We start from the raw sequence: 115,343 nt of genomic DNA on the forward strand, positions 1-115,343 counted from the left end.
CATTGCGGCCCGGTTGCGGACCCAGAGCCTGGCCGCCGCCCACCGCCTTGAGTTTGACCGAGGAAGCGGGATGGTAGCGGTGGGTCCCCCGGATCAGCAGGGCGCGGGCCGGCGGGTAGTAACCGATAGAGTTGAGTTGCTTTTGATCCAACAGCGGGGCATCCTCATCAGCGCCAAGGCCTTGCTGACCTCGGCGGACGTTGAGCCATTCCCCGCGGGCGACGGTTTCCACAATCAGTTCCATCAGCAGCATGCTTTGGTCGCCACCTTGCAGGCCGAACTGGCCGCCGAGGTTACCGAACTGGCCGAGTTGGCCACCGCCGATTTGCAGACCACCGGCCCCGAAACCGAAGTTCTGGTTGAACGGGTCTGGGCCGAATTGCTGCGCTCCCTGCATGGCCAGGCCGCCGCCGATGGGCGGGCCGGCTCCGAATTGCTGGCCCTGGAATTGATTGCCAAAGGCTCCGCCGAAGCCCTGGAAGTTCTGGGCGCCGAGCACCGCCCCGTAAATCGCCAAAGCCGAGTTCTGGAAGAACAGGTTCATGAACAGCATCTGCTGGTTGACGGCGCTGGGAATCGGAATGACCAGGTCCGCCACGGGGAAGACGCGGGTCACCTTCTCTTCCAGGCGGCGATTGAACGTTGTGATTTCCACATAATCCGGCCGGACGATGAAGGTGGCATTCATCGATTGCAGCACGATATCCAGGAAGTTCCCCAACTTGAGGCCACGTAAGCTGGTAGCCTTCAGATTTGGCCGCTTATCCCGGATGTCGTTGACCCCTTCCGCCTTGAAGTACTCCTCCATGATGACGAAGTTGATGCCGTGCTGCTTGCTGAGAATGTCAAGCAGATCGCCCAGGGACTGATCGTTGATGTTGATATCATCCCGGAGGCGGACTTCGTCATTTTCGATCTTGTTCTTCAGCTCGATCTGAGAAGCCGGGGGATTGGGACCGAGGTTGGAGTGCAGATAGGCTTCCCGGCGCAGGCTGGTCAATTCCCGCCAGACGGCGGCCGGGGGGAAGTGCACCGGCGGCTCATCGGGATAAGGAATGTGCGACTTCTCCGACTGCATCAGGGAGATGAGGAAGCGGTCCTCCCGGATGCGGACCAGCTCTTTCCATTCCCGCAGTTGGGTAGCATGCTGGCCGATCATGTAGCTGGCCGTCGCCGTGATGGGGACGGGCTGGGCGTTGTTGATCCGTTCGGCGATCATCAACTGGGCTTCCTGATAGGCCAGCTCGTAGCGGGCTTGTTGCATCAGTTGGCGGAATTGATCGATGCGGAACTTGATGCGGTTTTCGTCCCGCATTTGTTCTTCCAGGGCGTTGAGGCGCTGGCGGGCGCGGCTGACGAGGCTGCGTTCGATGTTGGCCTGCCGCTTGATTTCCTCGCCTTTACGGTATACGTCATTGATGGCGGCTCCGAGATCGGCCAGGAGTTGCCGCCGAGCTGCTTCGCCGAGGGCGGTGTTGCGTTCCACATCTTCTAGCAAGCGCTTGAGATCGGTTAAGACGCCATCGGGATCGCTCCGCAGGCGTTCGCGGGCCTCACGGATAGCGGTTTGAACGCGGAGACGGGCCTGATCCTCAGCGATCTTCCGCTCTGCCAGTTGCTGTTCGAGCAGTTGCTGGGGCGTAGGCTCGCTGCGCGGCGGAGTTGCTCCTCCTGGACCGCCCGCGGGCGGCTGGGCCGGCGCCGTCTGGATGACTTCGCGCACCGCCGCTTGCGGGGTGATGCGGAGGGCTTGCACCTTGTCCCCCGCCCGGCGCTTGAGGTCCTGCCATTCCTGAATGGAGAGCTTATTGAGCAACTCGCGCCCCTTCTCGGCTTCGGGGTCTTTCGGACAGATGCGCAGGACCGCATCAAACAGGGCGGCGGCCTCCCGATAGCGATCCAGTTGGATGGCCCAGGCCGCTTGCGTGAGCAACTCTTCCCGGTACAGCCGCACTTGCGTACTCGCCAAAGCCAAAGCTCGATCGGACTGGAGCAGAGCGGGGACCTCCTTGTGGGGGGCGTTCCGCCATTGCTCCAGCATCAAATTGAGGAAGTAATGCTCCGGTTGCGGAGGTACCAGGGCGATGCTCAAATCCTGGCTGACAGCGCGGCGGGCGACATACCCTTCGACATGGAGCCGGAGTTGTTCCGCGGCGGGGCGGGCCAGCTTCCCCAGCACCAATGTGCCCCGGTCCGCACGCAGCGGCGGCAGGCGGGCCGGATAGACTTCCCCCACCTCCTCGCCGAAGCGGAATTTCTCCACCTTGAGCACCGGCACATCCAGGGCTGCCACCAAGCGGCGGGCGAACTCCTCTCGCTTGCTGATCATCCGCAGGTCCTCTTGGACCCGGACTACCGCACCGCCCGTCAGCATAGCCAGGCCGTGGAGATTTGCTGCATGCACCTTCAGCCCCAAAGGCACCGCGAAGAAGAGAATGTCCTGGGCGTCCAGGCGGCTGCCCAAAGCCAGGCGATCCGCTTCGGACAGCGGCCGGTAGATGCTTTCCCCATCTCCCAGGAGTACGATGGCCTGGGTGCGGGCCGGGTTGGGACTGAGCGTGGCAGCGGCCCGGAGAATAGCTGCCTGCAAATCCGCCGCCCCGGAGCCGTACTCCATCTCCGTCAACTCGGCAGCGGCGTCCCGGACCTCCTTGGCATTCGGCGCGAAAAAGCCCTTGGTCAAGGGGCGGGTGGACTCTGGCGTGTTAACTACCCACACACTGACCCGGTCGGTCTCCTTGAGCACATTGCCCACCCCCTCGATGATCGCTCGGGCTTGCCGCAGGGGGATACCTGCCTGACTGGCCGTGGTATCGACCAAGAAGATGACATCCCGCGGGCGGGGCGGCCCGGCTACCTCCAGATTCGGCCGCACTTGCCAGGCAAACACCAGCTCCTCCTCACGGGATTGGTACGTCACCAACGGCAGGCGGCTGAACTTGGAAACCGCCAGGTCTTCCGTGAAGTGGGTCGTATCCGGACGCCCCGATTCCCCCCGTGGCGGGCGGGACGAACCCGGACGCACATCCCCCAGTAGATGGGTTCCCACCGCAGCAATCGTCGCCAAAACGCCCAAAACAGCAGGCGCTACCCGAAGGCACTTCAGCAGGCTGTTCATCCCGCGCACTCCTTCGTTACCAGGCCGGAACTGGCTAAACTCCAGCCCCAACCCGTCGTCATTTACTTTATTGTGATCCTTCCGACTTCCCATCGCAAGCTACATTTTCCGCTCGGCATCCTAGCCGGGTACCGATTTCTCACGTCCTTTATTCTCCCTTCCCCTCTCTATGGATTCGGAAGTGGAGGCCTGGCGTTTCCCTCCATTCGTTGGTTCCCGTCACCGTTCCAGCACAGGGAGTTCTGCTCTCCCCTCACTTTACACCTTCCTCAACACCGCGGCTGAGGGATTGTTGGCGTATTATTGCTGTTTCCATTGGCTGGGGCGGCCTAAGTCTAGCGCTTTTGGCGCAATCGCCAGTACCGGCAGCCCCTGTCGATTTGACTTCCTCCCAAATGTGTTCTAGGGTGAATTGTCTCCTGGGAGAGGGTGGCTGGTCCGAGCGGCGGGAGGAGACAAGTCTCGCGTGTCTCGGAACAACCAAACTCCATGGAGAACAAACTGTTACGTTAAAAACTTAGAGTTCCCTCTGTCGAAGGGACGGCCAGGAAACCGCGGTATGGACCTGCCCCAACCGAACCACGAACCGCCCGTTGAATCGCCCTCGCCCTTGGCGGAACTCCGCCGCCGGTTGTTGGGGACTCCACCGGCTGCGCCATCGTCCCCCCACGATGGCGCCCCGCGGGCGAGTGCGCCTCCACCCTCCCGCCTCCATTCTTCGGTTCCTTCCGCTCCGGAGGAACTTGGACCGCCTGCTTCGCCTTCCTCCCCTGGCAGCGGCAGCTTGCCGCACGACTCCCTGACCCGCCGGTTGAAGATGCCCGCCATTCCGGTATCGGCCTCGGCTTCTGTCCTCGGCGTTTCTCCTACAGAAGCTGCGGTGGATACCCCGCTCCCGCATTCGTTCCCCTCCCGCCGCCACGTGGCAACCCCTCCCCCCGTAGCGCCCTACGGACCGGCCCCTTACGGGATACCCTACGCTCCGCCTCCTTCCGGAGAGTACTCCCAGGGACCTCCCAGCGACTGGGAGGATGAGATCGCCCGCGTACGCCGGGAAAACAAGGAACTGCGCAAACTGCTGGAGGAGATCAAAGGCATCCTCCAGGAAGCCAGCGAGAACGAACAGAAACTCCTGGCCAAACAGCAAGATTATGAGCGCCAACTGGCGGAAAAGGAGGCCCTCATTCAGGAGCTGACCCAGCACCTGACGGAAATCGAGGAAAAGATTGAAAAAGGGGAGTTGGTTCCCAAATCCGCCACGCCGAAGACCCGTACCGAGCTGGAAGAGTGGGCCGACGAGTTGGAACGGGAAAGTGTGCGTCTAGCGCAAGAGTGGAAGAAACTTGAGGAGGAAAAGCGGCAACTGCGCGAGGATGAAGAGGCTCTGGAAAACCAGATGCGGCACACCGAGAAGGAGATGGCCAAGGAGCGAGCCGAACTGGCTCGACAGCGCCGAGAATTGGAGCGCCTCCAGGAGGAAATCCGCAACCAGATGGAATTGATCCAACGGGGGGACGCGTCCTTACACCAGCAGCTCCACAATTTCCGGCGGCGGATTCAGGAACAGTAAAGTAGCCGGTCCGCCCCGCGGATATAATAGGTAACCTCCCATGCAGCACCGTAGCCCGGTGGGGTCGCACCCGCCGGGCTGCGGTGTTTCTGGCCCCAGGGCAGCCGCTGTCCCTGACCTGCCTCCGCCCCGCCTTCGGCTTGCGGACTTGCCCCTGCCGGAAGGCTGCCGTTCCGCCCTATCCTCCGCCTGGCAGCTCCTCCGCTCGTCCCTTGGGCTGATGGCTCTTCTCGTTTAGCCTCTTCTTCGAACGTTCCTTTGTCTTATTCTGTATAATTTATCTTTTTGCTAGATTTGACAGATGTCCTTGATCTGTATGAATGGCCATATCTCCAAGTTGCCACTTCCGCTCTACGAGAGCCTCCTTGCAGGAGGGCCACACATCCTGGCTGCTGCCGAATCCTCCGCGAGGCAGCGAGGCCGGAAACAGGAGAAGGATGGCTGGGGTTCATGGAGGAAAGGGGGAACAAGGGCGAGAAGCGGAAATGTCAGGCGTTCAAGCGGGGTGGGAAGAGCAGATTGAGTTCCTGGTTGAGGCGGTAGGGCAGGGTTATGGACGTTCGCAGCAGTCTGCAGAGGGCGGGCAAGCGGCGCGTGAAAGGTTCGACGAAGGCCCGGAAACCCTCGCCGCCGATGGGATTGTTGCTCAGGTCCAAGGTGTGGAGCTGGCGGAGGTGAAAGGCGTGAGCAAGGGCCTGGGCGCCGGCGTCACCGATGTTGCACCAGCAGAGGATGAGGACACGCAATTCCTCCAGGTGCTGGGCTGAGGCTAGGGTGATGGTGCCAGTATCGCCGAGAGGGTTACGGCTGAGGTCCAGATAGCGAACCGCTAAGGCCGGACCGGCTGGCGGGGGGAAGAGCAAGCCGCGGAGGGACTCGGCAGTCAAGCCGTTGTCTGCCAGGTCAAGGTGGGGGACGCTGAAGAGGGAATGGAGGGGGGCGGTGAACTGGAACTGACCCAGGTGATTCCCGGCAAGACCCAGGAACTGGAGCTGGCGGAGCAGGGGGCCTTCCGCAAGATGGAAAGCCCCGGCGGGTCCGAGATCGTTGTCGCGGAGCTGGAGGCAGCGCAGGCGCGGAAAGGCCTGGCTTTTCTGGAGGTGGATTACGGCGTCGCCGGTCAGGCCATTGTCGCTTAAGTCCAGCTCTTCTAAAGACGGCCAGCTACGGCGGCACAGATGGACCAGCCCGTCATCGCCGAGGCGGTTGCGGCTCAGGCGGAGTTGGCGCAGATGATTGAGATAGGGGGAGCGAGCCAGGGCTGCCGCCAGGGAAGGGCCGCAGTACTGGGCGTGGATGGTCAAAGCTTCCAGGCGGTCTAGGAAAGGACAGGCGGCTAGGGAGTCGGCCCAATGGTCCAAGTCGAGAATCTGCACGTGGCGCAACGGTGTGAGGGCGAAGAGACGCGGGGCGTAGGCCAGGAAGGCCCGTGCGGTAATTTTGACACTTTCGACAAACCCGCGGCGGAATTCCTCGCCGCTCGTCCAGCCGCGGAACGGAGCGAGCCACTCCTCCCGGTGGCGGCTCAGAAGTAACCATTCCCGGCGGCGCAACTCGGCCTGTCGCGACGATAGCTCCCCCGCCGGAGACGGCCAGACGGACGTGGCCGCAGAAACCAGCGTGCTGGGAAGATACGAAAAGGGATTCCTGCCGGCCAACCGCGCCAGGGCAATCTGGACCCGGATGAATTCGCCGCGGGGATCGCCGCGCTCGTCCAGCCAATCGGCATAGATCAGCCGCGGGGTATCATCATCGGGATAGGCCCGGATGCGCTGATATTCCTGTTCGATCCCTGGCGGCAGAGGCGGCAATTCCAGCGAAGGCGGCATTCCGGTCGAACTCATGGCAGGCCCCCACGTCGCAGTTCCGGCGGGACGAGCCGGGCGGAACCAGCCGGTCAGCGCGTGTCAGGACGGAGTCAGCGGCGGTGCTGAGGAAGCCGGGCCGGGGGACGAACCCTCGCCGAGGACCTGTTCCAACGGGATGAAGCGGGATTCTTCCAGACCGTCGTTGTCGGGGGCGCCAGGGGGAGTTGCTGCCCGTTCCTGCGGCGTGCTGCGATGGATGGACTCTTCGGCTGACCTCCCAACAGAGCCGAAGGCGGAGGAAGCCGGAGCGGCGGAAGAGCCGGAAAAGTCGGTGAGCGGATCGGGATTGCACTGGTTGGCCCACTGGAGGAGTCGGCGGGTCAGTTCGGCTGCGGCTTTACTGCTGGGAGCCGGCGGGGATTGCGGATCGATCCCCAGGTCCACCCCCAGATAAGTCTGCAAAATGAGGGCGACATGGACCGCTAGTTCCCGATTGCTTTGGCGTGCCAGTCCTCGCAGGACGTCGATGCCGTCCGGATCGTGAGGGTTGATCCGCAGCATCATTTCCGCGGCAAACAGCCGCATGGGCGCCGGTTGATCCACATTAGTCAGGCGGTCGAGAACTTCTGGGGAGAGGAGGTCGAAGTCCCGCAGCAAGGCGGCCAGCTCCACGCGCAGGGTCGGCGGGGTATCGGTATGGAGCATCAGTTCGACCAGTTCGGCGGTTAGTTCCGGTTGCAATCCCGCCTGGAGTTCTGCCCGGAAGTAGGCGATGAGGGTGAGAACGGCCCGAGGCGCCAGAGGCGGCGGTTCCGCGGCCCAGGTGATCAGGTCGGCGATGGCGGCACCGGGCAGCCGCAAGCCGGCGGTAGGGTCGAACTCGGTGAACAAAGCCCCATCGAGAGGATAGAGGGGATCCGCGAGGATGTCGCGGATGCTTTCGCGGATCAGGGGCCAGCGGCGCTCGGCTTGCCAGAGCAGCACGGCGATGGTGTGGCGGCGGACCTCCTCGGAGGGATCGCGCAGGAAAGCGGTCAGGGCGCTGAGCAGGTCCACTCCTTGGACGCCGGCCAGGGCTTGCACGGTCGCTACCCGCACCGCTTCGTGGGGACTGTGGCCGGTGGCCTGGAGCACATATTCCGCTTCCCCGGCGTACCAGTGGGTGCGGTAAGCCAAAGCATGGAGGGCTGCCAATTGCAGCGGGGGCCGCGGCGAAGTCAACAGGGGCAGCACGGGGCGAATCTCGCGCTGGTCCTGTACGATCTGCCGCAGGCGCTGGACTGCCGGCTCCTGCACGCACTCTTCCAGATGAGCGGGCCACTGCCGCCGTTGTTGCACGGCCCGTGCCGCGGCCCAAGCCCGGCGCAACGGCTCCGCACCGCTTGCCTGCAACTCATACCCGGCCCAGCTCAGAACCCCCGTCAGCAGCAGGACGCCACGGGCGAGCGATGCCATTCCGTCTGGGGAAGGCACCCACCAGGTGATCACCACCGCCACCAGATACAGGAGAATCAGGGTCGCAGGAGAGGACGCGGGATTTCCCTTGACTCTGGAGTAGATCAAACTCGCTCCTAGCAAGGCTAAGGCCGCGGCTGCGGCGCCGACCCACCAGATTCCGGCTTTGCCGCCGACTATCCCAACGGCAACAGCCGGAAATATCGCCAGGAATAACCTCCCGGCGGAGGGCCGATTCCCACTCCCGCGATAATTGTTCGCCTCCGACATATCGGGCCATCCCGTGGCGCTGCGTCCGGGCCGGACGTACGCCGCCGCTCTCCTGCCGCAACCCTAGTGGATGTTTTCCCGCCAGTCAAATCGCCTCCCGGAAAAAATGCCTAGCAGGGATTCCTTCTCCTGGGTAAGGTAACGCCGGTTTCTCCGGAGAAGAGGCCGTTCATCGTCCCCGGCTGGCCGCCTGGAGGCTTTCGCGCTTCCTGCCGCGGGGCAGAGTGTTCTCAGACTGTCACCATCGCGGCTCCAGCTCCCCCGTCCGTTTCGCAAGGAGGAGGACAACAGGGAACGCACGACCCGGACCCAACCCGAAAGAATCGGGAAATGAGGATGAGGGAGGCTGTCGGAAAGCGAGGAACGAGAGGATGAGCTAACCCTGGGGGTAGGGGACGGTCAGGGTCCGATTGGCGGGGGGATTGAGCAAGATGACGGCGACGCCATCCGGCCAGACCACCTCCACGCGTTCGACGCGTCCTTGGGGTCCGAGGCCGAAGTGGGCCACGGGTTCCATTTGGCCGAGGTAGCCGCTGCCGCCGCAGATACCGCGAATTTGCAGGCGGCCATTGATGAGAGCACGGACGACCGCCCCGCGCGCTGGGGCCTGGAAGCGGGTCAAGGGGCGGATGCGAACATAGCCGTTCTGCTGGCCAGCAGCGGCCTTGAACAGGCCGAGCGGTTGCCGGGCTTGTTCGCCGCGTGCGAGGAGGAGTTCGAGCCGCCCATCGCCGTCGATGTCCGCCACGGCAGCTCCCGTTCCGCAGCCGTAGGGGTCCGCCGCCGCCCCCGCCTCCAGCAGGACCACCTGAGGGTCCTCGCCCTCCGCTGCTGGGGGATAAAGGCGGTACAGGCGGTTGGCTTCCCCATGATTGTGGAGAAAAATTTCCTCATAACCGTCGTTATCAAAGTCCGCCACGATGACATTGCGCACCCGCGCGGGAAAGGCGAAGCCCGCACTCGCGCAGTTCCGCCAGGCGCCTTGCCGCTGTGGGATCATCAGGCGATGCGGCCCTTCCCAGTTTCCCCAGCACAAGCCGAAGCTCCCGCCGACGTCGCACACCGCCACGCCCCGCCCATGCTCCGTGGGGTCATCCAATCCCAAAGCGGAGGCACATTCCCAGAAGGTGCCATCCCCCTGATTGCGATAGACCCAGTTGGGACCATGCTCATTGATGCAGATGATGTCCGGCCAGTCGGAGACCACCGGCAGGGTGAGCAAGCCGCGCCCGCCGCTGATCAAGGCCAATCCCAGGGCTGGGGCCAGGTCCGCCAGCCGCTCCTGCACGCTCCACTCGTACAGACGCAGCGGCTTGCCGTAGGAGGCGACCACAAAGCCATAGCGGCCTACGCCCCGTCGGTCGATGACCGCTACACTCCGTCCGGCCCACTCATTTTGGAGGCCGGCATGTTCGGGACGGGCGAACCAGTCCTCCCATTGGCCATCGGGCTGAATGTCCCAGAGGCGATCCGGCGCCCGCTTGCTGCCGCTGAAGCGCTCGCTGTTGTGGACGTAGATTTCCTCCCGGCCGTCACCGTCTACGTCCCCCGCCGCGATCGCCAGGCTGGCCTGGTCCACATCCTCAAACGCTGGCGGCGCCACGTCCCGCAATTGCGTGCCACTCCAGCGGAGCAGCCGGTTGGCACCGTCGAAACTCGCCACCAGAAACTCGCAGCGGCCATCGCCATCCACATCACTGACTGCCACCCCGTAATGGGATGCCGGCGGATTGAACGCGATCCAGTCTGACACATCGGTGAAAAAGCCGCCCGACCTCGGCTCAGGCTCCGTCATGACCCGCTCCGCTGACTGCGCTGACTTCCACCCACCTGGAGACATCGTAGGACTTCTCTTTAGTACAAACTATTTATCCTCGGACGGATGCGCAGCGGAGTCGAAAGCTCTCATCCTAATGCTGCTGTCCGAAAGCGGGGTGGGGTGCCCCTCCTGGCCGCCGTTGGCCGGCGCTGCCGGTAGAAGGACGCAGTTCACACATCTGATGCGGACACGGTGTTGTCAGCACGTATCGAGGATGTCCACGCCGTAGCGCGCGCAGAGGGCGCGAATGGCCGCGAGGTCGTCATCGGCGACGCCATCTACATCCAGGAAGTATTGGGCGAAGGCGCCGGGGATCACGGTCAGCAGCAGGCGGGACTCGCTCGGACCGACGTTGCGAAAGGTGTGCGGGATGTCCCGCGGGCCGGCCACCAAGGTCCCGGTAGTACCGCGGAAAGTCTGGCCGGCCACGGTGAACTCGAAGGTACCCGCCAAAACGTAGAAGATCTCGGTCTCGTGACGGTGGACATGGAGCGGCGGCCCGCTCCCCGGCGGCACTTGCTGCTCCAGCACGGCATAAGCGCCGCCTGTCTCCGCGGGAAGGATTTTGAACGTCGTGCGTCCACGCACTACACCCACGGTCTTCCCCTCCCCGGCAGACCGCACAATCGGAGCGGCCAACTCGGACCGCGGCAGAAAGAGGCTTGGCTCGGCTGCCATGTACTCTCCTTAAGGAATTCCGTGCCCATTTCCCGCCTGGCGGAAACGAACCGGAAGGAAACCAAGCGAGGCAAAAACCAGACCAGGCGCCCGCCCAACACCCGCACGGCTTTACCCACCGGACCGTTCCCCGCTCTCGCGATCTCCGATCCGATCGCCGGAGAACGGCACGAACCAGTCGCGGCCAGCACCGCCGAAAAGCCAATCGGATTCCCCGTCATCGCTCAGCACCGAACTGTCGAGGAAAACGCTGCCGTTGAGGCGTTCCGGACTGCCTGTGCCGTCGATCAGGTTCTGGACGCGCTCGGCATATGCACGGGAGGAGTGCCACTCTGCCGCGAGCGCTTGTAGGGACGCTCCGTCGTCGTCCCAGGAGACCGTTCCGCCGATGAGGATGTCCTCCCCGCCGCGGCCCAGGAGGACATCGGCCCCTGCTCCGCCGATCACGATGTTGCGCCCCGGACCTCCGAGCAGGTAGTCGGCGAAGCGGCTGCCCAGGATGTTCTCGATTGTGCCGTCCAGTCGCAGGCGGCTGCCCACGGCGTCCAGAGTCTGGAAGCGGGAACTGGTCAAGTCCACCTGCACTCCGGACAAGGCCGCGGCCAAGTCCAGGGTATCGATGCCGCCGTCGTCCTGAATCCGGACAGACGTGGACCGAGTTGCGAGGCGATAAACGTCGTCGCCGAGGCCGCCCTGGAGGACCACCGTTCCTTGAGCCAGCGGGGTTCCTTGGATGCTCAACAGGTCGTTTCCCTCCCTGCTTTCCACGGCCAGCACCTCGACGCCGCTCCAGCGCACCGCCAGTTGGTCATTCAACCGGGCCTGGTTCCCGGAGATGTGGACGCGATCGAAACCGTTGCCCAGGACCAGCCGCAGAGCGTCCTGCTGGCCCGTACCGGCCCGGAAAGTGATTCCGCCGGGAAGATCGAAGCTGCCGCCCCGGGCCAAGTCCACGACCAGCCGGGTGCGCAGATTCGCACCGCCGAGGAGGGTGAGCGAGTGAACCTCCGGGAGGGCATAACTGGCGATCACACCGCGGAACCGGTCCAGGATTTCGAGCCGGTCGCCGCTGCGGACCAAGCGCAACACCCGGCTTTGCGCAGGAACGTGGAACGTGATGTCGGCTGCCGCTACAGTGCCAAAATGCCTGTCGAGTTGAGGTGCTGAACTGGCCCCGATGCGGATGCGGTGCAACTCCCCGCCGGGGATGGTGATCTTCTGACCCGCTTGGGGCGCAACCCGGACGTGATAGACGCCCGGAGCCAAACCCGCGAAGGCATACAGGCCATCGGCACCGGTTCGCATCCGCGGCTCACCGCGATCGAGCCGGCCATTGCGGTTGAGGTCCACATACACCGTCGCTCCGGCCAAGCCCGGTTCGTGACCCGTGAGCCGGCCGTCGCGGTCCACGTCGGCGAACACCTTGCCGCCGACCTGGCCGAACTGCGCGTTGACGAAGTTGTTGCCGTTCGACACGTTCCCATCGACCGTCACATCGATCGGCGTTGGCCGGGTCACCGATCGGTTCGCGAGAACCTGGACTGTATTGGCTTCCTTGTCGATGACGATTAGCTCGGCCAATCCGTCGCCGTCGAGGTCGGCGGCGGTCATCCGCACATCCCCGGCCGGTGCGGAGGCTAAGCCCCAGATGGTATCGTCGCCGTGGCGGAACCACCGCCCGGTTTCGCCGGTGTTGAGAACCACATGGACCGCCTGGCTGCCCACCCCCTGCACGACCCAGACCAGATCGGGTTTGAGGTCGCCATTGACATCGTGGAAGAGGGCCGAGCCGACCGTCTTGCCCAGCACCCCCAGCCCCGGCGAGATGGCCGAGAAGTTGCCCGTTTGGTCCTGGATGGCGTAGTGGAACTCGCCGTTGGTGTCGAACACGCCGAGGTCGATCAGACCGTCGCCGTTGATGTCCGCGGCCAGAACGTGATAGGCGGAGGGCAACACGGAAATGGAGGTCTGATGACCCAAGGCGGTGTAGTGGAAACCCGGACGATTCTCATTGGGCGAGTCGGAGCCGAAGAGTACAACCGGGCTGCGCCATCGGTCGGAGATGATCAGGTCGTGGTAGCCGTCGCCGTTGACATCGACACTGAGCATCTGCTGAGGAGAAGCTGCATCTGCAAGTGGGGCATAGTTATAAGCCGCACCGTTGGGTCCGAGCAGGTCCACTATGGAGATGGTCGGTTGGCCTTGGTGGTTCCAGTAAAAAACTCCCACAGTATCCCAGACCCCGTAATACAGTGACTTGTCGTGAGGTAGTAAGACAAAGTCGCCGACAATACCCCGGTCAAAGTTTTGCAATTCCCACAGGTCATAAAGCAGATCTTCAAAATTACGGGTGCGGGATCCCGTTCGATTCATCAGTGCGTCGATCCGGCCATGATAGCGCTGTTCCGACAGACCAAAGAAGGCGATGCTCGGCCGGCCGATCCCCCAGAAGTTACCGATGACCATCTTGGAGTAGTTCGTACCGTACTCCAGGCCGTAACGGGCCGGGTGTGCCCAGTCGCCGTTGTAGTAGATGTGGACAAAGCTCTGGTTGTTGGTTTCGTTGAAGACGGCATGGAGGACGGCCACGTCGAGCTTGCCGTCGCCGTCGAAGTCGGCCACGCCCACGTCGATGGGCCGCGGATTGCCCGGCAGGTTCGGCAGATGCCACAGGTTGCTGCCGGAGGGGCTTTGCAAGTGGAAGTCCGAGGTGAAGGGGGAGACTTCCCGCCAGCCGCTCGGAACCGCTTGAGCCACCGTGTAGTTGCCCGCCTTCAGGCCCGTGAAGCTATAGTTGCCCTGGGCATCGGTCGTGGTCGAGGCCACAATTTCATGTACTTCGATGCCATTGATCTGCGGATTGTCCCAAACGGAGTAAAAGTCGATGTTGATGGAACCCTGCGCGTCTGCCATGATCGTGAATGATTCGATCACAGCCCGGAAGGCACCTCCCGCGCGGGCAAAGATGTCGTAGTTGTTGAGCACCTGCTGGCCGTTGATCCACACGTCAAAGAGTCGCTGGCCCTGACCGGACCAGAACAACTCCGCAAAGTGCAAGCGAATCAAATGCGGGGCATTGGGTTTCAGACCCGTGATCGTGTACTTGAAACTCCCACCGTAGCGGTTGCTCTGGTAAACCGCCTGCGGCGCGGGATCATCAACGCCGCTGAGGTCGATCGGATGGTCGTAGTTGGAGGCCGAATGGGTGGTGCCGCTAGCTGGTCCCGGGTCGGCCTGGTAGTTGCCCTGGACATCGCCGCCGATGTTCAACAAGGCCCGCGTTTGCAGCAGGTTCACCGTGACCCCTGGCTGCGGCGTCGGCGTCGGCGACAGCGTGCCGTGGTGCAGCGTATAGCCCGTGATCGTACCGCTGATGGTCGAGAACGGTAGCGCGGTGAAATCGTTATGGCGGTAAACCTCGAACGGGTCGCCCGAGACATTTACCAGCCGGGAATCGAAGGAGGTGAGGTAATAGCCCTCCGGCACGACCACCCGCACGATTTGTGTCGTGTTCAAGGTGAGATGACGGAACACATAGGAGCCGTCCGCCGCCGTCAGCGTCTGGACTTCGCCGTCGTCGAGCGAGCCGTTGTTGTTGGCATCCAGGTAGACGGTCCAGGCCACCAGCGGTTGGCTGCCGGCGTCGAAGTTGGCCGTGATTTGCCCGTGGATCGCCGCGAATTCGTCCACCACGAAATTGACCAGTAACCCATCGGTGCCGTTGTAAGTGAGATTCGTGACGAGGCTGGAACTGCCCCCGTGCATCTGGAAGCCGCTGGGGAGGATCAAGCCGACGTTGAACGGCGTATTCAGCGGCAAGGCGGACGAGTCGAACGCATACAGGCCGAATTCATTGGTGGAAGTGTACGGATCGATGCCGGGGTCGAATTGCTGGTTGTCGTTGTGGTCCACGAATACCAATAGCCCGTTTTCCCGGAAGCTTTGGTTGTAGGTGGTGACGGTGCCGTAGAGGGCGGGATTGGGCGTGGCCCCGGCCGAGTAGGCCGAGTGAACCGGCGCGTTGACCCCGTCGTTGATCGAGGCATACACGTAGTACTGCCAGGGCATCAGGCCGTCCATGTTCCAATCGGTTTGCACGGTCCAATGACCCTGGGCGTCCACGGTCAGCGGCAGGTTGGTCGCCCCGGCGATCGGCGTTCCGTCGTAACCCGAGTTGTCCCGATCGACGTACAGGGTGACGCGGGCATTCGGCCCCAGGCTGCTGGCGACCCGGCCCGTGAGCATCACCGGCGTGGACAACGACGTGGGCGGTTGCACCACGACCGATTCGATCGTCGGCCGGGCGGTGCCGAACGAGGCCGTCAGCTTCGGGGCGCTGGAGAACTTGTAATTGCTCGTCAGCACGAGTTGATACGTTCCCGGCGTCAGGGTCACGAACGGGTCGCCGCTGGAACCTGCCATCCCTACCCCGATCGACTTCCGCGAACTGAGCGACGGCAGGAGGGTCAGGTTGTGGCGGGGGTCGCTGAACTGGCTCTGATCGACCGTCGTGCCGTCGGGCCGGACGATGGCTACGGATTGAATCCCGCCGATCTCTGGCCAACTCACCTGCAAGGTCCCGTGCGTGACGTTCTCCGGAACCGTGTACGGGATGCGGTAGTGATAGATCTGCGGCTGCGAGTCCGGCGGCGGCGAATCGATGCTGTGAATGAAACTGCTGCCGATCAGCGACGCATGCCCGGTGAAATCGACCTTCACTCCCACGTCAATGGAAAAGAAGAAGAAGTCGAGGTCGACCCAGGCGGCCACGAAGTTCTCATCATCGGGCCGATCCCGCCGCCACTCCAGAACGAAATCGACCTCGGCCAGTGTTTGCCCGCCGATGAAGGGAATGTGGTCCGGCACATTGACGTCGGCCTTCGCTTTCACATACACACTGTCGCCGTCGTGGATGTTGATAATCGCATCGAACCGGATCATGCCGTCGAGCCAATCGACCTTCACCGCCGCCGTGTAGTCCTGCTCGCCCCAATCCAGCACCAGCCGCACGTCACCCTTGCCCACCCCATCGAGGAAGTTGATGTTGCCATGCAACACCAGTTCGTCGGCGTCGATGGTGAAGTCGCCCTCGATCTGGACGAAGCTCCGGTACAGCCAGATGGCCTCCAGCTTGCCGGTCACCACGATGTCCGAGGGATGTTGCAGGTTGTACACCCCCGCCTCGAAGCCGGTGATCATGATGCCGGTGTCGGCGATCTCGATCCCCTGATTGCCCTCCAATCCCAGGTCGATGCCGTTGAGCTGGCCGTCTTCCCACTGCACATACCCTTTCACTTTCCAGCCCGCCGGGAACCACAAATCCAGCGTGACGGCGAAGGTGTCCGAGGTGAAGGCGACCAGCAGCTTGTCGATGGTCATCGCCCCCAAACTCACGTCGGACAATTCGAATCGCACATCCTCCAGCTCGAAATCGCCCCCCTTGACGACCAGGCCGGGATGGCCCTGCGAACCGAGGATGACGGCGGCGTTCCACAACTGCGGCACCGAAAGCTGCCCCGAGAGCGTGAACAAGCTCGGTGTGTTCGCGGTGGCCTGCGAGTAGGTGATCGTGATCGGGTTGGTGGCCGTGCCCAACTCCACCTCCAGCCCCAAGAGGCTGAGCCGCCCTTGAAACATCATGTCCAGGTCGGTCAGCTCGCCGTTGGCGATCCGCAACCCCGCGGTGCCGCCCTGGCCGAACGTGACGGTCAGCGATTGGCCGCCGATGGTCGCCTGCACTTGCCCCGTGAGCGTGAACACGTCGTTGGCATAGTTGAACCGCAAGTTCTTCGTGGCGAAATGCACGCCGGCAAACGTCAAATCGCTGTTCAAAACCAGCGGGAAGGTGAGGATCTGCCCGCCGCTGACCTGCAAACCGGGGCTGGCAAAAATCACCTCCACGTTCTCATTCTCCGCCAGGCTGATCTGAGCCGAGCCGGTCAGGGTGAAGGTGCCGTCCGTATAGGAGATCGACAAGTTGTTGATGCTGAAGACCAACCCCCCGATGCTCAGGCCGCCGCTGAAGGCCGGTGATACCCCCGTCAGCTCCACTCCCTGCTCGGTGAGCTTGACGAAGTTGGACCCCGCCACGGTCATACTCACGCCGATCAGCGGCACCTGCGTGAGGCTCCCCTGCATCCAGATTTGCCCTTTCTCTTCTCCTTCGCCGTCGGGATCGACCATGCGAATGTTGTCCATGGTGAACTGGCCGGCCTCCACCGTGAACGGATGCGCCCCCGAATAGATGTTGACGCCGCCGGTCGCCGAGGCGAGTGCCGCCGCATTGAACGTGAAGGAAGTCTCGGTCTCCCACAGCGTCAGGTTCGGCACCGAAACCATCGAGATGAGTTCCGCTTTCTCGACCGTAAATTCGGGATTGGGGTTGCTCGGCGAGAACCACACCTTGCCGTCCGGCTCGGTGGAGAAGACGGCCAATTCCTCGAAAGGCTCACTGTCGGCGGAGGCAAAGCCGAGTTTGATCTCCCCCTTGGCCCACCAGTTGCTCTGGGTATCCATGAAGAAATCGCCGTAGAGGTACATCGGCCCGATGGCAAACCCCTGCACATCCGGAACCGTGCGGTCCTCCAGGACCTCCAACCCCAGGGGCCGCCGGCGGGTGGGCCAACGGCGGGGTGCAAACAGAGTCTGAACCCAACGCAAGGAACGGCGGGCGAACTGACTTGTGCCCATGCACTCCTCCTCTCAACAGGTGTCGTGTCTGGCAAAGCGACCGGTCACACTGCATCGGTACGGTCGTGCTTGAGGGGAGTAAGCAGAAGGAGTTCAAAAACTTGCACACTCACGAACGCTGACCGTGAGCCTGAACCCTCATCCCTTCTCGATGTGCCTGAACACGTTCCTGTTGGTGGAGTGCAAGATTTTGCTTGTGCTACCCCAATCAATCATGGCCGAAGCCGACATCTTCCCCGCTGTCCTCATCGCTCTGACAGCGGGAAAGACAACTTCCATGTTACTTCCCCTGAGAAGCTGTGCAATACTTTTTTGGCGACCCATGAACTGGCAAACCCCTGCCACCTCTTCCTCACCCGTCCAACCCCGTCGACTCCCACCGTCCCGCCGCCTCTCCTCGACATTTCCCTTGCATCGCATGCCCATCCCGCAGCCATCGAGGCAGCATCGTGACATGCCACTGCCGACAAATCTCAAACCAGTCCTGCGATATACCTCCCGCTAGCCATCAAGATGTCTCGCCATCCATTCCACGCGCAGAAGCCCCCTCCTCGCCACCCCTACCTCCCTCACCCCTTCCCTAGCCTCTGGTGTCCGCTGGTCCTTTCTCTCCTCCGCTAGCCTCTGGTGTCCGCCACTCCTTCTTCTCACCCCGTCTGAAGGACCGCGAGGCTTCCTAGTCCTTTCTTCTACCCCTCGGAGTGGCCGCGACGCAGACGGCGAGCTAGCCAGCGGAAGAAGACCGCCAAGGTCAGCAACACCCCCGCCGCCACCAACAACCACACATACACCGGCGTCCGCCTCTCCTGCACCCACGTCACACCCGGCGGCTCTGGCAAACCATAATACGATAAACGAAATCGATCCTCCGATACAGGACCATACTCGATCTGAATATCCTTCATCTCAATCATCGAATCTGGTGGTAAATCCCGCCAAGATGTTGATTCCTTAAATTGTATAACTATCGGACGACCTTCGAAATCAATATTATATAAAACCTCACCATTTACACGTGCCTTGACTAAAGGTATCTCCGGCTTGTGCCCCGGCGCCATGTAGGTGTACTCAAACGCTCGAACGGTCCACTCCTGATCCGGTGCCACCTCAAACCAACCCCACACCGGCTCCCGCGTCCAACTGATCCTCGGATCCGTAAACGGCTGGCCCGGACGGACCTCAAAATCCGCCCGAATCACCCGCACACCCTCCCGTTCCCCATCCCTCAACTTCAATACCCGAAACGTCGGATGCCTCAGCAAAGCCGGCAAAGGGAGCGTGCGCAGACTAAACGGCGCGCGAATCGGAGACAACCAAAAAGCTATCATGTCACGAATCCCACCGCCTGAGGGTTTTGAGGCGACTTCTTCGGCCATCTCGTAGGTTTCCAGCCGCAATTCCCGCGTTTCGTACCGGCCTGTTAGAAGGAAACTGTACACCGAATTGGCCCCACGCACCGACTGCTGGTAATGAACCTTATGAAGCTGGCCCTTACGCCACTCCTCCAGGTTATGGCAGATGATCAGCCACTGCTCACCTGATACCGCAAACTCCACGTCGCGGATCAATTGCCAATCGACTCGAGGCATGGTCTCGATGATTCGATAGCGACCGGAACAGTGGCGGTACCGTTCTTCCAGTTTGGTCACACCGTCTAGACAATCTGCGCGAAATTGTTCAGGTGTATACTGAGACGAAGCCGGTGAGGCGGCACAAACGCTGAGAAGAACACAGCCGAGTCCACCGAGACCCAGACGTGTGACCCTTGAACTTCTCATTGGTTTTTCTCCCCTCAAAGGCGTGGCTGGCCCGGAAAGAGCCACGAAAAGGAGAGGAGGGTGCAGCCTCCGGGCCAGCCTTCCTTGGTGTGACGAACGCCCTGTCAAAAGCTAACTCCGCCGTTGGGTAACAAGCGGGATTGGCAGAACGCAGGGCGAGAACATAGAAGTGTTGTCCCTAGAAAATGGGCCGACAGTGAGGCTGAACATTCGGGTCGACTGGGTCTGGTTGACAGAAGCATGAGGCGGAGCAATTGGCGGTGTTTTGTCCATTTTCATCGCAGGGGGCACCGATCTGTCCGACGCACAGGGTGGTGCATTGCGTGCATGAGGGACCACCAACGGTTCACGCCGCCGGAGTCGGAAAACACCCCCGATGACCTGCCATCGTCACCGGAACAGGAATCCTCGCCAGGCCACGCCCTCGGAGCCGGGATTTCGCCCGATGACATGTCCAAGTCCCTGGAATAGGAAGCTCCTCCCGAACGACATAAACGTGCCAGCGGAATAAAAGCCTAAGCCGCACACGCTGTAAGGAGCCGCCATTCCCGGCGTCCTGCGCGGTACATTTCCCCTGATCTTCCCCGTTACTTTCCGTGGACAAAAGAAGGCGAGGAAGCCCAAGGTTTTCCTGGTGATCCCACGGTTGGGGAGGGAGGCGCAAGAGGGGCCAGCGGGAGTCTGAACATTCCTCTGTCGAAGCCAGTGGCCGTGGAGCAGTTGCCCTAGACCGAAAAGCCGCGATCGGCGATGATACCCAAGGACTGAGAGATATCCGGCCCGGTCCCGACAGCCTCTGGCGAAGGGACATAGCAGGAGAGAGTGTCTATGGCAGCAAAAGCGACATCTAAGGAACCCAAGGCTGGGGAAAATGCCCTGGCGGACAGCAGCGGGGATTACCCCCCCGATCCGTATCCGGATTACCGGCCGGTGTATGGCTGGGTGTTCCAATCCTGGCTGGTGATGTTCCTGGCGGTGATCTGCTTGGCGCTGGTGTTTTATTTGCTTTCGTATGTGCCCTGGTAGTAGGGTCAAGCGGGCGGACTCCCACTCCAGCCAAGGAGGGGGAAGCAAGCCGGGGTGTCATTCCAGTTTTTTGAGCACGTCGATGGGACTGATCACCCCGATGACGACTCCGGTGGCATCGACCACGAAAAGATGATGGACGTGGAGGTTGAGGAGTTTTTCCACAACGGAACGAACGGAGGTGTCGGGCCGGACGGAGATGACGGCCGGGGTCATGATGTCGGTGACCGGCGTATTGTCGGGTTCCACAGTTTTGGAGCGTTGCCGAGTGTGGACGAGCACGTCGGTCTTGGTGACGACTCCCAAGGGATGCCCCGCCTCGTCGATGACGACCGCTGCTCCAAAACCGCGTTCGGTGAGAAAGGCCGCCGCTTGAGCGACTGTAGCGCTAGCACTGAGCGAGACAGGCCCCGGCGTCATCAAATCAGCCGCCGTCTGGGCGCGGAGGATCATCGGTTCCATATCACATACTCCTATCTAGGATCAAAGCAATTATTTCCCTGGCAGCTCGGAAAGCCAATCCCTCCGGCGGCAACCCGGAAACCCACCCTGCGGGTGATCTTCTATCGAGAGCTTCCGGATGGTAACCAGAAGCACCGCATTTCGACCGCAAACCTTGCGGCAAGAATCTCTCCCCTCGCTGTGATGGTATGGCTGGCGCCATGCTGAGGCGATACGCCGAGTGCGGAAGGGAGCCTCAATTTCTGCACGGGGAGGTTGCCGAGAGGGCGAATGACTCCTAAGAATGGTGTGTCTGCGTTGTGCAGGGAAGCGTGATGCCCCCGGTAACTTTCCCCGATGGGTATCCGTGACTCATCGTATCTTCCGCCGGGGGACGCGGAGGACGATTCCTCCCGCTCATCGGCTCACCGGCCGAGTGCGCGGATTGTGACAGCGGCACACGATGGTTCGCCGCCGGCCAGAACCAGTTTTTCCCGCGGGGCGCAGACACTCCTCCCAGGAACGAGAGGTCATTCCGAAGTCCGAGGAGGAACCATCCGAACATCTTTTGTCTGGACCCTGTCGTCTAGAGGCCTAGGACATGGCCCTTTCAAGGCCAAAACCGGGGTTCGAATCCCCGCAGGGTCACTGATTTTTTGTATAGAATAACTGCTGGCAGTATCCAGCCTCTCTGCGGCGCGTGCTGACCGCTCTATGCGCCCGATCTATTCCCGCCCCTACTTTCCTCCTCGGATGTTCCCCCTCTCATTCTATTTTTTTCTTTTGATGCTTCAGTATTCTATTTCCCCTCTTCGACGGCTCCTGAGTTTGATCATACTGCATGAGGCAGCCTGTGGTTTATTCTGCATGGGGCAGCTTGCCGTCCTAATCTCGAAGCCGGGCGGCAGGTTCTAGGCGGAATCCGCGAGGGGGAGGAGGGGGGCTGATGGGTCTGGGATGTGGCGGCTCGATGGGTCTGGGTTGGGTCGGAGCGGTGGGCCGTTGTCGCGCGGCGGATCAATCCGTTGCATGGACTATGGTATCGGAGGCACGGCGGACTGGGTCAACGCAGGAGAGCACCGAGAGGTTTCCGAGCAGTTCTCTGGAAGTTCCCCGGAGGAGGAAGTGGCGGTGATGGAAGGGAGCAGCATGAATACATGGGTAGTATGGCTGGAGTCGCCGGAGGCGGTGGACGTGGGGTCCAGCGGCGGGAAGGGGGCCAGTCTGGCCGTGCTGCGGCAGGCCGGGTTGCCGGTGCCGGAGGGATTCATCATCACGACGGCTGCCTATCGCTATTTACGGGATTACGGGGTTCGCTCGGAGAAGCGGTTTGTGGAGCTATTGCGGCAGAGTTACGAGCGGTTGGGTCGGGGCCGGGTAGCGGTGCGTTCCAGTGCGACAGGGGAAGATGCCGCCGAGACGAGTTTCGCCGGGCAGCAGGAGACGATCCTGGGGGTCGAGGGCGAGGACGCGTTGTTGGAGGCGGTTGAGCGGTGCTGGCGGTCGCTGCAAGGGGAGCGGGCGGCGGCTTATCGCAGCCGGCAAGGGGTCGATGAGCAGCAGATGGCGATGGCCGTGGTTGTCCAACGACTCATCGAGGCGGAGGTGGCGGGTGTGCTGTTCACACGCAATCCGCTGGATCCGGACAGACGGACCATGCTGGTGGAAGCCTCGTGGGGACTGGGGGAAGCGGTGGTGTCTGGGCGGGTGCAACCGGACCGCTTCGTGCTGGAGTGGGACAGCGGCCGGGTGCGGGAGCAGCAACTGGGGATCAAAGCGATCCGGCGGACGGCACACGGGGAAGAACACGTACCGGCGCAAGAGCAGCAGCGGTACTGTCTGGACGAGGCGGCGTTAGCCCAGTTGGCGGCTTTGGGCCGGCAGGTGGAGGCTTACTACGGCGCACCGCGGGATGTGGAGTGGGCGTGGTGCCAGGGACGGCTCTATCTGTTGCAAGCCCGTCCCATCACCACCGCCGATGCCGCCGAGCGGGAACGCCTGCGTCAGGAAGAGATCGCCCGCCTGCGGCAGCTTGCGGGAACACAGCCGGCCGTCTGGGTCCGCTACAACCTCAGCGAAATTTTGCCGGAACCGACACCGATGAGCTGGTCGGTCGTCAGCCGGCTTCTGGCGGCAGATGGGGGATTCGGGGCGATGAACCGCGCCCTGGGGGCGGAGCCGGACCCGGCGCTGGGATCACAATCGGCCTTCGATCTGGTCGCGGGGCGGCCCATGCTGAACCTGGCGCGCCTCCCCCGCTTGCAATCGCCGCATCCCCCGTTCGACTATCCCCTGGACGAGTACAAGGCCCATCCGGAGCGTGCCCTGGACCCCAAGCCGCGGATTCAACCTCTGGCGGGTCAGGGATGCCTGCTGGGATTGCTTCGCTTGCCCGTGACGGTGTGGCGCCTGTTCCGTCAGAAGGCGGCGGTGCAACGCCAGATGGCGGATTATCCCCCGCGGATGGAGGCGTTGAGCCGGGCCTTCGCCGAGGAATGCCAGCAGGCGCTGCGGCAGGATCGGTCGGCACTCCCGCCGGCGGAGGTCCACCGCCAGTTGCTGGCCTGGATCGAGCGGACCCTGGTTGCATTCGCGTCGGAAAGCCTCAAGGCCACGGTATTCGCCGACACGCTCTGGAATGAGCTGAGCGTGTTGTTGGACCAGCGCCTAGGAGGGGCGGAGGCGGCGCGAGCGGCAATCGGGCGGCTGGCCTTGGGAGCGCGTCCCCCGGCAGAGGCGGACCTGGCCCAGGCGTTGGAACACCTGCAAAACGGGTTGCTGAGCCGCGAAGAATTTTTGGCACGGTTTGGCCACCGCGGGCCGCACGAAATGGAGCTGGCCCAGCCCCGCTGGCGGGAACAGCCCCAGTTGCTGGACGCACTGCTAGCACCGCGGGCCGCCTCCGCTTCCCCCCTTGCCCCTTCGGTTCCTTCTTCCTCCTTGCCCCGACGGGATCGACTGGCGGAGGAAACCCTGGCATCCGCGGTCGGGGAGGAAGTCTTCGCCAATGCCCGGCTGAGCGGTCCGTTGCGGGATCGCTGCCAGCATCTGGTGGAGCAGTTACGCCTGTTTCTGGGCTGGCGCGAAGCCGCCAAGCACTACCTGATGCTGGGCTATGCGGTGATCCGCGAGCATCTGCTGGAGCTGGACCGCCGCTTCGGCTTGCAGGGGGGGATTTTCTATCTCACTCTGGCGGATTTACCCCGGCTGCTGGCCGGCGAGAATCTGCGCGGCGAGATCGCGGCGGCCCGGCGGCGCCGGCAGGCTCTTCTGTCCTTGGAAGTGCCGCCGGTATTGTTTTCGGATGATCTCGAAGCCATCGGTCGGCCTGTACCGCTCCCTGCGGGGGCGGAGCTGTTCCAAGGGGTGCCGCTGTCAGCAGGGATCGCGGAAGGAGCGGCCTTGGTTCTCACGGAACCGGCGGCTGCCCCCCCGAACCAGCAGGGCTACATCCTTGTCTGCCCCTCGACGGACCCGGCTTGGGTGCCGCTCTTTGCCCAGGCCAAGGGTTTGATCATGGAAACCGGCGGCGTCCTCTCCCACGGGGCCATCGTGGCCCGCGAGTTTGGCTTGCCGGCGGTCGCAGGGCTGCCCCACATCACCCGGCAGATTCGCACGGGCGAACGCCTGCGCGTTGAGGGGGGAAGCGGACGCGTGGTCCGCTTGGGACCAGCAGGCGGCTGATCGGCGGATCAGGAAGGAAACCCGGATCGGCGGTGCACGGCCCGATGGCGGATGCGAAAGATCGCCGCTCCGGAGCGGCTGGTTCTACGTGACTAGCGCCCAGCGGGGGTTCAGGGTTGTCCACGGTAATCCTGGGGGGCAATCCGCAGGAGGGTGAAGGGATAGATGATGGTGGCGTAGAGGGTGCCATCGCGGGCCATGTGGAGGGCCATGTGCACGTGCAGCGGGGTGATGGTGCCGTCCGGCAGGGTATGGAAGCCGTGGCTCCAGGGTTTGGGCTTGCCGTGGGCATCGTGGAACTGGAACCAATCCTTGTTGCGGACGGCGATCACGCCGTGATCCACGGTTTGGTTTCGAGCTGGGTCATAGCTGACCAGGTGGTGCAGGTAGCCTTTGCCAAAGCCGGTGTCATTGTCCACACGGATGAGCACATAGACCTTGCCGTCATGGCCGACGATGAGGGAGCCGCGGGAATCGAAGCCTTTCCCTGGCAACAGCCGGCCGAGGTCGGCGACAGGAACGCTGGGACCGGCGGCGGTCAGGTCGATGCGGAAGAGGCGGGAATCCGACATGCGAATCAGGTAGGCTGTTTTGCTGTCTGCAGTCTTCGCCCAGCATGCCGGACCGAGCTTATCATCGGCACGCCCGACCGGCTGGCCATTAGATGCCAGTGTGAGATACTCCAGCTTGCGGGTTTTGGGATCGTAGCGGATGAGTTGAAAGTCCCGGCTCAGGACTACGGCGCGGTTCTGGGCGTCCAGAAGCGTCTGAGCGTAAGGGGTGAGGCGGAGTTTGGGGTCCGGCTCATGATAGCGGCGGGTTTTCAGGTCCAGGATCATCCAGTGATGCTCTTCGCAGGTGACGACATAGACCAGGCCGGCGTCCTCGTCGGCTGTCACGTCATTGACACCTTCTCCCGGATAGGGCATGCCCAGGCATTCGGCCTTGTCGGTCTTGGGATCGTACACGATGACGTAACCGCCGGGGTAATCGGCGGTGTCCTCCTTGCCCCGACGGTAGCCCTGCTTGCTGCCGACGTAGATTTTGCCGGAAGGGGCCACGAAGTTCCGCGTGTGTATCTTGGCCTGAGCGGCATAGGTGGGCTTGGCTGGTGTGGGCAGGCCGCAGACCTTGTTCACATCCACGACGATCCGCTGGCGCTCTGTCACCGGATCGAATTCGACCAAGTAAGCGTTGAAGCCATAAGCGGCGGTGCCGACGTAGATTTTGCCGTTGTGCCCCTCGCAGAGGGAAAAGTAGCCGGATTCATCGGTGTGGGTTTCCGGCAGAATGTGGTAGGCTTTTCCCCATACATAGCGGAAGGGGGCCTTGGCGGGCGGAGCGGGCGGGGCAGCCGGCGCCTGAACCGAGGCGGGCCGGAGCGGGGGCCCGGCATCTGCCAGGCCTGGCGTCGCCGGTGGGGCGGCGGCCTGCAGCCCAGGACTGCCCATTTCAGACGGTACGAAGGGCAGGAGCAGGACAAGACCCGCCGGCAGATACCAGAGGGCTTTCGGCACCAGGCGGTCAGCGAGCGATTTCATGGGTGGTTCCTCCGAAGAACAAGACAGTCAGGGAGAGGTCAGTCAAACTTCGGGTGGTTCCAGGACATTCGGCAGCGCGGCGTTGGCAGCGTGCATGGGGCAGCGGGCATCCGGCAGTGCGGGAGGGAAGGTCCGGCAGCACGGGAAGGGAAAGCTCGTGCTGGGGGAGGGCGCCGTCCGTTGGCCGCCCTGGGTGCTGATGCGGACTGACGGCAAACTACCGGTCGATCAGCAGCATATCCGCGACATCGAGCGGCACGTTCAGGCGCAGCCCCTCCGGCGTCTGGGTATATTGTAACTCGCCCCGTTCGACGGAGCGGATGCGGCGTACCTGGGGCAGATCGCGGATGAGCACATTCAGTTGGGGGATCGGCCGGCCGCTCCAGTTGATCAGGGGGATGGCCAGGCGGGCCGGCTGACCCTGAAGCGCGGGCGTGTCGATGCAAGTGGTTTCCACCAGTTCCGCCTCGACGAGCACGGGGCGGAGACGGGCATCGTCCGGGGGCAGGAAGTCCTCCACCAGGCGGGCGCGGAGGTGGCGATCCAATTGGGTGGGGAGGAAGTGGGCGTAGCTGTGGGGAGAAGCGCCGCGATCCACGGGGCGCAGAGGCAGGCCGCTACGCAGATACGCCTGGCCGGGGAGGAAAGCGAAGAGCACGGCGCGCCCCCGTCCATGTCGCTGGACTGTCACCGCTGGGGTGCCATCGCGGAACCGGCCGGCCACCTGCGCCGTCTTGACCGTCAACGCTTGCTTCCAGGCCACTACCGGGACTTTCTCGATGCGGCGGTGGGGTTCCCCTTGTCCCCCGGCGCCTGCTTTCCCCGCCTCAGCTTTCCCGGCCTCGGCCTTCCCCCGTAGAAGGGAGCCATCCCAACTGGCATAGTCCCACGGTTCATAGCGGGGCAGGTCCTGCTTGGCGAAGAAGGGGGCGTTGGGGTTGCCGTGCAAGTAGCGCGGGACCAAAGCGGGGTCCGTTTGGATTGGGCCGCTCTCGACGCCGTAGAGGACCGCCGCGGCAGGATTGTCTTTCTGGAACTCATTGCGGAAGCCGCCGCCGCACAGGGCGACGAGCGTTCCGCCGGCTTCCACCCACTTCTGCAAGGCGGCCAGGCAGCGCGAGTGCAGATACTGCTGCGTCACATAAATGACCGCGTAGTCCTGGGCGCGGCCTTCGATGACGTCGTCTTCACTCAGGAAATCGACTGGCACCTGGGCATGCCGCAGGGCGAAATAGAGCGCCTTGCGTTCGTTGTTGTGCAACGCCAGGGAGAAGTTGTTCACGCCGGTGATCAGCTCATCGACGCTGGACAGGAGCAAGGCGACGCGGCCCGGCCGCACCCAGCCATCGACGACATAATCCTCGAAGATGCCGGCTTCGTGGGTGCAGCGGTGGATCATCCGCCACATGGGGAGATCCTCGGTATCGACGTAGTTTTCCGTGTAGGCGACGCTCAGAGGAGTGGCGGTGAAGTAGTTGATGATCTTCGCTCCGTGGGCGATGGAGCAATAGAAGCTCTGGCGGAACTCGCGGGGGATTTGGCCGGGGGAATGCGGCATGACGTACATGTGGATGGGCAGGCGGTCGTATTTGGCCCCGGCGCGCAAGCCGCTGAGCAGATAGCCGACGACTTGCGGGCTGAACTCCGCCACCTGCCAGGCGTAGTCCTCCGTCCAGGGCATGCTCATGGCTCGCAATTTGAAGGGGCGGATGTAGTCGATCTCGCTGACCAGGTAGTTGGCATGGGGCGAATAGTTGGCGCCGGTGAGCACGCCGTGGGTCTTGTAATAGGCCGTGGCAGCGGCGTAGCGTGCCCCGCCTTTTTCCTTGGCCGCTAACTGGGAGTAGTAGAAGAGCGGATCGTTGCGGTCGCTGGTGAAGCGGATCGGCCCGTCATACTGGATGCCCCGCGCTTGCAGCCAGGCGGCGAATTCCGCATCGGTCATTTTGTCGGCGGGCAGATGGATTTCATCTCCGTAGCTGACAATGAGCACATCGCTGAGTCCCCCGGGTCGCTTGGCGACTTGCTGTTCAATCCATTTGAGATCAGTGTTGCCCCAATGGGCGATCAGGCCGCGCTTTTTCCCCTGGCCACCGACCGTGGTGTTGTCGCCGAGGGCGAGGGCCAGTTGCCGTCCTTCCACGGAGTCGCCGGCGGAGATGCCGTAGATGAGCAGCCGTTCGGGCACGCGCCCCACCGGGGGGAACTTTTTCACTTCCGCTAAAAGGTAAGCCAGTGCTTCCTTCTGGGTGCGGATGTGCGGCAGCCAGTAACGCTGCTTGAGGATGTTCGCCAAAGCCGGATTGGGATGCACGCAGCCGGGAATGTCAAAGGTGTAGGCGGTGCGCTCGGCGAGCGGAGCGCGCACAGTCACATCCTTGATGACACGGATGCCGCCCTGCCCATCGGGGACGCCGAACTCGTAGCGCAGATAAACCTCCTGGGTTTCCTTCCCCTTCGGTTTGCCACCCTGGGCTGATTTGCCACCCTGGGCAGGTTTTCCACCCTTTGGGACTTGGCCTTGCGCCGGGGGGTGGAAGTATAGCACCTGGGCCGCCCACTGCCCGGTGTTCAAAGCGTCGCACGACTGGCCGAGGGGCACCCAACCGGAGCGGTCGCCCGGCCGCAGATACTGCTCTTCGGGGATTGCCTTGGGCCAAGGGAGCAAGGGGGCAAGGTGTTCAGGCCGCACTTGCTGGGAACGGGGGCCGGCCAGTTGATAGGCGGTTTCTGTCACCGCTCGCCCTTGGCGCAACACCAGGGTGGTGGGCCAATCCCGGACGTGCACCCAATACGGCGAATGCTGGGCTTGCATCGGCGGAAGGGTGACCGCCACCGGGGCGGGGGCATCCGCGGGATTGGTGATCCGCAGGAACAGGTCCCCCTCCTGGACCAGCCAGCCGTCGAACTCTAAATACCCCGTTTTTTTCTGCCGTTCCATGCCGGCGCGATCGTTGGTCAGGCAGACCACATCGACATGGCGGCGGGCCGCCTGGCGGCGCGGCCGGCCTCCCTCCACTTGCGCCGTGGCCAGCAAGCGCAGAGTCGCAGCTCCTCCTTCTAACCGCACCTGACCCGGATGCTGCCAAACGATGTTGTCCGTCGCACTCCAGCCATAGCGCACCATCGGTTCCCGCTTGTGATTGTTGAACGCCCAGATTTTCGGGTCCTGCAAGCGGCCGCAGTCCCAGCGGGCCACCACCTTCCCTTTCTGTTCCACTTCGACCGTAAACTCGCAGGAGAAGTCATACGGCTGCTCGTAACGCACCAGCAGCTCGTAGGTGTCCTCATACGGCACGTGGATGGTCTGCTCCGCGATCGCCGTTTGACCCGGCGGCAACTGCTCCGGCGCTCCCAGGCAGGCCATGCGGGACAGGAAGGTGATGGCGAAGGTGCAGGCAAAGTAATTCTCCCGGTACGGCACAATTTCCCAGCCGGACTTGATCGTGAAGTCTTCCGCCTCGGCCAGCAGGCGGACCGGGAGGCGTTCGGAACCCGCGCCGGACCGAGCAGCAGCGTTTGGAGCGGCGGGCTGGTCCTGAGCCAGAAGGGGCGTTCTCTCCTGCCCGTTCCCATCTGCTACTTGCCCGTTCGCATCTGCCAGGAGCATGCCGACTGGTGCGGGAGCTACCTCTCCCCCTGCGAGGAGCAGACCTAGCAGGGCGGCGGTCAATGTTGCTTGGGCCAAGCGGAAACCAAGGGGCGATGGTAGCCTGGGCATGGTGCAAATCCTCGTGAGACACAGCTTGTCACATGGGGAGGGATATTACTGGGGAACCTCATGGTAATCTCACCGGAGCGGGAAAGCAAGCTAGCAAACTGTCCCTGGCGAACCAGTGAGCGGGCATCCCCATGCTACTAAGGTCTTTTCCCGGCGACACCGGCCGTTCCCAAAGTTTGTTCCCAGAGCTTCGGTTTCCTTGCACACAGACCCCAAACTTACGGCGATGGCTCAACTTTCTCCCGGATTCGGGGAGGAAAAAGTCATGAGAAATGGCGGCGGCGGGAAACAATGACTGGTGCCGTGGGTTAGACTCAATGGAGTGATGTTTGTGGGAACGGTGAGTGATCGACGCGGGTGATTCAACCGGGTCCAGAGTCTGGAACGGATCGGCGAACTCCGTGCAGGATGCGGCATCCTCGGAAACAACATGGAGCAACGGAGGGGAGGAGTCCCTGGTGTTGGCAGGCGGGTCGATCCCTCCGCTTGGGGATCCCTCCGCTTGGGACTGAAAGGGGAGGAAGTGCGATGCACGGGCCGGCGCGGTTGCTTCTTCGGGGGCTGTTCCGAGGGATAATCATCCTTTGGGGGCTGTTTCTGGGGGCGATCCTGGGGGTCGGGATGACCCTGCTGGACGGAGGGTCGCTCCTGGCCCAGCGCGCGGTGACGCAGTTTGTCGAAGACCCGACGCCGGAGCAAGTGGCCTTCTTCGAGAAGAAAATCCGGCCGGTGCTGGTGGAGCACTGTTACAAGTGCCACGCAAGCACGGCGGAGAAGGTACGGGGAGAATTGCTGCTGGACAGCCGGGCGGGTGTGCGGCAAGGGGGGGCCGGGGGAGCGATCATCGTGCCGGGCCGGCCGGACAAGAGCCGGTTGATCCAAGCACTGCGGCATACCGATCCGGACACCGCCATGCCGCCGAAGGGGAAGCTGCCGGAGGCGGTGATTGCGGATTTTGAAGCCTGGGTGCGGATGGGCGCTCCCGATCCGCGGGATGGCACCGCTGCGTCACCGAATCATAAATATGCGATCGATCCGGTCAAGGCTCGGAATCACTGGGCGTTTCAGCCGCCGCGGCGTCCCCCCGTGCCGGCGGTTCCTCCCTCCGCGGCGGGGACACCGGTGCAACCGATCGATGCCTTCGTCATCGCCGCTCGCCAGGGGAAGGGGCTGCAACCGGTGGGGTTCGCCGATCCCCGCACGCTATTGCGCCGAGTCTATTTCGATCTCATCGGCCTACCCCCGACCCCGGAGGAAGTGGAAGCCTTTCTCAACGACACTTCGCCGCAAGCCTTCGAGAAAGTGGTGGACCGCCTGCTCGCCTCGCCGCACTTCGGGGAACGCTGGGGCCGACACTGGCTCGACCTCGCCCGCTATGCCGAAAGCACAGGCAAAACCGTCAACACGAATTATCCCCACGCCTGGCGCTACCGGGATTATGTCATCGCCGCCTTCAACAACGACAAACCGTATGACCAATTCATCCGCGAACAGATTGCCGGCGACCTGCTGCCGACTGAGGACCCCAAGCTCAAGGCCGAGCGGCTCATCGCCACGGGATTTTTGGCCATCGGCCCCAAGGCGCTCAACGAGTTCAATACCTTGCAGTTTGAACTGGATGTCGCCGATGAGCAAATCGATGCCGTCACGCAGGTGTTCCTGGGACTGACCATCGCGTGTGCCCGCTGCCATGACCACAAGTTCGATCCCTTCACCCAGCGGGATTACTATGCGCTAGCCGGTATCTTCCGCAGTACACAGACCTGCTACGGTACCATTCGCCAGGTTCAAGCTCAGCGTCCCAGTCCGCTGCTGGAGTTGCCCAAGGACTGCGGCCTGCCACCGGGTACGCCGGAGAAACTCAGCGCTGCGGAGCGCGAACGCCTCCAGCGGCAGATCGAAGAGTTGAACAAGCAGATCGGGGAAAGCAACGATTTCATCCGGCGGTTGATTCTGAGCGCTCAGGTGGCGGGGATTCGCAGCCGGTTGGATTCCTTCGATGCTCAAGGGGAACCGAAACTCCTGGCGATGGGGGTGCGAGACAAGCCGCCGCCGCGGGGTTTGGGCGGGGGTCCATTCGGGCCGCGTCCAGGTCCGTTTGGGGGAGCGGGAGGCATGATGCCGCCGCCGCGGGCCAATCGCTTCACAGGCCAGACCGTCATCGGGGACAGTCCGATTTTTACCCGCGGGGAACCGGACCAGCCGACGGCGGAGGTGGTGCCGCGTGGGGTTCCCGCTCTCCTGGCCCGGCAACCGCTGCGGATTCCGGCCAACACGAGCGGCCGCCGCCAGTTGGCGGATTGGATCGCCTCCCCGGACAATCCTCTGACCGCCCGGGTGTTCGTCAATCGCGTCTGGCTGCATTTGTTTGGCCGCGGCCTGGTTCCCACGCCGGATAATTTCGGCCTGGCCGGCCAGCCGCCGACCCACCCGGAGCTGCTCGACTACCTCGCCGTCACCTTCGTCCAGGAGGACCGCTGGAGCGTCAAAAAGCTGATCAAGCGAATCGTGCTGACCGAGACCTACCGCCTGGACAGCCGCTGGGACCGCCCCAATTATGAGCGGGACCCGGACAATGCCTATCTGTGGCGGATGACGCCGCGACGGCTGGAAGCGGAGTGCCTGCGGGATGCCATGCTGGCGGTCAGCGGGGAATTGCAGCGGACGCCGCCGGTCGGTTCCCCCGTGGCCCGCGCCGGGGAAGGCCCGACCAATCTGCCGCGCTTCGGAGTCGGCAATCTGTCCCTGGCTGCCAACGATCCCCGCAACAGTCACCGCAGCATTTATCTGCCGATTCTCCGCGAGATGCTGCCGGATGCTCTCGCCCTCTTCGATGCGCCGGACCCCAGCCTCATCGTCCATGAGCGGCCCGCGACCACCGTACCGTCCCAGGCCCTGTTTTTGCTCAACAATCCCTTCGCGCTGCGCTGTGCGGATGCCCTAGCTGGCCAGATTCTCCGCTCCGGCTCCAGCGACAGCGAACGGATCCGTTGGGCGTACCTCCGCTGCTTCAGCCGCCCGCCCACCGCCGCGGAAATCCAACACGCCGAGCAGTTCCTGGCCGATTATAAGGCCCAACTGACCCGCGAACGGGTTCCCAACTACCGCAAAGAGCGCCAGGCCTGGACGGCCCTAGCCCAAGCCCTCCTGGCAAGTGCTGAGTTCCAATACCGCCGGTGACGATGGAATGCCATCGGTGGTGGGATAGCCCCCTGCTATGAGACTTCGAGGTTTCGTGATTACTCCCGCTTGGCGACCCATGACTCCACTTGATGACGACCCAGGATTCCACCTAGCGCCCCCTGACTTCATCTGGCGACTAGCGAACACGAGGAACACAAGGAGGCCAGCGATGACGCCGCATGACCCCATGGCCCGTGAGACTTCCCCAGGCCGGAATCCGGCTTGGCCCATCCTATCGCGCCGCGCTTGGTTACAAAGCACAGCGTCGGGTTTCGGTTATTTGGCGTTTGCCGCCTTGGCCTATGAGCAGGCTTTGCGCGATACCGCCGCGGCTGCCACCGAGAATCCATTGGCTCCGAAGCCGCCGCACTTTCCCCCGAAAGCCAAGCGGGTCATCTTCCTGTGCATGGACGGCGGCCCGTCCCATGTGGACACCTTCGACTACAAGCCGCGCTTGAAAGCGGATGACGGCAAAGCGCCGCCGCGGTCGGGGGGTGGAGGATTCCGCTTTGGCCGCCTGATGGCTTCGCCATTCCAGTTCCGCCAGCACGGCCAGAGCGGGCTATGGATCAGCGAGCTGTTTCCCCAGCTTGCCCGGCATGCCGACAAACTCTGCCTGCTTCACGGCATGCAGACCGATTTACCCAATCATCCCCAGGCGTTTTTGCAGATGCATTGCGGCATCTTCCAATTCCCCCGCCCCAGCATGGGCGCTTGGATTCTCTACGGTCTGGGGACGGAAAACCAGAACCTGCCGGGCTTCATCACGATCAATCCGCCGCTGGGGAATGGGGGTCCGGCCAATTACGGCGCGGCTTTCCTGCCGGCGATGTATCAGGGGACGCGGATCGGCCGGGGCTTCGGCGGTTTTGGCGGACCGGGCGGCCCGCAAGCGGTGGCCAATTTGCAGAATCCCCGTCAGTCCCTGGCGGCGCAGCGCGTGCAGCTCGATTACTTGCAACGTCTCAACCGCCAGGCGCTGGACGAGAGCGGCGGACATTCCGAGATCGAAGGCTTGATCGCCTCCTATGAGCTGGCCTTCCGCATGCAGGGTGAGCTGCCGAAGCTGCTGGACATCAGCAACGAGTCGGCGAGCACCTTGCGCTTGTACGGTTTGGACGGTCGCGGGTCCGCCGCGGCACCGGGGGGAGCGGGAGGCAATCCCGGACCAGCGCGGGCGGCGTTTGCCCAGCAATGCCTGCTGGCCCGCCGCTTCGCCGAGGCGGGCGTCCGCTTCATCGAAGTCACCCTGGGCGGATGGGACCACCATCGGAACATCAAGGAGGCGCTGGCCGCGTCCTGTGCCGCCATCGATCAGCCGATCGCCGCCCTCCTGCAAGACCTGGAACAGCGCGGTTTGCTCCGCGATACTCTTGTGCTCTGGGGCGGGGAGTTTGGCCGGACCCCCACCGCTCAAGGCGATGGCCGCGATCACAACGCCCGCGGCTTCACCATGTGGATGGCTGGCGGGGGCGTCAAAGGCGGCTTCGCCTACGGGCGCACCGATGACCACGGCTTTGAAGCCGTCGAAGGGAAAGTCCACATCCACGACTGGCACGCCACCATCCTCTACCTCCTCGGCCTCGATCATGAGAAACTGACCTACCGCCACGCGGGGCGGGACATGCGCTTGACCGACGTCAAAGGGCACGTCGTCAAGGAGATCATCGCCTAACATCTCCCAGGGGATGCCGTCCTGGAGATCAGCGCTGAGACTGCTGCATTTTCCCCAAAGGATCGAGCTTGACGCCCCAAAGGATCGATCTTCACGAAGAGGGTCCATCCCTTTTATCAAGGGGCAATCGTGGAGCTGGGGAGAACTCCAGGCCTGTCTTCCTCACCGCGATGGGAGCCGCGATGGGAGCCGAAACTTGCCGCCCGTTACCGGGGTATCCCGTAGAGGTATTCCGCATGGGTAGAGAGATTTCGTAGTGAGGTGGCGGTAGGGAACATCGGGAGGTCGTAAGGAGGATTTATGGATCGCAGGGGAACACGACGGAGCGGGCGGATCGGGGGGCTGCTGGGCGGCGTGCTGCTCGTCGGGGGGGCGTTGCTCGTCCTCCGGCCGGTGTGGGCGGACCCTCCGAGTGCAGGGGCGGCCTCTTCCAGCGGTTCCTCGGTTGCGGCGGCGCCTGCGGAATCGCCTCCATCTCTCCGGGAAGCTCCGCGGCCATTACCCGCAGCGGAGGCCGGCATCGGCCGGTTGATCCCGGATGCGGCCTGTAGGGACAGTCAGGGCCGCACAGTGCGGCTCACGGAGCTTGTGGCGGGCAGTCCGTGGACGGTGTTGGCGTTCACCAATGCCACCTGCCCGCTCTGCCGTAAGTATGCCCCGGTGCTGGCCCGCCTGGAGAAGGAGTACGCGCCGCGGGGGGTGGCCTTCGTCTTTGTCAATCCGACGCAGAAAGACAAGCCGGACGATGTGCCGTTTGCAGGCCGTTACCTTCTCGACACGCCGGGGAAGTTGCGGGCTGCCCTCGGAGCCACCTCGACCACGGAAGTTTTTGTGTTGGATCAGCGCCGGACCTTGCGCTACCGCGGCGCCGTGGATGACCAATACGGCCTGGGTTACGCCCTGGAATCGCCCCGGCAACGGTATCTGGCGGCGGCTTTGGACGAGTTGCTCGCGGGCCGCTCGCCCACGGTCGCTGCGACCACGGCGCCAGGGTGCGTGCTGGAGAAGGAAGAGGCCGCTTCCGCGCCGACCGTGCCGCTGACCTACCATGCCCGCATCGAACGCATCATCCAGGTGCATTGCCTGGAGTGCCACCGCCAGGGAGGAGTGGCGCCGTTTTCGCTGGAGACGTATGATGACGTGGCGGCCCATCGGGGGATGATCCGGCGGGTGGTGATGGAAGGCCGCATGCCTCCCTGGCTGGCTGCTCCCCCGCCGGCAGGCCAGCCCTCCCCCTTCCTCAACGACCGCCGCCTGCCCGAAGCGGACCGGCGCGACCTGCTCGCCTGGCTGGCCAGTGATCGGCCCCAGGGCGATCCCGCGGATGCCCCCTTGCCCCTGCGCTTCGCCTCCGGATGGACCATTGGACAGCCCGATGTCATCTACCAGTTGCCGCAGCCGATCGCCGTCAAGGCGGAAGGCACCATGCCGTACCAGAACGTCTTCATCGATACGGAGTTTGAAGAGGACCGTTGGGTGCAAGCGCTGGAAGTGCAGCCGACGGCGCGCGAGGTGGTCCACCACGTCCTGGTGTTCACGCTCCCGCCAGGCAGCCGCCGGATCGTGGGGGGAGAAACCACAGGCTTTTTCGCCGCCTACGTGCCGGGGAATAACAAGCTCATCTATCCGCCCGGCTACGCGAAAAAGCTGCCGAAGAAGGCCGTGCTCCGCTTCCAAATCCATTACACGCCCAACGGCAAGCCCACGACGGATCAAACCCGCCTGGGTCTGATCTTCGCCAAGGAGAAGCCGCGCTACGAAGTCCAGGTGGCTGCCATCGCCAATCTGGGTTTCCGCATTCCGCCGGGAGCTGAGAATCACGAAGTGTCTGCCCGCCTGCCCGTGCCCTTCGATGTTCGCCTGCTGGCCCTCTTTCCCCATGCCCACCTGCGCGGCAAGGCGGCGCGATACGAGCTGCGCACCCCGGACGGAACGGTGACGACCTTGCTCCACGTGCCCCGCTACGACTTCAACTGGCAGCTTGAATACCGCTTCGCCCAGCCGGTCGCCGTGCCTCGCGGCAGCACCCTCATCTACCGCGCTTGGTACGACAACAGCGCCAACAACCCCGCTAATCCGGACCCGACCCGCACGGTCCGCTGGGGCGAGCAAACCTACGACGAAATGCACCTGGGTTACGTCGAATACGTCGTGGACGGGTTGGCCGGTCGCATGGCCCTGCTTCAGGGCGGCTTGGGCGGCAATCCCGGCGGCCCGCCCCCTGCCGACGTCCGCTTCCCCCCAGAAGGGGTACCCATCCCGGAACGCTTCCAGCGCCTCTTCCAGCGCTTCGACACCAACGGCGACAAACGCATCGACCCCAAAGAGTTTGAACAACTGCCCCCCTTCCTCCAAAACGGCGTGCTGGAATACCTCCGTGCCAATCCGCCGCCCGCCCCTCCGGACAAAAAGGATTGAGCCGGGACCGCCCGCCCCTCCGAACAAAATGGATTGAAGCCGAAGGTCCGCACTTCTCTGATCGAAGCGGTGACGCCCGGTTGTTCCACCCGGCGTGGAGGGAATGATCACGGCCCGCCACGAGGAATGACGCCAACCTGGCACGGACACGCCAAGGATCACAAGGCATCATGCACGGGGTGAGAATAACAATGCTGTCTTGGCCTGAATGGGACGGGACTATCGGGAGAAACGGAGGGTCGCTCACAAGGCCAGGAGGAATTGGCGGAACGAATGCGGATTTTACCCCTGGCAGCGGGGCGAGCTGCGGCTTACAACGGCGGTATGAGCAGCCCAGAAACACTTCCCGGATTGGACCCGTTGACTTTGCTTCAGCCGCGGCGGCAGATTCACGGCATTTCCGCTGTTTTGCTGCCATTTACCGAGTCCGGGGATATTGACTGGCCGTCCCTGGCCGCCCACTGTGTGCGCACGGCGGAAGCAGGTTTGACCCCCGCGGTGAACATGGACACGGGTTACGGCCACCTGTTGACGCCGGAAGAGCGGCGGGCGGTCCTCGCGGCGGTGCGCTCGGCTTTGGGCCGCCGCCCCTTCGTCGCCGGGGCTTGGGTCACGGACACGCCGGGCGCCCCTTTGCAGCTCGATGCTTACCGCCGCGCCGTGGAGGAAATCCAGGACCACGGCGCTATCCCCGTCATCTTCCAATCCTACGGCTTGACCAGCTTGCCGGAGGACCAACTCCTGGAGGCGTATCGCCAACTGGCGCAGGTGTGCGACCAGTATCTGGCCTTCGAGCTGGGACCCGTGTTCGCGCCGTTTGGCAAAATCTATTCCCTGGAGGTGTTCCGCGAGCTGATGGGTATTCCCCAGTGCCGCGGGGCGAAACATTCGTCTTTGAGCCGCTCGCTGGAATGGCAGCGCTTGCAGGTGCGCAACCAGGTCCGCCCCGACTTCCGCATCTACACCGGCAACGACTGGGGGATCGACATGGTCATGTACGGCAGCGATTACCTGCTGGGGCTGAGCACCTGCGCTCCGGACCTGTTCGCCCGCCGCGATCGTTACTGGCGGGACGGCGACCCTGCCTTTTACGAACTCAACGACCGCTTGCAGTATCTTGGCTGGTTTGTCTTCCGCCCGCCGGTGCCTGCGTATAAACATTCCGCTGCCATGTTCCTGAAAATTCGCGGCTGGATTCCCTGCGATGCCACCCATCCCCGCAGTCCCACCCGCCCGGATTCCGACCGGGACGTTTTGCGGGACATCGCCCAGCTTCTGGGTTGCTGAACTCAGCGGAACCTCTCCCAGCTTCACGGCTGTTGCCTATCCGGTAGTTGCCTCCCGGCAGTTGTTTACCCGGTAGTTGCCTTGACGGCGGTGGGCACCGCTCGGCGGCTGAGGGACGCGACCTTTTGGAACAGCCCGCCCTTTCTGCGGTCCTTTGGCGCAGTCTGCCCTTTCTGCGGAATCTGTCAGAAAAATGCCCGATGTCGCTGGAGGGGGGAACGTCGGGAGGGGAAAAGGAACTTCAGGACTGGCGCGTGAGGCGCAGGCCGATGGGGAGCGAATCGCCGAAGAGGCGGGAGGAGTCCTCGCGGGCTTGCGTGGCCACCTCTTCGACCATGCGGAGCCAAGCGGCTGGGGCTTGCTGCTGGCGGAGGGTCTCCAGGACGCGCCGCCGGAGGGTTTCCTCCAGATCGAGTGCTCGGATGCCGCTGCGGCGGGCGAGATGGGTCAGGCAGAAGAGCCATTGATGCCGCTGCTGCTCATCAGGGGGTGTGAAGCCGAGTAGGGTTTCGACCCAGCGGCTAGCGCTTTCCGGATGGACGACGGTGTTGAGCGGGCCGTACAGCAGGACGCGCGCACCCAGGCGGGTCAGGGACCAGAAGAGGTAGGGGGGAAGGGGCGTCTTTTTCAGATCGCGCAGGAGTTGTTCCGCCAGTTGCTCTTTGGTGCGGGGGTCGAGACGTTCCAGAGCAGCGGCGGCACGCCACATTTCGATGTATTCATTGGCGGCGGGGCGGGAGAAGGCCTTGCCTTTCTGCGGCAGCAGGATAGGACGCAGGCGGGAGAAGAGTTGCTGCTGCAGCGCCGTGTTGAGGCCGCCGGCCACTCGGCGCCACATGATCCAGTATTCCGCACCGCCTTCACCCACGGCGGCCTTGTTACTGGTGGGTCCGGCGCTGGCCGCCGACATGATCAGCTTCCAGAGCGACTCCACGCGGTAGCGATCCAGCGGGTCGCCGAAGCCGGGGCGCAGGACAAACCCGCTCAGGTTGTACCAGCGGGCGAGATGGGCGGGGGACTTGCTCCGCCCTGCTGCATGGGCTTCCAGGGCGTCCCAGAGGCGGCGGCAGACCGTGGTGGGCCAGTCGCTGCGCGGGCTCTCGAGCACCTCTTCCAACTGGCGGGTCAATTCCTGGGCCGTCGGCGTGGGCGCAGGAGAAGGGCGAGCCGCCGCTTCCGCACTGGCCGAGGACGAACTCCCGGAAGCGAAGACTTGGGCAATCAGCGTCTGCGCCGCCTGGATTTTCTCTTCAGGGAAAACATCCACCAGGCGTGCCGCCCCGGCGACGTCTTCGGTCTCGGCCTCTTTACCCGGCGGTTGCAGCACTTCCCGCAGGTTAAACTCCAGACGCCAGCGATTCCCTTCGCGGGATTCGCAGAACAGTTCAAGGGTGCCGATCTCAGTACAGCGGGCCGCTAGGGTGACTGGCACCCGTTTGACACCGGCACGTTTGCCGCCGCGCAACAGGGTATGCAGAGGAGGCAAAGGGAGCAGGGCGCTGGGGGGCAAGCGCAGGAGCTGGCCAGGCTGGTCCTCGCCCCGCACCGTCGAACTGTAGAGGGGAAACAGCACCGGCTGGCCCAGGGTCAATTCCAGCACCGGCTGGGGAATGCGGATTTCCGTCCCTTCTTCCATCCGCCGCGGGACGACGCAGAGCACCGGGATGCTGTCCGGTTCGGCGGGGGAAGCATTGGGGGAAGCCGGGGGAGTAGCTTCGCTGGGGGTGGCTTGCGCGGGGGGGGAAACGCTTGCCGAAGCCGAAGCGGGCCACTCTGGGACGGACCCCTCGGCATTCAGCGCTGTTGAGTCCGTATCGGGGCGTGCGGAGCCGCCAGGCGATTTTGGGGAAGAGGAGGGAGCGGCAGGGGCTAAGTCTTCGGTGGCGATCTGGATGTAGTAGGAGCGGGGAATGCCCCCCCCGATGCGCCGCCCCCCGGTCGCTTTGAGCCAAGCGAAGTAGGCGGCCCCCCAGGCCACGGCCAGGTCCAGGGAGGGACTGGTCAGGACCAGCGGCTGCCAGGGTTGCCCGGCGGTGGCGAACCAACTCTGGAGCACTTCCAGGAGGCGCTGGCGGACGCTCGCCGGCTGGAAGACGCCGCCGTTGAACAGGATGGCATCCGGGCGGGTGTCTGGAGGCAGATGCCGCCGCAAAAAAGCGGCCAGGTGGCGGGTGATCCCCGGATCGCTGACATAAGGCAGTCCCATCTCCTGGAGACCCAAGTGGTCGTTCCCCTGCTGCGGTTCGGCCTGGAAGGGGACGTGGGGGAAGAAACCCTCGAAGAGGAATTGCCGCACCTGCTGGGGTTGCAGGGTCAGGGAGAGGGAGCCGCCGACCACGGTCCGGCCTCGTCCCATGACGGTGACGGGATATTGGGGCGGAGGCGGGTCAGCCAGCAGGGCCTCCTTGGCCAGCCGGCACGCCTGAACCAAAGCGCCAAAGCGTGCGCTGTCGAGACGCCCGCCCGGCAGGTGCGGCTCCCATTGTTTTTCCACCCAGCGGGCCAGGGCGAGGTCCATGTTATCCCCGCCGAGCAAGAGGTGATCGCCGACGGCTTCCCGGACAAAGGCGGCCTCCCCGTGCTCTTCCTCCACGCGGATCAGGGTGAAGTCGGTGGTTCCACCGCCGACATCGACGACCAGGCAGCGCATTCCCGGCCGCAACTGGGCAGCTTCCGCCGGAGCATGGGTGCCCAGCCAGGCGTAGAAGGCGGCTTGCGGTTCCTCCAGCAAGGTCACTTGCTGCAAGCCGGCGTGCCGGGCCGCTTCCGCGGTCAAGTTGCGGGCCACATCGTCGAACGAAGCCGGGACGGTGATAACTACCCGCTGCTCTTCCAGGCGTTCTTCGGGACTGCGCTGCGGTTGGCTGTTCCAGGCGTGCACCAGGTGGCGCAGGTAGCGGGCGGATGCCTCCAGGGGAGACAGACGCGGCACATCAGCAGGTGCGCCCCACGGCAAAAGCGGAGCGGTGCGATCCACCCCCGCATGGCAGAGCCACGATTTCGCGCTGGACACCTGCCGGCCGGGCACCTTGGCTCCGTGGTCGCGGGCGAAAACCCCCACCACCTCCGCGGCCCCTTTCTCCCAGGGGACATCCAAAGCTCCGGGCGGGAACTCCGTGGCGGCAGGCAGATACAGGAAAGAGGGGAGCAAAGGGCGCGCGGCCACCTCTCCCGGTGCCACCACTTGCGGGATCGGGAAGGTGTGCAACTTCGGCCCGCCAGGCGAGCGCTCCCGGCTGTCCACATAGGCAACCGCTATGTTCGTCGTGCCCAAATCGATACCGACATGATACCGTGCCATAGCCGTGGGGTGACTCCTATATCTACAAATCGCCGGGTGTTCCTTCCCGCCAGACTGCACCGTCCGGGGCTTGATACTGATGGCTGGTGTACAAGCAGCCCGCCCGCCTCTGGAAGAATCCGCCTCCCGTGCTACTGCTGTTTTAGGATGGGACATTGGCGGTGCGAACCTCAAAGCGGTCCTGCTGGCCCCATCGGGCCAACCGCTCCAGGCAATCAGCCGGCCTTTTCCCCTCTGGAAGCAACCGGACAGGTTGGCGGCAACTCTCGCGGAGCTGGCGGCGGCATTTCCACCGGCGGCGCTCTGGGCGGTAACAATGACCGGCGAGCTGTGCGATTGTTTTTCCAGCCGGCGGGAAGGCGTTTCCGCGATTTTAGATGCTGTGGAACAGGCAGCCGGTGCAGCCAGCGTGCGGGTCTGGACCACGGCCGGCCAGTTCGTGACCCCGGACAGGGCACGGCGGGAAGCGCTACGGACGGCTTCCGCCAACTGGCATGCCCTGGCCACGGCGGCGGCCCGCCGCTTCGCCCCCCACGGCTCTGCCTTGCTTTGCGACATCGGTTCGACCACCACCGACGTGATCCCCATCCTTCAGGGCCGCCCCTGCCCCAGCGGTTGGACGGATGAAGAACGCCTCCGCAGCGGGGAGCTGATCTACCGCGGCGTCCGCCGCACACCCCTGTGTGTCTTGATGCCGGAAAAAACCTGCGCGGAATGGTTCGCTACCACCCTGGACCTGTTCCTGATTGTGGGCGATCTGCCGCCGGATGCCAGCGATACAGACACGGCGGATGGCCGGCCCGCGACCCTCCCGTGCGCTTACGCCCGCCTGGCGCGCCTGTGGGGAACCGACAGCGAACGGATGCATCCGGACGCCTTGCTTCGCCTGGCCGCTCAGCTCCGCCAGCGTCTGGAAGAGGAAATCACCAGCGCCTGGACGCAGGTCTGCCAGCAGGACGGCGGAGCGCGCTGGCCGCAAACCATCCTCCTGTCCGGCAGCGGGGAATTCCTGGCGCGGCGGGTGCTGCCCCGCTTCCTCGCGCTGCACTCCCAGCAGCCGGTCCCCCGGATTCTCTCGCTCGCGGAACAGCTCGGTCCCCGGCTCTCGGCCGCAGCCCCGGCCTGGGCCGTAGCGGAATTGGCACGCCCCTCCGCCGCTTAAGCATGCGGTCTAACGGCTGCTTCCAGGATGCCCCGCCCGCGGTTGCCGCCCCCTCTGAGGTCTCCAGTGATTCCTTCTCTCCCCGCCCCGGCCTGCACCGCCGCCTACGATAATGGTGTCGGGAGTGCTGCCGCCAAAAACTTTCTGACTAATGGTCGATGAAGACCTGGGCAACTGAGGAGAAGGGCAGGATAACGAAAGCGGTCGGGGAGTTCGGAAAGGCGGGGAGCGTGGAGCGAACGCCGATCAGCGGGTCGGATGAGTGACAGGGGGATGGCATGCAGACGGTGATAATGAGTGACAGGGGGATGGCATGCAGGTGGTGGTGATTGGCGGGGGGCTGGCGGGGCTGGCCGCCACGGTGGCCCTCGCCCGGCGGGGAGTGGCGGTGACCTTGCTGGAAGCCCGCCCCCGCTTGGGAGGCCGGGCCGGCTCATTCCGCGATACTCCCACCGGCCAGTGGCTGGATGTCTGCCAGCATGTGGCGATGGGGTGCTGCACGCAGCTATTGCAGTTCTTCCGCACGGTGGGGTTGCAGCATTATCTGGTGGCGCAGCCTCGCTTGGTTTTCCTGACGCCTGAAGGCCGGCATAGTTACTTTCAAGCGGCCTGCTGGCCGGCGCCGTTCCACCTCAGCCGGGCCTTGCTCGCCGCCCACTACCTGACCCCCGGCGACAAAATCCGCATCCTGCGCGGACTGGCCGCCCTGCTACGCTGCGATCCGGACGAGGACGTGCCGCTGGAACCCTGGCTGCGCACCCACGGCCAGACGGATCGCACCTTGGCCCGCTTCTGGAACACCGTGCTGGTCAGCGCCTTGAACGAACCCTGCGCCACGGCGGGACGCAAATATGCCCGCAAGGTTTTTGTCGAAGGCTTCCTCCAGCAGCGCGACGGCTGGAGGGTCCACCTTCCGATCGTACCTCTGGAGCGCCTCTACGGTTCGGAGTTGCAGGCCTTTTTTGCCCGGCATGGGGTGAGGGTCCGCCTCCAGGCCGCCGTCCGCCGTCTGCTGCTCGATCCGCTTCAACCGCGGGTCGCTGCCGTCGAACTCCGGGATGCTTCCCGCCTGCAAGCTGACCACTACATCCTGGCCGTGCCGTTCTATCGCCTGCCGGACCTGCTGCCTCCGTCCCTCTTCGAGCAGTTTCCGGTCTTGGACCGCATCCGCCAATTGGAAACCGCCCCGATCACCAGCCTGCATCTCTGGTTCGACCGACCCGTATTACCCTGGCCCCATGCTGTTGTGGTCGGCGGTGTGTCCCAGTGGCTTTTTCGCCGTCCCTTCCCCGCTGGCGTGGAGCTGAACGGCACGGAGAACTTCTCCCCAGAAAACTCCTCGCCTTCCGCGGATGGCCATTCCGCCACGGTTCTGCCCTCTCCGCAGCAGCCTGCGGTTCCGCCTGCGGTTTCCGCTGAGAGCCATTACCTTCAGGTGGTCATCAGTGCCTCGACGGCTCATCTGGCGGGGGGACATGCGGACTTGCAGCAGCGCGTCGTACAGGAACTACGGCAACTGCTCCCGGCGGCCCGGACTGCCCGCCTCCTACACGCCCGCGTCATCACGGAGCATCAAGCCACCTTCCGCCCCGTGCCGGGTGTCGATCGCTGGCGCCCGCCCCAGGCTTCGCCGCTCTCCAACCTGGCCCTCGCCGGGGATTGGACCGCCACCGGCTGGCCCGCCACCATGGAAAGCGCCGTCCGCAGCGGCTATCTGGCCGCCCAGGTCGTCTTGCAGCGAGCGGGAGAACCGTCTTGACCTCCCCGCGACTCCTCATTTCCTCATTTTGACTCTCCCCGCCAGCCTGTCCAAATAAACCAACTTTTTGGGGAAGTCCTCTGGAATTTTCGTCTATATCGGTTATGGAGCGGACTTTTGTTCGCTCAGGTGGAAACGGTGGGTGGAGCTGCGGCCAAGCCGTTGCAGAGGGGTGACCCTGAAGGAAGGCGGAGGGGCGATCATGACGGAACCATCTTCAGCCGCTCAGCGTTTGGGTGATGCAGGTTCTCCGCTGGGAACCGTCCGCATTCTTCGAGAACCTACCATCTACGTTTTGGGTCGCCAGATGCTCAACACCGAGGAGTTGCGCCGCTTCCTGGCCGATCATGGCGTCACCTGGTCCAGTGACAGCGACATCCCCGCCGAGATACTCTGCGAAACCGCAGGCCGAGTTTGCTACATGAGCTTTGCCCGACCACGACCCGGCGGCAACAAAGCTTACCTCCACCACATCAAAGAATCCGGCCACGGCTCCGTCCTCGAACACGCTGTCTGGAACTTCCTCATCACCGGCGTCAGCCGCAGCCTCACCCACGAACTGGTCCGCCACAGAGCGGGCTTTGGCTTTTCCCAACTCTCCCAGCGCTACGTCGATGAAAGCGTGGCGGAATATGTGGAGCCGGACATCATTGCCCATGACCCGGAATTGCATGCCGTCTGGCTGGAGGCGATTCAAACCGTCCACCAGGCTTACGTCCAGCTCGTCGAGCTGCTCCAGCGCAAGCTGCCAGAAATGGAGGACAAGACCCTGCGGCGCAAGCTGGCTCGTCAAGCCGCCCGAAGCGTTCTGCCCAACGCCACTGAGACCAAGATATTCATCACGGCCAACGCCCGCGCCCTGCGGCACTTCCTCGAACAACGGGGCAGCCGCCACGCCGAGCCGGAAATCCGCAAACTCGCCAATCGCCTGCTGGACATACTCCAAAAGGAAGCCCCCAACCTGTTCGGGGACTACCAGCGCGTCGATCTGGGCGACGGCACCTTCGAGATCGTCACGGCGTACCGTAAGGTGTGAAAGGGCGAGGGGTCGGCATTCCCGATAGTCCGTGCCGGTCTAGCAACGTTTGGAGAGTTGGCTGTGGCGATACGCGTAGATCGGTCTGTTTCGGCAGGGTCGGTTCTGAGGAGCTTTGAGGCCGGGCGGAAGGGGAGCACAGGTTTGTGCCCTTGCGCCGGGGGATTACTGGACGGTGACTTCGTGTTCCGCCCGGACCGCGATTTCGGTGAGTTTGGCGGCAGTGACGCCGACGCGCTCGAAGCATTCGGCCACGATGCTGTTGGGGGTGGTGAAGAGAGTGATGAGAAGGTCCAGGGGGGTGATGCGCGAGCGCCCGCAGTCTTTGGCTCGCTGAAGGGCATCGCGGAGGATGCGGATGACATTGTCTGAGAGGAATTCGCGGTTGAGCAGAAGGGGGGGAGGGGGTTCGCCGTCCGTTTGGAGGAAGAGTTCGCGGAATTGTTCGAGCAGGTTGGGGATGTCGGCACCGAGGCGGTTGGCCCATTTATGCACGCCGCTATCGGGAGCGGCGAGTAGGCCCATGAAGAGGTGCGGCGTGCGCACGCTGTCCCAATTGGTGAGACGCGCTTGGGTCAACGATTCCCGGATGGCACGGGCCGCCGCATCAGTCAGTATGTCGGACCGCAACCGTCCGCCTGCAAGGAAAATATCGTCGTCCACGGCTCGTTCCATTGGCTAACCGGGGGGTGCGGGAAGCGGTATCTGCCCCACCCGCCCGAAGACCGAGGGATTCCTACTCCGGCTAGCCGTGATTATGGCACCATCCCGCCAACTCTTCAAGCGTTTTTGCACCGCTTTTTGACGATTTTTCCTTGCTCATCAGCTTTCTGAGTTTCAGCAGGAAAAGAGAAGGGGTGGAAAGGATGGCCTGGACCGGAGAAGGGACGGCAGGGGGAGGGACCCGATCAACAGGGGAGGGGCGGAGGGGAGGCAGGAGGGGACCAGGGAAACCAGCCGCCGGTCGCCTGCCCAACTTGCCCCGGCCTGGGAAAGCGACCCCAGCGGTGGAAGGACAGGACCGCTTCCGTTACCGAGTTTCTCAGTATCCTGATCCTGGGGGTTTCCCGTTCCCCTGTCCTGACGCACGGAGGAACCTGCGTGTGACCAGAGCGACTACCTGGACCAGCCATGCTCGTTTCGGCAGGCTTTTCGGAGTGTTTTCGCTAGCGATCTCTCTGCTGGCGGCATCTCTGCCAGCTATGCCTCTGTTGGGGATGACTCCGCGAGGGATGCGGGGGCTGTCGGCCCAGCAGCCTCCCAAGGCGGCTCAAGCGGTTGTCGTCGATACCGAGGGTCAGGAAACGGCCCTTCAGCAGGTGGAATGGAGCGGCAATGTCCGGCGCCTGGCTTGGCTGGCGGACCCCAACGCCGCGGACGAAGACGGACGGCGCGGACCTTTGGCCCTGGTCATCCGCGAACCCCATTCCACGACCTTGACTCAAGGCGTGCTCACCTTCGTGCCGGTCCGGTCCTTGGCGGCGGTCGAGTTCGATTACGACCGGCAGTTCGTCACCTATCGCATCCAGGGTCTCCAGCAGGCCTTGACGGGAACCCTCCAATACCGCGGGATCAACACTTTCACCCTGGCCGGCCTGACGGCTGCGGGCGAGAAGCGGACCTTTTCCGGCGGGGTTCGGGGCGGCAAAATGTCGGCCATCCGCAGCGTGACTTTTCCGCAAGCCCAGCCACTGCAACGCCCACGGGAAGGCCTGGCCTGGAATGTCCAAATCCTCCAACCGACGGCGAACGATCCTCTCGTGCCGGCCCGCAATCTCAAGCCGCTCTTCGCTCTGGCCGGCGGGCGGGAACGCCTCCGGGACGCTCTGCCGCTGCGCAAGGCCGAGCCGCTCCCCTTCGGCCCCCAACTGCTCCGCTGGGAAATGCTCGCCCATGACCCCAACACCCACCATGCTGCCGCCGAAGTGACACTGGCTGGTCAAGGCGAACGGCTCGTCATCATCCCCCTGACCCTGCCGGAGGAAGGACAGACCGCGCAGCTCCTCGGCCTGCTAGGCGAAACCGACGCCGGCTGGAAACTCTTCCCCCTCCACACCATCCGGGTGATCACCCCTTCCAAGCGGAAAATCGAGTGACCACGGCCCTCGCATCGCAGCCGGCATGTGCCCTGAAACACTTGCCGCCTGACGGCTTTCCCATCGTGCGGCCCTTCTTCCTGGGATGCTGCACCTTGCCAGGCCAACGGCTGCGGCGATGCCTCTTTGTAACCTCTGCGCTGGGGAAATCATCCTGAACGGTGACGCTGGAACGCTGCCCTCAGGTACTACTACTGAGGTGGTACAAGGCGCAGCCGTGTGTAAAATGGCAGTGGTGATCCATGACGGGAACACCGCGAAACGACCTTTAACACGAGGAATTGACGTATGGCCAGTCCCAATGTGGTCGAATTGACCGAGCAGAATTGGCATGAGCATGTCGGCGGCGATACGCTGGTGGTGGTGGATTTCTGGGCCCCGTGGTGCGGCCCCTGTCGGGTCTTGTCGCCGATCATCGATCGCCTGGCCGACCGCTACGCGGGCAAGGTTAAGGTCGCCAAACTCAACGTCGATGAAAACCCCAATCTCGCGGTCAAATACGACGTGATGACCATTCCGCGCATCATCTTCTTCAAGGGGAGCGATCGCCCGCTCTACCAGGAAGTGGGATTGGTGTCGGAGGATCACCTGGCCCGGCTCATCGACAAGTACAAGTGAGGAGACGGCGGTTCCGGCATTGAAGGAACCGGAGGGTCGGAGTTGCCCAGGAGCCGCTGATCCTGGTCGCCGATCCTGTCCGGCTTCCGTTCACACTTGCAGCGAGCCGATGATGTCGCTGAGGCGGCGGGCGCCGAGTTGGGCCACGGCTTCCGGCAGGGCTTGGGCCAGGCGCGAGCTGACGCTGGGATCGTAAAAATGAGCGGTGCCGATCTGGACGGCGGAAGCCCCGGCCACCAGGAACTCCATAACGTCATCGAGCGTGGCAATGCCTCCGATGCCGATGACCGGCACGATGCGGCGCCGGGCAATGGCCCAGACCGCGCGTAGTGCCAACGGTTTGATCGCCGGGCCGCTCAGTCCGCCGGTGACATTGCCCAGACGCGGGCGCTGCCGCCGCCAGTCGATGGCCATCCCCAGATAGGTGTTGACGGCGCTGACGGCATCGGCTCCCCCCTCCGCTGCCGCCGCTGCGATCGCGGTGATGTCCGTCACGTTGGGCGTCAGCTTGGCGATGATCGGCACGTGGGGACAGGCCTGACGGCAGCGCTGCACGATCCGCCGCGTCCGCTCCGCATCCGTGGCAAAGTCCAATCCCCCGCTCACGTTGGGGCAGGACAGGTTCAGCTCCAGGGCGGCGATCTCCGCTCCGCGTTCCGCCACATCCGCGGCCAAAGCCACAAACTCGTCCTCGCTTTTGCCGGCAATGTTCACAATGATCGCGGTCGGCAAGGTGCGCAAATACGGCCAGTGGTGCTCCCAGAAGTGCTCCCAGCCGTCGTTGTCTAAGCCGATGGCGTTGAGCAGGCCGCAGGGGGTCTCCACGGTGCGCGGCGGGGGATTGCCCGCGCGGGGCTGCCGGGTCACCGTCTTGGGGATCAGGCCGCCCAAGTGGCGGAAGTCGAGGTAGTCCTCCATCTCCCGCCCGTAACCGATGGTTCCCGAAGCCGCCAGAATCGGATTGCGCAAGCGCAAACGTCCCAGTTGGACGCTCAAATCCACCATGCTGGCTCCTCTTGGCCGGCGGAGCGATACTCCATCCTCCCACCGGAGTGGCACGCCCTCCAGTCCCGCCCGAATCTCGGACACCCCGGAGTACCCGCCTCCCGGCCTATCCGGCACCCTGGGGTATCTTACTCTCTCCTTTCTCCTCCGGGGGAGAAGAAGTAAACAGTGGGAGCAACGCCTGCACTTGGAAAACATCCAGCAAACAGTCGAACAGTATGGAGATGATTTTCCGGCAAAGCCGGAGTTGGACACCTGCGAGCGCCGTTCCTTCATTGGAGCGGTTCGGGTCGTAGGCGATAGTCCACCAGGAACTGATGGACCGCTTGCCGGTCGCGTTCCGCGGGGAGAGGGGATTGCTGGTAGCTCCGATCCAGGAGTTCCTCTAGCTCGCGGAGTTGCTGGTCGTGGAAGGTCCAGTCGAGGGCCGGGGCCGTCCCCTTCTCTTGCTGTTTCTGGGCGATCAGTTCCAGCAGGAACGGGCGCTGATACTCCTCAGCCAATTGGGGCAGAGAGGCGACGACCTCGCCGGTGCGCAACAGATGGATGCCGCTGAGGAGCACGCGGTAGGCGTACAAGACCGTCTTGAGGATTTTCGGCTGTTGTTTGTTGAGGAGCTTGCGCTGGGTGGCGAAGAAGCCGCGGTAGTGATGGTAGTGGTGCCGCGTGATGCAGCGGCGAGCCAGGGGGCGCAGCTCGTGGAGAAAATCCGCGCCGACCACGATCAGCGGGGAGAAAATCTGCTCCATCACGTAGCCGTTGTTTTTCACGAGCAGGCGCAGGTATTTCCCCAGGTCATGGCTGACCAGTTCCACTTCCGTGCTCGCCAGGTCCAGCTTCCGCTCCACGGTCTGTTCCGGGAGGTCCAGCCCGACGACTTCGCGCAGAGGCAACAGATGCGCTCCCCGCAGGTCCACATCGCTATCGGGTGAGGGGAAGCCGTAGAGGTGAGCGCCGCTGACCGTAACGAACAGAGGGCGATAGTGCTGGGTTTCCACCAGACGCCGAAGGGCCTGGAGATCAAGATCAAGCATCAACCATCCTCCGCCGTGCCCAGATCAGGAATTGATCCACCTGTCGATAGTCGGGTTGCTCCGGAAGCCGGGTTTGTTGGTAGGCTTCCTGGAACTGCTGGTTCAGGGCTAGAGCTTTCTGGTGGACCTCTTCCCAGGTGAGCAGTCCCGCCTTGATCGCCAGCAATTCCTCGCGGTGTTCCGAAACGTCGACGCGAATCTGGCCAGAACGCAGAGCGTCGATGCCGGAGTAGAGCAAGCGAATCAGATGCATGGCGTGCTTGGATTTCCAGGTTCCTGTGCGTGCGTAAGCCTTGGCCATGAGACGGAACTGACTGAGGACATAGCCGGAGTAGGTCCGATACAGGTGGCGGGACAGGAAGGCCTCCCGGATCTCGCGCAGGCGTTGAGCCACGGGGTCGGCATACAACACGCGGGGGGTCCAGAGCGTCTCCAGCACGTTCGGGTTGGCCTTCAAGGCAAGTTTGAGAAACTTTTCCAGTTCCCAATAGACCTCATCCTGGGTTTCGCAGGCGTATTCCAGTTGTTCCGGGAGTTTCCAGAGCGACCAGTGCCAGCGGGCGGGAGGCAGGTAGATGCCGCGGAGGTCGGTGTCGGAATCCTCGGTGGCCAAACCGTAAGCATGGGAACCCACCTGGCAGCAGTAGATGATCCAGGGGCGCAGATTGGCATTGGGTCGGGCGAGCTGGTCCTCGACCTCCTTGCGGCGGATGGCCAGTTCCTGGAAGAAAGCTGACACCGTCGGACCATCCGCAAAGCGTATAGTGTAAGCGTGGCGGTTGTCCTTGGGGATGTCCACGATCACGGCCACACTGCCCGGCGGGCGCACCGTGCCATCCGCAAGGGCTTTGGACACCTTCAGGACTACCTGCGTCCCCGGCGGAATGAGAAAATCCGAACGGTGATGCTGGAATGGATACTCTTCGACGGCCATCGTGGGTTTCCCCGCCCGCTTCGGCATATTGTACGCCCTGCAGTAAAGAGCCACTGATGGGGCCGAGACTTGGTATCGGCCGTTTCCAACACGCGTCCCAGGAGCCTAGCGGGCTTGACCGAACGGATGCGGGGCGACGCTTAGATTCGAGGAGTGGTAGGCCAGGGGCGGCGGGGGGGTGGTGGGGGGCGGACGGCGCGGGGGACGGACGGCGTGGGGAGAGTGGGGGAAGAGGGGGAGGGGGGAGGGCGTAGCTCAGCGGACGAGGTTGGGCAGATACTTGACGGGCAGGGTGCCGTGGCTGAGGACTTCTTCGTGGAAGCGGCCCAGATCGAAGGCGTCGCCCCGGCGGCGCTGCACCTGCTGGCGAAGGCGGTAGAAGGCCATTCGGCCCACGAAATAGGTCGAAAGCTGGACGCTATTTTGCTTGGCGCGGAGGATTTTGCCGACGGCTTCCCCCTCCGTCTGGAAGCCCCGTTCCATGAGCAGGCGGCGGGCGGTCTCATCATCCCAGTTGCTGCAATGCATGTGGTAGTCGAGCAGGGCGTTGAGCACCGCTCGCAGGTAAAACTTCAACTGATGCAGGCGCAGGGCCAGATCACCTTGGCCGTAGCCTTGATCCAGCATCATCTGTTCGGTGTAGACGGCCCAGCCTTCGGCAAAGACCCCGGAGGCGAACACCTTGCGGATGAGGGAGGGATGGCGGTTGGCATAGGCCAGTTGGACGTAGTGGCCGGGATAGGCTTCGTGGATGGTGAGAATCTGGAGCATGTGGCGGTTGTATTCGCGGAGGAAGGCTTCGATGCGCGGGGCGGGCCAATCGGCGGGGGGTGGGGCCACGGCATACAAGCTGGCGGCTTTGGGGTCCAGCGGCGGAGCGGGATTGAGATAGGCGACGGAGTAACCCCGCTGGAAGGGGGGCATCTCCACGATCTGGCAGGTGTCAGGTTCCGGCAAGGTCAGGATGCGGTTGTCGCGGATGAAGCGGCGGATGTTCTCGACGGTCCGGCGGACTTCTTCGACCAGGTCCTCGGCTTTGGGATGGTCTTTGGCTAGCTCGTCGAGCACGCTGCGGATGGTGAAGCGGCGGCCTTCGGCATCGTCGGGCGGAAGCGGCTTACCGGGAAAGAGACGGGACCAGAGCTGGCGGGCGACGTACCACATTTCCAGCTCCACGCGGTCGGCTTCGGCTTCGGCCAGGCGAAGCACTTCGGCGGCGGTCAGGCCGGCGTCCAGTTCCAGGGCCAGCTTCTGGGCGAATTTTTCCGGTCCGAGCCGCCAGTCGCCTTGGGAGCGGGGGAGAAGCTCCTGTTCCAGCCAGCGGAGGTAATCCTGCAAGGCGGTGACCGCGGCCCGGCAAGGCGTGGCCAGCGGTTCGCTTCCAGGTCTTTCCCCGGCGAGGGTGTAGATGTCCTTTTCGTAGAAGGCGATGGCGCCCTTGGTCCGCTGGATGGCGACTTCCGTCAGCACCCGCGGGGGATTGTGCAGGCTGGCCTGAGCGGCGGCGATGATCCGGGGAAGGTAGGTGATCCGCCGGGCGGCATTCTGCACGTTGCGCTCCCGTGGCAAGGTCGATTGGGTGAACAGCGCGAAGACGCTATCGGTCAGGTACTCGCCGTAGACGCGGGGATCGTAGCGGAAGCGGTCATCGTGTTCGGCTTGCCAGAGGGCGTAGTCCAGCGCGTGTTTCCAGATGGCCAGATCGATCTGGGCCGAGGGGGAGAGGCGGCGGGGGTCGATGTCCCGTTCCAGCCGTTGCCGCCAGATGCGCCACTGTTCCACGTCTTTTTGCCGGGCCGCGGGGGACAGATCATCCAAGCGGTCGTCGTGCTCGTGGTTCCCCAGTTGCGTGGCCCAATAGGGGTGCCGCTGGCATTGCTCCTGGACGTATTGCTGGAACAATTCCGCCAGCCGCTGGTCCGCTGGCTGCTGTTCTGCTGGCTGTTGTCCGGTCTGCTGTGGCCCGCTGTGCTGTTGTCCGGTTTGTTGGGGTTCGGTCATGGACAGGTCTCCCCGAAGCCCGCCGGCGCTGGGTCCGGCCGCCAGTGCCAGGGCGATTCCCAGACTTGCTGCCCGAAGGAGCCAGCGGTAGGCGTGCGGCCAACGGCGGAAGGACGAAGCGCCCCCGGAGGAAGAATCGCGTTGGGCCTTCCGGCAGGGCGGGCCAGGTGGCAGGGGCATGACATTGTCCGCTTCCAGCTCCGGCGGCAGCGGGGTAGCCGGGGGAAGAGGACGGGACAGGGGGAGCGTCGAGGGTTTCATGAACGTGTCTCCGCAGAGGGTCGAGCGACGAGGCGGACCTTGGCGCTTTGGGTGGCGGCGTCGTTGCTGGCGAGGGTGAGGGGGCCGTCCGCGAGGCGCCCGGCGGGAAAGGCGGCCTGGCGCTGGGCCGTGTAGGCTTCCACGCGGCGGTGGGCCAAGAAATGATGACCCCGGCGGCGCTCCCGCTCCGCCCGCAAGGCGCCCAGATCAAGCGGCGCGACCACGATCTTGTCCCCCGGTCCGGGGTCCGCTTGCGCCAGGATGCGGCCGTCGTAATCGACGATCATGCTGCCCCCCGGCCAGGAGAACGGCGGATAATGGGAGAGGCTGGCCCCCTGATTGGCTGCCACCACGTAGGCCATGTTCTCCAACGCCCGGCAGCGATTGACCAGCGTCCACCAATCCATCGGCGGCGTAGCACCCCAGGGGTCCATGTAAGCCGACACGCGCAGCAGCACCTCCGCTCCCTGCACCGCCAGCTCGCGGATCGCTTCGGGAAACAGCCAGTCGTAGCAGATGGCGCAGCCGAGGACGCCGATTTCGGTGGCCGTGACGGGAAAAAGCGGCTCGGTATAGCCGGGCAGATCGTGCGGGCTGGCATGCACTTCCCAGGGCAGCCAGGGGTGGACCTTGCGGTATTTCGCCAGCAATCCCTCCGGTCCGATCAGACAGGTGGTGTTGAATACGCAATCCGGGTAGCGGGGGTCCGTTTCCAGGAAGGTGCCGGTTTGGATGTACACGCCATGCTGCCGGGCCTTGCGGAGGTAGCGGTCGGTCTGCTCGTTGGGCAGGGGGACGGCGAGGCGGTCGCGCAGCTCCTCCACCGTGGGATAGATTGGGGCGGCGTGCGCAAACTCCGGGAAGACCACCAGGCGGACATCGCCGAAGGGGGCATAGCCCAGCACCGCCTGATCGATCCGCTCCAGCAGCAAGCTGACCCGCTCCGGCAGAGCCTGGCGGTCGGCCGGATTGGGCAGGTCCGTCTGGATAGCCGCAGCCCAGTAGCGCATCGCAGATTCCCGATGGCCAGAATGTGCACTGTGCAGCGCCCCTACGCGCGGCTGAATGCCTCGGCGGGAGCGAGGAGGTTCCGATTGGCAGCGTGGCTTTTCACTTGGCGAAGCGGCGATGCCCCGGTTCGCAGCGTGGCTTTTCACTTGGCGAAGCGGTAGATGCCTCGGCCGTCGGGAGCCAGCACCAGCATGTAGAGTTCGCCTGTCGCATCCTCGCCGAAGGACAGGACCGGTTTTTTCGGGTCCGGTAAGGGGCGATTGGCCACGACCCGGCCGAGTTTGTCGTCGTATTTCAAGGCCCACACCCGCGAGGTCACATAGTCCGCATACAGGTAATACCCCTGCAACTCCGGCAGGCGGCTGCCCCGATAGACGGCTCCGCCGGTGATGGACTTGCCGAGGTCATGATGGTATTCCCAGATCGGGTCGATGTACTCCGGCTTGGGTCCGCTGCCTTTGGGTCCGAAGGGGTGCAGTCCTTCGCGGCGGTTCCAGCCGTAGTTGCCTCCTTTGACGATGAGGTTGATCTCTTCGTAGAGGTTCTGGCCGACATCGCCGCACCAGAGCTGGCCGGTCGGCTTGTCGAAGGCGATCCGCCAGGGATTGCGCAAGCCGTAGGCGTAGATTTCCGGGCGGGCATCGGTTCGAACCACGAAGGGGTTGTCCGGCGGAATGGCGTAGGGCCGACCTTGTTCGCGGCGGTTGACGTCGATCCGCAGGATTTTGCCGAAGAGCGTCTTGAGATTCTGGCCGTGATCGAAAGGATCGTTGGCGGAGCCGCCGTCCCCGTGCACGATGTACAGATAGCCGTCCGGGCCAAAGAGAATGGTCCCGCCGTCGTGGTTCCAGAAGGGACGCTGGCGGTATTCGAGGATCAGCTCTTCGGAGTTGGGATCGAAGCGGGCGGGGTCTTTGGCATCCCGGCGGAAGCGCACGACCCGGTTGCGCATCTCCTCACTGGGGCGGGTGCGCTTGGGGGTGTAAAAGACGTACAGTTCCCCAGTGCGGGCAAAGTCGGGGTGGAACGCCAGACCCAGCAAGCCTTCCTCGTTGGTCCGGTCGTCGTATTGCACGCGGTCCTGGATGTCGAGGACGATCTCCGTCTTGCTCGCTTTGGGATCATTCGGGAAGGCGTGGATCACGCCGTGCTGCGTGGCCAGATAGAGGCGGTTGGAGCCGTCCCCGGCGTGGGTCAAGGCGATCGGGCGGAGCGGATTGGGTTTGCCCTCCGCGGTTTCGGGGGACCAGCCGGTCAGTTGCAACTGGGGGAAGGCCAGTTCCACGCGCAGGGCCAAGGGGGTTTCATCGACCGGCTCGTTGGGCACCTGGGCGGGGACCGCCACCACGGTACCGGCGGTCATATCCGGCACCAGGATCGCCTTGCGCTGTGGATCGTAACAGATGTCTGCCGCTGCCTTGAACTTGTCGCTGAGCAAAACCGGTTTGGCTCCCGGACGGGGAATGACATACACCTGCCCCTTGGACCAACTGGAGAGGAACAGCCGGCCATGCATGTCCCAGGCTAGGCCGTCCGCCCCCTCGATGCCGCTGGCGATCTTCTCGGCGCTGCCGTCGGCCAGTTTGACGCGGAACAGGTCCCCCGTATGGAAATCGGCGACGAGCAGGAAGGAAGTGCCGTCATTGAGCAGGCCGTTGGGCGTCTTCAGGGCCGCAAACTTTTTCGTGGAAATGACTGTGGAGACGGCGCCGGTTTTCGGATGAATGCGGTACACGGCCCCGCCGCCGCCCATGAGGTCCCCGGAGTCGCTGACGTAGATCACGCCGGTCTCGGCATCGACAGCCACGTCGTTGAGGAACTGGGGCTTTTCCGGGAACTTGTCCGCCGCCACAAAGACTTCCGCCTGGGGAGTCCGAGCGTTGGCATTGATCCGCAGCAGGCGTGTCTTATCCGTGACGTAGAGCCAGTTCTGGAAGGCGGCGATGCCCTTGGGATCGTTCAAGCCGCCGACAAAAGTGCGGACCTTGCCGTTGTCCAGCACCAGGACGGCGCCGTCGCCGTCCTTATCAAACTCGCCGATCACTGTGATGAACACGCGATGGCCTGGCCCGATGCAGACGGACTCCGGATTGATCAAGCCGCTCGCCAGGGTTTTCTCCTGGGCGGCCAGCGGGGAAGTCGTTCCGGCCAGCAGCACCACCGTCAGAATCAGCGTTGGCATCCCGGAGCGCATCGCTTCCGTGAAACGTCGGCGCGGCATTCTGTTCCTCCCTGCGGAAAAAACATGATGTTGGGGCAGTTCCTGGTAGAGAAACTGCGTGGTGTTGATAGTGTCTGAAGCGTGGAGCGGCGGGGCAAGGGCCGTCGGAAAAACTGGGGCAAATCACGGGATTGTGCCGATAGTAACGGCGAGGTGCTCGCCAACGAGGAAAGGGCGGCGGTATGCTGACCGGCCGGAAGATGCGGCGCTGCGGATGGTTCTGCCTGCCTGTGGTGGGGCTAGCTGGCTGCGTCGGAGACCTTCATCCTCATCACGGACCGGCGTTCCTGGAACGGCGCTCCCCGCCGCCGCTTGCCCGGATGGCATCGGTTCCGCCACGGCAAGCCGCCTCCCCTTTTCCCAAGGAACCGGAACCCCCTCCTTTGGCCGAGCTGCCCTTGCAACCGACGGCCGACCGGGAAACGGCTTCCTCGCTTTCCCAGGCCGATGCACTTTCCGCCGCCGAGACCCCGCTGGGAAAAACGGAGGGAAGCAGCGGAGCGGAACGGGCTGACGCTGCGCGGCCAGAAGCCGGTGGGCCTCCCCGGTCCGCTTCAGATGGGCCTCCCCGGTCCGCTTCAGATTCCGGAGCGAGTTTGCCACCGCCCGCCGTTCCGCTTCCCGAGGCTGCTCCGCTGCCGGCCGCACCCTTGACCCTGGATCAGATTATCCACGCGACCCTTTGGGCGGACCCGTTTCTGCGGGCTGGTTTTGAGAGCATACCCCAGGCACAAGCCGACGCCTTGACCGCCTCCTTGCTGCCCAATCCCCAGTTGATCATCAGCCAAACGCTCCTGCCCTTGACCCGCCCTTTCACTCCGGACAAGGAAGGGGGGCCGCCGCAGTTGGATGTGGGCATCCGCTACCCGATCGACTGGTTCCTCTTCGGCAAGCGGGTGGCAGCATTGCAGAGTGCCGCCTTGGGCGTGCGCGTGGCGGAGGCGGAGTTTGCCAACGTTGTCCGGCAGCGGGTCCTGGAAGCGGCCCTGCGCTACTACGATCTGCTGGAAGCGAAGGCGTTGGTGGAGTTGGCGGCCCAGGATGTGGAAAACCTGCGGCGGATCGAGGAGATCACGGCCAAAGCGGTGGCTGGCGGCGGACGCCCGCGGGTGGAATTGCAGCGGGTCCAACTCGACCGTTTGCGCGCCGAACAAGGACTGCGCGAGGCAGAAAAGAATCGCGTAGCCGCCGCGGCCCGCTTGCGCGCGGTCTTGGGACAAAGCGCAGCCGACCCCGCTTTCGATGTCGCCGGCGATATTCGGGAGGTGTCCATTCCGGTGCTGCCCTCCGCTGAAGAAGCCTATGCCCTGGCGGTGGAAGAACGCCCGGACCTGGCGGCCCTGCGCCTGCGCGTGCAGCAAGCCGAGGCGAACCAGCTCGTCGAACAGCGCAAAGCCTGGCCGGATGTTACCCCCTTCCTCGGTTACACCCGCCAGTTCCAGCGCCGGGCAATGGCCATGCCGGATGCCAGCTCCTTCGGCTTCGGCCTGGAAGCCTCTTTGCCCGTCTTCGACCGCAATCAGGGGAATCGCCTGAAGGCCCAGTCTGTGACAGCACAGAGTCAGTATCAATTGCAGGCAGCGTTGGCGGGGCTGCGGGCGGAGGTGGAACAGGCGGCCCAGGAAGTGCGCACCGCCGCGGCCAATGCCCGCACTGTGGCGGAGGAACAGTTGAAACTCGCCGCCGAGGTCCGCGATAGCATCGCCAGGGCCTACGAGGCCGGGGGCCGGCCCCTCCTGGATGTCCTGGATGCCCAGCGGAACTACCGGGAAACTTACCGCCTTTACATCACCAGCCGGGCAGCCTTGGCTCGTGCCATCGCCCAATTCAATGCCGCGGTCAACCGCCGTCTCCTGCCCTAGCTTCGTCTGGCTTTGGGCGAGCAGGACAAAGAGCGCGCACTGGCCCTGCCTGGGACAACCGGCTTCGGCAAGCCCTTGTCTCGATGTGGCAAGCTACTGGCCCCTGGCCGGGAAGCGGACGGCTCGTGTTGGCCGAACGTCCAGCCGCCGGGCATAGTTCCAGGGCCGCATTCCGTGGTCGTGGGACAGGGGCGCGTCAGCGGCGCGGTTCGGAATCAGGCATCAAGGCCGGGCAGCTTCCAAAGCGTTCCGCACAGGACCCTGGATGGGGCTGAGCAGGTTGTTGAGTTCCCGGTAGGACAGTCGGGTGCTCTGCTCGCGGCTGCTTGCCTGGCGGAAGTCATCGGCGGCGCGGTCCCGCTGGCCGAGCATCCAGTGGGCGGCGCCGAGGTAGTACCACGCGACGGGATCGCTGGGGTCGTGGAGCAGCGCCTGTTCCGCGGCTTGGGCGGCCTGGGGGAAGCGTCCCTGGCGGTAGGCCTGGATGGCCTGGTGGAGGTGGGAGCGGGCCAGTTGCGGGTTTGTGGGTTGCTCCTGGGGCGGCCGGCGCAGGGGCGCGAGAGGATCGTGGACAGCGAGGCGGGCTTGCTCAGCCAGGGCGACCCAGGAACGCTGGGCTTGGCGGGCCGGTTCATAGGCGGGGCTTTGCCGGGCCTGGTCCAGGTGCGCCAGGGCTTCCGCCGGCTGTTGGGCCAGGACGGCGGCCAGTGCCAGCAGCACGTGGGCCTGCGCCGCTTCCTCCGAGGCGGGATCGGCCCGTTGGAGCACTTTGCGGGCGGCTTGTTGGGCGGCGGGAACGTCGGCGGGCCGGCGGGCTTCCGCCAGCAGTTGCAGCCAGAGCTGGAGCAGCTCGGCGTCGCTCGGAGTCTGGGCCAGCTTCTGCCGCAGGTTCTCCTGCTGCTGTTGGGCCTGACGCAGCTCCGCTTGTAGTTCCTGCTCCCGCTTCTGGGCGGCGGCTTGCAACTGCTCCCGCAGCCGTTTCTGCTCCGCGGCCGCTTGCTCCTGCAAACTCCGGCGTTCTTTGGCAAAGGCGTCCGCCTGCTGTTGCACCTGCTGTTGCAAGCGCTGGAGGGCAGCCGTCAGGGTGCGCTTGTCCTCTTGCAGTTGCCGCAGTTGCTGCACGTCCGGCTTGCTGTTAAGCAGGGCGATGGCACGGCGCTGGGCTTCCAGCAGAGCGGCGGGATCGTACTGATCCGCCAGGAGGCGGGCCGCTTGCAGCTCCTTGGCCAACGCGAGCAGTTGCTGCTGGAACTGCTGCGCCTGCTTTTCCAGATTCTGCCGTTGTGTGAGGCTGGCTTGCAGTTCCTTGTCCAGCTTTTGCATCTGTTGGCGGACCTGAGCCAGGTCAGCCTCCAGCTTCTTGCGCTGGTCCCCGGCGTTGCGCAGTTCCTTTTCGACTTCCTCTCGCCGGGCGAGGGCCGTACGCAGGTCGTCCTGCACTTTGGTGAGGTTCTTTTCCAGTTGTTGCCGCTCGGTTTCCAATTGCTTGCGGGTCTCGGCGGCGGCTTGCAAAGTTCGCTCCACCTGCTGGAGCCGGCTTTGGACCTGCTGGAGTTGCTGGGCGGTCTGTTGCGCTTGCTGGGCGAGGCGCTGGTTTTCATCATCCTTGAGGCGGGCGGCCTCCTGGGTTTGGTTCAGTTGCTGCTGGGCCTGTTCGAGTTGTTGCCGGGCTTGGGTCAATTCTGTGGACAGAGCAGTGAGGCGTTGTTCGGCTTCGCGGTTGCGGCTTTCCAGAGCGGCGGTCGGGCCGATGGCGCCCGTGAAGTAAAGGGCAGCTCCCACTCCGACAGGCAGGGCCAAACCGAGCAGGGTCCCTCCGACCCAAGCTCCGAAGCGGCTGGCGGCGGGAGCAGGGGCCGCTCGGCGGCGCAGGTCCTCGGCTTCCGGCGGCGGAGCAGCCAGACTGGACGGGATCGGGGCCGCTGCTGGGACCGAGGCGGCCTGAGCTTCGGCGGCGATCTCCTGCGGTGTAGGACGCGACAGAATCGCCGAACTGCTCGGCTTGATCACCGCGGAGCGCGGACCGGAGGGAACCGCCGGCTCACCGCTGAAGAGATCGGAAGACGGGGTGGCCACCGGCGCTTCCTCGACGCTCCATTCGATGATGCCGCTGTCGGTCGGCTGGACCGTGGGTTTGGGGCTGGGGTGAGCTGGGGGAGCCGCCGTCCCGCCGAGCAGCTCCGTGCCTGCTTGGAAATCGAAGTCCGCGTCGAAGATGCTGGAGGGATCGCGCGGCGGAGGCGGAACCGCCGAGAGGATATGCTCCTGCGGGTCCTCGACGTACATTTCCGGGATGGTCGCTTCCGAGGGGGGCTGACGGCGGACCGGGGATGGCAGAATGTCCGAGGACGCGGCCTTTTCCGCCTCCTCCAGTTCCTTGGGGACCGGGCCAAGGTCCACGTCGATGTCGAAGCCGGACTCCGTGGACGAACCGGGGCGCAGGGTCCGTCCCACACCGGGGTTGGGAATGTGGACGGCGGAGGAATGGTGGCCCGGTTGCATCAGGTCCGCCAAAATGTTGGAGGCTTCCGGCATGGGGAGCGGGGCGGCACCGTAATCCGGGGCATCCGACGGCGGCTGAAGCTGACCGCTGGAAATGTCCTCAGCCAGTGGCGGAGCGGAAGCGGAACCCGACGGCGGCCGGCGCATTCCCCCCAGGAAGGACAACGCGCTGTCCTCTCCTTCCGACCAGGCCGGACGCGCACTGTGGATGTTCGAGCTTTCCGTGCCCGGAGGGGTCAGGAACGGCCCGAAGAGATTGGAGCTTTCCGCAGCCGGTCCCGGCGGCGGGGCCGAAGCATGGATATCCGAGCTGACTTCCCCACCCGATGGAGCTGCGGCTAAAGAGGCCGCCGAGGCTGTTTCTTCGTTCCCTGCCAACGGGGGAACAGTTGGGGCAGCGGGAAGCGGTGCCTCGGTTCCTTCCGGCGGTTGGCTCGCCGCAGGGAGATCGACAGCGGGTGGAGCCACGGCCTGCGGATCGACAGGGCCTTCTGCCCCCAGCTCCACGTCCTCAGCCAGCGGAACTTCTTCGGCTTCCGGCAGCTCACTTCCTGCGGACGAAGAAGCATCGCGGGACGAAGCCGCAGACGATGGAGGCGAACCGACGAAGCTTTCCGCTCCAGCCGTCCAGGCACTGGTTGGACGAATTGGATGAGCCGAGGCGGAAGTTACACTCCCTGGCCCAGGAGGCGGGGCATCCAGGGGGATAGCGGCCTCATCTTCCCAAGCGGAGGCGGCCGGAGGGGATGGCTCCGCGGCCTGATCAGCCGGTGGGCCTGCCGTCGCCGCGAAAAGATCGGCTAGCTCCGGGGGCAATTCGCCGGGCGAAGCCGCCGGGAGGAACTCCGGCCCCGTTCCCGCCGTTGGCTCTGGCTCAGGCTGTCTTTCCGCTTGTCTTTCCGAAGGGGGAACATCGGATGGCTGATTCATGATCGCTCCACTCCCTGCCCTGACTGATATGGGATAATGGTCCGGCTTGGTTCCGCTGCGGAACCGCGGCCTGGCGGAGCTTCCCTGCTTCTGAATCCCGTTCCCGGCCGTCATCCTTCAAGGCGTGCGCCAAGGGGATTGACTCCATTGTCTGTGCGTGGCTGAGGCGATGCAATGGTTTTTTACCACATTTTCCCCCTCCTTGGTGCTCCTCGTCGGGGAATCGGAAGAATTGGGACGCGGACTTGTTGGCGGAGGTGAAATTTTGCCGCTTCACTCGCAAAAGCAGGAGGCCGCCGGGGCTGCGGTTTCCCCCTTGCCTGGAAAGCGGGCAGGGATGCCAACAAGCGCGACAGAAGGAGGAAGACCAACCTTGCCGGTGACTGAAGACGGGGATCGGGATGAGGGACGGCAATCCCGCGTTGGCTCGAAGGGGAGAAGGTGGAGGGGAAAGTTGGCTCCGAGGCGGCACAGGGTTTGCTCCGATCTTCGGCACGGGCAGGGAAAGCCGCGAGGACCTGGGAGATGTCAGCGGCTGACCCCTCCTGGCGTGGGGAACGGGGTAGTTGGCCCGCTGGCGGTGAGGATTCGATCGTGCAACCGCTTTTCGATGCAGTCTGTGGTGAGGTCGTGCGGAGCGATGACGAAGTGGTGGAGCTGTCGCTTTTGCTGCCGCGCTGGCAAATCCTGGCTCTGGAAGAGGCCGCCCACCGCTGGGGTATGACCACGGGCCAATTCATCCGCAAGCTGCTGGCTGAAGTGCTGGCCGCTCCCCCCGCCCTGCCGCCGGATTGGCAGTGAGACCCTCCTGACACGGGGCCGATCCGATCCCCCGGCGCAAGCCGTTCAGAGGGTTTTCAAGTACTCGATCAAGTCCCAGCGTTGGGATTCGGTCAAAGAGTCGCCGTAGGTATGGCCGGCGTTGCTCCGCCCCGGCTGGGTGGTGTCGTAGATTTTGCGGCGCTCGATGGGGGGCAAGTTGGGATCAGGGGGTTGGGTCAGTTCGGTGAATTTCCAGCCGACGCGGAGGGTGTCGTAATCCTCGACCTCGGTGCGGAAGGAGCGGGTAAAGCGGCGGGGGCGCGCGCTGGATTTGAGCACGTGATAGAGCGTCGGGACGCTGCCGTTGTGGAAATACGGTGCGGTGGCCCAGATGCCGTCGAGCGGCGGGGCCTGGTAGCCGTCGGTCCAACGCAGGCGCTTGCCCCGGAAGAACCAGCCATCCGCTTCTTGCCCGAACCAGGAGCGGGAGTAAGCCTCGCCGTAAGCGATGCTGACCGCGGCATGACGCTGGGGATCGGTGCCGATCTCCTCCAGGGGAATGATTTTGTTCGGGTAGGTCCCGTTCGGGCCGTAGGTGCCGTGGCAGCGGGCACAGTGCTGGCGGAAGATGGCTTCTCCCCGGCGGGCCTTGGCCGAGTCGATGGGGAAGGGGTACTTGGGCGGCTCCAGGCTCAGCAGGTACTGCTGAATGTCGCGGAAGGCCGGTTCCGCCCGGTGGAAATCCGCGGGAGCGGTCAAGGGGTGCATCATGAATTGCATGAGGGTGCGCACGCTGCGGCTGTCCATGCCGCCGGTGTAGTAAAGCGTTTGCTTCTTTTTCATCAGCCACCAGGCGGGAACGTCGGCGCAACTGTCGTCGCGCAGGCCGAGGTTTTGCCACTGGCTGCGGAGTGTCAGGTCAGGCTGGCGCCAGCCGAGCAGATAGACGCCGAAGGCATCCGCCTCATTCGTGCCGCGGACATTGCAGAAGGTGAAGGGCAGCTTGACAGGGCGGCCGTCGGCCCGGAACAACTCCTCGAAAAGCGCCTGAATGTCCAGGGTGTGATTCCCCAATCCGATATAGCTTTGGCCGAAGAGGGAGCTGCCGTGGCAGAGCATGCAGTCGATGGCGATAGCGGGACGGAGGAGAATCTGGCCGCGGCGCAGACCCATCGGCAGGCCGTCGTTTGGGTAGGGGGCCGGGTGCAGGCCGTAGCGCTGCCGGAAGGCGGCGGCATAATCGGCGGGTTTTTCCGGCACGCCCCATTGCTGCCAGGCCCGCTCCACGGAGTGCACGCTCCAGAAACCCGGAACGAAAGCCGTGCGCGTCAACGCCTGGTAGCCCCGCTCCACGGCGGCCTGGCTCTCGGCTCGCCGGTCGGCGCTGCGCGAATCCTCCCCCGCCACACCGGGCACGGCCAGCCACCACAGTCCAGCGCCCAGCAGCAACACGCCGCTGCCTCCGATTAGGCTCCCAAGCCGTGGCACTCCTCGCACTCTCATATGGCCCTCCCTCGGAGGCGGGAATGCAGGGGAATCTCCCCGTCTCCCGCGCGAAAATCCTGCTCGGTATCTGCCGATTCCCCCTCTTCGGTCCGTGCTCCTTGATCCCTTTTCCCTTCCCCATGGGGAACCGCCCCATTCATCATAATCCCCGCCGAGGGAGTTCTGGCAATCCTCTTTCGCTGTCCTGGCCGCCGCGGCTGGGAATGAAATCACCAGGGCATCAGCAGAGCGGTGCAAGGGAAAGGACGGAGGCATCTGAAAGGTCGAAAGCCCAAGCGGGAAGAAGCGGAAAGGGAGAAAGCGGGGTTCAAGATGAGGAGCCAAGCAGGAAGGGCCAGACGAAGGAGCAAGCGGAGTGGGGGAGGTAGTGGGAGAGACACTCCGGCGTCACTCCGGCAGGACGAAGGGGCTGAGGCGTCCGAAGCGATCGAGCACGGCCACGGCGGGGGCGGCCTCGCCTTCCAGGGGCAGATGGAGGGGCTGCTGCGGCTCGGAGGGGGGCGGGAGCAGGCGCGTGGTCCAGCCGCGGGCGGTGCGGTGGCGCAGGACCAGGAAACGGGTGTCGCGCGGGGGGTCGATGCGGAGCACGGGAGGCTGCTGCTGGCGGAGAAGCTGGCAGCGGGGGGGAGGAAGCTGAGTCAGTCCCAGGGGCAGGGGCGGAGCGCTCCAGTCGATGGCGGGCACCAGGGCCGCCTCGGCGTAGAGGCGGTGCAGGTGGTCGGCCAGCCGGTCCGGGTTGTCCCGCAGCGCCTTGATGCTGAAGTGGATGGCCCCGCTGGCTCCCCGCTGCTGGCGGATCAACGCGATCTGTTCGGCGATTTCCTGAGCGGGCCAGCCCTTGGGTCCGTTCTCGCTTGGGCGTTCCCGCACGCGGCTGGTGTACAGTCCCGGCCAGAGATGGCGGCGCTGGGTGTTCTGCTCGGCCCACCAGGCTAACAGTTTGGGAAAACTCTGCCGCGGCTGCGCGATCGGCCAGTAGAGCTGCGGGGCGAGATAGTCGCACCAGCCTTCCTGGAACCAGAGGCGGGCGTCGGCATACAGCTCGGCAAACGCATCCAGCCCCGTGATGCCCGGCGGGTGATTGGGCCGCCAGATGCCAAAGGGGCTGATCCCGACTTTGACCCACGGCTTGAGGGCTTTGACTTCCCGGTAGAGGTCCCGGACAAAGGCGTTGATGGCGGCCCGCCGCCAGTCGTCCCGCCCCAGTGTTCCCCCCGCTTGGCGGTACTTTTGCCAGGTATCCTCGTCGGGAAAGAGCAGGAGTTGGCCGTCCGGGCCGCGCTCGCGGTAGGGGTAAAAGTAATCGTCAATGTGGACGCCGTCGATGTCGTAGCGCCGCACCACATCCCGAATGACGGCCAACGTGTGCGCTGCCACCTCCGGATGCGTCGGGTTCATCCACTGATGGGTCCCGTAAGTTTTGATCCACTCCGGCCGGCGGCGGATGAGATGCTTGTCGCTGATGGGAGAGCGGGAGGACGGGTGGCGGGCGCGATAGGGATTGAACCAGGCGTGCAATTCCAGCCCGCGGGCATGAGCGGCCGTGATGGCGAAAGCCAGGGGATCGTAACCGGGGGATTGGCCCATGCGCCCCGTGAGGAATTCGCTCCAGGGTTCGAGAGCGGATTCATACAGGGCATCGGCCATGGGGCGCACCTGGAAGATGACGGCGTTGAGGCGCAGCTCGGCGGCACGGTCCAGCAGAGCGAGCAGCTCTTGCTTCTGTTGCTCGGCGGTCAGGCCGGGCCGGCTCGGCCAGTCGATGTTGGCCACCGTGGCGATCCACACGCCGCGGAACTCCCGCGGCGGCGGAGGCACTTCCGCGGCGTCCGCAGCGGCAGCCATCGGCTCCGACGCCGAGGTTCCCCTTCCTGCGGGGAGGCGAGCTATCTCGGAACCGATCGTGGCAGCAGCGGTTCCCAGACAGGCGCTCAGCCAACCAGCGGCCAGGAGACTTGCGGCCAGTGGGAGGAAGGCCAGGGGTAAGCGGGATGGCAGGCGGCGGCGAGGAGCGGGGGCGGGCATGGGTGCTCCGAAAGCGTGGTGGAGGGAGGGCAGGTTCGAGTCGGTCCGTTTCCGCTGGGACCGGTCGATTCCGCTAGGACAGACCCGTTCCGCGGGGGCCAGCGCTGATATTTGATGTTAGGAAAGGGGTGGGGCGTTGGACACGGAAATGGCCAGGCGGTAGGCGCGACGCAAGGCGCCCAGGGCCGGCTCCGAGACGCGGGTGAGAGGATGGGCCTGGTAGCCGCGTTCTGCCAGGGCATGGAGGAAGCGATCGCGGTAGAGGCGGGAACCGAGGAATAAACCGCCGGCCAGGGCCAGCGGCACCGTAGAGGGCAAAGCGACGCGTGCCGCAGCAGTGGCAGCGATGGCGGCTAGCTCGGCGGCTCCCTCCTGGACCAGGCGATCCGCGACAGCATCGCGGCTGGCACAGTCCAGCACCACGGGCGCCAGGGCGGCCAGAGCGGCTCGATCCGCCCGGCCATAGACATATTCGATCAGTTCCTCTGGCTGGGTCAGGCCGCAGGCGGCCAGGAGGCGCTCCGTGAGCAAGGTGGCCGGGGCGCGGCCATCCGCCGCACGCAGCACGGCGCGCAGGGCAGCCTGGACCAGAGCGTAGCCGCTCCCTTCGTCTCCCAGCAGCCAGCCCCACCCGCCGGCGCGCGCGGTCTCCCCGGCCGCATTCTGAGCGAAGGCCATCGAACCGGTCCCCGCGATCACTGCCAGTCCCCAGCCTTCGGGCGTTCCGGCAGCCAGAGGGAGCACAGCATCCTCGACGACTTCCACCGCGGAAGTGCCCAAGCGCTGCTCCGCCCATTCCCGCACCAGGCGTTGTTCCGCACTCCGGCCCGCGCCGGCCAAGCCGAAACAGGCTGCCCGTACTGTCATCCCGGAGACACCGGCAGCAGCCAACGCCTCGCGCAGGGCCAGGTCCAGGGCCGCCAGTGCCGCCGAGACTCCCGCCGCGCGCAGATTGCTGGAACCGGCGGTGCCTCGCCCCAGAACTTCCCACCCGTTCCCCGCGGTTGGGAGCCGGGCGAGCAGGGCCGTGGTCTGGGTCCCGCCGCCATCGACGCCTAAGATCCACGGGCCGCCCTCGTGAACCGCACGACTCCGCGGCAGGCCGCTCAAAGCGGCGCGCACCCGCCCGCGTGCCTGACGCAGCCGTTCCCGCGCCGTCTCCACATCGAAGCCGCCCAGGTGCGCCACCAGGGCCGTCTTGACCTCCCCGCCGCAACGCTCCAGCAGCTCCGCCGCTGCCTCCCGGCTCAGACCCGTCACCTCCCGCACGATCCGATTGGCCCGCCAGCGCAGCTTCTCATTCGTCGCTTTCAGGTCCACCATGAGATGCCCGTAGGTCTTGCCCAGGCGGACCATCGCCCCGGTGGAAAGCATGTTCAAAACCAGCTTGGTCGCCGTGCCTGCCTTCAGACGGGTGGAACCACTGAGCACTTCGGGACCCACGACGGGGATGATGGCCAGGTCCACCAGCGGGATGAGTTCAGCGTCGCTATTGCAGGCCAGGCCGATGGTGAAGGCGCCGCAGCGCCGGGCATAATGCAGACCGCCGAGAACATACGGCGTGCGCCCGCTGGTGGCGATCCCCACCACCACGTCCTGCGCGCTCAGGTGCAAGCGCTGCAAATCCTGCTCTGCCGCTTCCGGATGGTCCTCCGCCCCTTCCACTGCACGGGTCAACGCCTCGACACCTCCCGCGATGACGCCGACGACCATCTCCGGCGGGGTCTGAAATGTCGGCGGCATCTCCGTGGCGTCCAGCACGCCCAAACGGCCCGAAGTTCCCGCGCCCAGGTAAATCAATCGGCCGCCCCGTTCCAGCCGCTCGGCGATCACGGCAATCCCCTGGGCGATGGCCGGAGCTTGCGTGGCCACCGCTGGCGCGACGCGCGCATCCTCGGCGTTCATCAGCCGCACGATTTCCAACGGCGTCATCTCATCGAGGTGGGCCGAGGCGGCCAGGCGGCCTTCCGTTTGCAGATGATCCATAGCTCACGTTCCTGAATCCGTCCGACTCTGGTAGGGACTTCAGTGCCGCGGCGCCGGCCGAGGGTTTCCCCAGCGGTCAGCCAGCAAAGCCACAGCGACGGTGGTGAGCGTGCCCAGGGGCGCCCACCAGGGCCAGGCGAGCGTGGTGGACCACCAGGTGGCAGCGACGACGGCCAAGCCCGCCAGCAAGCCTAGGAGGGCCGCGGAAGCACGGGGCACGCGGCGGCGGCAGCCGAGTAGAAATAAACCCAGGATGCCGCCGGTGGTCCAGCCCGTGATGCTCAGAGCGGCATCGACCACGCTGCGTTCCAGATAGTGCGCCGCGCCGATCGCTACGGCCGCCTGGCACACTCCGCACGCGACGGTGGCCCGCCGCCCGATCCGCACTTGCTCCTCTTCGCTCAGATGGCCGAACCAGCCGCGGTAGAAGTCCCGGACCACCACCCCCGCCGAGCTGTTCAGCGAGGAGGACAGGGTGGACATGGCGGCGGCCAGCACCGCAGCCACCAGCAAACCCACGACCCCCACCGGCAGACCGTGCACAATATAGTATCCGAACACCGCATCTGCCCGTTCGGCCACCGCCGCCGGCACTTCCCAGCGGCCCTGCTGCTGGACCACCGCCAGGCTGACCCCGATGAGTAGAAACAACCCGAACTGCACCGCCACGACCAGTCCGCTGCCGATCAACGCCCAGCGCGCCGCCCGCACCGAACCGGCGCAGAGCAGACGTTGCACCGTCAGTTGGTCCGCCCCGTGGGTACCCATCGTCAGAAATGCGCCGCCGAGGATGCCCGCCCACAGGGTGTACGGCTCCCGCCAGTCCCAGCGAACGTCCCACAGTTGCAGCTTGCCCGCGCTGGCTGCCGTCGCAGACCAGCCCCCCAGGCCGCCTTCCGCCTCCGCCAGCAATAGACCCAATGCCAGCACCGCTCCCCCGATGTAAATGCACCACTGAAGGACGTCCGTCCACACCACGGCTCGCATGCCTCCCAGGCCGGTGTACAGCAGCGTGGCCACGCTCAGGACCAGAATCGACGGTACCAGCTCCCACCCCGCCAAATGTTGCAGCAGCAGGGCCGTCAGGAACAGCCGCAGTCCATCGGCCAAAGTCCGCGTCACCAGGAATAGGCCCGCCGCGCCCCGCTGTACGGCGGGACCGAAACGGGTCTGGAGCACCTCGTAGGCCGAGATGAACTGGCCGGTGAAATACAGCGGCACCAGCAGCCAGGCCACCACCATCCGCCCCAGGATCAGCCCCAAGGCCAATTGCAGGAAAGTCAGGTTTCCTCCGGCACGATAGGCCAGGCCGGGCACGCTCAGAAAGGTCACCGTGCTGGTTTCCGTCGCCACGATGGAAATCAAAAGCAACACGGCCGGAAAGCGCCGGCCCCCCAAAAAGTATTGCTGGCTACTCTGCTGCCGACGCCCAAAAGACAGGCCGACTCCCAAAGTCGCCGCGGCGTAGGCCACCACCACCGCCCCATCCCACCACGACAATGTGCTCATGATCCCTTCCGCGGCTCCGCTCGCTCAGTTGGCCAGCAACTTCCCCCTCCCCGACCTTCAACAGCCCCGGCAGGGACTGATCCCGCCGATTCGGAGGCAGCAGGAGACTGCCATTTTCCTAGCGATGGAAGCCCTGGGCGGCGGGCCAGCGGCCCGCGTGATTTGTCCGCTTCCCGGAAAGGGGAAGAGAAGGTGAACCTATTCTTCCGGCGGGGGAGGGGGACTATCGGGGACGGGAAAGGGGATGCGCCCGCGGTCCACCTCTTCAGGCCGGGCCATGAGTGTGACCAGGAGCACCTTCCGTTCCATGCCGCGCTGGACTTCCACCTCAATCACCGCTCCTGGCCGGCAGGAACAGACGTAAGCGATCACTTGCTGCGTGGTTTGCGGATGGAACTGGTTGACGCGGATGATCACATCTTGGGGTTGCAGGCCGGCACGTGCCGCCGGCTTGCCCGGTTCCACCGCCTCGATTGCCAGCGTCTCCTGATTGAGGATCACTCCCATGTAGCCCCGCCCCGTCGGGTCCGGCAGGGCGGCACTCCGTTCCGCCGGCGCGGACGGAATGGGCGTTAGCACGGGCAAGCCCCAGGCGCACCCCATCATCCCTCCCCAGATCAGACTCAGCCATGCTCCCATGATCCTTGCCCCTCCCGTCTCCTGGCTTCCAGGACGGACTCAGCACGCCGCCCAAAGCAAGGGAAAAAGAGTATTCCTACGCTCCGGCTCCTTCCGGAGATTATCCTGCGCTCCGGTCCTGGGGGGTATCTGCGGACTGTTCCCTCCTGCTACCGACCTTGTTTTTTCTCGCCCCTTGTCTTTTCTGGCCCTTCGTCTTTTCTGGCCCTTCGTCTTTTCTGGCGATCCTTCCATTGCGTCTATTCTGGCATCTCCTCCGTCCCTTGGACCTCCACTCCTTCCGTTGGACCTCCGGCGTGCGGACTCCTCGGCGAGAGTCAGGGTCTGCGGTGTGCGGTCTCCTCGGCGAGTTTCTCTCCTGGGAAGTTGTGGGACCAAAGCAGCGCGTCGTGAGGAATGCGGGCAGGTCCGGGCAGTCGGCCGTCTCAGGTGTCCTCCTGGGCCACTTCGATGACGACACAGGAGACGTTATCGCGGGACCCTTGATCTAAGGCCAACTGGCAGAGATGCTCGGCGCATTGCTGCATGTCGTCGCAGACGTTGACCTCGCGGGCCAGTTGTTCGTCGGAGACGACGCCGGTGAGGCCGTCGGTGCAGAGCAGGTAGCGGTCCCCCGCCTGCAAGGGCAGCACCTGGACCTCCGGTCCTTCGCCGACTTCTTTGCTGCCCAGGTATTTCCAGAGGACGTTGCGGAAGCGGTGCTCCTTGGCTTCGGCGGCGGAGATGGTGCGGGCTTCCACCAGGGCTTGCGCCAGGGAATGGTCCACCGTCAGTTGCTGGATGAAGCCGGGGCGGATGAGATAGGCGCGGCTGTCCCCCACGCCGGTGATGAAGAGTTCCTGGCCGCGGTTACGCCAGAAGGCCAAAACCACGGTGGTGCCCATGTTCCGCATGTCGCGTTCGGAGGCTCCCAGGGCCATGATCTCTTCGTTGGCCAGGACGATCGCGCGCCGGGTCGCTTGTTTGACCGCCTCCAGGGGCATCTGCGGCGTAATACTCTTGCGCAGCTCGCGGGGAATAATCTCGACAGCTTTGCGACTAGCAATCTCTCCCGCCGCCTGCCCTCCCATGCCATCGGCTACGATGCAGATCGTCAGCTCCGGGAACACCTTGACATCCACGGCATCCTCGTTGTTCTCGCGGTAGTTGCCGAGCAGGCTACATTTGCCGATGTGAAAGGTCCAGCCCATCGTTTCCTCCTGCGGTCGGCGCTTACCCACCCCCTTGCGGACCGGGGCACACCGCACTGTTCCACCAAGGAGGGCGGCCTGCGGAACCACACGACTGGGAAAACGCCGCGGTCAACACGCGGGGTATTGTACACCATTATAAAACATCTGCCCGCCGCTATAGTAAAAATACCATATTTTCCCCCGCCGTTGGAAGAGCAGGCGCCGCCGGTCTCCCAAACTCTCTTTACACCGCCGCGATCAGCAGAGTAAGTAGGGAACGACGGCTACGGGACGGAATGCGGGCCGTGACACCGGCAGGGGGAGAGCGGAGGCATGGACGGGCCAAACGCCGGCGCCGAGGCAGGCCGGGGCATTGTGCTGGTGCACGACTGGCTCACGGGAATGCGGGGCGGGGAAAAATGCCTGGAACCGCTCTGCCGGCGCTGGCCCCAGGCCCAGCTTTGCACCCTCTTTTACCGCCGCGGCAGTGTCTCACCCGCCATCGAACGCCTGCGCATTCGACCGAGTTGGCTCAACCGCTGGCCCGGCGTGCACCACTACTACCGCTACCTGCTCCCCTTGATGCCCCTCGCCGCCGGTTGGCGCATTCCCCGCGCCGAGCTGGTTGTCAGCTTGAGCCATGCGGTGGCCAAGTCGGCCCAGCCGCCGCCCGGAGTGCCGCACGTCTGCTATTGCTTCACGCCGATGCGTTACGCCTGGCACATGAAGGAAGCCTATTTTGCCGCCGCGCGCAATCCCTCGGCCTGGTCCTGGGGGCTGCTCCGCTGGCTGGAGCAGGTGAAGAGCGGAAGCCGGGAGCGCCTCCTGGAGGCCCTGCGCCGCTGGGACCAGGCCACCGCCGCCCGCGTCACCCATTTCCTGGCCATCAGCCACACCGTCCGCCAGCGCATCTGGGACTGCTACCGCCGCGATGCCGCCGTCATCTATCCGCCGGTCGATACCGACTTTTACACCCCCACGTTCCAGAAGCGGGAACCGTTTTACCTGATCGTCTCGGCCCTGGCGCCGTATAAGCGCTTCGATCTGGCGATCGCGGCTTGCGAGCGCTTGCGCCGGCGCTTGGTAATCATCGGGACGGGCCAGGATCGCCGCCGCCTCCAAGCCGTGGCGGGTTCTCAGACCCACTTTCTCGGCTGGCAGCCGGATGAGGTGGTGCGGGATTACCTCCGCCGGGCGCAGGCCCTGCTCTTTCCCGGCGAGGAAGATTTCGGCATCGTGCCGCTGGAAGCCCAGGCTTGCGGCTGCCCGGTCATCGGTTTTGGCCGCGGCGGCTTGACCGAAACGGTGCTGCCCCTGGGCCGCAGCCGCACGCCCACGGGGGTCTTGTTTGGCGAGCAGACCGTGGAGGCGGTCATCGAAGCGATCGTGGAGTGGGAGCGGCACCGCGAGGCGTTCGATCCACACCAGGCGCGCCGGCAGGCCTTGCGCTTCAGCCGCCAGCGCTACGAAGCTGAGATGTTCGCCTATCTGGAAGCCGTCCGTGCCGGGCGCCAGCCGACGCGCGAGGACCGCACCGCGAGAGAACCGAGCATGAGGCTGCCAGTGCCCTATTCCGCCGCAGCGTGACGGATCACTTTCCCGAACAGGCGGACGGTTGGTTCGGCCCTGTCCTTTGGTTTCGCCGGGCTGGGATTTTGCAGTTTTGCCGGAGTGGGTTTGCGGTTTCGCCGGGCTGGGATTTTGCAGTTTTGCCGGAGTGGGTTTGCGGTTTCGCCGGGCTGGGATTTTGCAGTTTTGCCGGAGTGGAGCTGCGGTTCCGCCGGGCTGGGTCTGCGGGTCAGTTGACGACGTTGCGTAAAGGCTGGCCGAGGAGAGCGCGGCGGCAGTTCTGCGCCCCCTTGACGCGCATGTCCCGCAGTCCTTCCTCGGAGTAGAACGCCGCGTGGGGGTTGATGATGAGGCGGTCGTGGCAGGGGTCGGCGGGATCGCGCCAGGCTTGCAGCAGGGGGTCATCGGGGGGCGGCGGTTCCTGGGGCAGCACGTCGAGGGCGGCGCCGCGGAGATGGCCGCGGCGTAGAGCGTCGCGCAAAGCCAGCGTGTCCACAATGGCCCCGCGGGCCGTGTTCACCAGATACGCTCCCGGCGGCAGCAGGGCCAGGGCGCGGGCGTCGATCAGATGCCGGGTTTCCTCCGTCAGCGGGCAGTAGATGCTCAGCACATAGGCTTGGGACAGCAATTCCTCCAGCGTTTCCACGCGGGTGAACCCCAGGGCTTTATCCAACCCGTCGGTGATGTACGGATCGTAGAAGACCACTTTCATGCCGAAGGCTTTGGCCCGCAGCGCCGCCGCGATGCCGATCCGCCCTAAACCCAGCGAGGCGTAGACTCGTCCCCGCAAGCGGTAGAGCGGGCCGCCGGGCTGATAGTGCCAGGCGTTGGGTTCGCCCCGCTGCAAGCGCCGGCTGTGATAGGTCACCCCCCGCACCAGGCTTAGCATCAAGGCGATGGCCGAGTCCGCAACTTCCTCCGTGCCGTAATCCGGCACGTTGGCCACCGGAATCCCCTTCTGCCGTGCGTAGCGGTAATCGACATTGTCGTATCCCACCCCGCAGCGCACGATCAACTTGCACCGCTGCAAGCGGTCGATTGTCTGCCGGCTCAGGCGGATCGTGTGGAAGAGCATGAGGGCGTCGGCCTCTTCGACCTTCCCGTGCAGCTCTTCTTCCTGATGGGCGTTGAGCATGACCACGTCGGCAATGTCCCCCAGGACTTCGCGTTCCGGGGCGGCATCATCGACCACAAAGTCCGCGATAACGACGCGATAGCGTGCCATGTCTGCATCCTTTCCCTTGCCAAGAGCGGTTCCTGGAACGGTCTCGTCTCGCCGGTTTCCTCCCCGCTCTGTCCGTGGAGTGACAGCGGTGCCGAGCCTTCGCTTCCTGGGGGAGTCGTCCTTACGCTTTCTGCGGCGGGTCCCTCTCGCGCGGGGAGCGGGCGTGCCGAACGCGTAGCCGCTGGTCGAAGCGGGGGCGTGCCGAGAGCTTCGCGGCATTCCACGACTCTCTGGGCTGCAACAGCCCTTGCTCGATAAGATAGGGGAGGAACCACGCTTGGCCGAGAGGCATGCTCCGATGTATCCCCGCAATCGCGCCCGTGAAGTCGCCCTGCAACTGCTCTTTGAACGGGATTTTCTCCCCCAGCCGTTGCCCTTCCAGGAGATTGCCTCGTTTGCGCGGACGCGCCTACGGGGACTGCCGGAGCAGGTCGAGTACTGCCTGTCACTGTACCAGGGGGTTGAGGAGCATCGCCAAGCGATTGACCAGGCTCTGACGGCGGTTTTGGAGAACTGGCGGCTCTCCCGCCTCCATCCAGCGGATCGCAATGTCCTGCGCTTGGCCGCCTTCCAGATTCTCTTCGATCCCGATCCTCAGCCGGTGCCGGTGATCATCCACGAAGCGGCGAATCTGGCCCACCGTTACGGCACAGAAGAGTCGGCCCGCTTTGTCATGGGCATCCTGGACAAACTGGCCCAGCAGCGCGCGCAGCCGTCCGCTTCTTCCTCCGCCTCCTCGCCGGCACCGCCGGCATAGCGTCCTCCCCCGCAGCGCCGGCTCGCTAGCACCGCCGGAGTGAAGCCGGATGTGTCAGGCATTTCAGGACTACGTCCTAAGCGTTTCCGGAGTATTGTGTCAGGCGTTTCCGGAGTATTGTGTCAGGCGTTTCCGGAGTACGTGTCAGGCGTTTCCGGAGGGTGTAGGTTTGGGGGGGGACTGTAGTTTTGAGGCGTGCGGTTTTGGGGCGGCGGGGCAGCCTGGAGGAGAAAGCCGAAGCGACGTTGGCCCTCACACCTTTTCGCCGCGGCGTGAGAAGTCGGTTGTGCGCCAGAGGACGGCGATCTGTTCCTGCAAGCGCTGGTGGAGGTCGAAGACGGCGTGGAAATCTTCGGGCCGGTCGCGTTCGGAGCGGCTGAGGATGCCCAGATCGATGAGTTGGTACACGATGCATCCGACGTCGTCGGTGCTGTGCACGCCCCAGCGGCGCAGGACGAGGGAAGCCAGCAGGCCGAACTGCTCCACGGCGAAGTCCACCAGTCCTTCGAGCAGCTCTTTGCCGCTGATGTGGCGTTCCCGGCTCTGGTCGCGGTGCCGCTCCAATTTCTGCTGCGTGAAGCTGACGGCGGCGCAGACGAACTCATACGCCTCGTAGGCGTAGCGACGATCCTGGCGGCACAAGTCCCAGATGCGGCTATCCACGGCGATTGATCGGCAGCGCGAGGTGAAAGGCCGGTCAGGAAGCGGCGCTCCTCCGCCTGTTCCCGCCGGTTTCACCATCGGGTGTTTTCGTCCGGTATCTCATTTTATCAACTGTCCGGCCTGGGTGGAGTTTATCGATCGTCCGGTTCGGTGGAGTCGTCCGGCAGGGGAGAGGCGGGGGGAGTGGGGGTGGGCCGTGCGCTTTGGCCCGATCGCGGGTTATGGAGGACCGCGTCGATTTCGGCCAGGGGCAGCGTCAGGTGCCGTCCATCTTCCAGCTCGACGAGCAGGCGTTGGGCCAGGATTTCCTGTTCGACGACCCGCCCGCGTCCGCGGCGCGTTTGGACGGTGCTGCCGACGGCGGGCAGCTTTTGAGCCAGTTCCAGGTAGGCTTCGTACTCGAAGCGGAGGCAGCATTTGAGGCGGCCGCAGCGGCCGGAGATTTTGGCGGGGTCCAGGGTCGCCTTCTGGAGCTTGGCCATGGGCATGGTCACCGGCGGCATGGCGAGCATGTGGGTGTTGCAGCAGACGGGTTTGCCACAATCGCCGTAGTCGGCCAGGAGGCGGGCTTCGTCCCGCACGCCGATCTGGCGCAGTTCGATCCGCTTGCGGAAGTGCCGGGCCATGCTCTTGACCAGCTCGCGGAAATCGACCCGCTGCTCGGCCAGGAAGTAAAAGATGACGCGCTCTTCTCCCAGGAGCCATTCCACATCGACCAGTTGCATGGGCAGATGGTGCTGGAGGATGAGGCGGGCGGCGTCGTCGTAATCCTGGCGGCGGCGGGCTTGATGCTCCTGGGCTTTGGCCTGATCGGCGGGGGTGGCCAGGCGGAGCAACTCCCCTTCCGTGGGGTCGGGAATCTGCTCGACGGCGGCGGCGGTGGCCGGACACAAAGCCGTGCCCAGCTCGGTCCCCCGCTCGGTCTGCACCACGACAGCCGCTCCTCGCTGCACCGCCAGGTCGGCCACGGGGGTGAACACGCCGTGCAAATGCATGGCGCCGTGCCGCACAATCCAGGCACGCGGATCAACCGATACCTTGGGCCTTGCCGGTTTCATTGTCCTTCTCGCGGGCAGGTTGGCGGGAGGCGCCGCGCTCCCTGGGGCAGTTTCCTGGTCCCTCCAGCCGCTGGATCGGCGGCCATGCCCCGGCGCCCGCCTGGGCTGGCTATACCTGCAATTCTACCACGTCGCGGTCCTGCAAGACGTAATCCCGCCCCACGGTTTGTCCTGCAAAGGCGGCGCTGCCCCAGACACGGGCAGCCTTGACCTTTTCCCCCAGCTCGCGGTGGATGTGCTCCGCCAGGTCGGCCACCGTGCTGCCGCGCCGCAGGGTGAAGGGACTGGAGCGATCCGGCGGCTGGCCCGGCTCCTTGCCGTAGACGCGGATGACATCCAACAGGCGGAAGATGGCCTGGCGCAATTCCGACAACCCTTCCCCGCGCTCGGCGGAGATCGTTTGCCAGGGGTAGGTGTCGTCGAACACTTCCCGCGCCAGGGCCAGGCGGATGTCGGCGGCGGGATCGTCCGCTTTGGTCGCCACCAGAAGGGTGGGCAGGGCATAGTGGGCCGGGTCCTCCGGCGGCGGCGCTCCGGGGGGAACCAGATGGCGGCGGGCCTGCCGGAGCCGGTCGATCACCGCTTGCGTGGCTGGAGGGCCGTCATCATCGGACAGGTCCAGAAACAGCAGGGCGGCGTCGGCCCCGCGGGTGATGTCCGTGAGGAAGTGATCGTAATGGTCCGCACTGATCGGCGGCAGATCGACCAGTTGGATGCGGACATCCTCGTAATCCATCATGCCGGGCAGGGGTTCGCGGGTGCTGAAGGGATAAGGGGCGACCACGGGCGTAGCCTGGGTCAAGGCGGCGAGCAGGCGGGATTTGCCGGAGTTGGGCGGTCCCAGCAGCACGACCTGGCCAGCTCCCTGGCGGGGAATCTTGTGCACCGTCCCCCCGCTGCGCTTCGGGGCCGTGCGCGCCTGCTCGATTTGGTCCGTCAACTCGGAGATCCGCCGCTTCAGGTCTGCTTGCAGCTTCTCGCTGGCCTTGTGCTTGGGCAAAAGGACCCACATCTCCCGCAGGGCGGCCAGCTTCTCTTCGGGGCCTTTCGCCTTGCGGAAGCGTTCCTCGGCTTCGTGATACTGCGGCGGCAGATTGACAGCCACGGTTCCTCCTCCTTGCCACGCTGTCTCCCCAGGCATTGTACACCAGAGGTGCGTCGGTTGCCGGGACGGGGGCGGAGCGCCGGGCTGGGTGCTGCCCTGCTGCTTCCCGCGGTGTTCCGCTAAAACGAAGGGCAGTGCCGGAAGCGAGCCAGGGAGCCGGGCCAGTCCTTCTCCCGGTTCGTCGGCAAACTGCGCCGCTGCCCGGCGGGTGCGCGGGATGCCCCAAGGGCCGGGGCGTTGCTTCAGCCGCGGAGAAGCCGAGAGAGAAGCAGTCCGGGACAGCGAACGGCAGTTCGAGCCAGGAAACGGCAGTCAGAGTCAGAGAAAGGAAAGACGGCCATGAGCGGTCTGTATGAGCAGATTCAAGAGTCGGCGGCGTATATCCGCCAGCGCTGGGCGCACACTCCGGCGGCGGCCATCGTGCTGGGCACCGGCTTGGGGTCCCTGGCGGCGGACATTGTCGCCGAGGCGGTACTGCCCTACGAGCAGATTCCGCACTTTCCCCGTTCCACCGCGCCGAGCCATAAAGGCCAGCTCGTCTGCGGCATGCTGGCGGGCCGGCCCATCCTGGCGATGGAGGGCCGCTTCCATTACTACGAGGGTTACTCTCTCCAGCAGATCACCTTCCCCGTGCGGGTGTTCAAAGCCTTGGGCGCCTCGGCCTTGCTCCTGACCAACGCCGCCGGCGGACTCAACCCCCGCTTCCGCAAAGGCGACCTGATGCTCATCGAAGACCACATCAACCTGATGGGGGACAATCCGCTCATCGGCCCGAACGACGAGCGGCTGGGGGAACGCTTCCCGGACATGAGCCAGGCGTATGATCTGTCCCTGCGGCAGCGCTTGCAGCAGTTGGCGCTGGAGGAGCGGATTCCCTTGCAAGGGGGGGTGTTTGTGGCCCTGGCGGGTCCCTGCCTGGAGACCCCCGCCGAGTACCGCTTCCTGCGCACGATCGGCGCCGATGCCGTCGGCATGTCCACCGTGCCGGAGGTGATCGTGGCGGTGCATGCCCGCTTGCCGGTGGCCGCCATCTCCGTCATCACCGATATGTGCCTGCCGGATGCCCTGACGCCCGTCTCCCTGCCGGAGATTCTCCAGGTGGCCCAGCAAGCGGAAGCGCCGCTCCGCCGCCTCATCACCCGCCTGGTGGCGACGTTACCCGCCGAGACTTCCGCTCCGTCCGCTTGAAGTGTTCGGTCGGAAGTGTCCGGTTTCGTCTTCTTCCTCCCCGCGTCCGCCGGAAGTATCCGGTGCTGTTGTCTTCCTCCACTCCGCCCGCCGGAAGCGCTTGGTGTTGTTTTCTTCCGCCGTCTCGTCTGTTCCGCCTCGCTCCTGCTCAGGATATACTGCCAGTAGTCAGTGAAAGCGGCAGACAGTCAGGATGGTGGGCCACAGTCCCAGCGATGTGCAGCCGGAGAGTAGCAGCAGCGGGTAGCCGGAGGGCAACAGCTATGGCAGCCGGTCGAGGGATCGCCGCGAGCGCCGGGTGGATTCTCATGAGCCTGGCAGCAGTGGGGACCGATCCGGCGCGCAGCCAGGTTCCCCCCCTCCCTTCGGGAGACGCCCAGGCCATTCTCGGCATCTGGGAAGTGACCGCCTTGGAAATCAGCGGGCGGCCCGAAAGCGACAAAAACTATCGCTGGACCACCTTCGTCTTCACTGCGGACAAACTCGTGCTCCGGGAAGGGTTCAATCCCCCCGTGGAGTTCACCTATGTGCTCGATCCGTCGGCAACGCCCAAGACGATCGACTTGACCGTGCGCGGCCACACAGCCCGCGGCATTTACAAGCTCGAAGGGGATGAGCTGGTCCTGTGCCTGAGCATGGGCGGTCCGCGGCCGACCAGCTTCTCGACGCGGGGGCGCAATGACACGGAGATGTTCACACTGCGGCGCAGCCTCTGGGAGCGGTACACCGAGCCGAACCTGGGCTTTACCGTCGAGGCGCCGGGCCAATGGCGGGTCAAGGCCGATCAACTGGAGCTGCCCTCCGGTCCGGTACCGATGCTCTGGTACCAGGCGAGCACGGGCAAGGACCGCTTGACCTTTACCCTGGTCGTGGTGACACTCCGGGGTCGGCCCGGCGGAGGGAAAGCGCTGGAGGGGTTGTTTGATACCGCCCAGCGACTCCTCTGCGAGCAATTTGGCGAGGGTGCACGGGAGGAAGAGGCCAAAATCAAAGGTCCCTGGCCGGCCCGCGAAGTCACCCTCCGGCGCACCGAGGAGAAGGAATCGGCTGTGCTCCGGGCCAGGTTTTTCCTCATCGGTGAGCGGCTCTATGTCCTGGCGGTCCAGGGGTCGGAGGAACAGGTGCGCACCGCCGCCCCGCGCTTCTGGGCCACCTTCCGCCCTGCCCCCCTGGAGACCAAAAAGGCGGAACCGAAGAAGGGAGAGCCGAAAAAAGCCGAGCCGAAACAAGGAAAGCCAAAGCCAGGAGAGCCAAAGCCAGAAGAGCCAAAGAAGGAACCGCCCTCCAAAAAACCCTGACCGCCTTCCCGCCGGAGCCACCCCACGGACTGGTAGAAGCGACCCTGCGGACTGGTAGAAGCGACCCTGCGGACTGGTAGAAGCGACCCTGCGGACTGGTAGAAGCGACCCTGCGGACTGGTAGAAGCGACCCTGCGGACTGGTAGAAGCGACCCTGCGGACTGGCAGAAGCGACCCCACGGACTGGTAGGAAAGGATGATCCCATGTCGGCCCCTGCTCCCGTGATGCAGCCCTGCCCCGGTTGCGGCATGCCGCGCTTGGCGGACGCCATCGGGCGTTCCCCGTGTCCCGTCTGCGCCGATATGGCACCGAGTGCGCCAGAGGCCCCGGCACCCCGCGAAGCTCCCGCCGCGGACCCCTATGCCCACCTGCCCGCCGATGCCTCTGTTCTCTACGCCGCTGCGTCCCCTCCGCCGGACAAAGCCGCCCGCACGCCGTGGCGCCTCTTGGGATTGGCCTTCGCCGCAGGAGCGCTCCTGGGTGGATTGACGGTGGCTGCCTTCCGCCCGGCTTCCTCCCCGGAACCCCCGGCGGACGCCTTCGTCTCTCCCATCGTGGCCCTGGCGGAACGTTCCCCGCCCGCGTCCCCCGTGGTGTCCGATCCGCCTGCGGGCAAAACCGCCGACTCTGCCGAGAAGACCCCCTCCGCTCCTCCCGCCTCGCCCGAAGCGCCAGTGGGGAAGCCCGGCGAGGAGCCTGGAGGTCAGGCCGCGGCGAAACCGCCGGCGCCCGGCCAGCCGGAAAAACCCGACCCACCTGGCGCGGACAAACCCGGCGCCGATCGCCCGGGTGCGGATCGGCCGGTGGCCAATCAGCCGGAGCCGGAGAAGCCCCGTCCCCTGCCCCCGCCCCCGCTGCAACGGGAACGCATCGTCGTCCGCCTGGAACAGCCCGAAGCCACCTACACCGTACCGGAGGAATGGCTGCAACCAGGGAGGAGCATCGTCCTGCGCGGCCAGGTCCGCGAGTTGCGCATTCCCCACCTGCCGCCGCATACCGAACTCGACGCCCGCGAACTGACCGCCGGCAGCATCTATGTCGGAGGAGAACGGCTGGAAATGGTCCAGATGCACCTGCATGCCCCGGAGGGTGTCGTCGCCTTTCGTACCGTGGTAGGGCAGGGGGCCAAGCTCCATGTCGATGCGCCCGGCGGCATGGTCCGCTTCGCCCTGGCTAACCCCTGGCAGCAGTTGCCGGTGCTCATCCACCGCGGTGCTCAGGTCCACATCCGCGCCCGCCAGCTCCGCGTCGATGGCGCCATCCGCGATCCCCAGACGCAGCTCCGCATCGATTGCACCGGCTCGGCCCGCCTGTGGATCGAAGCAGTCCAGCAGGGCGCCCAGGTCCTCTACCGCTCCGCCACCGAGAACAAAAAGGCCCGCATCGATGCCCGCGCCGCCACCGTGGACCCCTCCGCCACCTTCCGCCGCAGCGAGGACTGAGGAGTTTACTTTCACGAAGCTATCCGGGAAATGCCGTCATTCCCTGAGCGATGATTGAATCGTTCCACTTCCCCCCGCAGCGGTTTGGTCTTTCTTACGCTCGACCCATTCGGCTGCCAGCCGGAGGTGAAGCGGCGGCGTCCCGCCTCACTTCGGTCCAGGATTGGACTTGCCCAGGTCGTGGCCCGTCACCCGCGGCCAATAGACCCGGAAGGTGCTCCCCTCGCCGGGGCGGCTGTCCACACGAATGAATCCGCCGGCGCGTTCCACTAGGCGCCGCACAATGGCCAGACCCAGGCCGCTGCCGCCATTGCTCTTGGTCGTGAAGCCGAGTTCAAAAATCTGGGGCAATTGTTCCGCAGGAATGCCCACGCCCCGGTCGCGGACTTCCAGGCACACGTAGTATCCCGCCGGTCCCAGGCCGTCGCTGGTGTGCTCGATGCTCACGCGCATCTCGATCGTTCCCCCCTTGGGCATCGCCTCGCGGGCATTGAGCACCAGGTTCATGACCACCCGTTCCAAATGGCCGGGGTCGACCCAAACCCAGTCCTGGGCGGCGGCGGGCCGGAACTCGATGGGATAGACCTTGCCCACCCCCGTTTGCAGCAAAGGGAGGAAATGCTGAAGCGTTTGGCTCAGGGAGATCAACCGGGGTTGGCCCGCTGGTTCCCGGCCAAACTCCAGCAGGTGGCGGATCAACTGCGCCCCGCGTTCGCCGACCTCCAGGATCTGCTCCGCGCGCTGGATCACCTCCGCCGGGACATCGCTGCGCCGGGCAATGAGCGAAGCATTCCCCAGGATCACCGTGAGCAGATTGCGGAAGTCGTGGGCCACTCCCGCCGCCAGCCGCCCCACCAGACTGTACCGGTCCCCCTCTGGCAACGCCTCGGCATGGTTCCGCGCCACCGCCTGGCCGAGTAACCCCTCGGCGAGCTTCAAGCGAAAGCCCGCCGCATCCGCCACCGACATAGCAAAGTCCCGCGCCTCCGTGGGCCACTCCCGCGGCGGACCCACATGCTCATGACAGACCACGCCGATCACCTCGTCCCCCAGGAAAATCGGCGCGTCCAGCATCGAGGTGATCCCCAGGGGGACCAAATACTGGTCCCGCAATTCGATGGTCCGGGGATCGCTCTGAACCAGCTCGCAGGGCAAAGCCCGGCGTTCCCGAATGGCAGAAAAATAGATCGGGAAGTCGGCCACTTGCAGACACGGACCCACACTGTGCTCCCGCTGCGAACGCTCAAATAGATTGACACAGCGGAACTGCTGGCGATCCTCGCTTATTAGCCAGACGCTGACCCGTTCCACCTCCAACGTATCCGCTGCGATCTCGCAGATGCGCTGGAACACTTGCAGCAGGGATAACGAGGTGTCATCAGCCACGCGGCTGAGGGCCAGGCGGGCCGCTTCGGTCGCCCGTAAGGGAGGCGAGGTCTCCGCACCGCTGCTGTCGGTTCTCCCTCCCGCGGATGGCGGCGGGCCGGACGAACTGCCCCCCAAATCCCCTGACCCTGAGCTTCCCCCTTCCGGTGCAAAAGGTGATGCTTCCACTCCCCGGAACATAGCCTCTCCTCCGTGCAGCGTTTGGTCTTCCCACCGCTAGAGCATCCGTGCTGCACGAAGCTGTCCTAATGGCCTGATGTGTCCGACTTCCAGATTACCACAATTCTCGGCTGGGCAACACAACAAAAAAGCCAATGTGCCCAGAGCCAAAGGGTGAAGCTGAGGCCAGGGCCGCCGAGGGGCTGTCAGACAGGGCACGGGCAGCACGTTTCGGGACGCAGCCGCGGGATGGAGCGCTTCCGTGATGCTTCTGCGCTCGGCGGCGGCGGACTCGCAGGCGGGGAGTTGGAACCGCAAGGCGGCCCAAGCGGCCCAAGCGGCGGCGTTACAACCGGAGCAATCGGTTCAGGCTGTCCGGAGAAGGGGCGGGTGAGGGCAGAAGGGCGGGGTGATCCCGAAGTCGCCGCAGGCAAGGGAACGATCAAGGGGAACGGATAGCGCGGACGTTTCGGGGTCGATGGTCGGCCTCGAACGGAGCGAAGGTTCCCTACCTTTCCCAAAGCCTGCCGGAGGGACCGGATTGCAGCCGCCGCTGGCTTTTACCAAACGTGTGAAAGTTCGGGGGTTGCTGTGGTCGAAACAGACTGTAGAGATCGCGGCGCTGGGAATAAAGTCAGCAGTTGCTGCTGTTGGCCGAGGACATGCAGATTACGGCAGCGGCTGCGGCTTATCCCGCCGCTGAGGTCTCAAGAAGGGTGTGGCAGCGAGGAAACAACCCTTGATCTCCGGTGAGGCGTGGAATCGCCGGTCCGAAAGCGCTCGCACCGCGATTTGGACGCGCCTCAGGGGGCGTAGGATGGTAGGGGTGAGGAGAGGCCAGCGGTCCCGCCGCTGCCTCCGCTACATCCGCACTGGAAGCCAACGGAGTGCTTCACGATGAAAAAGGTCTTCACCACCGGTCAAGTGGCCAAGATTTGTAAAGTGGCCCCCCGCACAGTCTCCAAATGGTTCGACTCCGGGCGCCTCAAAGGATATCGCATTCCCGGCAGTCAGGATCGCCGCATTCCCCGCGAAAACCTCATCCGCTTCCTCAAAGAGCACGGCATGCCCTTGGGGGAACTGGAAGAGGAGGAATGGCACAAGATTCTCCTGATCGGTACGGAGAGCCTCTTCAATCACCGCATCCGGGAACTGCTGCCGGAAAGCGAGGATTACCGCTTCGAGATCGCCAACAGCGGCTTTGAAGCCGGTATTCTCGCGGGCAGCTTCCACCCGGATACGATCATCATCGATCTGGCCCTGGGGCGCAGCGAGGCCATCCAGATCGTCAGCAACCTGCGCAAGGACGATGCCTACGCCTCCACCCTCATCATCGGCCTGGCGAGCGAAGATGAGGCGGCCCCGGAGCAGCTCTTGCAGTACGGCTTCAACGACGTCTTCAAAAAGCCCTTCGACATCGCCTTGCTGTCGGAAAAGATCAAGAGCGTCGCCGAAGCCAAGCGCGAAGATTGAAGGGGATATTGCCCCGTCCGGGATGTTGCCCCGTCCGCTGCCGCCGCAGGCCGAGATAACCCCGCCTCACCGGCGGCGCCACCGCCTCCATTCCCGCCCCGTGCCAGCGACGGCGCCACGGCACGGCTCCCCACAACAGCCCTCAAGGCCGGGATTGTTCGGCGGCAGGTTTTCCTGGACCTCGCCGTTGTACAATAACGGCTATGCGGCTTTATAACTTCGTTGTCCGCTCGGTCGGTTGCGGGCTTGGCATGAGAGATCGGGCGGTCGCGGGCGGACTCCCGGCCATTGGAAGCAGGCCGCCCGTCCGGGAGGGGCCGCCGACCCAGTGACGCCCTGCTGCCGGGCGCGCCCTCCGTCATGCTCCGCGGCTGGGATGCACCCAGCGAGGCACCGCCGCCAGGCCGGGGAACACAGGGAGGAGGGGACGGCATGAATCGGCGCGCTTTTCTGGCCTTGGCCGCGGTGACCCCGCTAGCCCGCTGGCTGCCCGCCTTCGGCACCCCGGCGGAAAAGGGCGCCCGCCAGTTGCGCGGAGACATCGCCATCATCGGCGGCGGCGTGGGGGGGATTGCCTGCGCCCTGGCCGCGGCCCGGCGCGGCTTGCGCGTCCTGCTGACCGAAGAATACGACTGGATCGGCGGCCAGCTCACCGCCCAGGCGGTTCCCCCCGACGAGCATCCCTGGATCGAGGAACACGGCAGCACTCGGAGCTATCGCCTCTTCCGCACCAAGGTCCGCCAATTCTACCGCCAGCATTATCCTCTGACGGAAGCCGCCCAGAAGGAGGCTCGCCTCAATCCAGGGCAGGGGAACGTCTCCCGACTGTGCCATGAGCCGCGGGTGGCCCTGGCAGTGCTGTTGGAAATGCTGGCCCCCTATCTGGCCGCGGGCCGCATCACCCTTTTGCAGCCGTTCCGCCCTCGACGTGTGGAAATGGACGGCGATCAGGCCAAAGCCGTCGAAGGCGTGACCCGTTGGAGCGACCGCCTGGTCCTGGAGGCGCCCTACATCATCGACGCCACGGAGACCGGCGAATTGCTCCCTCTGGCCCGGATGGAATACGTCACCGGGGCGGAATCCCGGCGGGACACCAAGGAGCCGCACGCCCCCGCCGAAGCCCAACCGCACAATCACCAGGCCTGCACGGTCTGCTTCGCCCTGGATTACCATCCGGGGCAGGACCACCGCATCGAGGAGCCGCCGCAGTACCGCTTCTGGCGGGAGTATGTGCCCCAGTTGCAGCCGCGCTGGCCGGGCCGGCTCCTCTCCTGGGACATGTCCGATCCGCGCACGCTCCAGCCGCGGGCCGTCGCCTTCCATCCCACCGAACCGGGACCGAAAGGCCGCCTCAACCTCTGGACCTACCGCCGCATCCTCTACGCCGGCCACTTCACCCCGGAAAGCGGCATCCGCGATGTCTGCCTGGTGAACTGGCCGCAAAACGACTACTGGCTCGGCAACCTCTACGATCTGCCGCCGGAACAAGCCCAACGCCACTGGCTGGCCGCCTGCCAGTTGAGCCTTTCCCTCCTCTACTGGATGCAGACGGAAGCGCCCCGCCCCGATGGCGGCCACGGCTGGAAAGGACTCCGCTTGCGCGGCGACATCACCGGTACGGAACACGGCCTGGCTATGGCCCCTTACATCCGCGAAAGCCGCCGCATCCGGGCCGTCTTCACCGTGACCGAACTCCACGTCGGCGTCGACGCCCGCGCCCAATGGCTCGGCAAAAAACCCGGCGAATTCACCGCGGAAAAGTTCCCCGATGCCGTCGGCACCGGCTCCTACCGCATCGACCTCCATCCTTCCACCGGCGGCAACAACTACATCGACATCAGCTCCCTTCCCTTCCAGATTCCCCTGGGCGCCCTTATCCCCATCCGGGTGGAAAACCTCCTCCCGGCCTGCAAAAACATCGGCACCACGCACATCACCAACGGCTGCTACCGCCTCCATCCCGTGGAATGGTCGATTGGCGAAGCGGTGGGAGAACTGGTCGCCTTCTGCCTGGCCCGCAAGCGGGTCCCGCGCCAGGTCCGCAAAGACCCCCAATTGCTTCAGGACTTCCAGAAACAACTCGCCGATGCCGGCGTCGATCTCGACTGGCCCGAAGCCATTGCCAAAACACCCCGCTGACGCCTCGGGGGACTGCCGCGGACTCTCCCGTGGGCTTCCGCAGACTTCCCTCGGAATCTCACGCGGCCTTCTTCTGTGGGCTTCCGCAGACTCTTCCGTGGACCCTTGCAGACTCCTCCGCGGCCTTCTTCCGCGGCCTTCCCCCGCGTGCTGGAAGCCTCTCCGGAGGGGTGCGGTTGTCCCCGCGGCAGTCGGGATTGCACGGCGAGCAGCGGGCATGATAAAACGGTTCCGGTTTCTGGGGGGAAAGCGGCCATGAAATGCCTCGTGACGGGAGCGGCGGGATTCATCGGCTCCCACCTGTGCGAACGCTTGCTGGCGGAGGAGCATGAAGTCGTGGGCCTGGATTGCTTCACCGACTACTATCCCCGCGCGATCAAGGAACAGAATCTGAGCCGCCTGCGTCCGCAGCGCGGCTTCACCTTCTGGGAGCTGGACTTGTCGGTGGAGGTGCCACGGTCCGTGCTGGAGGGGGTGCAGTGGATCTTCCACCTGGCGGCAATGCCGGGCCTGGTGCGGAGCTGGCAGGACTTTGACAGTTACAATCGCCACAATGTGACGGCCACGCAACGGCTCTTGGAAGCAGCGCGGGCGCTTCCCACTCTCCGGCGTTTCCTCTACGCCAGCACCTCCTCGGTCTATGGCAAATATGCCTCCGGCGATGAGAGCCTGCCGACCCGCCCCAGCTCCCCCTATGGCCTGACCAAGCTTGCGGGCGAGCATCTCTGCCGGGTGTACAGCGAAACCTACGGCCTGCCGATCGTGGTGCTGCGGTACTTCAGCGTTTACGGTCCCCGCCAAAGGCCCGATATGGGATACTACCAGTTCGTGGAAGCGCTGCTTACGGGTCGGCCAATCCGCTTGACCGGCGATGGCTTGCAAGTGCGGGGCAATACCTTCGTGACGGACTGCGTTGAGGCGACGGTGCGCGCGGCGGAGGCGCTGCCCGGCGAAACTTTCAACGTCGGCGGGGGGGAATTGGCGACCATCCGCGAAGTCATCCGCCTGCTCGAACGCTTGACAGGTCAGCGGGCCGTGATTGAGCACCTGCCGCCGCGTCCCGGCGATCAGGTGGCCACGGGAGCCGATGTCAGCAAGCTGACCCGCCACACCGGCTGGACCCCCCGCACGCCCCTCGCCGAAGGGCTGGCCCAGCAGGTGGCCTGGCAGCGCGCCCTGCTCGAAAAGGCCCTGCCCCTCCGCAAAGCCGGATGAGCCTCCCCGTCGGACCCCCCACGTGACCCGGTGAATGGGGAACAGGGCGGAACCGGCTCAGCTTCCTTCCGGTCGGCGTACCTGGACCGCGATCGGTTCCTCGTCGTTGAACAGCGCGCTGATCGACTCGTTGCCGTGGATGCGGTGGATGGCGTTGGCGATCAGAGCGGCGACGGAAATGACCCGGATGTTGGGCAGTTGTTTTTCCGGCGGCAGGGGAATGCTGTCCGTGATGAAAATCTGATCGATGGCAGCATGGCGGAGATTATCGATGGCCGGGCCGCAGAGCACCCCATGCGTCGCGCAGACATAAACCCGTTTGGCCCCGGCATCCCGCGCCACGCGCGTCGCCCCCACAATCGTGCCCGCCGTGGCGATCATGTCGTCGTACATCACCACCGTTTTCCCATCCAGCGACGCCCCGATCAAATGCTGGTGCTTGACCTCCGTGGCACTCGTCCGGCGCTTGTCCACCACCGCCAGCTTGCCCCCGACATAGCGCTGGAAGTCGAGCGCCTTTTTGATGCTCCCCTCGTCGGGACTGAGCACCACCAGGTCTTCCGGCGGGATGCCCAACTGCCGAATGCTCCGCGCTAGCTCCTTGGCGGCGTAGAGATGGTCGACCGGGATGTCGAAAAAGCCCTGAATCTGGGCCGCATGGAGGTCCAGCGCCAGCACCCGGTCCGCCCCGGCTTTGGTGATCAGATTGGCGACCAGTTTAGCGGAGATCGGCACGCGCCCTTTGTCCTTGCGGTCCTGCCGGGCGTAGCCGTAGTAGGGCAGCACCGCGGTGATCCGCGCTGGCGACGCCCGCTTGAAGGCGTCCAGCATGATGAGCAATTCCATCAAGTTCTCGTTGACCGGCGTGCAGGTCGGCTGGACCAGGAACACGTCCCGGCCCCGCACATCCTCTTCGATCCGCACGCTCGTCTCGCCGTCGGGGAAATTCCCCAGGCTGATCCGTCCCAAGGGGCAGCCCAGGTGGCGCGCAATGCTCTCCGCCAACGAGGGATTGGCCCGACCGCTGAAAATCTTCAGCTTGTGGTTATTGCCGTTGCCGTACACCGCCGATCCTTCCGGCCGGTTGAGGGAAAGGGGCTGCACTGGCATTATGCCAATTTCTTCCGCCATTGCCAACAATTTTTCCCTCAGGAATTCTTCCAGTATCCTTTCCCCCATCTTCTCCATCGGCTATGGTGGTAAGCGGACGCGATTTTTTCCCTGAAGCTGGTCCTGGGAACGGAGTGATGCGTCCGGCGGCGGAGGAGCTGCGCGATCATCTGGCTTTGGCGCTGGTTCCCGGTTTGGGGCCGCGCTTGACGGCGGCCTTGCTCCAGCATTTCGGTTCGGCAGCGGCGGTGCGGCGGGCGACAGCGGAACAACTGCGCCAGGTCCCCCACATCGGAGCGAAGCTGGCCCGGCAACTGGCCGCGGCCTTGCAGCAGGTCGAGGCGGCGGCGGCCCGTGAAGAAGCCCTCATGGCCCAGCACGGCGTCCAGGCGGTGATCTGGACGCAGCCGGAGTATCCCGCCCCGCTGCTTTCCATCAGCAATCCCCCACCGCTGCTCTTTCTCAAAGGGAAGTGGGACCGCCGGGACCAGCGGGCGGTGGCCGTGGTGGGCACGCGCCAGGCGACGGCAGCCGGCCGCCGCTGGGCCGAACAACTCGCGCGCGGCCTGGCCTTGGCCGGTTACACCGTCGTCTCCGGCTTGGCCCGCGGCATCGACGGCGCTGCCCATCAGGCTGCCCTGGAAAGCGGCGGGCGCACCATCGCCGTCCTGGCGGGCGGCTTGGGACGCATCTATCCCCCGGAACATGAGGAGCTGGCCCAGCGGATCGCCTCAGGACCCGGCTGCCTGATCAGCGAAACCCCGATGCAGACCCCGCCGCAGGCCGGCATGTTCCCCGCCCGCAATCGCTTGATCAGCGGCCTGAGCCTGGCCGTGGTGCTGGTGGAAGCGGGCCAGCGCAGCGGAGCGCTCATCACCGCTGAGCATGCCCTGGAACAGGGGCGGGAAGTCTTTGCCCTGCCGGGAAACCTGGACAGTGAAACCAGCGCCGGATGCCTGGCCTTGCTCCGCCAGGGCGCCCGCTTGATCCGGGGAGTGGACGACCTGCTCGCCGACCTGCAAGGGCTGAAGGCGGGGGAAGCCGCCCCGCCGCCGAGCCGCCCCGCCAGCTTGTTCGCTGAAGAAGCCCCGCCGTCGGACGCCTTCCTTCCCACCGCCTCCGCTGCCTCTGCCAATGGTCCGCCCCTGGAGCGTCCCTTCGCGGAACGTCCCCAGCCCGCCGCCGCTCCGCTTCCTCCCGCTGTTCCCCCTCCTCCTGCCGCTCCGCCTTCCCCGTTGGACCCCCCTCTCCAGGCTATCTGGGACCAACTCGCCCAGCGCCGCCATATCGATGAACTGGCCTATGCCCTCCAGTGTAGGGTTTCGGACTTGTTGCCCCAGCTCATGCAGTTGGAATTGCAGCACCGCATCCGCCGCTTGCCCGGCAACTTCTACGAGCGGATTCAATAAGGGGAGAAGTCGGATGCCTAGGATATGGGCAGTAGTTTGGCGGGGGCGGGAGGCCGGGGAGAATTGCCTAGGAAGTATGCAGTCAGGTGGCAATTCGTGGCAGGGGTGATTATACTGACGGGGAACAAGGACGCAAAAGGCGGCTCTCTCCCGTTCATCCTCTCCCCAGGAGCGATGGGAGAATGACAAAAAGTGAGCAAATAGAACCCCCTTTGCCGGAGATCGTAGGCAATGCCCCCGCGATGCAGGAGGTGTACCGCCTGGTGCGCTTGGCGGCGCCCCGCTCCGCCCATGTCCTGCTCGTCGGGGAGACAGGTACCGGCAAGGAACTGATCGCCCGGGCGATCCACAAGCTGAGTCGGCGGGCGGATGGCCCCTTTGTCCGCGTCAACTGCGGCGCTTTGCATGAAAACCTGCTCGAAAGCGAGCTGTTCGGGCATGTCAAGGGCGCCTTCACCGGCGCGGTGGAAAACAAGACGGGGCGCTTCGAGGCCGCCCACGGAGGTACCATTTTCCTGGATGAAATCAACAGCACCTCCCCGAAGTTGCAGGTCAAGCTGTTGCGGGTCCTCCAGGAACGGGAGTTTGAACGGGTGGGGGAAAGCCGGACGATCCGCGTGGATGTCCGGGTGGTGGCCGCGAGCAACGCCCCGCTGGAGGAGTTGGTCGCGGCGGGGCAGTTCCGGGAGGATTTGTACTACCGCCTCAACGTCATCCCGATCCATTTGCCGCCGCTGCGGGAACGCCGGGAGGATATTCCCCTGCTGGCCCGCCATTTTCTCCGCCGCTATGCCGAGCAGCACAAATGCCCTGTGCCGGAGCTGACGCCGGAACTGGCGGAGTGGCTCCAGGGGTACGACTGGCCCGGCAATGTCCGCGAACTGGAAAACACGCTGGAGCGCCTGATTGTCCTGGCCGATGGGGGACCGGTGACGGCGGAAGTTCTGCGGCGGGTCCGCCACCGCCCCGTGATCCGCTCCGTCCCAGCGGCGGGGGAAGCGCCCCGGACGATGGATGTACCCTCCCTGATCCGCCAGTTGGTCCGTGTGGGTTTGCACGCTCCCCGGCCCGCGGGCGTCAAACTCCACGCCTTCCTCGTGGACGGCTTGGAACGGGCCTTGATTGAGGAAGTCATGCGCGAGTGCGGCGGAACGCAGATCAAGGCCGCGGAACGTTTGGGGATCAACCGCAACACCCTGCACAAAAAGTGGGAGCAGTACAAGGCTGACGCTCCAACTGCGCCCCAGGGGCCGGTTCGGGATGCTTCCTCGGCCCGCGGCGGAGAGGGGGACGAGAGAAAGGAAACCGCCTGAGCGCCCGGCGGAGCGGCACTTGGATCGTTCGGCGGAGCGGCACGGGGAAGGGCGGGTCCTGGAAGCGAAGGGGTTTCTCCAGACGCAGGGACCGCGGGCGCCAAGGGGAGGCGTACTCTGCCAGGCCAAGCGGCGGACTGATACAATGCCAGTGCATCCCTCCGGGTACGGGTGATTTTCCCGATGTCAGCCTCGTGGTGGCAGAATGTGACCCACGCCTGTTTTGGGCTGAGTTATTTGCTGGCGTGGCTGCTGGAATGGCCGGCGTGGCTGCGGCCGGCGTGGCACCGCGTCTGCCACTGGGCGGCGGTGGGGTTCGGCGTGGCGGGCCTCATCGCCCATACGCTGTTTCTGGTCGTGCACCATCCGACGCCGGCGGCTCCGGACGGCTCGCTCCTGCTTCTGGCCTGGGTGCTGGCGCTGTTTTATCTGTACGGCACGCTGCATCAGGCGGGGCGGGCGTGGGCCTTGTTTTTACTGCCGGTCATCATCGGTCTGGTTGGGTTGTCCATCATGCTGAGGCGGCTGGAACCGACGGCCTGGCCGGCGCAGGTGCCGACGTGGATCAGCGGGGAGCGCTTCTGGGGGGCGCTGCACGGCACGCTCATCCTGCTGGCCTCGGTGGGGATCAGCGTCAGCTTTGTGGCCAGTCTGATGTACCTGCTCCAGGCGCGGCGCCTACGGCGGAAAATTGATCCGGGGCGCGTACTGCCGCTCCTGAGCTTGGAGCGGCTGGAGACGCTCAACCGTCGGGCGATTGCCTGGGCTTTCCCGCTGCTGAGTGCCGGGCTGCTCCTGGGGTTGGTTTTGTGGCGGCAGGAGCGCGGGGGGTGGGAGAACTGGCTGTCCGTGAAGGTGCTGTCCACGGGCGGGTTGTGGCTGGTGTTCGGGGTGCTGGTCTATTTGCGGTACGGGACGCATGTACCGCCCCGGCGCCTGGCCTGGCTGTCGATCGCGGCGTTTGCCTTGCTTTTGGTGGCCCTGATGGCCGCCCATCCCTTTGCCCCTGCGGGAGGGCCGGTATGAACCTCCGCGCCATCGGGTGCAATGTGGCCTCGGCCCCCGTGGAATTGCGGGAGCGTCTGGCTTTTGCGCCGCCGCTGTTGACCCAAGCCCTGGCGGAATTGACCGCGCGCTACGGGGTGGAGGCGGTGATTCTGGGCACCTGCAATCGGGTGGAGCTGTACCTGGCCCGCCCGGAGGTGGAAGCGCCGCTCCATGCCCCGCTGTTGGCGGAGTTTTTGGGGGAAGTGCACGGTCTGAGCGCCGAGGCCATCCTGCCCCATCTGTACGAGTATGCCGATGAGGAGGCGGTGCGCCATCTGTTCCGCGTGGCCTGCGGCCTGGACAGCGTGGTGCTGGGGGAAGCGCAGATCACGGGACAGGTGAAGGAGGCTTACGAGACCGCCCGGCAGGCGGGCAGCACCGGGAGCTTGCTCAACACGCTGTTTCCGGCGGCTTTGCGGGTGGCCAAGCGGGTGCGGACGGAAACCGGGATTGGTCGGGGGCATGCCTCCGTCTCCAGCGCCGCTGTCGATTTTCTCCTGACCGTCTTCGACACCTTCACGGACAAAGTCGTGCTGGTCATCGGCGCGGGCAAGATGGGCCGGCTGACCTTGCAGCACATCCGCGAGTTGCACCCGGCCCGTGTGCTGGTCACCAATCGCCATCTGGACAAGGCCCAGCGCCGGGCGGCGGAATGCGGCGGGCAGGTCGTCCCCTGGGACCAACTCGACGAGGCCCTGATCCAGGCGGACATTGTCCTGAGCACCACGGGGGCGCCAGAACCGATCGTCTCCCAGCGCCGCTTCGACGAGAAGGTGCGCTACCAGCGTTCCGGCCGACCGCTGGTCATCTTCGACATGGCCGTCCCGCGGGATTTCGACCCGGCTATCCACGACGGCGAAAGCGTCATCCTCTTCAACGTCGATGATCTGACCCGCGTGGCCAATCAGGCCCTGGCGGAACGGCGGCGGCACATTCCCGCCGCGGAAGCCATCATCGCCCAGGAAGTGCAGCAGTTCGTCCTGGATTGGAATCGCCGCAAGGATGGCCCCATCATCGGACGCCTGACCGCGGAAGTCGACCGCCTGCGGGAAGCGGTGGTCGGCCCGCTCTTGCAGCGCTTCAACGGCAAGCTGACCGAAGCGGACAAAGCCTACATCGAGGGGGCCTTCCGCCTCTTCCAGAACCGCTTGCTCCACGGCCCGATTGCCGCGTTGCAGGAAGCCAGCCGCTCCGGTCAGGGGCACACCTTGCGCGAAGCCATTCGCAAACTCTTCGGCCTCCAGGATTCCTGAACGACGTTGGACAATTCCTGGAAAAAGTCGGACAATCGGCTGTCCAAAGTCCCAGTGGATTGAGAAAAGGGGGGAAGTCGTCTGGCGGCTGGCCCCGAAGGCGAACGTCTTGCGGCCCTGCGCTGCCAGCGGCGGCGGACCACTTAGCGCTTCTCGTTCCAGGCTGGCTGCTGATACTTGGCGGCCTTCAGCTCGGCGATGCGCTGCTGTTCCGCCGGCGTCCAGCTGGCCGGGACCAGCTCGGCGTGGAGGAGTGCGGCGAAGCGGGCGGCCAGGGATTGGGCGAGTGCGGCGGGGGTGAATAGTTCCTGGCCCGCCAGGTCGAAGAGGCCGGGCAATTCCGGGGCGTAAGGGCTGCGGCGCAGGAGGATGCTGCCGTGTTGCAACAGAGCGCCGCGGTGCTTGCGCTGGGCGCTGCCGGCCACTTTGCTCCCGCCCAGGAGCAGATCGCCCGCCGTCTGGTGCAGGAAGCAGAGGACGTCGCCGAGCTTGCGTTCCTCCCCGCAGCGGACCAGATGGGCTTGCCCGGCTAAAGCGGTCTCTTCCAGCAGTTCGCGGAGCAAGCCGTGGAAGAGGCAAATCCAGGAGTTCTGGCGGAAGGCGAGCCGCGGCGGCAGGGCGAAGGCGTAGGTCAGTTCGTGATGGTGCAGGATGGCAGCTCCGCCGGTCGGGCGGCGCACCCAGGGCAGGGCCGCTAGCTCCGCTCGGTGCAACCGCATCGCTGCCGGCTGAAAGTAGCCCAGGGACAGCGTCGGCACGCTCCATTGATAGAAGCGAAGGGAGGCTTGCCCGCCGGTTGCGCTTTCGAGCAAAACTTCATCCTGGGCCATCTGGGACGGCCCATCATCACACGTCAGAGGCAGCAGTCGCAGGTGCAGGCTCATCACTCTATTCTAGGACAGCCAAATGGCTACGGGGTTCAGGGAAGGCGGGCGCAGCACCCGGAAAAGGGCGGCATCAGGGAAAGGCTGGTTTGTGGAAGTTGGGCAGCATCCGCGGGTGGGCAGCACCCGAAGAGGGGCGGCACGCGGAGGCAGGCGGCCGAAAGCGGAGGCAGGGCGGGGCGAGCCGGTCCGGGTGGCGATGCGGTGCAGAGGAGCGATGCGGTTCCGGGTGCGAGCCGCTCAGGAAGCGGCGGGGACCACCTGGGGCGTTTCTGCCGCCGGGGCCGCGGGAGCGGGCGGGGAGCTGGAGCTTGCGCCAGAGGGCTGCCAGCGCAGGATCGGCTGCTTGACCGCTTGCACTTCATCCGGACGGCTGATGGGCGTGGTGTGGGGCGCGGCGCGGAGGAAGTCCGGGTCCTCTTGCACAATGCGGGCCAAGGTGTCGGCGAAGGCATCCAGGGTCGCTTTGCTTTCCGTTTCGGTCGGTTCGATCATCAGGGCTTCGGGCACGACCAGGGGGAAGTAGACGGTGGGGGCGTGGATGCCGAAGTCCAGGAGGCGCTTGGCCAGGTCCATGGCGCGGACCTTTTTTTCCCGGAGGAGTTTGCGGGCGGACGCGACGAACTCATGCATGCAGGGGCCGGGATGGGGCACCTCCAGCACCTGGGCCACGCGGGCGCGCAGGTAGTTCGCATTGAGCACCGCCTGCTCGCTGACCTGCTTGAGGCCGTCCGGTCCGAGCGTGCGGATGTAGCAGTAGCCGCGCAGCAGAATTCCGACGTTGCCGTAGAAGGTGTGCATTTTGCCGATGCTCTTGGGGCGGTGGTAGTCCAGGCGGTAACGTTCCCCCTCGCGCACCACGACCGGGACCGGCAGGTAGGGGGCGAGGAAGTCGCGCACCGCGACCGGGCCGCTGCCGGGACCTCCGCCACCATGCGGGCCGGTGAATGTCTTGTGCACGTTGTAATGCTGCATGTCCGCCCCGAAATCCCCCGGACGGGTGATCCCCAAAATCGCGTTCATGTTGGCCCCGTCCAGATAGACCAACGCGCCGGCCTCGTGAAGCCAGTCCGTGATCGTGCGAATCTGCCGCTCGAACAACCCTAGCGTGTTCGGATTGGTGATCATAAAGACGGCCACATCCGGACCGAGTTTGCTCCGCAGATCGGTCAGGTCAACCAATCCCTGCGGCGTGCTCTTGACGGTGACGGTCTCGAAGCCGGCCAAGGTGGCGGAGGCGGGATTGGTGCCGTGGGCCGAATCCGGGATCAGCACCTTGCGGCGGTGGGTTTGCCCCTGGTCGCGGAAGTAAGCGGCGGCGATGAGTAGGGCGGTCAGTTCCCCCTGGGCGCCCGCCGCCGGTTGGAGCGACACCGCGGGCAAGCCGGAGATTTCCCCCAGAAACTCCTGCAACTCGTAAAGCAGCCGCAGGATGCCCTGGACCGACTCTTCGTCCTGATAGGGATGGAGGGCGGCAAAGCCGCTCAGGGCCGCCCAGCGTTCGTGCCGCTTGGGATTGTACTTCATCGTGCAGGAACCGAGCGGGTAGAAGTGGGTGTCGATGCTCATGTTCCGCGTGGACAGGTTGACGTAATGGCGGACCAGGTCCACCTCGCCGACTTCGGGCAGGGGCGGGGGCGCGGCGGCGCGATAGCGCTCCGGCAGGTCCGGCTCCGGGGATTCCGGCGGCACATCGCAGGCCGGCAAGCGGTGGCAGCGCCGGCCCGGCTGGGACAACTCGAAAATCAACTCCGTGGCGGCAACGTTGTTCATGGCAGTCTCGACGTTCCTGGGTTCGCCTGGGTTTTTGAGGTATCTGGGATGACTCGTGTCAGCTCGGTTTTGCAGGGATCGGGTGTCCGCAGGTTGTCGCTGTCCGCAGGTTGTCGGGGGTGCGGCGCGGGGGCGCGGCGGTGGTGTCACGGCCGGGAAGGCGGCCGGCAGTGGGCCAGGGCGTCGGCCAGGGCGTCGATCTCGGCGCGGGTTCGCTTCTCGGTGACGGCCAGGCTGAAGCAGTCGGCCAAGGAGGGGAACCAGCGTCCGAGGGGGAGGGCGGCGAGGAAGCCGCGCTGCCGCAATTGCTGGGGCAGGGCGTCCGTGGGTCCCGGCCAGCGCAGAGTGAACTCTTTGAAGAAGGGTCGGCGGAAGCGCAGCTCGGCTCCCGCCACGTCCGCCAGGCGCCGGGCGGCGTAGTGGGCCTTGCGCAGGCACAGCTCGGCGGTTTCCCGCAAACCCTGGGGGCCAAGCGCGGTCAGATAAACGCTGGCGCGCAAGGCCATGAGGCCCTGATTGGTGCAGATGTTGCTCGTGGCCTTTTCCCGCCGGATGTGCTGCTCGCGGGTTTGCAGGGTGAGCACCCAGCAGCGCTGGCCGTGGCGGTCCGTGGTTTGCCCCACCAGGCGGCCCGGCAAACGCCGAAGGTACGCCGGCTCATCCCGGCAAGCCAGGATGCCCAAATACGGCCCACCGTAGCCCAGGGGAATGCCCAGCCCCTGCCCTTCGGCCACCGCGATGTCCACGCCGCAATCCCCCGGACGGCGCAACAGGCCCAGACTGATCGGATCGAACACGGCGATGCACACCCCCCCCACCCGGTGGACCGCCGCGGCTAGGTCCGCCACCTCCTCCAGATGACCGAAGAAGTTCGGCGACTGCACCACCACAGCAGCGGTGCGGTCGCTCAGGGCGGCCTGCAGGTCGTCCGGATCGAGGAAGCCTTCCGGGGCGGGGAGCACCCGCAGCGAGCAGGGGAGATTGGCCAGATACGTCCCCAGGACCCGGCGGTACTCCGGATGGACCGTCTCGGCCACGAGCACCTCGCCGTCCTGTCGGCCCGTCACCCCCAGGGCCATCAGCACCGCTTCCGCCACGCCGGAACCCGCTTCGTAGAGGCTGGCATTGGCCACCCCCAGGCCGGTCAACTGACACATGAGCGTCTGATACTCAAAGATGACCTGGAGCGTCCCCTGACTGGCCTCGGCCTGATACGGCGTGTAGGCGGTGTAGTATTCGCTGCGGGAAGCGATGGCATCGACCACCGCGGGGATGAAATGGTCATACGCCCCGCCGCCGAGAAAGCACGGATACTGCGCCGCGGAGGCGTTCTGCTGCGCCAGCTCCTCCACCTGGCGGTGCAGTTCCAGTTCTGTCAGGGCCGGAGGCAGATGCAGGGGCCGGCGCAGGCGCACCTCCGGCGGTACCGCCACAAACAACTCCTCCACGCTCGGCACACCCAAATAGGCCAGCATCGCCTGTTGTTCTTCCGCAGTGTTGAGCAAGTACGACACGGCGAACCTCGAAACTCGAAAACAGAAAGCCAACCGCTTCAGAAAGCGGAACGTTGTTTTTTCTTCCGTTGCCAGCGTAGGATCGTTTCCTGCATCCCGCTAGCGTCGTGTTGTTCCCCGCGTCAGCGTCTTCGCGAGGGCCGCGAAGGTGTCCGACCGCCGCGGCGGCTGTTACCCTGCGTTCCAGGGGCATCCGCGCCGCCGGGAGTGCCGCGCCGGCAGCGCCGCCGCTCAGGCCGGTTGAGTGAGGAACCGCAGCGGGGAAGCCGCTCTTCACCGCCGGGTCTTCCCGTTGGGACCCCGCCGTTGGAAGGCTGGGCGGGGTCTCCGCGCCTGGGTCCGCCGCTGGGAGGACCGCCAGGCTGCCACGCCCTCGCTAGCCATCCCGCTGGCAGAGGCGGCGTGCCCTCGCTCGGTTCAGTGTCCTTCGGCGGCCAGTTGGGCTTCGTATTGCTCGGCGGTCAGCAGGTGCTCCAGGCTCACAGGCGGCTGGGGGCGGATTTTGATGAGCCAGCCGCGGCCAAACGGGTCCTCCAGGATCAGGGCCAGGTTCCCTTTGCGTCCGCTGGCCGGGTCATCGAGCAGCTCGCTGTTGCGTTCGGCGACTACGCCGCTGAGTGGAGCGTAGAGGTCGGAGGTCGATTTGACCGACTCGATGACGCCGAAGGGCTTGCCCGCTTCCACGGTGCTGCCCAGGGCCGGCAGTTCCAGGTACGTCGGCTCGGTCAACTGTTCGACGGCGAAGCGGGTGATGCCGACGGTGGCCAGCTCGCCGTCCCAGCGGACCCATTCGTGCGTGGGGGTGTAACGCAAATCGGGAGGATTGTGCATACTCACCTCGCTAGGAGAAACACTGGGGATTCGCACCGGTTTTCGGCCCGCCGCGATGGCTGGCCTGCGGCTTGTCTTCCAACGGCTGTCTCCGGACTGTCAGCCGGCCGGCGTCCGCTTGTAAAACGGCAGGGGGACCACCGCGGCCCGCAGGAAGGCTCCGGGCAGCTCGATCTGGAGCGGCGTACCCACGGCGGCAGAGTCCGGCATCACGTAAGCCATCGCTAGCGACAGCTCCAGGTAGGGGCAGAAACTGCCGCTGGTGACCGTGCCCACCGCTTGCCCTTCGGCGGACAGGACGCGGTGGCCCCTCCGGGCAGCCCGCCGCCCCTCGATTTCCAAGCCGACACGCACCGGCAGGGTCCGATCCTGGCGTGCCTGTTCCAGGGCACTGCGGCCGATGAAGTCTCCCTTGCTGAATTTCACCGCCCAGGCCAGCCCCGCTTGGATCGGGTTGATCTCCTCAGTCAGTTCGTGGCCGTAGAGGGGCATGCCCGCTTCCAGGCGTAAGGTGTCCCGCGCGCCGAGGCCGCAGGGCTTGACCCCGCGCCCCCGCAGGCGTTCCCACAGCTCCAGCGCGGCCTCCGCCGGCAGAACAATCTCGAAGCCGTCCTCCCCCGTGTAGCCGGTGCGGCTGGCCCACACCGCGGTGCTTCCGCACCAGGTCCGGCAGGCGAAATAGTATTTGAGACGGCGCAGGTCGTCCGCGAAGAGGTCCGCCACGGCTGCCGCGGCGGCTGGCCCCTGCACCGCCACCATCGCCGTTGCCAGCGTCTCGTCCTGAATCTGGACCGCCGCGCTGCGCCGGTGCTGCTCCAGCCAGGCAAGCACTTTGTCCCGGTTGGCCGCGTTGACCACCAGGCTGTATTCCTCCTCCGCCCAGCGGTACACCAACACATCGTCCAGCACCCCGCCGCGCTCGTGGCAGAGCAGGCTGTAGCGCACCTGGCCGGCCTGCATCGGAGCGATGGCATTGGTGCAGACGGAATCCAAAAGCTGAGTCGCGCCCGCCCCCCGGCAGCGCAGCCGACCCATGTGGGAGATGTCGAACATCCCCGCCTCTTTGCGCACCGCCAGGTGCTCGGCCACGATCCCCTCGTACTGGAGCGGCATGGCCCAGCCCGCGAAGGGCACGATCCGCGCCCCCTGCGCCAGGTGCCAGTCGTACAACGCTGTGCGGAGCAGTGTGCTCATGGCCCCGTGCTCCTCTCCCTAGCCGGGCGGGCCGGCAACAAGACAAGGGCGGCCTCCGCCCTGGAAACCACCCTTGCGCTTATCGTAGTCGCCGCGGGGGGAACTTCCACCACCTGCTGCGCAACTTCCTGCCCGTGTTCCTGTTCCCCCTTCCCTCCTTCCCTTCCTCTGGCAGACGCGCCCTCGATGGGAACACGCCCGCCGCGGGGGGAAGGGAATTAGGCCGCCCGGTGGGGAGCACGCCCTTCTGCTGAGGAACGCCTGTCCATCCGGGGGAACACGCCCGCCGCTGGGGGGAATGCCGTTCCACGAAGCTGCCCGGTGTGCGGCCCCGCCCCCTGGACCTAGGCTAATCCCGCAGGCGATCGCTGTGCCTGCTGGTTCCTGATCCTTTTCCGCCGACACCGGGAGGGTGCCATGCGCCGCTTGTTTCTGCTGCCGCTGTTGGTCAGTTGCCCCCTGCTGCTCGTGGGCCGGGAGGCCATGCCCGCTGCGGATGATTACACCTACGGCCCGGATTCCCAGGTCCAGCCGGGCGTACCCCAGGGCAAGATCGTCAAATTCGAGTGGAAGGAAAGCAAAATCTATCCCGGCACGCAACGGGATTGCTGGATTTACATCCCCGCCCAGTACGACGGCCAGACGCCCCTGTGCTTGATGGTCTTCCAGGACGGCTTCAACTACCTCAATCCCAACGGGCCATTCCGCGTCCCGATCGTGTTCGACAATTTGATCCACAAAAAAGAGATTCCCCCGATGGCGGGCGTGTTCGTCAATCCCGGCGTCTTTCCTGCCCGTAAGGGGAAGGATGGCAAATTCGCCTCCAACCGCAGCGTGGAGTATGACACCCTCTCCAAGCAGTATGCGGAGTTTTTGGAGAAAGAGATACTGCCGGAGGTGGCCAAGCATGTGAAGCTGCGCCCGGAGGCGGAAGCCCACGGCATCGGCGGCATCAGCTCCGGCGGCATCTGCGCCTTCACGGCGGCCTGGGAACGCCCCGATCTGTTCAGCAAGGTCCTCTCCCACGTCGGCAGCTTCACCAACATCCGCGGCGGGGACATTTATCCCGGCTTGATCCGCAAGACCGCCCGCAAGCCGATCCGCATCTATCTGCAAGATGGCAGCGGGGACCTGGACAACGAACACGGAAGCTGGCCGCTGGCGAACTTGCAGATGGCCGCCGCCCTCCGTTACATGCACTACGACTACAAGTTCGTCTACGGCGATGGGGCGCACAATGGCCGGCACGGCGGCGTCCTCCTCCCGGATGCCCTCCGCTGGCTCTGGCGCGATGTCCGCTGACGGCGGGAAACTGGTTCCGTCGATTGGTTCCGACCTGGGATGGGTTCCCCCCTTCAACTAGCTCCGTCGATTGGTTCCGACCTGGGATGGGTTCCCCCCTTCGGCTGGTTCCGCCGATTGGTTCCGGCCTGGGATGGGTTCCCCCCTTCGGCTAGCTCCGTCGATTGGTTCCGACCTGGGGTGGGCTCCCCCCTTCAACTAGCTCCGTCGATTGGTTCCGGCCTGGGATGGGTTCAGTCCTTCCAGTTGCCGCTGGGCCAGCTCTGGTCCCGCACCGGGGCGAGGATGCCCTGGACTTCAGCCAAAAGCTGCGAGTCCAGGGGTTGGTCCAGGGCCTGGAGGTTGACCAGCAGTTCGCTGCGGCGGGCGGTGCCGGTGAGGGTGCAGGGGATGCGTTCCTGGGCGTAGCAGAATTGCATGGCCAAAACGGCGATGTTTTGCCCGCGCCGCCGGCAGTGCTCGACCGCGGCCTGGCAGGCGGCCCGAATCTCCGGCCCGGCGGGATGCCACGGCGGCGGACCCTGCTCCGTCAGCAGCCCCAGGGCCAGTGGCGAGGCGTTGATCACCGCCGTCCCGCGTGCCTCCGCCACCGGCAGCAGCTCCGCCAATAGCCGCGTGTTCTGCAACGTGTAATGCGCGTAACTGATGATGACATCCAACTGGCAGCGCTCCACCGCCTGCCGCAATAGTCCCAACGGGTAGGCCGACATGCCGATGAAGCGCGTCTTTCCCTCCTGGCGGAGCTGTTGCAGGGTCTCGTAGGTCTGCGTGAAGATGGCCTCGTAATTGTCGGCAAACTCGATGTCGTGGGCCAGGAGAATATCGACGGCCTCCGTGCGTAGCCGGCGCAGAGAACCTTCCACGCAGCGGCGCAGACCCGCGGGGGAAAAGTCGAACACGTCCCGGTCCAGCCGCCCCGCTTTGGTGCAGAGAATCACCCGCTGGCGCAAACCGCCTTCCAGAATCCGCCCCAGATACTCCTCGGACAGCCCCTTGCCGTAGTAGGCGGAGGTGTCGATGAAGTTGACGCCGGCGTCGAGGGCAGCCCAGACGCAGTCCCGCGCCTCCTCGAAGGCCACCGGGCCGTACTGCTGTCCGATGGCCGCCCCCCCTTGCCCCAGCACCGACACTTCCAGCCCCGTGCGCCCCAACGGCCGGTAACGCATGGCCCCGCCTCCTCCTGCCCTCCGCCCACCTTTTTCCCTCGTGCCTCCGCCCCCGTTCGGATCACCTGAGCCTTTTCTTCCCCGCACCTTTAGCTCAGAGACACATGCCGCCCGGTGCGGATCGACTCCTCGATCGCTTCGATCATCTTCTGCGCCGTGATGGCGTCCTCCAGGGTGGACAGGGGCGCTTCCCCCTGCCGGATGCAGCGGTGAAGGAAGTGATAGACCTCGTTGGTGATCGACCCCTGGTAGGCGGTGTAGGTCTGGGAGTGGACCAGGCCGGGCTTGATCTCGACATGGTCGCGGTAGCTATAGCGGGTGCTGCCGCCGGTACCGATGACTTTGACCAGCACGGTCCAGGGATCGCCGGAGTGGTCATCCGCGGCGAAGCTGGCGCAGAAGTGGGCCAGGGCGCCATTTTCCAGGCGCATCTGCACCATAGCAATGTCTTCTTCCGTGTAGGTTTGGTAATGCAGGACCGCCTTCATGGCCGAGATTTCCACCGGTCGGCCCACCAGATAGAGCAGAATGTAGGAGTGATGGGTCAAAATCTGGCGGACGACGCCGGGGTAGCGCCGGGCCACCTCTTCGGGATGGTGGATATTGTAAAGCACATAGCAGGAGACGATCCGCCCCAGGTCCCCGCTGGCGACCAGCTCGCGGGTCCGCTGCATGCTGGCTTCGTAGATGTAATTGTGGCCGGGCATGCACACCCGTTTCTGCGCCTGGGCCAAGTCCCGCATGCGGGCGATCTCCGCCACGTTCACCCCGACCGGCTTTTCCACCAGCACATGCTTGCCGGCCCGCAACGCTAGCTCCGTGTAGGTCAGGTGGGTTTCCAGATTGGTCAGGACGAAGACGGCGTCGATGGCCGGGTCCTGCACCAGTTCTTCCGGCGTGGCATAGGTGCGGCAGCCGAACTCCCGCGCCCGCTGCTCGGCCCGGTCCGCCGAGCGGTTCCACAAGCCCACCAGGCGCGCCCCCGGACACTTCTGCACCGCACGGGCATGCAGCACCGAAACATCCCCCGCGCCGATAAAGCCAACCCCGATCGTCTCCGGACTGGTTCCCATACGACACGCTCCTGTGCGACAGCTCCAGCCACGGGAAGCGGACCTCTATCCCCTGGACCAGCGGCTGGCGTGGGGATCATCGTATCAGTCCCCCGTGGCATTGGCCGGAGGGAATTTTTTACTTCACTTCTTACGAAACCGAGTTATGATAGTCCAACTGGAGTGAGATCATGAGGTCGAAAATGCCCCGCAAGACCCGAACCCAGGACAATGATATTTTCCCTCGCAGGGACCGTTCCATCGCGATCTCGCTGAGTGAGCCACAACCAGGAGTACCGGGTGGACCCGCCATCGTGTCAACACGCCGGAGTGCATTCCGGACCGAACCGATGACCCAACCAGGACCGAACCGATGAGAGATCACAACCTTACCCGCATGCCCCCCGCCGGAAGTCGCGTACGGTTGAGCCTCGCAACGTCGAGCGACCCCGTGGTGGGGCCGAAACACCTCCTCACCGGGATGCGACCCCTGGCCCCGCCGGCGACGGCCCGACCGCTTTCCCGCCACGGCTGGCTCCGCGGTCTATTCCCGTGGATCATGGTGATCGTCACGATCCTCGGGGCTACGGCACCGGCGGCTCGCGCGACCGACCCGAACGCCTCGCCGCCAAACATCCTGTTTCTGTTCGCCGACGATCAACGGGCCGACACCATCGCCGCGTGGGGCAACCCACACATCCGCACCCCGAACCTCGATCGGCTCGTCGCTCACGGTTGCAGCTTCCGCAATAACTACTGCTTCGGCTCCAACAGCGGGGCGGTCTGCGTGCCCAGCCGGGCGATGCTCATGAGCGGCCGAACCTGGTTCGACGTGAAGCCGAATCTCGACGGTGTCCCCCTGCTACCCGAGATCCTCCGAGCTGCCGGCTACACGACCTTCGCCACCGGCAAGTGGCACAACGGCGAATCTTCCTTCGTGCGGGCCTTTCCGGACGCCCGTTCGGTCTTTTTCGGCGGGATGGCCGATCACACGAAGGTCCCCGTCGCGGACGTGAGCGGCGGCAAGGTCACGAATCGCCGAGTGGCGAAGAAGTTCTCTAGCGAGGAATTCGCAGACGCCGCGATCGAATTCCTCAACGGCTACAAGGGAAGAAAGCCGTTCTTCTGCTACGTCGCCTTCACGGCCCCGCACGACCCCCGGAACCCACCCGAGAAGTACCGCGAGATGTACTACCAGGCTCGCCCGCCGCTGCCCGCGAACTTCCGCCCGCTGCCGGCCTTTGACAACGGGTTGACGAAGAATATCCGCGACGAGAACCTTGCCCCCTACCCGCGAACCAAGGAAGTCGTGGGGGATCAGTTGTGTGAGTACTACGGCCTCATCACCCACCTGGACGAGCAGGTGGGCCGCATCCTGAAGGCACTCGAGAAAAGCGACTACGCCCAGAATACGATTGTCGTGTACACGGCCGACCACGGCCTGGCGATGGGCAGTCACGGGCTACTCGGCAAGCAAAGCCTGTACGAGCACAGCATGAAGTGCCCGCTGGTCATCGCCGGTCCGGGTATCCCCGCCGGGAAGACGATCGACGCCTTCACCTACCTATTCGACCTATTCCCCACAATCTGCGAATGGGCCGGAGCCAAGCTGCCGGAGAAAGTCGCCGGGGAAAGCCTTCGTCCGCTGTGGGTTGGTGAGAAGAAGCAACTCCGGGACTCCGTATTCCTACCGTTCAGCGGACTCATGCGTTCGGTGCGGGACGAACGGTGGAAACTGATCGTCTACCCGCCCATCAACCACCGAGAACTGTTCGACCTGAAAACCGACCCCGGTGAGACGCGGAACCTCGCCGCCGAGCCGGGATTCGCCGCCGAGGTCGAGCGACTCACAACGCTTTTGACCGACTGGCAACGGAAGGTGGGCGACACGCAACCGCTCAGCGTCACCAAGCCAAAGCCGAAGGAGGTGCGATTCGACGACTTCGACCGCAAGCCGGACAAATGGCAACCCCCGTGGATCGTGGAGAAATACTTCGGAAAGCCTTGACCCGAAGTTTGCCTTCCATCGCACACTGTACCAAAGCAGGTACGATGCCCTGACGCACATCGTGCCCTCACGCGCACTGCACCCCGACTCACCCCCAACTCGGAAGCACACCGTTCCGGGATGCCCGGAACGCCGAAGCCCTGATGGCCCTAGAGGCGCTTGACCAATCGGGCCAATGGGAGGCCTAATGGCTAACCCAAGCCAAAATTCCAGCTTAGCGCCGTCAGAAATTCTGCTCAGGCCCCTTCTTACTTCCCCTCTGTCGTTCGGGCTGGAGAGAAACCTGGCCGGGCACCTACCGGAGGGGCAGCCGGGGCGGGAACGGTGCGCTGCGGGAGAAAATTAGGCGCCGGCTTGGTACCCCGTTTGCACAGAAGCAACGGTCAAGGGACGGTGCGGGCGTGCCTCGTGGTGTCGCACCTGTGTCCAGGTTCAGCATACTTGGCGGTGTCGCACCGGTGTCCGGGTTCAGCACGCTTGGCGGTGCCGCACCCGCGCCCCACTCCAGACTGCGGAGGACTTCGCGATGCTCAAAATTCGCACGATTCTGCACCCGACGGATTTTTCCGAGCCGTCCCAGGCGGCTTGGGAGTTGGCTTGCGCTTTGGCCCGCGATTACAACGCCCGCCTGCTCATCCTGCATGTCTATTCCCCGCCTCCGGTTTACGCTCCCGACGGCATCGCCATGCCTCTGCCCCAGGAAGAACCGGCCAGTCTGCAGGCCCGCCTCGCCGCTCTGCGCCCCCCGGATGACCGCATCCCCTACGAACACCGCCTCCTCGAAGGCGAACCTGCGGAAAAAATCCTGGAACTGGCCCAACAGGAACACGCCGACCTCATCGTCATGGGAACTCACGGCACCACCGGCCTGGCTCGCTTGCTCGTCGGCAGTGTCGCCGAAAGCGTCTTGCGTAAAGCCCCGTGCCCCGTCCTGACGGTCCGCGCCGCCGCCCTCCCCGCGGTCCAAACGTGACTTTGACCCCTCCTCCACGGGCGAACACGGGGCGGGTTCTGCCAGCCCGCATCGGCCCAGCGCCAAACAGACACAGTCCTTGTAACCCTGCCGCACAGCCTTGGGACAAAATCCGGCCAGCCCGACGGAACGGTCCGAGCACCGGAGGCGAAGCGGCTTCGGAACGGACCGCCAGAATGTGTGCGACGCCGGATGGCCTTCCCCTGCAACGTGTGAGCGGATTCCCCCCTCTCATTAATTGAGGACTTTTTTCTCCAAAATCGAGGCCGAGCCGGGCGTCTGGTACGGCCTGTGCATAAAGCTTCTGGCGTCTCACCGTGTCCGAAGCGGAAACGAGGGGGAAGGAGGCGAACATGACTCTCGCGGCATCGGGTTTGACCGAGCGGCAAGTGGAACATTACCGCCGGCGCTTGGAACGGCTAGTCGCCCGCCTGCGGCCGGAGGTGCGCCATCTGGAGGCGGAAGCCTGGCGCGGCTCGGAGCAACCGGTGGCCGGGGTGGAGCTGCCGGGCATCGACACCGATCCGCCCAGCCAGGAGGAGGAGGAATACCTGGCACGGGTGCTCTGGCAAAACGAGCGGGAAATCCTGGCACAAGCCCAGGACGCCCTCACCCGCATCGCCGCTGGTACCTATGGCCTGTGCGTCCACTGCGGTGCGCCGATCGGCAAGGAACGGCTCGATCTGCTTCCCCACACCCCGTACTGCATCGACTGCGCCCGCAAGGCGGAAGCAGGAGAGCTGGACTAAAAGCGGCCCTGAAACCCCCCGCCTCTTTCCTAGGATGTGCGAGGCCTGACCATGAATCGTTCGGAAGCGCTGCGGCAGTTGCTCGAAGACCTGATCCGCGTGCTCCAGGAGCAGGTGCGCCTGCTGGAACGCACCGTGGAGCGGGTCGAACAGGTCACTGGCCATTTGGGCGTGGCGGCGGAGTATGGCATCATCGCCTCGGAGCTGGCCGCCCTGGCCGTGCGGGCACGCCAACTCGCCGAGCAAACCACCTGGGAGCCGGTGTGAACCCGCCGCTTCTCGCAGACCGCCCGAACGCGCCGACTCCTGGGGAATCGGTCGAAAACGGCTGTCCCCACCGGGGCCTCTAGCCTTCACTCCGGCTGCCTCTGGTGTCCGGCTGCCTCGGGCGACAGGGCCAGCCCGCGAACTGGGGCTGGTTTTTTTCCAACGCTGGTAAGGGGAAAGGTTCCGGTGAAATGTTCCACCCTGGAAATCCTGGGTCTGTGAGCGGACGGGGACAGATTCTCTGCGCGATTCGGAAAGGAGGGTGCATCATGTTCGTTCCAACCGGTTGGCGCGACTGGGAGCTGGTGATGGCTGCGTTGCTGTACGCCTGGGCTGCCCTGGCGGCGGCCTCCCTGTTCGCCTTCGGAGTGGCTTACGGCCTGTTCCGGGAGCATTCGCCTTCCGCGGGCGCTTCTCCGCCGGGCCAAGCCGGTCAAGCCGTGCAGGCTGCGGCTTCCACCGTGTCTTCCTCGACGGTCTACGTCACGCCAGCGCGTCCTTCCCCCGCGGCGGTCCCTGCGGCGGAGCCGAGCCGTGAAACTAGCCGGGAGTGGGCGGCGGCCAACGCCTCCTGACCAGAAGTCCCGCAGGCTCCCGGTGCGGAATCCCGCAGCGGTAGTGCCCTCTCCAATTGTATGATGAAGGTGCGGACAAGACCCCGCCCTTCAGCGTGGGGAGAGAATAGATCGGAGTGCCTGGTAAGGAGTTGACTCCGTGGAACTACCGCAATTGCATCATCCGTGGCTGATTGCCGTCTGGCCGGGGATGGGCCATGTGGCCATCAATGCGGGGATTTACCTGCTGGCCAAGCTCGGCATGAACGCCCTGGCGGAATTCGAGACCCCGGACCTCTTCGACGTGGAACAGGTGGAGGTCAAGGAAGGCCTGATCCAGCCAGTGCGCCGTCCCCGGCATCGTCTCTACGTCTGGCAGGACCCTCAGCAACGGCACGACCTGGTCGTCTTCGTCGGCGAAGCCCAGCCGCAGTGGGGCAAATACGCCTTCTGCCGCCACCTCATGGACATCGCCCGCAAGCTCAACGTCGAGCGGGTCTTCACCTTCGCCGCTATGGCCACGCAGATGCATCCCCGGCAGCGCTCCCGCGTCTTCGGCGCGACCACCGATCCCGCCTACCGGGACGAACTCAAACAACTGGAACTCCACCTGCTCCAGGACGGGCACATCGGCGGCCTCAATGGCATCCTGTTGGCAGCGGCGGCGGAAGCCCAGCTCCCCGGCACCTGCTTGCTCGGCGAAATGCCCCACATCTTCGCCCAATTCCCCTTTCCCAAGGCGTCTCTGGCCATCCTGGAAGTCTTCACCACCATCGCCCGCCTGGACCTGGACCTGACCGAACTGCAACGCGAAGCGGAACGGGTGGAAGAACAGCTTGGCGAACTGCTCGAACGCGTCCAGGAAAAGTACCGCGAGCTTCACGGTGAAGCCGAGGAGGGCGAAGAAATAGAGCCGGAGGAAGGGGAAGAAGCCGCGGAGGAAGCCGCCCCGGAAGCGGACCGCGAAACCGCCTCCGCCGAAGCCCCGGAAGACACCCGCCGCCCCGGACGCAACGGCAAACTCTCCCCCGCCGACCAGCAGCACATCGAGCAGCTCTTCACCGAGGCCGCCGCCGACCGCTCCAAAGCCTTCGAGCTGAAGCGGGAACTCGACCGCCTCGGCGTCTTCAAAGACTACGAAGACCGCTTCCTCGACCTCTTCAAAAAACCCTCCGCCTGAGCCCCCCGCCTTCCGCCTCTCCCTTCGCTCCCGCAGCCCCGGCGCGAATCTGGGGCCGGAGCCGGTGGGAGGCAGCCTGAGTCCTCACCGGGCGGGCGCTGGAGGAAAGGCCGGAGCATTTTCTTCCGCAAAATCCGCAGTCAGGGATGGACGATGGGCCTTCGCGGGGGATATAATAGGACAAAAACATGCGATTATCGGCATTCATCCAGGCCGGATCGCCGGGGGCAAGAGGGAACCATGCTGAGCAAAACCGGTTTGCATGCTGTGCGTGCGATGGTGGCGTTGGCACAACTGCCGCCAGCGGCCTATGCCGGAGCGGGGAGCATCGCCCGCCGCATCAGCGCTCCCCCGAACTATCTGGCCAAGCTCCTGCGCCTCCTGGTTGACCAGGGCCTGGTCGAATCCCAAAAGGGACTGGGCGGGGGCTTCCGCTTGGCCCGCGATCCCCGCACGATCTCCCTCTACGATGTCGTGGAACCGATCGAGCACCTGAGCCGCTGGTCCGGCTGCATTCTGGGCTTGCCAGCCTGTTCGGACTCCGCGCCTTGTCCCCTCCACGAGCGCTGGAAGGCTGTCCGCAGCGCCTATATCCAGATGCTCCAGCGGACCACTCTGGCGGACCTGGTGGCCAGAATCCCGCCGCGGCGAAAAATTCCCTCCTGAAAGCCTCCGGGGATCAGGAGGGCCTTTTTTTGAGCCTCCAAAATAGGACAATAACATGCGATTTGACGAACGGAAAACTCTCCATCGGCTGGTCAATTTCGGATAAACACATGCGATTCGAGGAATCCAGGAGGCCCCGGCTATGGCTCCGACTCCGCTTCCGATCGATGGCCTGACGATGATTCCTGAGCTATTGCGCCGCTATCCCCAGGCACGGCAGGTGCTCGACCGCTACGGCTTGCAGGGCTGTGGCGGGCCGGAGGGACCGGTCGAGTCCCTGGCTGCCTTTGCCCGCCTCCATGATGTGCCCTTGGAACGGCTGCTGGAGGAGATACGCCAGGTGCTGAGCGCTCCGCGCCCTCCGCTTTCCCCGGCGCTGCCGGCCTCGTCCGGACCGCCTCGCGGCGTAGATGCGATTTATCGCCCCTTCTTCCTGGCCGGCATTCTGGTCACGCTGACAGCGGGGGCGACGTGGGGAGCGTATCTGCTGCTGCGGATCGGCTGGGCGGGTTCGTTCCGGGCCGTGGGAGTCCATGAGATCAACGCTCACGGCCACGCCCAGATTTTCGGCTGGGTCGGCCTCTTCGTCATGGGCTTTGCTTATCAGGCATTTCCCCGGTTCAAGCACACGGTGCTGGCGTATCCGGCGCTGGCGTGGGCGAGCCTGGTGCTGATGCTGCTGGGCATCGTCGGGCGCTCGGTGGGCGAGCCGCTGGCAGAAAGCCGTGCGGCGGCGGGCGTCCTTGCGGTGGCCTCGGCCTGGCTGGAGGTGCTCGCCGTGCTCCTCTTCGTGATCGTGATCGGGGCGACCTGGCGGCGGGCGGAGCGCGGCCTGACCTGCTCCGACGGCTACATTCTCGCGGCCTTGCTCTGGTTCGCCATCCAGGCGGTTTACGAAGCGGTCTATTTGCAGGCCCTCTTGCAGACCCAGAGCCGGGAAGAACTGCTGACGTTGATTGCGGCCTGGCAGGGAGCGCTGCGGGACATCCAGATTCACGGCTTCGCCTTGCTGATGATCCTGGGCGTGACCCAGCGGGTGGTGCTCCCGGCCTACGAAATGGCCGCACCGTCCCGGCGGGGAAGTCTGGCGGCCCTGGCGCTGCTCAACCTCGCTGTGCTGGGAGAAGTTTTCGGCCTGATTCTCCTGGGGGAGTCCCGCCGGTTCTGGGCCGGCGTCTGGTATGCCTCTGTCTTGCTGCTGTCCGCCACAGTGATGACACTGGTCTGGCACTGGGGGATTTTCCGGCCGGTGCGGGAAGCGGATCGCAGCCTCAAGTTCATCCGTGCCGCCTACGCCTGGCTGCTGCTGTCGCTAGCCATGCTGGTCCTCTTGCCGGGGTATCAGTTCGGCCTGTTGCCGAAGCTGGCGCCGGAGAGCCTGGCCGTGCAGATCGGCTTTTCCCACGCCTACTACGGTGCTGCCCGCCATGCCGTCACCGTGGGGTTCATCAGCCTGATGATCCTGGGGATGGCCGCACGGGTGGTGCCCACTCTCCAGGGTGTCGATCCGCGCCGCCTGCCGCGCCTGTGGGTGCCGTTTGTCCTGCTCAACGCCGGCTGTACCCTGCGAGTCGTGGGCCAGACCATGACGGACTTCCTGCCGTCGGCGTACCCCCTCATGGCTGCCAGCGGCGTGCTGGAAGTGGCCGCACTCGCCCTTTGGAGCGGCCATCTCGTCCGTCTGATGTTCGGCGGCTGGCGTTCCCGCACGGCGGAGCTGCTGCCCTACATCCCCGGCACGCCGATCGAGGAAGGCCACAGCGTCGGCGAAATCCTCGCCCGTTACCCGGAACTGCTGGAAACATTCCTGGCCCTGGGGTTCCGCCCGTTGGCCCAATCCTGGCTGCGGCAAACGCTCGCCTATCGAGTCAGCATTGGCCAAGCCTGCCGATACCTGGGCCTGCCCACGCAGAAAGTCCTCGCCGCGCTCAATCAGGCACGCGAGGCCTTGCCGCCGTCGATGCGTTCCCTGCCTGTCCTGACGTCCTGACCGTCCGGAGATTTTTCTCGCGGGAAAAACCGAACATGACAGGAGGACTGAACGCGAACGGTTCCAGCAAACGATCCAACGAAGTTTTTTCTCGAATTTAGGAGTATATCTTTAACTACCTGCATTCCAAAGGAGTTTAGATCATGGCGATTCCGCATGCCGCTCCGGGCCAGGTCATCGATGTTCGGCCCTTGGGGTCCGCGCTGCGCCAGAGCTTGACGACGACGCTGATCAAGACGGCCCGGCTGGAGGTCATCCGCCTGGTGCTGCCCGCGGGTAAGGAAATCCCGCCGCATAAAGTGGCTGGCGAGATCACGGTGCACTGCCTGGAAGGGCGGGTGGCCTTCACGGCTCTGGGGCGGACCCAGGAGTTGGCGGCGGGCCAGATGCTCTACCTTCCCGGCCACGAGCTGCACTCCTTGCGCGGCCTGGAGGACGCCTCCGTCCTCGTCACCATTTTGCTGTGAAATCCGCGGGGGTCAAAAGGCGGATCCTTCACCTCTGGGGGAAGGCGCACCCCTGCCCGTGCTGTTCTGGTGCAGCAGTACCCTGGGACCGAGGGTCAGGGAAAACAGGACTTCAAGGGCCGGCGCAGGCGGGGTTGTCGTAAGTCCCAGGATTTGCAGTTCGTTGGCGTTATTGGCCGCGACTGGCCTCAGAACAGAGGAGTGCCCCGCGTAGGACTCGAACCTACAACCCGCTGATTAAGAGTCAGCTGCTCTGCCAGTTGAGCTAGCGGGGCGTGCCGGAGAAGGCGAACGGTCGCAGGCCGCCCATCCTGGACGATTCGACGAGGAAAGCCGAGCGGAGGATGGCCCGCGGAGATATTTTTGGAAAGACCGAGGAAAGTTTCAAGGGGCCGAAGGCGAAATCCCCCTTTCCCGCCAGCACCGGAAGGCTGAAGAACGAGAAAGGCGGGCGGCGGAGAGGGGAGTGCCGTCAGGAGGCGGCGGGCAGGTTCTGGTCCTGGTTCTGACGGGCTTCTGCGTTCTGAGGATGGTGCTGGTGATGCAGGGGAAGCAGCTCCTGACGATAGATAGGCACTTCACGGGGCGCTTCGATACCGAGGCGGATTTTGCCGCGGTCGATGTCCACCACCGTGATACAGATGTTGTCGCCGATGTAGATTTTCTCGCCCAGTTTACGACTGAGTACTAACATGGGGCATCCTCCGGAGTCCGCATCAGTCGTTCCTAAACGCTTCCTAATTTTACTTCACAAAGTGACCGGCGATGGTGGGAATTTGGCCAGAAAGGAGCCGACTTTGCGGATTGTCCAGGCTCATTTCCGGTAGATTGGGTGCGATCGTTGAAGCTGGCCGATTGGATCGGACCGTTGGGGTTGGAACCGCAAGGTCGCGGGACCTGCCGGAAGGGGAACGGAGGCGGCGCTCCGCTCCCTGTTGCCGTTCCGCCGGCGCTTCCGAGGCGGTTCGGTCTCCGGGCAGGTCGGGGTGTCCGAGTCCGGTTCAAGCGGCTTGAGGCGGCGGGCTGGCGTCCAGGCCGTGCTGCCGGAGGTATTCCAACGGCCGCGGATCGCCGGGGTAGCGGGCATCGGCGGGGTGGAAGAGGGCCTGTTTGCGGCGGGTGCGCTCCTCCAGCACGGCCAGTTTTTCGGGACTGCCGGGCGGCGCCGTCGTGGGCAAAGGCGGCAGCGGCGCGTTGCCGTTGAAGTTCCCCACCCCGCGCCGAGCGTACTTGCTCGTGGACGGATACTGCTCCTTGACACCGGGCGTGTAGTAGCAACTCCAGCACAAACCGCGGGGTCGATTCACCTTGCACTTGTGACAATGACGGCAGACAGCGGTGCTCGTAGCCATGGGCGATACCTCCTAGAAGAAAGAGCATTCTCGTGCGTCAGGCGTTCGGTGGTTCCGGTCCATCCGGTTTGGATCGATCCGGTTCGGGTCCATCCGGCGGTGTGTCTGGGCTGGGGCGGACTTCCGAGGGGTCCGGCCGGGGCTGGCGGCAGTGCCCTGCACACGGACCCAGGACCCCAGGGACGGCAGGGGGACCACTCCCCACTATCAGGCGGCGGCCAGGGTGACCGGGAAGGTGATAGGATCACTCCCGGCGATAGGATCGCTCCCCGCGATAGGATCGCGTCCTGCGGTGGAACCGTTGTCGGCGCGGGAGTCGCTCTGCGTGGCAGAGTCGCTTCCGGCGGCAGAGGCGGCGGCTGGCGCCGGCTTCGCCTGCCGTTGGGCCAAGGCCAGCTCCACCTCCGCCAGCAGTTCCCGGCGGACGATCTCCCGCGGCGTGTCGTCGTACCAGTTGAGGAAATGGCGGCAGGCGGTCGGCTCCCCCAGGCGCAGGTCCGCCTCGTAGCAGAGGCGGGCGAAATACTCCTCGACCTGGCCGACCGTCTTCAGCCCCTCGCCGCGCCAGCCGCAGTAACCCAGGGCACAGGCCGCTTCCACCGCCCAATCCATCAGGGACAACAGCGGCGGCGGCGTCGTCGTGGCCCCCTGCTGGAGCCGGGGATCGTCCGTCACCAGCCCCTCGCGCAACGCCTCCAGCGCTGCCGTGGACAGCTCCGGCACAAACCCCTCGCGCCAGACCTGCCGCCAGGCTTCGCCGCCGCAAGATGGCACCCCAGCCACCAACTGTCGATCGTGTGTCATCGTCTCACCCTCCCCGGCGAGACCGGCCGATGCGATCCCGTTGCCTCTGCCCCGTTCCGCCGGCCTCTCCGAGCGGTCCGGCCCGTGTCGGCCTGTCCGTCGCGGAACCGGGAAAACTCCTCATTCCGGCCTCGCTGCTATCTCTTATACAGATGTTCACATATGTGTCAATGTTCATGAGCGAAAAAATGCCGAAAAAACCCGGTTTTTGCCCCGCCGCGGCGAAAAACTCGCCATTGCTACCCCCGCGCACGCCCAGGAAAAGCGACATTTCTAGACAAGCTCAGCCGCAGGAAACCGCGAGGGAGACGGA

80 protein-coding genes and 2 tRNA genes (1 of these 82 only partly in view) are annotated in these 115,343 nt (G+C 64.8%); 39 read left to right on the forward strand and 43 right to left on the reverse strand.

Annotated elements, in window-relative coordinates; all coding sequences use genetic code 11:
• On the reverse strand, positions 1-3,118 hold the 5' portion of the coding sequence (locus H0921_RS12210; protein WP_194538479.1) for a hypothetical protein. The gene continues 1,433 nt to the left of window position 1, outside the view; only the first 3,118 of its 4,551 coding nucleotides appear in the window; it begins with the start codon at positions 3,116-3,118; its stop codon lies off the left edge, out of view.
• 559 nt (positions 3,119-3,677) lie between these two features.
• On the opposite strand from H0921_RS12210, the gene H0921_RS12215 reads away from it, so the two are divergent.
• A complete protein-coding gene (locus tag H0921_RS12215; protein WP_194538481.1) occupies positions 3,678-4,688 on the forward strand; it encodes a hypothetical protein in 1,011 nt (336 codons plus the stop codon).
• 488 nt (positions 4,689-5,176) lie between these two features.
• Here H0921_RS12215 and H0921_RS12220 read toward each other — a convergent pair whose 3' ends face one another.
• The 6 genes from H0921_RS12220 to H0921_RS12245 all read right to left on the reverse strand — a co-directional run bounded on the left by H0921_RS12220 (position 5,177) and on the right by H0921_RS12245 (position 19,186).
• Positions 5,177-6,532: a TIGR02996 domain-containing protein gene (locus H0921_RS12220; RefSeq protein ID WP_194538483.1), complete on the reverse strand. Its 1,356-nt coding sequence runs from the start codon at positions 6,530-6,532 to the stop codon at positions 5,177-5,179.
• Between the two features lie 63 nt (positions 6,533-6,595).
• Positions 6,596-8,221, reverse strand: a complete 1,626-nt coding sequence (locus H0921_RS12225; RefSeq protein WP_194538485.1) for a HEAT repeat domain-containing protein — start codon at positions 8,219-8,221, stop codon at positions 6,596-6,598.
• Positions 8,222-8,597: 376 nt separating this feature from the next.
• Positions 8,598-10,016: a CRTAC1 family protein gene (locus tag H0921_RS12230; RefSeq protein ID WP_194538486.1), complete on the reverse strand. Its 1,419-nt coding sequence runs from the start codon at positions 10,014-10,016 to the stop codon at positions 8,598-8,600.
• A gap of 222 nt (positions 10,017-10,238) precedes the next feature.
• A complete protein-coding gene (locus H0921_RS12235) occupies positions 10,239-10,718 on the reverse strand; it encodes a cupin domain-containing protein (RefSeq protein ID WP_194538488.1) in 480 nt (159 codons plus the stop codon).
• Positions 10,719-10,829: 111 nt separating this feature from the next.
• Positions 10,830-17,408, reverse strand: a complete 6,579-nt coding sequence (locus H0921_RS12240) for an SdrD B-like domain-containing protein (RefSeq protein WP_194538490.1) — start codon at positions 17,406-17,408, stop codon at positions 10,830-10,832.
• Positions 17,409-18,097: 689 nt separating this feature from the next.
• The gene (locus tag H0921_RS12245) at positions 18,098-19,186 is read right to left on the reverse strand and encodes a hypothetical protein (protein ID WP_194538492.1); all 1,089 of its coding nucleotides are present in this window, start codon (positions 19,184-19,186) and stop codon (positions 18,098-18,100) included.
• Between the two features lie 828 nt (positions 19,187-20,014).
• On the opposite strand from H0921_RS12245, the gene H0921_RS12250 reads away from it, so the two are divergent.
• A complete protein-coding gene (locus H0921_RS12250) occupies positions 20,015-20,212 on the forward strand; it encodes a hypothetical protein (protein ID WP_194538494.1) in 198 nt (65 codons plus the stop codon).
• A 57-nt stretch (positions 20,213-20,269) separates the two neighbouring features.
• On the opposite strand, the gene H0921_RS12255 is transcribed toward H0921_RS12250, so the two are convergent.
• Entirely contained in the window at positions 20,270-20,674 is a 405-nt protein-coding gene (locus H0921_RS12255; protein WP_194538495.1) for a CBS domain-containing protein, read from the reverse strand.
• A gap of 554 nt (positions 20,675-21,228) precedes the next feature.
• Between H0921_RS12255 and H0921_RS12260 the strand changes: the two genes are divergently transcribed.
• Together H0921_RS12260 and H0921_RS12265 are read left to right on the forward strand one after the other, a co-directional pair.
• Positions 21,229-21,301: transfer RNA gene (locus tag H0921_RS12260), tRNA-Glu, on the forward strand.
• Positions 21,302-21,802: 501 nt separating this feature from the next.
• On the forward strand, positions 21,803-24,337 hold the full coding sequence (locus tag H0921_RS12265; protein WP_194538497.1) for a PEP/pyruvate-binding domain-containing protein: 2,535 nt from the start codon (positions 21,803-21,805) through the stop codon (positions 24,335-24,337).
• Between the two features lie 110 nt (positions 24,338-24,447).
• On the opposite strand, the gene H0921_RS12270 is transcribed toward H0921_RS12265, so the two are convergent.
• Together H0921_RS12270 and H0921_RS12275 are read right to left on the reverse strand one after the other, a co-directional pair.
• Positions 24,448-25,878: an NHL repeat-containing protein gene (locus tag H0921_RS12270; protein WP_194538499.1), complete on the reverse strand. Its 1,431-nt coding sequence runs from the start codon at positions 25,876-25,878 to the stop codon at positions 24,448-24,450.
• A 217-nt stretch (positions 25,879-26,095) separates the two neighbouring features.
• A complete protein-coding gene (locus tag H0921_RS12275) occupies positions 26,096-29,599 on the reverse strand; it encodes a hypothetical protein (protein ID WP_194538501.1) in 3,504 nt (1,167 codons plus the stop codon).
• A gap of 528 nt (positions 29,600-30,127) precedes the next feature.
• Between H0921_RS12275 and H0921_RS12280 the strand changes: the two genes are divergently transcribed.
• The 4 genes from H0921_RS12280 to H0921_RS12295 all read left to right on the forward strand — a co-directional run bounded on the left by H0921_RS12280 (position 30,128) and on the right by H0921_RS12295 (position 38,162).
• Positions 30,128-32,779: a PSD1 and planctomycete cytochrome C domain-containing protein gene (locus tag H0921_RS12280; protein ID WP_194538503.1), complete on the forward strand. Its 2,652-nt coding sequence runs from the start codon at positions 30,128-30,130 to the stop codon at positions 32,777-32,779.
• Positions 32,780-32,951: 172 nt separating this feature from the next.
• Positions 32,952-34,457, forward strand: coding sequence for a DUF1501 domain-containing protein (locus H0921_RS12285; protein WP_228499549.1), 1,506 nt, complete (start codon positions 32,952-32,954; stop codon positions 34,455-34,457).
• Positions 34,458-34,757: 300 nt separating this feature from the next.
• Entirely contained in the window at positions 34,758-36,875 is a 2,118-nt protein-coding gene (locus tag H0921_RS12290) for a redoxin domain-containing protein (RefSeq protein WP_194538505.1), read from the forward strand.
• Between the two features lie 273 nt (positions 36,876-37,148).
• Positions 37,149-38,162, forward strand: a complete 1,014-nt coding sequence (locus H0921_RS12295; protein WP_228499552.1) for a dihydrodipicolinate synthase family protein — start codon at positions 37,149-37,151, stop codon at positions 38,160-38,162.
• 241 nt (positions 38,163-38,403) lie between these two features.
• Here the strand turns inward: H0921_RS12295 and H0921_RS17960 are convergent, their stop codons facing one another.
• A complete protein-coding gene (locus H0921_RS17960; protein ID WP_228499554.1) occupies positions 38,404-41,463 on the reverse strand; it encodes a hsp70 family protein in 3,060 nt (1,019 codons plus the stop codon).
• A 79-nt stretch (positions 41,464-41,542) separates the two neighbouring features.
• Between H0921_RS17960 and H0921_RS12310 the strand changes: the two genes are divergently transcribed.
• The 3 genes from H0921_RS12310 to thyX all read left to right on the forward strand — a co-directional run bounded on the left by H0921_RS12310 (position 41,543) and on the right by thyX (position 45,420).
• Positions 41,543-42,625, forward strand: coding sequence for a hydantoinase/oxoprolinase family protein (locus tag H0921_RS12310; protein WP_194538507.1), 1,083 nt, complete (start codon positions 41,543-41,545; stop codon positions 42,623-42,625).
• Between the two features lie 313 nt (positions 42,626-42,938).
• Positions 42,939-44,384 carry a hydroxysqualene dehydroxylase HpnE gene (hpnE, locus tag H0921_RS12315; protein WP_194538509.1) on the forward strand — a complete coding sequence of 482 codons (1,446 nt, stop codon included), beginning with the start codon at positions 42,939-42,941 and terminating at the stop codon, positions 44,382-44,384.
• A 202-nt stretch (positions 44,385-44,586) separates the two neighbouring features.
• Positions 44,587-45,420, forward strand: coding sequence for an FAD-dependent thymidylate synthase (gene thyX, locus H0921_RS12320; protein ID WP_194538511.1), 834 nt, complete (start codon positions 44,587-44,589; stop codon positions 45,418-45,420).
• Between the two features lie 165 nt (positions 45,421-45,585).
• Here the strand turns inward: thyX and H0921_RS12325 are convergent, their stop codons facing one another.
• A complete protein-coding gene (locus H0921_RS12325) occupies positions 45,586-46,083 on the reverse strand; it encodes a Clp protease N-terminal domain-containing protein (protein WP_194538514.1) in 498 nt (165 codons plus the stop codon).
• Positions 46,084-46,523: 440 nt separating this feature from the next.
• Here H0921_RS12325 and H0921_RS12330 point away from each other — a divergent pair, with 440 nt between their 5' ends.
• Positions 46,524-47,516, forward strand: coding sequence for a hypothetical protein (locus H0921_RS12330; protein WP_194538516.1), 993 nt, complete (start codon positions 46,524-46,526; stop codon positions 47,514-47,516).
• A gap of 288 nt (positions 47,517-47,804) precedes the next feature.
• The gene (gene trxA / locus H0921_RS12335; protein WP_194538518.1) at positions 47,805-48,134 is read left to right on the forward strand and encodes a thioredoxin; all 330 of its coding nucleotides are present in this window, start codon (positions 47,805-47,807) and stop codon (positions 48,132-48,134) included.
• 90 nt (positions 48,135-48,224) lie between these two features.
• On the opposite strand, the gene H0921_RS12340 is transcribed toward trxA, so the two are convergent.
• The 6 genes from H0921_RS12340 to H0921_RS12365 all read right to left on the reverse strand — a co-directional run bounded on the left by H0921_RS12340 (position 48,225) and on the right by H0921_RS12365 (position 56,601).
• On the reverse strand, positions 48,225-49,139 hold the full coding sequence (locus H0921_RS12340) for a dihydroorotate dehydrogenase (RefSeq protein WP_194538529.1): 915 nt from the start codon (positions 49,137-49,139) through the stop codon (positions 48,225-48,227).
• Positions 49,140-49,411: 272 nt separating this feature from the next.
• Complete coding sequence (locus H0921_RS12345; protein ID WP_194538531.1) at positions 49,412-50,173, reverse strand: nucleotidyltransferase domain-containing protein; 762 nt, start codon at positions 50,171-50,173, stop codon at positions 49,412-49,414.
• Positions 50,166-51,134: a nucleotidyltransferase domain-containing protein gene (locus tag H0921_RS12350; protein ID WP_228499557.1), complete on the reverse strand. Its 969-nt coding sequence runs from the start codon at positions 51,132-51,134 to the stop codon at positions 50,166-50,168. Before H0921_RS12350 ends, H0921_RS12345 begins: the two co-directional genes overlap by 8 nt.
• A 228-nt stretch (positions 51,135-51,362) precedes the next feature.
• On the reverse strand, positions 51,363-53,369 hold the full coding sequence (locus H0921_RS12355; RefSeq protein WP_228499561.1) for a DUF885 domain-containing protein: 2,007 nt from the start codon (positions 53,367-53,369) through the stop codon (positions 51,363-51,365).
• On the reverse strand, positions 53,366-54,379 hold the full coding sequence (locus H0921_RS12360; protein WP_194538534.1) for a nitrilase-related carbon-nitrogen hydrolase: 1,014 nt from the start codon (positions 54,377-54,379) through the stop codon (positions 53,366-53,368). The genes H0921_RS12355 and H0921_RS12360 overlap by 4 nt, the downstream gene beginning before the upstream one ends.
• A 143-nt stretch (positions 54,380-54,522) precedes the next feature.
• Positions 54,523-56,601: a PQQ-dependent sugar dehydrogenase gene (locus H0921_RS12365; RefSeq protein WP_228499564.1), complete on the reverse strand. Its 2,079-nt coding sequence runs from the start codon at positions 56,599-56,601 to the stop codon at positions 54,523-54,525.
• Between the two features lie 182 nt (positions 56,602-56,783).
• Between H0921_RS12365 and H0921_RS12370 the strand changes: the two genes are divergently transcribed.
• Positions 56,784-58,463 (forward strand): TolC family protein, encoded by a 1,680-nt coding sequence (locus H0921_RS12370; protein ID WP_194538536.1) that lies wholly within the window; start codon positions 56,784-56,786, stop codon positions 58,461-58,463.
• A 222-nt stretch (positions 58,464-58,685) separates the two neighbouring features.
• Here H0921_RS12370 and H0921_RS12375 read toward each other — a convergent pair whose 3' ends face one another.
• Positions 58,686-61,895, reverse strand: a complete 3,210-nt coding sequence (locus H0921_RS12375) for a tetratricopeptide repeat protein (RefSeq protein ID WP_194538538.1) — start codon at positions 61,893-61,895, stop codon at positions 58,686-58,688.
• A gap of 401 nt (positions 61,896-62,296) precedes the next feature.
• On the opposite strand from H0921_RS12375, the gene H0921_RS12380 reads away from it, so the two are divergent.
• Both H0921_RS12380 and H0921_RS12385 read left to right on the forward strand, forming a co-directional pair.
• Entirely contained in the window at positions 62,297-62,434 is a 138-nt protein-coding gene (locus H0921_RS12380; RefSeq protein WP_194538540.1) for a hypothetical protein, read from the forward strand.
• On the forward strand, positions 62,421-62,696 hold the full coding sequence (locus H0921_RS12385; RefSeq protein ID WP_194538542.1) for a hypothetical protein: 276 nt from the start codon (positions 62,421-62,423) through the stop codon (positions 62,694-62,696). The genes H0921_RS12380 and H0921_RS12385 overlap by 14 nt, the downstream gene beginning before the upstream one ends.
• Before the next feature lie 45 nt (positions 62,697-62,741).
• On the opposite strand, the gene H0921_RS12390 is transcribed toward H0921_RS12385, so the two are convergent.
• From H0921_RS12390 to H0921_RS12415, 6 genes are all read right to left on the reverse strand, one after another.
• Complete coding sequence (locus H0921_RS12390; RefSeq protein ID WP_194538544.1) at positions 62,742-64,160, reverse strand: c-type cytochrome; 1,419 nt, start codon at positions 64,158-64,160, stop codon at positions 62,742-62,744.
• 390 nt (positions 64,161-64,550) lie between these two features.
• Positions 64,551-66,188 (reverse strand): glycoside hydrolase family 10 protein, encoded by a 1,638-nt coding sequence (locus H0921_RS12395; protein ID WP_228499567.1) that lies wholly within the window; start codon positions 66,186-66,188, stop codon positions 64,551-64,553.
• A 117-nt stretch (positions 66,189-66,305) separates the two neighbouring features.
• A complete protein-coding gene (murQ, locus tag H0921_RS12400) occupies positions 66,306-68,174 on the reverse strand; it encodes an N-acetylmuramic acid 6-phosphate etherase (protein ID WP_194538552.1) in 1,869 nt (622 codons plus the stop codon).
• Positions 68,175-68,213: 39 nt separating this feature from the next.
• Positions 68,214-69,683, reverse strand: coding sequence for a sodium:solute symporter family transporter (locus tag H0921_RS12405; protein ID WP_194538554.1), 1,470 nt, complete (start codon positions 69,681-69,683; stop codon positions 68,214-68,216).
• Positions 69,684-69,881: 198 nt separating this feature from the next.
• Complete coding sequence (locus H0921_RS12410; protein ID WP_194538556.1) at positions 69,882-70,322, reverse strand: PDZ domain-containing protein; 441 nt, start codon at positions 70,320-70,322, stop codon at positions 69,882-69,884.
• A 425-nt stretch (positions 70,323-70,747) separates the two neighbouring features.
• Positions 70,748-71,512, reverse strand: coding sequence for a PP2C family protein-serine/threonine phosphatase (locus H0921_RS12415; RefSeq protein WP_194538558.1), 765 nt, complete (start codon positions 71,510-71,512; stop codon positions 70,748-70,750).
• Positions 71,513-71,827: 315 nt separating this feature from the next.
• Between H0921_RS12415 and H0921_RS12420 the strand changes: the two genes are divergently transcribed.
• Entirely contained in the window at positions 71,828-73,081 is a 1,254-nt protein-coding gene (locus tag H0921_RS12420) for a glycosyltransferase (protein ID WP_194538560.1), read from the forward strand.
• Positions 73,082-73,292: 211 nt separating this feature from the next.
• Here H0921_RS12420 and H0921_RS12425 read toward each other — a convergent pair whose 3' ends face one another.
• Complete coding sequence (locus H0921_RS12425; protein ID WP_194538562.1) at positions 73,293-74,288, reverse strand: C-terminal binding protein; 996 nt, start codon at positions 74,286-74,288, stop codon at positions 73,293-73,295.
• Between the two features lie 121 nt (positions 74,289-74,409).
• Positions 74,410-74,580 (reverse strand): hypothetical protein, encoded by a 171-nt coding sequence (locus H0921_RS12430; protein WP_194538564.1) that lies wholly within the window; start codon positions 74,578-74,580, stop codon positions 74,410-74,412.
• 6 nt (positions 74,581-74,586) lie between these two features.
• Here H0921_RS12430 and nusB point away from each other — a divergent pair, with 6 nt between their 5' ends.
• Positions 74,587-75,045, forward strand: a complete 459-nt coding sequence (gene nusB / locus H0921_RS12435; RefSeq protein ID WP_194538569.1) for a transcription antitermination factor NusB — start codon at positions 74,587-74,589, stop codon at positions 75,043-75,045.
• Between the two features lie 252 nt (positions 75,046-75,297).
• Here the strand turns inward: nusB and H0921_RS12440 are convergent, their stop codons facing one another.
• The 3 genes from H0921_RS12440 to H0921_RS12450 all read right to left on the reverse strand — a co-directional run bounded on the left by H0921_RS12440 (position 75,298) and on the right by H0921_RS12450 (position 77,871).
• Positions 75,298-75,786: a Minf_1886 family protein gene (locus H0921_RS12440; RefSeq protein WP_194538570.1), complete on the reverse strand. Its 489-nt coding sequence runs from the start codon at positions 75,784-75,786 to the stop codon at positions 75,298-75,300.
• Between the two features lie 53 nt (positions 75,787-75,839).
• Positions 75,840-76,766, reverse strand: a complete 927-nt coding sequence (locus H0921_RS12445) for a PSP1 domain-containing protein (protein WP_228499570.1) — start codon at positions 76,764-76,766, stop codon at positions 75,840-75,842.
• 109 nt (positions 76,767-76,875) lie between these two features.
• Entirely contained in the window at positions 76,876-77,871 is a 996-nt protein-coding gene (locus H0921_RS12450; protein WP_194538571.1) for a TGS domain-containing protein, read from the reverse strand.
• Between the two features lie 339 nt (positions 77,872-78,210).
• Here H0921_RS12450 and H0921_RS12455 point away from each other — a divergent pair, with 339 nt between their 5' ends.
• From H0921_RS12455 to H0921_RS12465, 3 genes are all read left to right on the forward strand, one after another.
• Positions 78,211-79,059, forward strand: a complete 849-nt coding sequence (locus H0921_RS12455; protein ID WP_194538572.1) for a purine-nucleoside phosphorylase — start codon at positions 78,211-78,213, stop codon at positions 79,057-79,059.
• A 263-nt stretch (positions 79,060-79,322) separates the two neighbouring features.
• On the forward strand, positions 79,323-80,357 hold the full coding sequence (locus H0921_RS12460; RefSeq protein ID WP_194538573.1) for a TIGR03067 domain-containing protein: 1,035 nt from the start codon (positions 79,323-79,325) through the stop codon (positions 80,355-80,357).
• A 204-nt stretch (positions 80,358-80,561) separates the two neighbouring features.
• Entirely contained in the window at positions 80,562-81,800 is a 1,239-nt protein-coding gene (locus H0921_RS12465) for a hypothetical protein (protein WP_194538574.1), read from the forward strand.
• A gap of 147 nt (positions 81,801-81,947) precedes the next feature.
• Here H0921_RS12465 and H0921_RS12470 read toward each other — a convergent pair whose 3' ends face one another.
• Positions 81,948-83,366 (reverse strand): GAF domain-containing sensor histidine kinase, encoded by a 1,419-nt coding sequence (locus H0921_RS12470; RefSeq protein WP_194538575.1) that lies wholly within the window; start codon positions 83,364-83,366, stop codon positions 81,948-81,950.
• A 241-nt stretch (positions 83,367-83,607) separates the two neighbouring features.
• On the opposite strand from H0921_RS12470, the gene H0921_RS18235 reads away from it, so the two are divergent.
• The 4 genes from H0921_RS18235 (at position 83,608) to H0921_RS12485 (ending at position 88,172) form a co-directional block, all read left to right on the forward strand.
• Positions 83,608-83,739, forward strand: coding sequence for a hypothetical protein (locus H0921_RS18235; RefSeq protein WP_261345472.1), 132 nt, complete (start codon positions 83,608-83,610; stop codon positions 83,737-83,739).
• Between the two features lie 503 nt (positions 83,740-84,242).
• Entirely contained in the window at positions 84,243-84,818 is a 576-nt protein-coding gene (locus tag H0921_RS12475; RefSeq protein ID WP_194538578.1) for a response regulator, read from the forward strand.
• A 432-nt stretch (positions 84,819-85,250) separates the two neighbouring features.
• The gene (locus H0921_RS12480; RefSeq protein WP_194538580.1) at positions 85,251-86,957 is read left to right on the forward strand and encodes an FAD-dependent oxidoreductase; all 1,707 of its coding nucleotides are present in this window, start codon (positions 85,251-85,253) and stop codon (positions 86,955-86,957) included.
• Between the two features lie 255 nt (positions 86,958-87,212).
• A complete protein-coding gene (locus tag H0921_RS12485) occupies positions 87,213-88,172 on the forward strand; it encodes an NAD-dependent epimerase/dehydratase family protein (RefSeq protein ID WP_194538582.1) in 960 nt (319 codons plus the stop codon).
• A 57-nt stretch (positions 88,173-88,229) separates the two neighbouring features.
• Here H0921_RS12485 and H0921_RS12490 read toward each other — a convergent pair whose 3' ends face one another.
• Positions 88,230-89,303 carry a ribose-phosphate diphosphokinase gene (locus H0921_RS12490; RefSeq protein ID WP_228499572.1) on the reverse strand — a complete coding sequence of 358 codons (1,074 nt, stop codon included), beginning with the start codon at positions 89,301-89,303 and terminating at the stop codon, positions 88,230-88,232.
• 116 nt (positions 89,304-89,419) lie between these two features.
• Here H0921_RS12490 and dprA point away from each other — a divergent pair, with 116 nt between their 5' ends.
• The 4 genes from dprA to hemA all read left to right on the forward strand — a co-directional run bounded on the left by dprA (position 89,420) and on the right by hemA (position 94,304).
• Positions 89,420-90,691, forward strand: coding sequence for a DNA-processing protein DprA (dprA, locus tag H0921_RS12495; RefSeq protein ID WP_194538588.1), 1,272 nt, complete (start codon positions 89,420-89,422; stop codon positions 90,689-90,691).
• 182 nt (positions 90,692-90,873) lie between these two features.
• Positions 90,874-92,004: a sigma-54 interaction domain-containing protein gene (locus H0921_RS12500; protein WP_194538590.1), complete on the forward strand. Its 1,131-nt coding sequence runs from the start codon at positions 90,874-90,876 to the stop codon at positions 92,002-92,004.
• Between the two features lie 183 nt (positions 92,005-92,187).
• Positions 92,188-93,030, forward strand: a complete 843-nt coding sequence (gene ccsA, locus H0921_RS12505) for a cytochrome c biogenesis protein CcsA (RefSeq protein ID WP_194538592.1) — start codon at positions 92,188-92,190, stop codon at positions 93,028-93,030.
• Positions 93,027-94,304, forward strand: a complete 1,278-nt coding sequence (gene hemA / locus H0921_RS12510) for a glutamyl-tRNA reductase (RefSeq protein WP_194538596.1) — start codon at positions 93,027-93,029, stop codon at positions 94,302-94,304. The genes ccsA and hemA overlap by 4 nt, the downstream gene beginning before the upstream one ends.
• A gap of 143 nt (positions 94,305-94,447) precedes the next feature.
• On the opposite strand, the gene H0921_RS12515 is transcribed toward hemA, so the two are convergent.
• The 5 genes from H0921_RS12515 to gcvT form a co-directional block, all read right to left on the reverse strand.
• A complete protein-coding gene (locus H0921_RS12515; protein WP_194538597.1) occupies positions 94,448-95,188 on the reverse strand; it encodes a lipoate--protein ligase family protein in 741 nt (246 codons plus the stop codon).
• A gap of 240 nt (positions 95,189-95,428) precedes the next feature.
• Positions 95,429-96,961: an aminomethyl-transferring glycine dehydrogenase subunit GcvPB gene (gene gcvPB, locus H0921_RS12520; RefSeq protein WP_194538598.1), complete on the reverse strand. Its 1,533-nt coding sequence runs from the start codon at positions 96,959-96,961 to the stop codon at positions 95,429-95,431.
• Positions 96,962-97,107: 146 nt separating this feature from the next.
• Positions 97,108-98,475: an aminomethyl-transferring glycine dehydrogenase subunit GcvPA gene (gcvPA, locus tag H0921_RS12525; protein WP_194538599.1), complete on the reverse strand. Its 1,368-nt coding sequence runs from the start codon at positions 98,473-98,475 to the stop codon at positions 97,108-97,110.
• Positions 98,476-98,892: 417 nt separating this feature from the next.
• On the reverse strand, positions 98,893-99,306 hold the full coding sequence (gene gcvH, locus H0921_RS12530; protein WP_228499575.1) for a glycine cleavage system protein GcvH: 414 nt from the start codon (positions 99,304-99,306) through the stop codon (positions 98,893-98,895).
• Positions 99,307-99,405: 99 nt separating this feature from the next.
• Positions 99,406-100,500, reverse strand: coding sequence for a glycine cleavage system aminomethyltransferase GcvT (gene gcvT / locus H0921_RS12535; protein WP_194538601.1), 1,095 nt, complete (start codon positions 100,498-100,500; stop codon positions 99,406-99,408).
• Between the two features lie 417 nt (positions 100,501-100,917).
• Here gcvT and H0921_RS12540 point away from each other — a divergent pair, with 417 nt between their 5' ends.
• Positions 100,918-101,802, forward strand: coding sequence for an alpha/beta hydrolase (locus H0921_RS12540; RefSeq protein ID WP_194538603.1), 885 nt, complete (start codon positions 100,918-100,920; stop codon positions 101,800-101,802).
• A 233-nt stretch (positions 101,803-102,035) separates the two neighbouring features.
• Here H0921_RS12540 and H0921_RS12545 read toward each other — a convergent pair whose 3' ends face one another.
• Together H0921_RS12545 and H0921_RS12550 are read right to left on the reverse strand one after the other, a co-directional pair.
• A complete protein-coding gene (locus H0921_RS12545; protein ID WP_194538605.1) occupies positions 102,036-102,968 on the reverse strand; it encodes an aldo/keto reductase in 933 nt (310 codons plus the stop codon).
• An 89-nt stretch (positions 102,969-103,057) separates the two neighbouring features.
• Positions 103,058-104,041, reverse strand: a complete 984-nt coding sequence (locus H0921_RS12550; protein WP_194538607.1) for a Gfo/Idh/MocA family protein — start codon at positions 104,039-104,041, stop codon at positions 103,058-103,060.
• 352 nt (positions 104,042-104,393) lie between these two features.
• On the opposite strand from H0921_RS12550, the gene H0921_RS12555 reads away from it, so the two are divergent.
• From H0921_RS12555 to H0921_RS12595, 9 genes are all read left to right on the forward strand, one after another.
• Positions 104,394-106,028, forward strand: coding sequence for a sulfatase-like hydrolase/transferase (locus tag H0921_RS12555; RefSeq protein WP_228499578.1), 1,635 nt, complete (start codon positions 104,394-104,396; stop codon positions 106,026-106,028).
• 526 nt (positions 106,029-106,554) lie between these two features.
• Positions 106,555-107,001 carry a universal stress protein gene (locus H0921_RS12560; RefSeq protein WP_194538609.1) on the forward strand — a complete coding sequence of 149 codons (447 nt, stop codon included), beginning with the start codon at positions 106,555-106,557 and terminating at the stop codon, positions 106,999-107,001.
• A gap of 353 nt (positions 107,002-107,354) precedes the next feature.
• The gene (locus H0921_RS12565; protein WP_228499581.1) at positions 107,355-107,750 is read left to right on the forward strand and encodes a TraR/DksA family transcriptional regulator; all 396 of its coding nucleotides are present in this window, start codon (positions 107,355-107,357) and stop codon (positions 107,748-107,750) included.
• A 51-nt stretch (positions 107,751-107,801) separates the two neighbouring features.
• Positions 107,802-108,017 (forward strand): hypothetical protein, encoded by a 216-nt coding sequence (locus tag H0921_RS12570; RefSeq protein ID WP_194538611.1) that lies wholly within the window; start codon positions 107,802-107,804, stop codon positions 108,015-108,017.
• Positions 108,018-108,286: 269 nt separating this feature from the next.
• Complete coding sequence (locus H0921_RS12575; protein ID WP_194538612.1) at positions 108,287-108,592, forward strand: hypothetical protein; 306 nt, start codon at positions 108,287-108,289, stop codon at positions 108,590-108,592.
• Positions 108,593-108,731: 139 nt separating this feature from the next.
• Positions 108,732-109,751, forward strand: a complete 1,020-nt coding sequence (locus tag H0921_RS12580; RefSeq protein ID WP_194538614.1) for a PAC2 family protein — start codon at positions 108,732-108,734, stop codon at positions 109,749-109,751.
• A gap of 240 nt (positions 109,752-109,991) precedes the next feature.
• On the forward strand, positions 109,992-110,417 hold the full coding sequence (locus H0921_RS12585; protein WP_194538617.1) for an RrF2 family transcriptional regulator: 426 nt from the start codon (positions 109,992-109,994) through the stop codon (positions 110,415-110,417).
• 142 nt (positions 110,418-110,559) lie between these two features.
• Positions 110,560-112,407, forward strand: a complete 1,848-nt coding sequence (locus tag H0921_RS12590) for an NnrS family protein (protein ID WP_194538619.1) — start codon at positions 110,560-110,562, stop codon at positions 112,405-112,407.
• Between the two features lie 143 nt (positions 112,408-112,550).
• Positions 112,551-112,874 carry a cupin domain-containing protein gene (locus H0921_RS12595; protein ID WP_194538621.1) on the forward strand — a complete coding sequence of 108 codons (324 nt, stop codon included), beginning with the start codon at positions 112,551-112,553 and terminating at the stop codon, positions 112,872-112,874.
• Between the two features lie 202 nt (positions 112,875-113,076).
• Here the strand turns inward: H0921_RS12595 and H0921_RS12600 are convergent.
• The 4 genes from H0921_RS12600 to H0921_RS12615 form a co-directional block, all read right to left on the reverse strand.
• Positions 113,077-113,149, reverse strand: a tRNA-Lys gene (locus H0921_RS12600).
• 197 nt (positions 113,150-113,346) lie between these two features.
• The gene (locus tag H0921_RS12605) at positions 113,347-113,568 is read right to left on the reverse strand and encodes a carbon storage regulator (RefSeq protein WP_228499584.1); all 222 of its coding nucleotides are present in this window, start codon (positions 113,566-113,568) and stop codon (positions 113,347-113,349) included.
• Between the two features lie 307 nt (positions 113,569-113,875).
• Positions 113,876-114,226: a hypothetical protein gene (locus H0921_RS12610; RefSeq protein ID WP_194538623.1), complete on the reverse strand. Its 351-nt coding sequence runs from the start codon at positions 114,224-114,226 to the stop codon at positions 113,876-113,878.
• Positions 114,227-114,433: 207 nt separating this feature from the next.
• On the reverse strand, positions 114,434-115,030 hold the full coding sequence (locus H0921_RS12615) for a hypothetical protein (RefSeq protein ID WP_194538625.1): 597 nt from the start codon (positions 115,028-115,030) through the stop codon (positions 114,434-114,436).
• Between the last annotated feature and the right edge of the window lie 313 nt (positions 115,031-115,343).

Origin of the sequence: Thermogemmata fonticola (genome assembly GCF_013694095.1) — a bacterium.
Lineage (GTDB): Bacteria > Planctomycetota > Planctomycetia > Gemmatales > Gemmataceae > Thermogemmata > Thermogemmata fonticola.

Coding starts and splice junctions, on each gene's coding strand:
- H0921_RS12215 (WP_194538481.1), top strand. CDS start 3,678: ATGGACCTGCCCCAACCGAACCACGAACCGCCCGTTGAATCGCCCTCG.
- H0921_RS12220 (WP_194538483.1), bottom strand. CDS start 6,532: ATGAGTTCGACCGGAATGCCGCCTTCGCTGGAATTGCCGCCTCTGCCG.
- H0921_RS12225 (WP_194538485.1), bottom strand. CDS start 8,221: ATGTCGGAGGCGAACAATTATCGCGGGAGTGGGAATCGGCCCTCCGCC.
- H0921_RS12230 (WP_194538486.1), bottom strand. CDS start 10,016: ATGACGGAGCCTGAGCCGAGGTCGGGCGGCTTTTTCACCGATGTGTCA.
- H0921_RS12235 (WP_194538488.1), bottom strand. CDS start 10,718: ATGGCAGCCGAGCCAAGCCTCTTTCTGCCGCGGTCCGAGTTGGCCGCT.
- H0921_RS12240 (WP_194538490.1), bottom strand. CDS start 17,408: ATGGGCACAAGTCAGTTCGCCCGCCGTTCCTTGCGTTGGGTTCAGACT.
- H0921_RS12245 (WP_194538492.1), bottom strand. CDS start 19,186: ATGAGAAGTTCAAGGGTCACACGTCTGGGTCTCGGTGGACTCGGCTGT.
- H0921_RS12250 (WP_194538494.1), top strand. CDS start 20,015: ATGGCAGCAAAAGCGACATCTAAGGAACCCAAGGCTGGGGAAAATGCC.
- H0921_RS12255 (WP_194538495.1), bottom strand. CDS start 20,674: ATGGAACCGATGATCCTCCGCGCCCAGACGGCGGCTGATTTGATGACG.
- H0921_RS12265 (WP_194538497.1), top strand. CDS start 21,803: ATGAATACATGGGTAGTATGGCTGGAGTCGCCGGAGGCGGTGGACGTG.
- H0921_RS12270 (WP_194538499.1), bottom strand. CDS start 25,878: ATGAAATCGCTCGCTGACCGCCTGGTGCCGAAAGCCCTCTGGTATCTG.
- H0921_RS12275 (WP_194538501.1), bottom strand. CDS start 29,599: ATGCCCAGGCTACCATCGCCCCTTGGTTTCCGCTTGGCCCAAGCAACA.
- H0921_RS12280 (WP_194538503.1), top strand. CDS start 30,128: ATGCACGGGCCGGCGCGGTTGCTTCTTCGGGGGCTGTTCCGAGGGATA.
- H0921_RS12285 (WP_228499549.1), top strand. CDS start 32,952: ATGACGCCGCATGACCCCATGGCCCGTGAGACTTCCCCAGGCCGGAAT.
- H0921_RS12290 (WP_194538505.1), top strand. CDS start 34,758: ATGGATCGCAGGGGAACACGACGGAGCGGGCGGATCGGGGGGCTGCTG.
- H0921_RS12295 (WP_228499552.1), top strand. CDS start 37,149: ATGCGGATTTTACCCCTGGCAGCGGGGCGAGCTGCGGCTTACAACGGC.
- H0921_RS17960 (WP_228499554.1), bottom strand. CDS start 41,463: ATGGCACGGTATCATGTCGGTATCGATTTGGGCACGACGAACATAGCG.
- H0921_RS12310 (WP_194538507.1), top strand. CDS start 41,543: ATGGCTGGTGTACAAGCAGCCCGCCCGCCTCTGGAAGAATCCGCCTCC.
- hpnE (WP_194538509.1), top strand. CDS start 42,939: ATGCAGGTGGTGGTGATTGGCGGGGGGCTGGCGGGGCTGGCCGCCACG.
- thyX (WP_194538511.1), top strand. CDS start 44,587: ATGACGGAACCATCTTCAGCCGCTCAGCGTTTGGGTGATGCAGGTTCT.
- trxA (WP_194538518.1), top strand. CDS start 47,805: ATGGCCAGTCCCAATGTGGTCGAATTGACCGAGCAGAATTGGCATGAG.
- H0921_RS12340 (WP_194538529.1), bottom strand. CDS start 49,139: ATGGTGGATTTGAGCGTCCAACTGGGACGTTTGCGCTTGCGCAATCCG.
- H0921_RS12345 (WP_194538531.1), bottom strand. CDS start 50,173: ATGCTTGATCTTGATCTCCAGGCCCTTCGGCGTCTGGTGGAAACCCAG.
- H0921_RS12350 (WP_228499557.1), bottom strand. CDS start 51,134: ATGCCGAAGCGGGCGGGGAAACCCACGATGGCCGTCGAAGAGTATCCA.
- H0921_RS12355 (WP_228499561.1), bottom strand. CDS start 53,369: ATGAAACCCTCGACGCTCCCCCTGTCCCGTCCTCTTCCCCCGGCTACC.
- H0921_RS12360 (WP_194538534.1), bottom strand. CDS start 54,379: ATGCGCTACTGGGCTGCGGCTATCCAGACGGACCTGCCCAATCCGGCC.
- H0921_RS12365 (WP_228499564.1), bottom strand. CDS start 56,601: ATGCCGCGCCGACGTTTCACGGAAGCGATGCGCTCCGGGATGCCAACG.
- H0921_RS12370 (WP_194538536.1), top strand. CDS start 56,784: ATGCTGACCGGCCGGAAGATGCGGCGCTGCGGATGGTTCTGCCTGCCT.
- H0921_RS12375 (WP_194538538.1), bottom strand. CDS start 61,895: ATGAATCAGCCATCCGATGTTCCCCCTTCGGAAAGACAAGCGGAAAGA.
- H0921_RS12380 (WP_194538540.1), top strand. CDS start 62,297: ATGAGGGACGGCAATCCCGCGTTGGCTCGAAGGGGAGAAGGTGGAGGG.
- H0921_RS12385 (WP_194538542.1), top strand. CDS start 62,421: ATGTCAGCGGCTGACCCCTCCTGGCGTGGGGAACGGGGTAGTTGGCCC.
- H0921_RS12390 (WP_194538544.1), bottom strand. CDS start 64,160: ATGAGAGTGCGAGGAGTGCCACGGCTTGGGAGCCTAATCGGAGGCAGC.
- H0921_RS12395 (WP_228499567.1), bottom strand. CDS start 66,188: ATGCCCGCCCCCGCTCCTCGCCGCCGCCTGCCATCCCGCTTACCCCTG.
- murQ (WP_194538552.1), bottom strand. CDS start 68,174: ATGGATCATCTGCAAACGGAAGGCCGCCTGGCCGCCTCGGCCCACCTC.
- H0921_RS12405 (WP_194538554.1), bottom strand. CDS start 69,683: ATGAGCACATTGTCGTGGTGGGATGGGGCGGTGGTGGTGGCCTACGCC.
- H0921_RS12410 (WP_194538556.1), bottom strand. CDS start 70,322: ATGGGAGCATGGCTGAGTCTGATCTGGGGAGGGATGATGGGGTGCGCC.
- H0921_RS12415 (WP_194538558.1), bottom strand. CDS start 71,512: ATGGGCTGGACCTTTCACATCGGCAAATGTAGCCTGCTCGGCAACTAC.
- H0921_RS12420 (WP_194538560.1), top strand. CDS start 71,828: ATGGACGGGCCAAACGCCGGCGCCGAGGCAGGCCGGGGCATTGTGCTG.
- H0921_RS12425 (WP_194538562.1), bottom strand. CDS start 74,288: ATGGCACGCTATCGCGTCGTTATCGCGGACTTTGTGGTCGATGATGCC.
- H0921_RS12430 (WP_194538564.1), bottom strand. CDS start 74,580: ATGCCTCTCGGCCAAGCGTGGTTCCTCCCCTATCTTATCGAGCAAGGG.
- nusB (WP_194538569.1), top strand. CDS start 74,587: ATGTATCCCCGCAATCGCGCCCGTGAAGTCGCCCTGCAACTGCTCTTT.
- H0921_RS12440 (WP_194538570.1), bottom strand. CDS start 75,786: ATGGTGAAACCGGCGGGAACAGGCGGAGGAGCGCCGCTTCCTGACCGG.
- H0921_RS12445 (WP_228499570.1), bottom strand. CDS start 76,766: ATGAAACCGGCAAGGCCCAAGGTATCGGTTGATCCGCGTGCCTGGATT.
- H0921_RS12455 (WP_194538572.1), top strand. CDS start 78,211: ATGAGCGGTCTGTATGAGCAGATTCAAGAGTCGGCGGCGTATATCCGC.
- H0921_RS12460 (WP_194538573.1), top strand. CDS start 79,323: ATGGCAGCCGGTCGAGGGATCGCCGCGAGCGCCGGGTGGATTCTCATG.
- H0921_RS12465 (WP_194538574.1), top strand. CDS start 80,562: ATGTCGGCCCCTGCTCCCGTGATGCAGCCCTGCCCCGGTTGCGGCATG.
- H0921_RS12470 (WP_194538575.1), bottom strand. CDS start 83,366: ATGTTCCGGGGAGTGGAAGCATCACCTTTTGCACCGGAAGGGGGAAGC.
- H0921_RS12475 (WP_194538578.1), top strand. CDS start 84,243: ATGAAAAAGGTCTTCACCACCGGTCAAGTGGCCAAGATTTGTAAAGTG.
- H0921_RS12480 (WP_194538580.1), top strand. CDS start 85,251: ATGAATCGGCGCGCTTTTCTGGCCTTGGCCGCGGTGACCCCGCTAGCC.
- H0921_RS12485 (WP_194538582.1), top strand. CDS start 87,213: ATGAAATGCCTCGTGACGGGAGCGGCGGGATTCATCGGCTCCCACCTG.
- H0921_RS12490 (WP_228499572.1), bottom strand. CDS start 89,303: ATGGCGGAAGAAATTGGCATAATGCCAGTGCAGCCCCTTTCCCTCAAC.
- dprA (WP_194538588.1), top strand. CDS start 89,420: ATGCGTCCGGCGGCGGAGGAGCTGCGCGATCATCTGGCTTTGGCGCTG.
- H0921_RS12500 (WP_194538590.1), top strand. CDS start 90,874: ATGACAAAAAGTGAGCAAATAGAACCCCCTTTGCCGGAGATCGTAGGC.
- ccsA (WP_194538592.1), top strand. CDS start 92,188: ATGTCAGCCTCGTGGTGGCAGAATGTGACCCACGCCTGTTTTGGGCTG.
- hemA (WP_194538596.1), top strand. CDS start 93,027: ATGAACCTCCGCGCCATCGGGTGCAATGTGGCCTCGGCCCCCGTGGAA.
- H0921_RS12515 (WP_194538597.1), bottom strand. CDS start 95,188: ATGAGCCTGCACCTGCGACTGCTGCCTCTGACGTGTGATGATGGGCCG.
- gcvPB (WP_194538598.1), bottom strand. CDS start 96,961: ATGAACAACGTTGCCGCCACGGAGTTGATTTTCGAGTTGTCCCAGCCG.
- gcvH (WP_228499575.1), bottom strand. CDS start 99,306: ATGCACAATCCTCCCGATTTGCGTTACACCCCCACGCACGAATGGGTC.
- gcvT (WP_194538601.1), bottom strand. CDS start 100,500: ATGAGCACACTGCTCCGCACAGCGTTGTACGACTGGCACCTGGCGCAG.
- H0921_RS12540 (WP_194538603.1), top strand. CDS start 100,918: ATGCGCCGCTTGTTTCTGCTGCCGCTGTTGGTCAGTTGCCCCCTGCTG.
- H0921_RS12545 (WP_194538605.1), bottom strand. CDS start 102,968: ATGCGTTACCGGCCGTTGGGGCGCACGGGGCTGGAAGTGTCGGTGCTG.
- H0921_RS12550 (WP_194538607.1), bottom strand. CDS start 104,041: ATGGGAACCAGTCCGGAGACGATCGGGGTTGGCTTTATCGGCGCGGGG.
- H0921_RS12555 (WP_228499578.1), top strand. CDS start 104,394: ATGAGAGATCACAACCTTACCCGCATGCCCCCCGCCGGAAGTCGCGTA.
- H0921_RS12560 (WP_194538609.1), top strand. CDS start 106,555: ATGCTCAAAATTCGCACGATTCTGCACCCGACGGATTTTTCCGAGCCG.
- H0921_RS12565 (WP_228499581.1), top strand. CDS start 107,355: ATGACTCTCGCGGCATCGGGTTTGACCGAGCGGCAAGTGGAACATTAC.
- H0921_RS12570 (WP_194538611.1), top strand. CDS start 107,802: ATGAATCGTTCGGAAGCGCTGCGGCAGTTGCTCGAAGACCTGATCCGC.
- H0921_RS12575 (WP_194538612.1), top strand. CDS start 108,287: ATGTTCGTTCCAACCGGTTGGCGCGACTGGGAGCTGGTGATGGCTGCG.
- H0921_RS12585 (WP_194538617.1), top strand. CDS start 109,992: ATGCTGAGCAAAACCGGTTTGCATGCTGTGCGTGCGATGGTGGCGTTG.
- H0921_RS12590 (WP_194538619.1), top strand. CDS start 110,560: ATGGCTCCGACTCCGCTTCCGATCGATGGCCTGACGATGATTCCTGAG.
- H0921_RS12595 (WP_194538621.1), top strand. CDS start 112,551: ATGGCGATTCCGCATGCCGCTCCGGGCCAGGTCATCGATGTTCGGCCC.
- H0921_RS12605 (WP_228499584.1), bottom strand. CDS start 113,568: ATGTTAGTACTCAGTCGTAAACTGGGCGAGAAAATCTACATCGGCGAC.
- H0921_RS12610 (WP_194538623.1), bottom strand. CDS start 114,226: ATGGCTACGAGCACCGCTGTCTGCCGTCATTGTCACAAGTGCAAGGTG.
- H0921_RS12615 (WP_194538625.1), bottom strand. CDS start 115,030: ATGACACACGATCGACAGTTGGTGGCTGGGGTGCCATCTTGCGGCGGC.